General features: G+C 61.3%; 123 protein-coding genes and 1 tRNA gene (2 of these 124 running past the window's edge). 42 read left to right on the top strand and 82 right to left on the bottom strand.

Annotation, left to right across the window (positions count from 1 at the left end):
* From trbL to ACF3ND_RS07635, 11 genes are all read right to left on the bottom strand, one after another.
* Positions 1–804, bottom strand: the 5' portion of a protein-coding gene (trbL, locus tag ACF3ND_RS07685; protein ID WP_394065486.1) for a P-type conjugative transfer protein TrbL. It extends 630 nt beyond the left edge of the window; the window shows 804 of its 1,434 coding nt (coding positions 1–804); the start codon lies at positions 802–804; its stop codon lies beyond the left edge, outside the window.
* The gene (gene trbK, locus ACF3ND_RS07680; RefSeq protein ID WP_394065485.1) at positions 801–1,067 is read right to left on the bottom strand and encodes an entry exclusion lipoprotein TrbK; all 267 of its coding nucleotides are present in this window, start codon (positions 1,065–1,067) and stop codon (positions 801–803) included. Before trbK ends, trbL begins: the two co-directional genes overlap by 4 nt.
* Positions 1,068–1,082: 15 nt before the next feature.
* Positions 1,083–1,865, bottom strand: a complete 783-nt coding sequence (gene trbJ, locus ACF3ND_RS07675) for a P-type conjugative transfer protein TrbJ (RefSeq protein ID WP_394065484.1) — start codon at positions 1,863–1,865, stop codon at positions 1,083–1,085.
* Between the two features lie 190 nt (positions 1,866–2,055).
* Entirely contained in the window at positions 2,056–2,481 is a 426-nt protein-coding gene (locus ACF3ND_RS07670) for a type II toxin-antitoxin system VapC family toxin (protein ID WP_394065483.1), read from the bottom strand.
* Positions 2,478–2,726 carry an Arc family DNA-binding protein gene (locus ACF3ND_RS07665; protein ID WP_394065482.1) on the bottom strand — a complete coding sequence of 83 codons (249 nt, stop codon included), beginning with the start codon at positions 2,724–2,726 and terminating at the stop codon, positions 2,478–2,480. Before ACF3ND_RS07665 ends, ACF3ND_RS07670 begins: the two co-directional genes overlap by 4 nt.
* Before the next feature lie 65 nt (positions 2,727–2,791).
* Positions 2,792–4,582, bottom strand: coding sequence for a TraI/MobA(P) family conjugative relaxase (gene traI, locus ACF3ND_RS07660; protein WP_394065481.1), 1,791 nt, complete (start codon positions 4,580–4,582; stop codon positions 2,792–2,794).
* Positions 4,583–4,616: 34 nt separating this feature from the next.
* On the bottom strand, positions 4,617–4,988 hold the full coding sequence (gene traJ, locus ACF3ND_RS07655) for a conjugal transfer transcriptional regulator TraJ (RefSeq protein ID WP_394065480.1): 372 nt from the start codon (positions 4,986–4,988) through the stop codon (positions 4,617–4,619).
* A gap of 407 nt (positions 4,989–5,395) precedes the next feature.
* Positions 5,396–5,647, bottom strand: a complete 252-nt coding sequence (locus ACF3ND_RS07650) for a hypothetical protein (RefSeq protein WP_394065479.1) — start codon at positions 5,645–5,647, stop codon at positions 5,396–5,398.
* A 425-nt stretch (positions 5,648–6,072) separates the two neighbouring features.
* Positions 6,073–6,837, bottom strand: a complete 765-nt coding sequence (locus ACF3ND_RS07645) for an ABC transporter ATPase (RefSeq protein ID WP_394065478.1) — start codon at positions 6,835–6,837, stop codon at positions 6,073–6,075.
* Positions 6,824–7,675: a helicase RepA family protein gene (locus ACF3ND_RS07640; protein WP_394065477.1), complete on the bottom strand. Its 852-nt coding sequence runs from the start codon at positions 7,673–7,675 to the stop codon at positions 6,824–6,826. Before ACF3ND_RS07640 ends, ACF3ND_RS07645 begins: the two co-directional genes overlap by 14 nt.
* 1 nt (position 7,676) lies before the next feature.
* The gene (locus ACF3ND_RS07635; protein ID WP_094829810.1) at positions 7,677–7,904 is read right to left on the bottom strand and encodes an AlpA family transcriptional regulator; all 228 of its coding nucleotides are present in this window, start codon (positions 7,902–7,904) and stop codon (positions 7,677–7,679) included.
* 89 nt (positions 7,905–7,993) lie between these two features.
* Here ACF3ND_RS07635 and ACF3ND_RS07630 point away from each other — a divergent pair, with 89 nt between their 5' ends.
* On the top strand, positions 7,994–8,971 hold the full coding sequence (locus ACF3ND_RS07630; protein WP_394065476.1) for a LuxR family transcriptional regulator: 978 nt from the start codon (positions 7,994–7,996) through the stop codon (positions 8,969–8,971).
* Positions 8,972–9,003: 32 nt separating this feature from the next.
* Here the strand turns inward: ACF3ND_RS07630 and ACF3ND_RS07625 are convergent, their stop codons facing one another.
* Positions 9,004–10,200, bottom strand: a complete 1,197-nt coding sequence (locus tag ACF3ND_RS07625) for a tyrosine-type recombinase/integrase (RefSeq protein WP_394065475.1) — start codon at positions 10,198–10,200, stop codon at positions 9,004–9,006.
* 305 nt (positions 10,201–10,505) lie between these two features.
* Positions 10,506–12,092, bottom strand: coding sequence for a glutamine-hydrolyzing GMP synthase (gene guaA, locus ACF3ND_RS07620; protein ID WP_394065474.1), 1,587 nt, complete (start codon positions 12,090–12,092; stop codon positions 10,506–10,508).
* A gap of 161 nt (positions 12,093–12,253) precedes the next feature.
* On the opposite strand from guaA, the gene ACF3ND_RS07615 reads away from it, so the two are divergent.
* Positions 12,254–13,135, top strand: coding sequence for an alpha/beta fold hydrolase (locus tag ACF3ND_RS07615; protein ID WP_394065473.1), 882 nt, complete (start codon positions 12,254–12,256; stop codon positions 13,133–13,135).
* 70 nt (positions 13,136–13,205) lie between these two features.
* Here the strand turns inward: ACF3ND_RS07615 and guaB are convergent, their stop codons facing one another.
* The 9 genes from guaB to ACF3ND_RS07570 all read right to left on the bottom strand — a co-directional run bounded on the left by guaB (position 13,206) and on the right by ACF3ND_RS07570 (position 27,103).
* Positions 13,206–14,666: an IMP dehydrogenase gene (gene guaB, locus ACF3ND_RS07610; RefSeq protein ID WP_394065472.1), complete on the bottom strand. Its 1,461-nt coding sequence runs from the start codon at positions 14,664–14,666 to the stop codon at positions 13,206–13,208.
* A 41-nt stretch (positions 14,667–14,707) separates the two neighbouring features.
* The gene (gene purL / locus ACF3ND_RS07605) at positions 14,708–18,769 is read right to left on the bottom strand and encodes a phosphoribosylformylglycinamidine synthase (protein ID WP_394065471.1); all 4,062 of its coding nucleotides are present in this window, start codon (positions 18,767–18,769) and stop codon (positions 14,708–14,710) included.
* A 205-nt stretch (positions 18,770–18,974) separates the two neighbouring features.
* A complete protein-coding gene (greB, locus tag ACF3ND_RS07600; RefSeq protein ID WP_394065470.1) occupies positions 18,975–19,556 on the bottom strand; it encodes a transcription elongation factor GreB in 582 nt (193 codons plus the stop codon).
* 20 nt (positions 19,557–19,576) lie between these two features.
* Positions 19,577–20,425, bottom strand: a complete 849-nt coding sequence (locus ACF3ND_RS07595) for a 3',5'-nucleoside bisphosphate phosphatase (protein ID WP_394065469.1) — start codon at positions 20,423–20,425, stop codon at positions 19,577–19,579.
* Between the two features lie 4 nt (positions 20,426–20,429).
* Positions 20,430–21,323: an alpha/beta fold hydrolase gene (locus ACF3ND_RS07590; protein WP_394065799.1), complete on the bottom strand. Its 894-nt coding sequence runs from the start codon at positions 21,321–21,323 to the stop codon at positions 20,430–20,432.
* Positions 21,324–21,588: 265 nt separating this feature from the next.
* Positions 21,589–24,033: a DNA internalization-related competence protein ComEC/Rec2 gene (locus tag ACF3ND_RS07585; protein ID WP_394065468.1), complete on the bottom strand. Its 2,445-nt coding sequence runs from the start codon at positions 24,031–24,033 to the stop codon at positions 21,589–21,591.
* Between the two features lie 177 nt (positions 24,034–24,210).
* Positions 24,211–25,038, bottom strand: coding sequence for a TatD family hydrolase (locus ACF3ND_RS07580; RefSeq protein ID WP_394065467.1), 828 nt, complete (start codon positions 25,036–25,038; stop codon positions 24,211–24,213).
* A gap of 96 nt (positions 25,039–25,134) precedes the next feature.
* Positions 25,135–25,836: an ABC transporter ATP-binding protein gene (locus ACF3ND_RS07575; RefSeq protein WP_394065466.1), complete on the bottom strand. Its 702-nt coding sequence runs from the start codon at positions 25,834–25,836 to the stop codon at positions 25,135–25,137.
* The gene (locus tag ACF3ND_RS07570) at positions 25,829–27,103 is read right to left on the bottom strand and encodes a lipoprotein-releasing ABC transporter permease subunit (protein WP_394065465.1); all 1,275 of its coding nucleotides are present in this window, start codon (positions 27,101–27,103) and stop codon (positions 25,829–25,831) included. The genes ACF3ND_RS07575 and ACF3ND_RS07570 overlap by 8 nt, the downstream gene beginning before the upstream one ends.
* 42 nt (positions 27,104–27,145) lie before the next feature.
* Here ACF3ND_RS07570 and ACF3ND_RS07565 point away from each other — a divergent pair, with 42 nt between their 5' ends.
* Positions 27,146–28,093 (top strand): hypothetical protein, encoded by a 948-nt coding sequence (locus ACF3ND_RS07565; protein WP_394065464.1) that lies wholly within the window; start codon positions 27,146–27,148, stop codon positions 28,091–28,093.
* Complete coding sequence (gene recJ, locus ACF3ND_RS07560) at positions 28,075–29,784, top strand: single-stranded-DNA-specific exonuclease RecJ (protein WP_394065463.1); 1,710 nt, start codon at positions 28,075–28,077, stop codon at positions 29,782–29,784. Before ACF3ND_RS07565 ends, recJ begins: the two co-directional genes overlap by 19 nt.
* A 90-nt stretch (positions 29,785–29,874) precedes the next feature.
* Here the strand turns inward: recJ and ACF3ND_RS07555 are convergent, their stop codons facing one another.
* Entirely contained in the window at positions 29,875–30,786 is a 912-nt protein-coding gene (locus ACF3ND_RS07555) for a DMT family transporter (RefSeq protein ID WP_394065462.1), read from the bottom strand.
* A gap of 251 nt (positions 30,787–31,037) precedes the next feature.
* Here ACF3ND_RS07555 and ACF3ND_RS07550 point away from each other — a divergent pair, with 251 nt between their 5' ends.
* Entirely contained in the window at positions 31,038–31,976 is a 939-nt protein-coding gene (locus tag ACF3ND_RS07550; protein WP_394065461.1) for a bile acid:sodium symporter family protein, read from the top strand.
* Between the two features lie 101 nt (positions 31,977–32,077).
* Here ACF3ND_RS07550 and ACF3ND_RS07545 read toward each other — a convergent pair whose 3' ends face one another.
* Complete coding sequence (locus ACF3ND_RS07545) at positions 32,078–32,992, bottom strand: DMT family transporter (RefSeq protein WP_394065460.1); 915 nt, start codon at positions 32,990–32,992, stop codon at positions 32,078–32,080.
* A gap of 443 nt (positions 32,993–33,435) precedes the next feature.
* On the opposite strand from ACF3ND_RS07545, the gene infA reads away from it, so the two are divergent.
* The 5 genes from infA to lysS all read left to right on the top strand — a co-directional run bounded on the left by infA (position 33,436) and on the right by lysS (position 39,093).
* A complete protein-coding gene (gene infA, locus ACF3ND_RS07540) occupies positions 33,436–33,705 on the top strand; it encodes a translation initiation factor IF-1 (protein WP_394065459.1) in 270 nt (89 codons plus the stop codon).
* 115 nt (positions 33,706–33,820) lie between these two features.
* A complete protein-coding gene (locus tag ACF3ND_RS07535) occupies positions 33,821–35,530 on the top strand; it encodes a methyl-accepting chemotaxis protein (protein ID WP_394065458.1) in 1,710 nt (569 codons plus the stop codon).
* A 184-nt stretch (positions 35,531–35,714) separates the two neighbouring features.
* A protein-coding gene (prfB, locus tag ACF3ND_RS07530; RefSeq protein ID WP_394065457.1) for a peptide chain release factor 2 occupies positions 35,715–36,819 on the top strand; the annotation gives its coding sequence in 2 pieces (ribosomal slippage) (positions 35,715–35,795 and positions 35,797–36,819; 1,104 coding nt in all).
* A gap of 1 nt (position 36,820) precedes the next feature.
* The gene (locus tag ACF3ND_RS07525) at positions 36,821–37,558 is read left to right on the top strand and encodes an SDR family NAD(P)-dependent oxidoreductase (RefSeq protein WP_394065456.1); all 738 of its coding nucleotides are present in this window, start codon (positions 36,821–36,823) and stop codon (positions 37,556–37,558) included.
* A gap of 11 nt (positions 37,559–37,569) precedes the next feature.
* Positions 37,570–39,093: a lysine--tRNA ligase gene (lysS, locus tag ACF3ND_RS07520; protein ID WP_394065455.1), complete on the top strand. Its 1,524-nt coding sequence runs from the start codon at positions 37,570–37,572 to the stop codon at positions 39,091–39,093.
* Positions 39,094–39,161: 68 nt separating this feature from the next.
* Here lysS and ACF3ND_RS07515 read toward each other — a convergent pair whose 3' ends face one another.
* The 7 genes from ACF3ND_RS07515 to uvrB form a co-directional block, all read right to left on the bottom strand.
* A complete protein-coding gene (locus ACF3ND_RS07515; RefSeq protein ID WP_394065454.1) occupies positions 39,162–40,043 on the bottom strand; it encodes a methylglyoxal synthase in 882 nt (293 codons plus the stop codon).
* Between the two features lie 6 nt (positions 40,044–40,049).
* Positions 40,050–40,373, bottom strand: a complete 324-nt coding sequence (locus ACF3ND_RS07510) for a HesB/IscA family protein (RefSeq protein WP_394065453.1) — start codon at positions 40,371–40,373, stop codon at positions 40,050–40,052.
* Positions 40,374–40,401: 28 nt separating this feature from the next.
* A complete protein-coding gene (locus ACF3ND_RS07505) occupies positions 40,402–40,806 on the bottom strand; it encodes an iron-sulfur cluster assembly scaffold protein (protein WP_394065452.1) in 405 nt (134 codons plus the stop codon).
* Between the two features lie 18 nt (positions 40,807–40,824).
* Positions 40,825–42,006, bottom strand: a complete 1,182-nt coding sequence (locus ACF3ND_RS07500) for an IscS subfamily cysteine desulfurase (protein WP_394065451.1) — start codon at positions 42,004–42,006, stop codon at positions 40,825–40,827.
* Between the two features lie 22 nt (positions 42,007–42,028).
* On the bottom strand, positions 42,029–42,514 hold the full coding sequence (iscR, locus tag ACF3ND_RS07495) for a Fe-S cluster assembly transcriptional regulator IscR (protein ID WP_394065450.1): 486 nt from the start codon (positions 42,512–42,514) through the stop codon (positions 42,029–42,031).
* 142 nt (positions 42,515–42,656) lie between these two features.
* The gene (locus tag ACF3ND_RS07490; protein WP_394065798.1) at positions 42,657–43,148 is read right to left on the bottom strand and encodes a low molecular weight protein-tyrosine-phosphatase; all 492 of its coding nucleotides are present in this window, start codon (positions 43,146–43,148) and stop codon (positions 42,657–42,659) included.
* Between the two features lie 345 nt (positions 43,149–43,493).
* Positions 43,494–45,515 (bottom strand): excinuclease ABC subunit UvrB, encoded by a 2,022-nt coding sequence (gene uvrB, locus ACF3ND_RS07485; RefSeq protein ID WP_394065449.1) that lies wholly within the window; start codon positions 45,513–45,515, stop codon positions 43,494–43,496.
* A gap of 83 nt (positions 45,516–45,598) precedes the next feature.
* On the opposite strand from uvrB, the gene ACF3ND_RS07480 reads away from it, so the two are divergent.
* The 3 genes from ACF3ND_RS07480 (at position 45,599) to lexA (ending at position 48,189) form a co-directional block, all read left to right on the top strand.
* Positions 45,599–46,801, top strand: a complete 1,203-nt coding sequence (locus ACF3ND_RS07480) for an aromatic amino acid transaminase (protein ID WP_394065448.1) — start codon at positions 45,599–45,601, stop codon at positions 46,799–46,801.
* 68 nt (positions 46,802–46,869) lie between these two features.
* Positions 46,870–47,433, top strand: a complete 564-nt coding sequence (locus ACF3ND_RS07475; RefSeq protein WP_394065447.1) for a GNAT family N-acetyltransferase — start codon at positions 46,870–46,872, stop codon at positions 47,431–47,433.
* A 102-nt stretch (positions 47,434–47,535) separates the two neighbouring features.
* Entirely contained in the window at positions 47,536–48,189 is a 654-nt protein-coding gene (lexA, locus tag ACF3ND_RS07470; RefSeq protein WP_394065446.1) for a transcriptional repressor LexA, read from the top strand.
* A 188-nt stretch (positions 48,190–48,377) separates the two neighbouring features.
* On the opposite strand, the gene lon is transcribed toward lexA, so the two are convergent.
* The 4 genes from lon to tig form a co-directional block, all read right to left on the bottom strand.
* Positions 48,378–50,843 (bottom strand): endopeptidase La, encoded by a 2,466-nt coding sequence (gene lon, locus ACF3ND_RS07465; RefSeq protein ID WP_394065445.1) that lies wholly within the window; start codon positions 50,841–50,843, stop codon positions 48,378–48,380.
* Between the two features lie 143 nt (positions 50,844–50,986).
* Positions 50,987–52,288, bottom strand: coding sequence for an ATP-dependent Clp protease ATP-binding subunit ClpX (clpX, locus tag ACF3ND_RS07460; protein ID WP_394065444.1), 1,302 nt, complete (start codon positions 52,286–52,288; stop codon positions 50,987–50,989).
* Positions 52,289–52,387: 99 nt separating this feature from the next.
* Entirely contained in the window at positions 52,388–53,041 is a 654-nt protein-coding gene (gene clpP, locus ACF3ND_RS07455; RefSeq protein ID WP_394065443.1) for an ATP-dependent Clp endopeptidase proteolytic subunit ClpP, read from the bottom strand.
* Positions 53,042–54,352, bottom strand: a complete 1,311-nt coding sequence (gene tig / locus ACF3ND_RS07450) for a trigger factor (RefSeq protein ID WP_394065442.1) — start codon at positions 54,350–54,352, stop codon at positions 53,042–53,044.
* Between the two features lie 193 nt (positions 54,353–54,545).
* Here tig and ACF3ND_RS07445 point away from each other — a divergent pair, with 193 nt between their 5' ends.
* From ACF3ND_RS07445 to ACF3ND_RS07420, 6 genes are all read left to right on the top strand, one after another.
* Positions 54,546–55,763, top strand: coding sequence for a CaiB/BaiF CoA transferase family protein (locus ACF3ND_RS07445; RefSeq protein WP_394065441.1), 1,218 nt, complete (start codon positions 54,546–54,548; stop codon positions 55,761–55,763).
* Positions 55,764–55,872: 109 nt separating this feature from the next.
* Positions 55,873–55,957, top strand: a tRNA-Leu gene (locus ACF3ND_RS07440).
* Positions 55,958–56,096: 139 nt separating this feature from the next.
* Positions 56,097–57,098 carry a tyrosine-type recombinase/integrase gene (locus ACF3ND_RS07435; RefSeq protein WP_394065440.1) on the top strand — a complete coding sequence of 334 codons (1,002 nt, stop codon included), beginning with the start codon at positions 56,097–56,099 and terminating at the stop codon, positions 57,096–57,098.
* A 119-nt stretch (positions 57,099–57,217) separates the two neighbouring features.
* Complete coding sequence (locus ACF3ND_RS07430) at positions 57,218–57,553, top strand: hypothetical protein (RefSeq protein WP_394065439.1); 336 nt, start codon at positions 57,218–57,220, stop codon at positions 57,551–57,553.
* A gap of 13 nt (positions 57,554–57,566) precedes the next feature.
* The gene (locus ACF3ND_RS07425) at positions 57,567–58,238 is read left to right on the top strand and encodes an SOS response-associated peptidase (RefSeq protein ID WP_394065438.1); all 672 of its coding nucleotides are present in this window, start codon (positions 57,567–57,569) and stop codon (positions 58,236–58,238) included.
* A gap of 54 nt (positions 58,239–58,292) precedes the next feature.
* Positions 58,293–58,841, top strand: a complete 549-nt coding sequence (locus ACF3ND_RS07420; RefSeq protein ID WP_394065437.1) for a hypothetical protein — start codon at positions 58,293–58,295, stop codon at positions 58,839–58,841.
* Positions 58,842–59,262: 421 nt separating this feature from the next.
* Here ACF3ND_RS07420 and ACF3ND_RS07415 read toward each other — a convergent pair whose 3' ends face one another.
* The 36 genes from ACF3ND_RS07415 to ACF3ND_RS07240 form a co-directional block, all read right to left on the bottom strand.
* Entirely contained in the window at positions 59,263–59,880 is a 618-nt protein-coding gene (locus ACF3ND_RS07415) for a transglycosylase SLT domain-containing protein (RefSeq protein ID WP_394065436.1), read from the bottom strand.
* An 8-nt stretch (positions 59,881–59,888) separates the two neighbouring features.
* Positions 59,889–60,332 carry a hypothetical protein gene (locus tag ACF3ND_RS07410; protein ID WP_394065435.1) on the bottom strand — a complete coding sequence of 148 codons (444 nt, stop codon included), beginning with the start codon at positions 60,330–60,332 and terminating at the stop codon, positions 59,889–59,891.
* Positions 60,329–60,658, bottom strand: coding sequence for a hypothetical protein (locus ACF3ND_RS07405; protein WP_394065434.1), 330 nt, complete (start codon positions 60,656–60,658; stop codon positions 60,329–60,331). The genes ACF3ND_RS07410 and ACF3ND_RS07405 overlap by 4 nt, the downstream gene beginning before the upstream one ends.
* 26 nt (positions 60,659–60,684) lie before the next feature.
* The gene (locus tag ACF3ND_RS07400) at positions 60,685–60,969 is read right to left on the bottom strand and encodes a hypothetical protein (protein WP_394065433.1); all 285 of its coding nucleotides are present in this window, start codon (positions 60,967–60,969) and stop codon (positions 60,685–60,687) included.
* 60 nt (positions 60,970–61,029) lie between these two features.
* Positions 61,030–61,782 carry a hypothetical protein gene (locus ACF3ND_RS07395; RefSeq protein WP_394065432.1) on the bottom strand — a complete coding sequence of 251 codons (753 nt, stop codon included), beginning with the start codon at positions 61,780–61,782 and terminating at the stop codon, positions 61,030–61,032.
* Entirely contained in the window at positions 61,782–63,551 is a 1,770-nt protein-coding gene (locus tag ACF3ND_RS07390) for a hypothetical protein (protein WP_394065431.1), read from the bottom strand. Before ACF3ND_RS07390 ends, ACF3ND_RS07395 begins: the two co-directional genes overlap by 1 nt.
* A 53-nt stretch (positions 63,552–63,604) precedes the next feature.
* A complete protein-coding gene (locus ACF3ND_RS07385) occupies positions 63,605–66,322 on the bottom strand; it encodes a host specificity factor TipJ family phage tail protein (protein WP_394065430.1) in 2,718 nt (905 codons plus the stop codon).
* A complete protein-coding gene (locus tag ACF3ND_RS07380; protein ID WP_394065429.1) occupies positions 66,300–66,704 on the bottom strand; it encodes a hypothetical protein in 405 nt (134 codons plus the stop codon). Before ACF3ND_RS07380 ends, ACF3ND_RS07385 begins: the two co-directional genes overlap by 23 nt.
* Positions 66,701–67,183, bottom strand: a complete 483-nt coding sequence (locus ACF3ND_RS07375; RefSeq protein ID WP_394065428.1) for a DUF1833 family protein — start codon at positions 67,181–67,183, stop codon at positions 66,701–66,703. The genes ACF3ND_RS07380 and ACF3ND_RS07375 overlap by 4 nt, the downstream gene beginning before the upstream one ends.
* Positions 67,180–67,647 carry a hypothetical protein gene (locus ACF3ND_RS07370; protein WP_394065427.1) on the bottom strand — a complete coding sequence of 156 codons (468 nt, stop codon included), beginning with the start codon at positions 67,645–67,647 and terminating at the stop codon, positions 67,180–67,182. Before ACF3ND_RS07370 ends, ACF3ND_RS07375 begins: the two co-directional genes overlap by 4 nt.
* Positions 67,644–70,727: a tape measure protein gene (locus ACF3ND_RS07365; RefSeq protein ID WP_394065426.1), complete on the bottom strand. Its 3,084-nt coding sequence runs from the start codon at positions 70,725–70,727 to the stop codon at positions 67,644–67,646. The genes ACF3ND_RS07370 and ACF3ND_RS07365 overlap by 4 nt, the downstream gene beginning before the upstream one ends.
* Positions 70,728–70,782: 55 nt before the next feature.
* Positions 70,783–71,163 carry an outer membrane protein assembly factor BamE gene (bamE, locus tag ACF3ND_RS07360; RefSeq protein ID WP_394065425.1) on the bottom strand — a complete coding sequence of 127 codons (381 nt, stop codon included), beginning with the start codon at positions 71,161–71,163 and terminating at the stop codon, positions 70,783–70,785.
* A gap of 385 nt (positions 71,164–71,548) precedes the next feature.
* On the bottom strand, positions 71,549–71,965 hold the full coding sequence (locus tag ACF3ND_RS07355) for a hypothetical protein (protein WP_394065424.1): 417 nt from the start codon (positions 71,963–71,965) through the stop codon (positions 71,549–71,551).
* Positions 71,966–72,051: 86 nt separating this feature from the next.
* Positions 72,052–72,771 (bottom strand): hypothetical protein, encoded by a 720-nt coding sequence (locus ACF3ND_RS07350; protein ID WP_394065423.1) that lies wholly within the window; start codon positions 72,769–72,771, stop codon positions 72,052–72,054.
* Between the two features lie 70 nt (positions 72,772–72,841).
* Entirely contained in the window at positions 72,842–73,351 is a 510-nt protein-coding gene (locus ACF3ND_RS07345) for a BRO family protein (protein ID WP_394065422.1), read from the bottom strand.
* A gap of 343 nt (positions 73,352–73,694) precedes the next feature.
* Positions 73,695–73,922, bottom strand: a complete 228-nt coding sequence (locus ACF3ND_RS07340; protein ID WP_394065421.1) for a hypothetical protein — start codon at positions 73,920–73,922, stop codon at positions 73,695–73,697.
* 7 nt (positions 73,923–73,929) lie between these two features.
* A complete protein-coding gene (locus ACF3ND_RS07335; RefSeq protein ID WP_394065420.1) occupies positions 73,930–74,355 on the bottom strand; it encodes a DUF4128 domain-containing protein in 426 nt (141 codons plus the stop codon).
* Positions 74,352–74,795 carry a hypothetical protein gene (locus ACF3ND_RS07330; protein ID WP_394065419.1) on the bottom strand — a complete coding sequence of 148 codons (444 nt, stop codon included), beginning with the start codon at positions 74,793–74,795 and terminating at the stop codon, positions 74,352–74,354. Before ACF3ND_RS07330 ends, ACF3ND_RS07335 begins: the two co-directional genes overlap by 4 nt.
* Positions 74,795–75,766, bottom strand: coding sequence for a hypothetical protein (locus ACF3ND_RS07325; protein ID WP_394065418.1), 972 nt, complete (start codon positions 75,764–75,766; stop codon positions 74,795–74,797). The genes ACF3ND_RS07330 and ACF3ND_RS07325 overlap by 1 nt, the downstream gene beginning before the upstream one ends.
* 88 nt (positions 75,767–75,854) lie before the next feature.
* Positions 75,855–76,247, bottom strand: a complete 393-nt coding sequence (locus ACF3ND_RS07320; protein ID WP_394065417.1) for a hypothetical protein — start codon at positions 76,245–76,247, stop codon at positions 75,855–75,857.
* Positions 76,247–76,744 (bottom strand): DnaT-like ssDNA-binding protein, encoded by a 498-nt coding sequence (locus ACF3ND_RS07315; protein ID WP_394065416.1) that lies wholly within the window; start codon positions 76,742–76,744, stop codon positions 76,247–76,249. Before ACF3ND_RS07315 ends, ACF3ND_RS07320 begins: the two co-directional genes overlap by 1 nt.
* A gap of 1 nt (position 76,745) precedes the next feature.
* Positions 76,746–77,090 (bottom strand): hypothetical protein, encoded by a 345-nt coding sequence (locus tag ACF3ND_RS07310; protein ID WP_394065415.1) that lies wholly within the window; start codon positions 77,088–77,090, stop codon positions 76,746–76,748.
* A 51-nt stretch (positions 77,091–77,141) separates the two neighbouring features.
* On the bottom strand, positions 77,142–78,146 hold the full coding sequence (locus ACF3ND_RS07305; RefSeq protein WP_394065414.1) for a DUF2184 domain-containing protein: 1,005 nt from the start codon (positions 78,144–78,146) through the stop codon (positions 77,142–77,144).
* Between the two features lie 14 nt (positions 78,147–78,160).
* On the bottom strand, positions 78,161–78,655 hold the full coding sequence (locus tag ACF3ND_RS07300) for a hypothetical protein (protein WP_394065413.1): 495 nt from the start codon (positions 78,653–78,655) through the stop codon (positions 78,161–78,163).
* A 3-nt stretch (positions 78,656–78,658) separates the two neighbouring features.
* Positions 78,659–79,792 (bottom strand): DUF2213 domain-containing protein, encoded by a 1,134-nt coding sequence (locus ACF3ND_RS07295; RefSeq protein ID WP_394065412.1) that lies wholly within the window; start codon positions 79,790–79,792, stop codon positions 78,659–78,661.
* On the bottom strand, positions 79,789–81,117 hold the full coding sequence (locus tag ACF3ND_RS07290; protein ID WP_394065411.1) for a DUF1073 domain-containing protein: 1,329 nt from the start codon (positions 81,115–81,117) through the stop codon (positions 79,789–79,791). The genes ACF3ND_RS07295 and ACF3ND_RS07290 overlap by 4 nt, the downstream gene beginning before the upstream one ends.
* Complete coding sequence (locus ACF3ND_RS07285; protein ID WP_394065410.1) at positions 81,117–82,562, bottom strand: hypothetical protein; 1,446 nt, start codon at positions 82,560–82,562, stop codon at positions 81,117–81,119. The genes ACF3ND_RS07290 and ACF3ND_RS07285 overlap by 1 nt, the downstream gene beginning before the upstream one ends.
* Entirely contained in the window at positions 82,552–83,211 is a 660-nt protein-coding gene (locus tag ACF3ND_RS07280; protein WP_394065409.1) for a hypothetical protein, read from the bottom strand. Before ACF3ND_RS07280 ends, ACF3ND_RS07285 begins: the two co-directional genes overlap by 11 nt.
* A 43-nt stretch (positions 83,212–83,254) precedes the next feature.
* Entirely contained in the window at positions 83,255–83,728 is a 474-nt protein-coding gene (locus tag ACF3ND_RS07275) for a hypothetical protein (RefSeq protein ID WP_394065408.1), read from the bottom strand.
* 523 nt (positions 83,729–84,251) lie between these two features.
* Complete coding sequence (locus ACF3ND_RS07270; protein ID WP_394065407.1) at positions 84,252–84,545, bottom strand: hypothetical protein; 294 nt, start codon at positions 84,543–84,545, stop codon at positions 84,252–84,254.
* 74 nt (positions 84,546–84,619) lie between these two features.
* Positions 84,620–84,955 (bottom strand): DUF1064 domain-containing protein, encoded by a 336-nt coding sequence (locus ACF3ND_RS07265; protein ID WP_394065406.1) that lies wholly within the window; start codon positions 84,953–84,955, stop codon positions 84,620–84,622.
* Positions 84,952–86,316 (bottom strand): replicative DNA helicase, encoded by a 1,365-nt coding sequence (locus tag ACF3ND_RS07260; protein WP_394065405.1) that lies wholly within the window; start codon positions 86,314–86,316, stop codon positions 84,952–84,954. Before ACF3ND_RS07260 ends, ACF3ND_RS07265 begins: the two co-directional genes overlap by 4 nt.
* Positions 86,316–87,089, bottom strand: coding sequence for a hypothetical protein (locus ACF3ND_RS07255; protein WP_394065404.1), 774 nt, complete (start codon positions 87,087–87,089; stop codon positions 86,316–86,318). Before ACF3ND_RS07255 ends, ACF3ND_RS07260 begins: the two co-directional genes overlap by 1 nt.
* Positions 87,090–87,127: 38 nt before the next feature.
* Complete coding sequence (locus ACF3ND_RS07250) at positions 87,128–87,571, bottom strand: hypothetical protein (protein ID WP_394065403.1); 444 nt, start codon at positions 87,569–87,571, stop codon at positions 87,128–87,130.
* A 56-nt stretch (positions 87,572–87,627) separates the two neighbouring features.
* On the bottom strand, positions 87,628–88,059 hold the full coding sequence (locus tag ACF3ND_RS07245) for a hypothetical protein (protein WP_394065402.1): 432 nt from the start codon (positions 88,057–88,059) through the stop codon (positions 87,628–87,630).
* A gap of 1 nt (position 88,060) precedes the next feature.
* On the bottom strand, positions 88,061–88,492 hold the full coding sequence (locus ACF3ND_RS07240; protein WP_394065401.1) for a hypothetical protein: 432 nt from the start codon (positions 88,490–88,492) through the stop codon (positions 88,061–88,063).
* A gap of 171 nt (positions 88,493–88,663) precedes the next feature.
* Here ACF3ND_RS07240 and ACF3ND_RS07235 point away from each other — a divergent pair, with 171 nt between their 5' ends.
* Positions 88,664–88,825, top strand: a complete 162-nt coding sequence (locus tag ACF3ND_RS07235; RefSeq protein ID WP_394065400.1) for a hypothetical protein — start codon at positions 88,664–88,666, stop codon at positions 88,823–88,825.
* Here the strand turns inward: ACF3ND_RS07235 and ACF3ND_RS07230 are convergent.
* Positions 88,819–89,064, bottom strand: coding sequence for a YdaS family helix-turn-helix protein (locus ACF3ND_RS07230; protein ID WP_394065399.1), 246 nt, complete (start codon positions 89,062–89,064; stop codon positions 88,819–88,821). The genes ACF3ND_RS07235 and ACF3ND_RS07230 overlap by 7 nt on opposite strands.
* Positions 89,065–89,147: 83 nt before the next feature.
* Between ACF3ND_RS07230 and ACF3ND_RS07225 the strand changes: the two genes are divergently transcribed.
* From ACF3ND_RS07225 to ACF3ND_RS07210, 4 genes are all read left to right on the top strand, one after another.
* The gene (locus ACF3ND_RS07225; RefSeq protein WP_394065398.1) at positions 89,148–89,798 is read left to right on the top strand and encodes an XRE family transcriptional regulator; all 651 of its coding nucleotides are present in this window, start codon (positions 89,148–89,150) and stop codon (positions 89,796–89,798) included.
* Between the two features lie 68 nt (positions 89,799–89,866).
* Complete coding sequence (locus ACF3ND_RS07220; protein ID WP_394065397.1) at positions 89,867–90,253, top strand: hypothetical protein; 387 nt, start codon at positions 89,867–89,869, stop codon at positions 90,251–90,253.
* A gap of 170 nt (positions 90,254–90,423) precedes the next feature.
* Positions 90,424–91,347, top strand: a complete 924-nt coding sequence (locus ACF3ND_RS07215; protein WP_394065396.1) for a hypothetical protein — start codon at positions 90,424–90,426, stop codon at positions 91,345–91,347.
* On the top strand, positions 91,344–91,808 hold the full coding sequence (locus ACF3ND_RS07210) for a Panacea domain-containing protein (protein ID WP_394065395.1): 465 nt from the start codon (positions 91,344–91,346) through the stop codon (positions 91,806–91,808). The genes ACF3ND_RS07215 and ACF3ND_RS07210 overlap by 4 nt, the downstream gene beginning before the upstream one ends.
* An 83-nt stretch (positions 91,809–91,891) precedes the next feature.
* On the opposite strand, the gene ACF3ND_RS07205 is transcribed toward ACF3ND_RS07210, so the two are convergent.
* Together ACF3ND_RS07205 and ACF3ND_RS07200 are read right to left on the bottom strand one after the other, a co-directional pair.
* Positions 91,892–92,050: a hypothetical protein gene (locus ACF3ND_RS07205; protein ID WP_394065394.1), complete on the bottom strand. Its 159-nt coding sequence runs from the start codon at positions 92,048–92,050 to the stop codon at positions 91,892–91,894.
* 223 nt (positions 92,051–92,273) lie between these two features.
* On the bottom strand, positions 92,274–92,693 hold the full coding sequence (locus tag ACF3ND_RS07200) for a hypothetical protein (RefSeq protein ID WP_394065393.1): 420 nt from the start codon (positions 92,691–92,693) through the stop codon (positions 92,274–92,276).
* A 726-nt stretch (positions 92,694–93,419) separates the two neighbouring features.
* Here ACF3ND_RS07200 and ACF3ND_RS07195 point away from each other — a divergent pair.
* The 15 genes from ACF3ND_RS07195 (at position 93,420) to ACF3ND_RS07125 (ending at position 102,836) form a co-directional block, all read left to right on the top strand.
* Positions 93,420–93,662: a hypothetical protein gene (locus ACF3ND_RS07195; protein ID WP_394065392.1), complete on the top strand. Its 243-nt coding sequence runs from the start codon at positions 93,420–93,422 to the stop codon at positions 93,660–93,662.
* Positions 93,663–94,550: 888 nt separating this feature from the next.
* Positions 94,551–94,901 carry a hypothetical protein gene (locus tag ACF3ND_RS07190; RefSeq protein ID WP_394065391.1) on the top strand — a complete coding sequence of 117 codons (351 nt, stop codon included), beginning with the start codon at positions 94,551–94,553 and terminating at the stop codon, positions 94,899–94,901.
* Between the two features lie 91 nt (positions 94,902–94,992).
* Positions 94,993–95,211 (top strand): hypothetical protein, encoded by a 219-nt coding sequence (locus tag ACF3ND_RS07185; RefSeq protein ID WP_394065390.1) that lies wholly within the window; start codon positions 94,993–94,995, stop codon positions 95,209–95,211.
* On the top strand, positions 95,208–95,387 hold the full coding sequence (locus ACF3ND_RS07180) for a hypothetical protein (protein ID WP_394065389.1): 180 nt from the start codon (positions 95,208–95,210) through the stop codon (positions 95,385–95,387). The genes ACF3ND_RS07185 and ACF3ND_RS07180 overlap by 4 nt, the downstream gene beginning before the upstream one ends.
* A 31-nt stretch (positions 95,388–95,418) precedes the next feature.
* A complete protein-coding gene (locus tag ACF3ND_RS07175; protein WP_394065388.1) occupies positions 95,419–96,075 on the top strand; it encodes an ATP-binding protein in 657 nt (218 codons plus the stop codon).
* Positions 96,076–96,086: 11 nt separating this feature from the next.
* A complete protein-coding gene (locus tag ACF3ND_RS07170) occupies positions 96,087–96,728 on the top strand; it encodes a hypothetical protein (RefSeq protein WP_394065387.1) in 642 nt (213 codons plus the stop codon).
* Between the two features lie 39 nt (positions 96,729–96,767).
* A complete protein-coding gene (locus ACF3ND_RS07165; protein ID WP_394065386.1) occupies positions 96,768–97,277 on the top strand; it encodes a siphovirus Gp157 family protein in 510 nt (169 codons plus the stop codon).
* 8 nt (positions 97,278–97,285) lie between these two features.
* Positions 97,286–97,570: a hypothetical protein gene (locus ACF3ND_RS07160; protein WP_394065385.1), complete on the top strand. Its 285-nt coding sequence runs from the start codon at positions 97,286–97,288 to the stop codon at positions 97,568–97,570.
* 99 nt (positions 97,571–97,669) lie between these two features.
* The gene (locus ACF3ND_RS07155) at positions 97,670–99,127 is read left to right on the top strand and encodes a DNA cytosine methyltransferase (protein ID WP_394065384.1); all 1,458 of its coding nucleotides are present in this window, start codon (positions 97,670–97,672) and stop codon (positions 99,125–99,127) included.
* A gap of 214 nt (positions 99,128–99,341) precedes the next feature.
* Positions 99,342–99,725, top strand: coding sequence for a hypothetical protein (locus tag ACF3ND_RS07150; RefSeq protein ID WP_394065383.1), 384 nt, complete (start codon positions 99,342–99,344; stop codon positions 99,723–99,725).
* Positions 99,722–100,216 (top strand): class I SAM-dependent methyltransferase, encoded by a 495-nt coding sequence (locus ACF3ND_RS07145; protein ID WP_394065382.1) that lies wholly within the window; start codon positions 99,722–99,724, stop codon positions 100,214–100,216. The genes ACF3ND_RS07150 and ACF3ND_RS07145 overlap by 4 nt, the downstream gene beginning before the upstream one ends.
* Positions 100,213–100,386, top strand: coding sequence for a hypothetical protein (locus ACF3ND_RS07140; protein ID WP_394065381.1), 174 nt, complete (start codon positions 100,213–100,215; stop codon positions 100,384–100,386). The genes ACF3ND_RS07145 and ACF3ND_RS07140 overlap by 4 nt, the downstream gene beginning before the upstream one ends.
* On the top strand, positions 100,383–101,528 hold the full coding sequence (locus ACF3ND_RS07135; RefSeq protein WP_394065380.1) for a hypothetical protein: 1,146 nt from the start codon (positions 100,383–100,385) through the stop codon (positions 101,526–101,528). Before ACF3ND_RS07140 ends, ACF3ND_RS07135 begins: the two co-directional genes overlap by 4 nt.
* 85 nt (positions 101,529–101,613) lie before the next feature.
* Positions 101,614–101,847 (top strand): helix-turn-helix domain-containing protein, encoded by a 234-nt coding sequence (locus tag ACF3ND_RS07130; protein WP_394065379.1) that lies wholly within the window; start codon positions 101,614–101,616, stop codon positions 101,845–101,847.
* Between the two features lie 572 nt (positions 101,848–102,419).
* The gene (locus ACF3ND_RS07125; protein WP_394065378.1) at positions 102,420–102,836 is read left to right on the top strand and encodes a BON domain-containing protein; all 417 of its coding nucleotides are present in this window, start codon (positions 102,420–102,422) and stop codon (positions 102,834–102,836) included.
* 57 nt (positions 102,837–102,893) lie between these two features.
* On the opposite strand, the gene ACF3ND_RS07120 is transcribed toward ACF3ND_RS07125, so the two are convergent.
* From ACF3ND_RS07120 to ACF3ND_RS07100, 5 genes are all read right to left on the bottom strand, one after another.
* The gene (locus ACF3ND_RS07120; RefSeq protein ID WP_394065377.1) at positions 102,894–103,184 is read right to left on the bottom strand and encodes a hypothetical protein; all 291 of its coding nucleotides are present in this window, start codon (positions 103,182–103,184) and stop codon (positions 102,894–102,896) included.
* A gap of 184 nt (positions 103,185–103,368) precedes the next feature.
* Entirely contained in the window at positions 103,369–104,133 is a 765-nt protein-coding gene (locus tag ACF3ND_RS07115) for a restriction endonuclease (protein ID WP_394065376.1), read from the bottom strand.
* A gap of 10 nt (positions 104,134–104,143) precedes the next feature.
* Positions 104,144–104,431, bottom strand: coding sequence for a hypothetical protein (locus ACF3ND_RS07110; protein WP_394065375.1), 288 nt, complete (start codon positions 104,429–104,431; stop codon positions 104,144–104,146).
* 186 nt (positions 104,432–104,617) lie between these two features.
* Positions 104,618–104,767 (bottom strand): hypothetical protein, encoded by a 150-nt coding sequence (locus ACF3ND_RS07105; protein WP_394065374.1) that lies wholly within the window; start codon positions 104,765–104,767, stop codon positions 104,618–104,620.
* A gap of 1 nt (position 104,768) precedes the next feature.
* The gene (locus tag ACF3ND_RS07100; protein ID WP_394065373.1) at positions 104,769–105,287 is read right to left on the bottom strand and encodes a hypothetical protein; all 519 of its coding nucleotides are present in this window, start codon (positions 105,285–105,287) and stop codon (positions 104,769–104,771) included.
* 192 nt (positions 105,288–105,479) lie between these two features.
* Here ACF3ND_RS07100 and ACF3ND_RS07095 point away from each other — a divergent pair, with 192 nt between their 5' ends.
* The 3 genes from ACF3ND_RS07095 (at position 105,480) to ACF3ND_RS07085 (ending at position 107,240) form a co-directional block, all read left to right on the top strand.
* Positions 105,480–105,662 carry a hypothetical protein gene (locus ACF3ND_RS07095; RefSeq protein ID WP_394065372.1) on the top strand — a complete coding sequence of 61 codons (183 nt, stop codon included), beginning with the start codon at positions 105,480–105,482 and terminating at the stop codon, positions 105,660–105,662.
* Positions 105,663–106,816: 1,154 nt separating this feature from the next.
* On the top strand, positions 106,817–106,936 hold the full coding sequence (locus ACF3ND_RS07090; protein WP_394065797.1) for a hypothetical protein: 120 nt from the start codon (positions 106,817–106,819) through the stop codon (positions 106,934–106,936).
* Between the two features lie 91 nt (positions 106,937–107,027).
* Positions 107,028–107,240 carry a hypothetical protein gene (locus ACF3ND_RS07085; RefSeq protein WP_394065371.1) on the top strand — a complete coding sequence of 71 codons (213 nt, stop codon included), beginning with the start codon at positions 107,028–107,030 and terminating at the stop codon, positions 107,238–107,240.
* A 142-nt stretch (positions 107,241–107,382) separates the two neighbouring features.
* Here ACF3ND_RS07085 and ACF3ND_RS07080 read toward each other — a convergent pair whose 3' ends face one another.
* The 3 genes from ACF3ND_RS07080 to ACF3ND_RS07070 form a co-directional block, all read right to left on the bottom strand.
* Complete coding sequence (locus tag ACF3ND_RS07080; protein WP_394065370.1) at positions 107,383–108,573, bottom strand: hypothetical protein; 1,191 nt, start codon at positions 108,571–108,573, stop codon at positions 107,383–107,385.
* Positions 108,574–108,985: 412 nt separating this feature from the next.
* Entirely contained in the window at positions 108,986–109,201 is a 216-nt protein-coding gene (locus ACF3ND_RS07075) for a hypothetical protein (protein ID WP_394065369.1), read from the bottom strand.
* Positions 109,202–109,681: 480 nt separating this feature from the next.
* Positions 109,682–110,575, bottom strand: the 3' portion of a protein-coding gene (locus tag ACF3ND_RS07070) for a hypothetical protein (protein ID WP_394065368.1). The gene runs 384 nt beyond the window's last position; 894 of the gene's 1,278 nt are visible here — the last part of the coding sequence; its start codon lies off the right edge, out of view; it ends in the stop codon at positions 109,682–109,684.

Genomic DNA, 110,575 nt, shown 5'->3' with positions numbered 1-110,575 from the left:
AACGCGATTGACCAGCATCAGCAACGCGACGCAGAAAACCAGCATCACGCCCAGCTCTTCAAAATTCAGCGTGCCGGTGTTCATCCTGGCGTAAAAGCTGGACAGCAAATCGTTGCCGATGCCGACCAACAGCACCATCGTCATGATCTGCACGGCCACCCCCAGCACGGTCTTGTAGTAGTTGATCGCCATATCGGAAGTCCAACGCGACCCGCCAAAGCCGAGGAAGAAGATGCCGGCGTACATCAGCAGCCAGGCCGACACGAGCAACAGCAGCATATTCACGGCGATGACGGCCAGTAGGACAAGAATGCCGATGCTCAGCGCCACACCAATGAAGCTATCCACGGGTGACCAGACCGACGAATTTCCAAGGGCCTGCTTCAGGATCATGAAGCCGATATCCACGATGCCCGAGGGTGTCACCGAGGCCACCCCGGATGCCTGTTCACCGATCCGGGCCAGTGACTGAATGATCGAACTGGCGAAGGCCGGGCCGTTGCGCAACAGCCAGAGGAAGAAGCCAAAGAACAGGATGAACCTGACGAACTCCGCGAAGAACTCGCCAATGTCGGCCTTGCGCAGCGCCATGAAGCCGAACGTGAAAACCAGCGAGATCGTGCCCAGCGTCCAGAACAGGAACATCGCGGCATTCATCACCACCGTCTGCCAGGATGTGGCCCGCGTGGCGAACTCCGTTACTACCTGATCGAGCATCCCCTGATTGGTGAGCTGGGCCGATGCGGCGGTGGAATAAAGTGCGAGGATGACACCGATCAGCGCCGCCTTGTGCAGTGCTTTCATGGCTTCGCCTCCTGGTCTTTCGGGTCGGCCAGTTCGAGCCAGTTCATAGGCTTCTCGGTCGGCGCGATGCCGCCGGCAGCCGGCGACCGGCGCGAGCACAGCCCGGCGAATTTCTCGCGTGTGGCCCTGTCCTCAATCTTCTTGATCGCCTCGATCTGGCAATTGGTGTCATTGACCTCGGGCATGGGCGGGATGGCCGGCTTGTTGTCGCAGCCAGCCACCAGCACCGCCACGAGGCCGACAAGCAGCATCGTTTTCTTCATGGTGCGGGGCCTCCGTCAGCGGGTCAGTTCGAGCCAGTTTTTTGGGTTGGCCGTGCGCTCGATCCTGGATTCCCTGGAAGTCGAACCGGCGGCCTGCTGCTGCGCCTCAAGGTCGGCCTGCGCTTGCATCCGGGCGGTCGCGGCGCTCTGCTGCGCAATCAGAAGACCACGGATTTGCAGAAGCTGGTTCGCCTGGTTGGCGGAAAGCTGATTGGCGAAGCCGACGGCCTGCATCTGGCCGGTCGCACCCTGCGCGGCCGACTGAAGCCGTTCGAGCTGGCGAGCGTCAGCGGTCAGGTTGCGCTGCTGTTGCTCAAGGCCCTTGAAAAGAGCGTCATTCGCCTTCTTCTGGCTTTCGCTTGCCAGGCTGCGGTTTTGCTCCATCGCGGCGCGTTCGGCATCCGAGCAGCCAGAGGCCGAGAAGCATGGCGAACCACGGTAATAGGCTACGTCCTGGAACTTGCCCAGGTACGCATCGACGCTGCCAAGCTGGTTCCTGTAGTAGTCCAGCGTGTTGACCGCGTTCATCAGCCCATTGATGGTGGACTGCGCCTGATCCCAGATATAAGCCGCCGGCGCAGCCGTATTCTGGAGCTGGTTTTCGTACTGCTGAAGCTGGGTCTGGTATTGCTCGATCTGCTTGAGCGTCTGCGCCACCGACTCGATGGCCGTCATGACGTTTTGCGTCAGGTTGCCGCCGTCGATGACGGGTATGCCGGCGTGCGTCGATGTGATGATGCTGCCAGCCAGGACGGCGGCAAGCGCGGTTTTAGCCGCTAAAAAACGGACAGGTTTCATGGCCGAGTACCTCTCGATGTGATGAGTTAGCTATTGCGGCTAATCTGCCCCACGTGTTTCTGTGGGGTTGGGCCATCACGTGGCAGTTCGCCAAAATCTGCCAAGGTACCCGCCCGGGCGACACCGTCACGCCCTTGCAATTTTTTGTTGAGATCGGTGTGTGTCGTGCAACCCTGCACGAATGACTGCTTTACTCTTGATCTTTCCAAGGGTTGATGACGTTCACGCCCGCCGCCAGGAACGGGCTTACGTCCCTTGTCGCCACGCTGAAGCCGTTATCCAGGGCAATCGCCGCGATGACGGCATCAGCCGCCTCAATGCCGCTGCCGGCCTTGCGAGCGGCTGCCAGCACATCGGCATAGGCACGTGTGCAAGCCATATCAAACGGCAACACCCGGCCCACAAATACCGGCAATACCTGGTGTTCGATGTTGTCACTGAGCACTGTCCGGCGCTTACCTGCGGGCATCAGGGCAACACCAGCCCGCAGTTCAGCCACGGTCATGGATGCCAGATAAAGCGTTTCCAGCGGCTGACGATTCAACCAGTCGATCACTGGTTCATCGGGTACGGCTCGAAACTGCTCCGATATGACGTTTGTATCCAGCAGAATCATTCAAAATTCGCTGCGCGGGCGGGTGAATGGTCACGGTCAAAAACCGCCATTTCTTCGTCGGTCAATTTCACCTTGCGCCCGATGTCTGCCAGCAGATCGCCCAGCTTTACCCGGCCTTCCGGTTTCACGGCGGTAGCCAATATGTCGCACATCTCGGCTTGCAAGGTACGGCCGTTCTGCGCCGCCCTGACCCGAATGGCTCGATGCACCTCTTCCGGCACATTCCTGATCGTGACTGCTCTCATGCCTGCAACCTCCTGTTGATTGCTGTGAAATCAATTATACAAACTGCATTCAAGCATATCAAGGGCTACCGACCACGCCCCTTGCGCTGGTTCGCGTTTTCTTTCTTGGCGCTCAACTCGGCTTGTAGCTTGACTTTGCGACGCGCCAGCTCACTCGGCGCGGGCGTTGGTGCAGATGCCGGCCTTTGCTGCGTAACCGCTACCGCCTCGATCTGCAATGTTTCGGCCTGGGCCAATGACCGCAAGCGGCCAGCCCGGGCCACCGGCGGCGGCGCTTTCCCAACACCAGGAACACCCGGCTTTCTGGTCGCGCTGAAATTGTCTTGCAGCAGCGCCTGGCGGCGCTTCTCCAGGGCCGGATCGGCAAACGTGATGGCCAGCCTGCCATCCACAGCCGCCCGGATTGCTTGCGCCTTGAACTCGGTAGTGCCATTGACGGTGATACGGTCGCCGTATCGCTCGGCGGCCAGCCTCAAGGCTTCCACCACACCGGCCCGGTCGGCTCCTGTCGAGACTTGCAGCCGGTCGCCATCATCGCGCACGGCGCTTCGCCCAGCGCGGTAAATGATGACGCCCTTCTTGGTGATGCTGTCGATCACCGGCGCATGGCCAGGCTTCGCCTTGCCCTGGGCCGCCAAGGTGTTGCCTTTCAAGCCCTGGGCCGCCTCTCGGGCACGCAAGGCGGCCAGCGCCTCGCTGTTGCCCTGAGTGGCCTCCTGCTTGAGCCAGTCGGCCCACTGGCGACGCTGGTGGCCTTCGTAAAGCTGTTCTCGTTCCCTGGTGTAGTCCTTGTGTATCCCGTCCAGCTCGGCCCGTAGCGTCGCGCTGGCCTGTGAATACAACAGCTTCTTGGATACCCGCCCACCGCCGACCAACTTGATCGCCGCCCGCCTGGTCGCCGCCTTCTGCTTCGCATCGGCCACGGCCCGATCTTTGCGCCGCTTCGCTGCCGCCAGCGCCTCGCCCCTGGCGGCGGTCAGATTTTTCTGCTCGTCCTTGTACCTGGCATAAAGTTCTGTGGTGTCAGCACGTGACCGTACCGGCTTCTTCTGATATTCCCGCTTGGCCTGTTTCCGCTCCCCCTGCTCCGGCGATGCTTCAAAGGCTCCCAGTCGCTTTTCCAAGGCGGGTTTAGACAGCTCCCGCGACACGGTGCTGGGCTTGACCATCGTGCCGTCATCGGCCCGGATCACCAGACCGTTACCCCTTGGCGTCATTTCCAGACCGTTGTCACGCATGACCTGGTGCAGTTCCCCCCAGGACTGTGCCGCCTTGATCTCTTCCAGACATTCGCGCTTGATCCAACCCACCAGGCTTTCGACGCCGGCATGACGCTCCATATCCGCCGCCCTCGATGCCGCCTCGCGCTGGTGGGGCTGGTGATTGTCGGGTTCCAGTCCGTATTCCCGCTCCAGAGCCGTGCAAAGGTCAGCAAGTGCCAGGTGCGGGTAATAGGGTTCGTGCATCGTGTGCCGCGTCGGGTGAATCTTGTTGATGGCGATATGGATATGCAGGTTGTCGGTATCGTTGTGAACGGCACTGACACGCTGGTGTTCACGGTAGCCCAGCCCGGTGGAGATGCGTTCCTCAACCGCCCGCAAGGTGTCAACATCGGGCTGTTCGCCGGCACGGAAGCTGACGATCAGGTGATAGGTCTTGTCGCCCTTGGCCCGCGTGTTCGTGTGCTGGGTCGCCAGAATCTCGGTGATGGCGTCCCGCACCGACACAGCATCGCAGTTGGTGACCTGCACCTGACCCAGCCGATGATCCTTGTTTTGCACGTCAGTGACGTAGTTCATCAGGCCGGCAAAGTCGGACTTGCCCAGCGAACGCATGGGTACGTGCTTGGCGATCATCAGCCAGCCTCCGATTTTTTAGCGGCTAAAATTTTCAAGACTCGGCCCTCGGCTGCACCACGGATTTCATCAGCCGGCTCATTTCTTCCTGGGTAGTCTCGATCCGTCCCAGCAGGGCAAGAATCGTGGCATCACCGAAGCGGGCCGTGCGCGGGTCGTCGGTCAGCCATAGCTTGAGCAAGCCGCCCAGCCTGCCCAGGTCACCATTGACTCGCACCAGCTCGCGCACGTACCGGTAATCCATGACGCCCTTGATCTGGTAGCCCTGACCTACTTCGCGCAGGTAGTGTGCAACGCTGATCCCCGCCCTCCTGGCGTTCGCCTCGATCTCGGCCCGCTCTTCGGGCAGGCAGTACACCTTGATGGGCGGACTGTTTTTGCGCGTGATTTTCTTTTCGTCGTCCATTCATCCTCCGGCCTACGGCTGAAAACGGCCTCGCAGAGCAGGATTCCCGTTGAGCACCGCCAGGTGCGAATAAGGGCAAGTGAAGAAGGACAACCCGCTTGCGGGTGGGCCTACTTCACACATCCTGCCCGCATCACCACCGCGTTTTCTGCGCGTACTCAAGTTGGAATCCGCCGCTATTTCATTGCTATTGATCTGCGATTGCTCAGCAATCGCCGCACAATCGGCAGAGTCGCGCTGTAATCGTGAAAAATCGCTGCCGAATCGCGATAAAACCGGACTTTCCAGCCGGTTTCCTTTCGCTTTCCACCGCATAAAACCGACACCTTCCTTGCGCTTTCCACACATCCGAAAAAACACGTTGAACGCCAAGGGGAGAAAGACGCTGTTGCGTGTCTGCCGGCCCCTCATTCCTCCACCTCGTTTCCGTACCGCGCACGGTAGGTGTAATGCTCGTCGCAATCGGCAATCAGCCCCATCTGCTCAAGCATTCCACGCTCCCACGAGCCGGGCCGGCGGCTACCATCCGCAACACTGGCCAACACGAAGCCAATCAATGCGTCTACGCTGTCCATCGGATTTGGGGCGCCGTGAGTACGGCGCAGTTCAACGATGTAGTCCAGTTCCTTGAGGACACTGCTGTTGACGGTGATCTGCATTTTTCTCTCCTGCTGCGTAGCTCACTGCTCGAAACACAAAGTTGAATGCCAAGGAAATGAACTACTTTCATCTGCCCCTCATATGTCAATAAACGCGGCATGAACCTGCGATCTTCATAGAGGCCGCTATTGACACTTGAGGGGCGCGCTGGGGTGTTATTGACACTTGAGGGGCCGTGACCAAGGCGGAGCGTTGCCAACGATCCGGCGCCCCCCTCTTCTTGGCGTTCAACCATCGGCCTCTGGCCGATTGAGCAAGCCCGCCAGGGCTTGATCGACACGGTGCAAGCGCCCGCCTCAAGCGGGCGGTTACACCGCCTGGATATCCTGAAATATCCTGAATATCCTGCCAAAACCGCAAAATATCGGGCCGCTGTGGCACGCTTCCGGGCCGCTGTGACACGCCCTCGGGCCGGTGTGGCACGCTATCGGGCCGCTGTGACACGCTTTACCCTGTCTGCGGCATCTATTTCGATGCCGATTTCGATCAACCCGGCGGCATCGTCCTTCAGCCGTCGCCGATAATTTCGCAGCATCATGCTGTTGACCGCCTCGCCTCCTACGGCACGAATCAAGGTATCCAGGTGCCAGCCTCCTGCCGGATCGTGTCTGTGGGTGAGCACATGCCGTGCAAGCGCCTGACTGATCCCGTGTTGCAGCCGGGCAATGGGGGCAGGCGGGTAGTACAAAGACAAATCCCTTTCCAGCAGCATCACCAGGGCAACGCCCAGCCGGACGCGCCACAAATGGCGCTCGCCGCCGGTGAGCGGATCACGGCGGGTCATAGGTGATGGCCTAACGTGATCAACCAGACCGCCAATGATGCTGTCACCGGTGCTCTCCATTTCCGGCGTCACGATTTCTACCGTGGCAGCCCGCAGGTCGGTCAGCAGCTTCTTGATGCGGTCGTGGCTGTACTGGTGATCGGATAGCATCCGGCGCAGCTTCGCCGGATCAATCAGCAGTTCGATGCCGCCGTCCGATATTTCGCGGCGGCGTTCCGCCACGTACAACATGGATTCCACAATATCGGCATGACGCTGACCCAGCCTGCCGGTTACACGGCATCGACCGAAACCGGTGTCTATCCACTGTCCGGCACGTTCCCGTGGGCGCTGGCTGGGCTGATAGATCATCACTCGGGCCTGCAATGCCGTGCTGGTCGGGGCGACCTGATTACCAGTTGTCATTGCCGCCCCTCGCTACGGATTTCAGCTTCGCGGGTGACTGGCGCTTCTGTCGTTCAAGTACAGCCGGCTTGAGAACGCCGCCCTCGTGCCGCCGGAACCAACATTCCTGAAAGGGTGCACCGTAGTTTGCTTTGCTGACGCCATAGCGGACGAAGAACCCCCGCTGCCCTTCATCAACACCCCACTCCTCGGCCTCGGCCTGCGTCATACCGGACAGGTACGACTGCCAGCGGATGTTATCGACCAGCACCGATGATCCACGGCTGGCCTGCTGTTGATCGCCAGCACCCGCCATCGCCGCGCCCTTATTGGCGTGGTGCAGAAACACAATGGAGCAGCCAGTCTCGGCGGCTATGGCCTCCATGCGACCAATGACCTGCGCCATAGGCCCGCTGGCGTTCTCCTCCTCGATATGGAAACGGCGAAGGGTATCCAGAACCATCAGACGATGACCCTCGGCAGCCCGTTTGAGGCCATCGAACCAATCACGGGCCATGATGTTGGGACATCTGCCGATCAGCGGCTCAATCAGCAAGCCATCCGCCACGGCTTGCCGCTGCGCAGCGGTAAGGTGTGCGCCCAGGGCGTGCAAGCGGTGATGAATCGCGACGGGTGGATCTTCGGCTGGCAGGTACACCACCGCGCCGGTGGGCAGCTCACCTACTTCCAGCAGATCAGGGCCGCCGGCAATCTGCGCAGCCAATTGCAGGATCAGCATGGACTTGCCTGCACCGCCAGGCGACACCAGTGCGCCAACCGTGCCGGCAACCATATTTGGTAAAACGTAATCAATCGGCGGCGGCGGCTCGGTGAACGCCACCATCAGATCAAGGGCCATATCAACCCCTCACGTCGCCGGGCCGATCAGCCTGAATACCCGACGACTTACGCGCTTCGATCCATTCTTCGACTTCCGATAAATCCCATGCGACATTCCTGCATGTGAGGGCGATACGGCGTGGAAACTCCCCTCGCTGCTCCAGGTTGTAGATGGTTCGCGTCGAGAGCGGAATGATCTCCAGGAGCTTTTTTCTGTTAATGAGTATTTTGCTGGTTGCTGCCTGCATGGCCCGGCCTCCAATTGCTAACGAGTGCCTTATGGTGCCTAGCAATTCATACTGCGACAGCCTTATAATTACCCAAAGAGGTTGACGCCATGAAAAAAGAGCAGACCATAACCATCTGGGAAGGATGCGACCCCGACATATCGGAAGCCATCGAACGCTTTCAGGATCGCTGGCGCCCTTACTCCACTGCCTCGCGGCGCTACCCCATCGTGCGATTGATACAGGAAGTCATTGATCCCGCCGTAGCCACCTACATGAACGCCCTCCCCGCACGCTATTCGGGCTTCGTCTCCGGCGTCGGGGCGGGAATGGACTTCAGCGAGACCATTCGATTGGTCGGGTTTGATACGATGGTTCGCCTGCAACGACAGTTACTGCGCCATTTCATCAAGACAGTGGACAGGCAGGATTCAAGGGATCAGCGCTTTGTTGCAACCGTCGAATCGCTAACCAGCCTGGTTTGGGACTGCGCGTGCAAGCGCCCGAAAAAATCGACCACCACAACTGGCGTCAATCTAAACGCGCAACGTAAACACGGCTTTTGCGAACTGTGCGGAGAGCTGACCGAATTCGCCGACTTCATGGCAACGGTCGCTGACGAGCAAGTCAATGACATAGAACTGCAAGACCGCAAGAAACTCGAACTCAGCCATCAGTACTGCGCCAGGCATAGACCCATCCTGGCGAATGGCAGCCGGAACCCCGCTTATAGGCAAGCAAAGCGATCCCTCGCGCAATTCAACCTCGAACTTGACCGGCTCAACCGTCAGTGCGCGAAGCGTGCCACGCCGCAGGCCGCCTCTGGCGACCCGCTGGTGGATCGCTACTTCTACCACCTCATGTTGAGCCAGACCGTACAGTCGGCCGACAAAGGAGAGCTGCGCAACCAGGCGCGCTTGATGGTGGACTCGAAGCTATCAGACCGCAAAAAGCAAATACTGATACTCCAGTGGGATGGACTCAACCAGTCGGAGATAGCGCGAAAACTGGGCATCGAACGTCAGGCAGTATCGAAAGCACTGAAATCATTGGCCTCGACGCCCCGAATGCTCCAACTGAAGGAGTAAGCACCACGGAAAATTTTAGCGGCTAAAAAAAATCAGCGACTCCCAACAGTCCACTCATCGATCATATCCGCCCAATCCTGCAACATCGCCGCCCGCTGCTCGCGGTATTCAGCCTTGTTGTATACGGCCCTCACGCCCTTCTGCTCGTGCGCCAGGCACTTCTCAATCCAGTCGGTGTTGTAGCCAGCCTCATGCAACAGCGTGCTGGCTGTGCGCCGCAAGTCATGCGGCCCGAACTTGGCCAGCGACTTCCCGTCTTTCTGCGCCGCCTTGTAAGTCAGGGTCAGCACCTGGTTGAGTGTGGCAGCGCTCATCGGCGCATCCGAGTCGTACCGTGATGGCAGAACGAAGTCGGAACCACCTGCAAAGGTTTTCAGGGCAATGAAAATATCCAGAGCCTGCTGGGACAGAAATACCAGGTGCGGGTTACGGCGCTTCATCCTCTCCTTCGGAATCGTCCACAGCGCTTCGCTGAAATTGATCTCACTCCAGGTCGCATTGGTCAGCTCGCTTTTGCGCACCATCGTCAGCAACAGCAACTTGGCCGCCGCACGATTTGTTGGGCTTGTACCCACCCGTTCCATGTACTGGTACATCAGTGCAATTTCGTCAGGCGTCAACGCTCGGTCGCGTGGCTCAAATCGGGCGATGCTGGTTGGCCGCACTAGCTCCGCCGGATTCTCAACCTTCTGTCCACGCTCAGTTGCCCAGCGAAACACTTGCATAACGATTTCACGCACATGAACGGCGGTGGCCGGTGCGCCTCGCTCGACGATGGCATCGGTCAGCGCACGCAAGTCCTCATGGGTGATCTCCACCAGCTTCTGATTGCTGAATTTCGGCTTCAGCTCGCGTTCATAGACCGAACGGCGCATATCGCGGGTAGAGTCGGCCATCTGGTAGCCGCGCAGCCACTTCTCCGCCCAGGCACCAAACGTCTCCGCATCTTTCACTCGCGCCTTGTCGCGGGCCTTCTCCTTGGCCGGCGACTTGCCAGCCGCAACCATCTTCTTGGCGTCATTCAACTGCTCACGGGCTTCAGCCAAGGTGATGCCACCGACGCCATAGCGACCAAAGGTGATGGTCTCCTGCCGTCCATTGATTGAGTAGTTGTAACGGAACGAGATGGAGCCGGCTGGAGTCACGGCCACATAGAGACCTTCTCGGTCATTCACCTTGTAGAGCTTGTCCCTAGGCTTGAGATTTCGCAGCTTGGTATCGGTCAGCATGTAGCGTGTCCCTCTTCATTCTCGATACCATGCTGAAAAAATGCCGAATTTTCATCATTTTTTCTATATAAAACAACAATTTATCAAAACTCAATACCATGAACACATAAGAAAATGCAGCATGGTATCGGCATCAATCATGGTATCATCACCGGATAGTACCAGCTTTAATGCCATGCTCAAACAGTGCTTGGCGCTTCCTCCCGTTGCCAGATCGTGCCAGACAAAAACACGAAAAAGCCCGCAGTTACGCGGGCTTAGCGGATTTTTATGCCTTCAGATGCCTGGCCGTGCCAGACGCGGGATCATTCCCACTCGATGGTTGCCGGCGGTTTGCTGGACACGTCGTAGGTGACGCGGTTGATGCCGCGCACTTCGTTGATGATGCGGCCGGAGACGCGCTTGAGCAGCGAGTACGGCAGTTCGGCCCAGTCGGCGGTCATGAAGTCGGAGGTCTGCACGGCGCGCAGGGCCACGACGTAGTCGTAGGTGCGGCCGTCGCCCATGACGCCCACGGACTTGACGGGCAGGAAGACGGCAAAGGCCTGGGAAGTCAGTTCGTACCAGCTCTTGCCCGTTTCGGGATCGATGGTGCTGTTCAGCTCTTCGATGAAGATGGCGTCGGCGCGGCGCAGCAGGTCGGCATATTCGCGCTTGACTTCGCCCAGGATGCGCACGCCCAGGCCCGGGCCGGGGAACGGGTGGCGGTAGACCATGCCGTGCGGCAGGCCCAGGGCCACGCCCAGCTTGCGTACTTCGTCCTTGAACAGTTCGCGCAGGGGCTCCAGCAGCTTCAGGTTCAGGGTATCGGGCAGGCCGCCCACGTTGTGGTGCGACTTGATGGCCACGGCCTTGCCGGTCTTGGAGGCGGCCGATTCGATGACGTCCGGATAGATGGTGCCTTGCGCCAGCCAGCGGGCGGAAGTGAGCTTGCCGGCTTCTTCCTGGAAGATCTCCACGAATTCGCGGCCGATGATCTTGCGCTTGGCCTCGGGGTCGGTGACGCCGGCCAGATGGCCCATGAAGCGATCAGTGGCGTCCACGTGGATGACCTTGACGCCCAGGTTGTCGGCGAAGGTCTTCATGACTTGCTGCGCTTCGTTCAGGCGCAGCAAGCCGTGATCCACGAACACGCAGGTGAGCTGGTCGCCGATGGCGCGATGGATCAGCGCGGCGGCCACCGAGGAGTCCACGCCGCCGGACAGGCCCAGGATGACTTCGTCCGAGCCGACCTGTTCGCGGATGCGGGCGACGGCCTCTTCCACGTAGTCGGGCATGTTCCAGTCGCCGACGCAGCCGCAGATGTCGCGCACGAAACGCTGGAACAGGGCCTGGCCCTGGACGGTATGGGTGACTTCGGGGTGGAACTGCACGCCGTAGAAACCGCGTTCTTCATCGGCCATGCCGGCGATCGGGCAGCTGGGCGTGGAAGCCATGAGCTTGAAGCCGGCGGGCAGATCCGTGACCTTGTCGCCGTGGCTCATCCAGACCTTGAGCATGCCGTGGCCCTGCTCCGTGGTGAAGTCCTGGATGCCGTCCAGCAGGCGGGTGTGGCCGTGGGCGCGGACTTCGGCGTAGCCGAATTCGCGGTGGTCCGAAAAGGACACGGTGCCGCCCAGTTGCATGGCCATGGCCTGCATGCCGTAGCAGATGCCCAACACCGGCACACCGGCCTTGAACACCGAGGCGGGCACCTTCAGGGATTCTTCGGCGTAGGCCGAAGCGTGGCTGCCCGACAGGATGATGCCCTTGAGCCCTTCCTGACTGGCGATGAATTCGTCCGACACGTCGCCGGGATGAATTTCGCAATACACGCCGGCTTCGCGCACGCGGCGCGCGATGAGCTGGGTGACTTGGGAGCCGTAATCGAGGATCAGGATTCGCTGGTGCATGAAAATTTCGAGCCAATAAGAAAGCGGTAAAGGATCTATTTTACGCTGTGTCGCGTCGCTTAGGGAGGAGCAGGACCGCAGCGGGAGCAAAATGTCCCGCCCGGCTGGCATTCGTGCGGCAAGGCGGATACAGTACATGCAGCCACATAGGGAGTTCCAGTATGTCTTCGAGTCGTACCCCACACCTGACCGGCCCCATCGATCAGACCGACACCGCGCAGGCCAGCGGCCAGCAGGGCGGCGGATCCATCGCCCCTTCCTCGCGGCGCCACAGCCTGCCGCACGCCTTCTCCTACGATTGCGACACCCAGGTCGACGACGCCCCTTCCAGCCACACCTTCGTGCTGGTGCACGGCGCCTGGCACGGTGGCTGGTGCTGGTCGCGGGTCGCCGCCCGGCTCCAGGCCCAGGGCCACAAGGTCTACACTCCTACCCTGACCGGCCTGGGCGAACGCAGTCACCTGCTCAGTTCCAACATCACGCTGGACACCTTCGTTGACGACGTGGCCAATCTGCTGCGCTGGGAGGAACTGTGCAATGTGGTGCTGGTGGGCCACAGCTTCGGCGGCCTGGTCATCAGCGGCGTGGCGGACGTGCTGCCGCGCTGCCTGCGCCAATTGGTCTACCTGGACGCCTTCATCCTGCCCAGCGGCACCAGCACCTTCGACACCCTGCCCCCCAAAGTGGTGGAAAGCATGACGGCCTCGGCCGTCAAAAGCGTCATCCCCGCCGTGCCCCCTCCCCCGCTCAACGCCCTGGGCCTGCACGCCACCGAAGACCTGCACTTCGTGGGCCACAGGCTGACGCCCCAGCCGCTCAGCGTCTACCGCTCGGCGCTGCGCCTGCAGAATCCCATGATAGGCAATGCCCGCCCCTGCGCCTATGTCTCCTGCACCCAGCCGCCCTTCAAGGCCGTGGACACCTCCCGGGAATGGGCGCGACAGCAAAAAGACTGGGACTTCCGCGAACTGGACAGCGGGCACAGCGCCATGATCACGCACCCCGACCAGGTGGCCCGGCTCCTGCTGGAACTGGCGGACTGAACCATAGGCCACAAAAGAAAACCGCCGGCAACAAGGCCGGCGGTTTCTGGCATGCAAGAGACTGTGAAGATCAGTCGGCGCGGTAGTTCGGCGCTTCCTTGGTGATCTGCACGTCGTGGACGTGGGATTCACGCACGCCGGCGGCGGTGATTTCCACGAACTCGGCCTTGGCGTGCAGTTCCTCGATAGACTTGCAGCCGCAATAGCCCATGGAGGCGCGCACGCCGCCCACCAGCTGATAGATGATGGCGATGACGCTGCCCTTGTAGGGGACTCGGCCTTCGATGCCTTCGGGGACCAGCTTGTCGGCGTTGTTGGAGGGATCCTGGAAGTAGCGGTCGGCCGAGCCGTCCACCATGGCGCCCAGGCTGCCCATGCCGCGATAGGACTTGTAGGAACGGCCCTGGAACAGCACGACTTCGCCGGGGGATTCTTCCGTGCCGGCGAACATGCCGCCCATCATGCAGGCGGACGCGCCGGCGGCCAGGGCCTTGGACACGTCGCCCGAAAAGCGGATGCCGCCGTCGGCGATCAGGGGCACGCCCGTGCCTTCCAGCGCCTTGGCCACATCGGCGATGGCGGTGATCTGGGGCACGCCCACGCCGGCCACGATGCGGGTGGTGCAGATGGACCCTGGGCCGATGCCGACCTTGACGCAGTCCGCGCCGGCTTCAACCAGAGCGCGCGCCGCTTCGGCCGTGGCGATGTTGCCGCCGATGACCTGGATGCGGGGGAAATTCTTCTTGACCCAGCGCACGCGTTCGATCACGCCGCGCGAGTGGCCATGAGCGGTGTCGACCACGACCGCATCGACGCCGGCGGCCGCCAGTTTTTCGACGCGTTCCTCGGTGCCTTCGCCCACCCCCACCGCCGCGCCGACGCGCAGCTGGCCCTGGGCATCCTTGCTGGCCAGTGGGTGCTCCGTGTTCTTAACGATGTCCTTGACGGTGGCCAGGCCGCGCAGCTGGAACTGATCGTTGACGATCAGGACGCGCTCCAGGCGATGGCGATGCATCAGGGCCTGGGCTTCTTCCAGCGTAGCGCCTTCACGCATGGTGACCAGGCGCTCCTGCGGCGTCATGACGTCGCGCAGCGGCAGGTCCAGGCGGTCTTCGAAACGCAGGTCGCGGTTGGTGACGATGCCCACCACCTTGCCGCCTTCGACCACGGGCAGGCCGGAGATGCCATGCTGGCGCTGCAGCGCGATGGCGTCGCGCACCTTCATGGTGGGCGTGACCGTGACCGGATCGATGACGATGCCGAACTCGTGGCGCTTGACGCGGGCCACTTCACGGGCCTGGGCGTCGGCGGACAGGTTCTTGTGGATGATCCCGATGCCGCCTTCCTGAGCCATGGCGATGGCCAGGCGCGATTCAGTGACGGTATCCATGGCGGCGGACACGAGCGGGATGTTCAGGGTGATGTCCCGCGTGAAGCGGGTGACCAGGGATGTATCGCGAGGCAGAACCTCGGAGTAAGCAGGAACCAACAACACATCGTCGAAGGTCAGTGCTTTCTTGATGAGACGCATGCTTTTTACTCCGTCCAAAAATGGATTATACGCGCAAGCATTTAGGCAATCCAGACCCGAGCGTTGCGGAACATCCGCATCCAGGGAGTAAAGCCGCCATTGGCCATCTGGTCGGCGCCGCGATCGGCCTCGCCCCAGCTGGCGGGCGTCCAGGACATCATGACGTTGCGGGTGACCCGCTCGGGGTGCGGCATCATGATGGTGAAGCGGCCGTCGGCCGTGGTGACGCCGGCCAGGCCGTCAGGGCTGCCGTTAGGATTCAGCGGGTACTGCTCCGTGCGGCGGCCGTGATGGTCCACGAAATGGACGGCGCCATGCACGCGGGACGCATCGCCCTGGCGCTGGAAGTTGGCAAAGCCTTCGCCGTGGGCGACGGCCACCGGCAGGCGCGTGCCTTCCATGCCCTGGAAGAAGATGGACGGCGATGCGGCGATCTCCAGGGTGGAGAAGCGCGCCTCGTATTTTTCCGACTGGTTGCGCGTGAAGCGCGGCCAGAAGTCAGCGCCGGGAATCATGGGCGCCAGGGCCGCCATCATCTGGCAGCCATTGCACACGCCCAGGGCGAAGGTGTCCTGGCGGCCGAAGAAGGCGGCGAACTGGTCGGACAGCTGCGTATTGAAGCGGATGGTCTTGGCCCAGCCCTCGCCGGCGCCCAGCACGTCGCCATAGCTGAAGCCGCCCACGGCCACCAGGCCCTGCATGCGCTCCAGCGACACGCGGCCGGACAGCAGGTCCGTCATGTGCACGTCCACGGCCTCGAAGCCCGCGGTGTCGAAGGCCCAGGCCATTTCCACCTGGCTGTTGCAGCCCTGCTCGCGCAGGATGGCCACGCGCGGGCGCTTGCCGGTGGCGATGAAGGGAGCGGCGATGTCTTCCTGAGGATTGAAGGCCACGCGCGGCGAGATGCCGGGATCCTGGGCGTCCTGCCAGCGGTCGAACTCGGCCTGGGCGCAGGCGGGATTGTCGCGCAGCGCCATGATGCGGCGGCTGACTTCGCTCCACTGCTGCGCCAGCTCCACGCGGGAGGCCTGGTAGATGCAGGCGCCGTCGCGATAGAACTCGATCTGGTCGGAGCCGTTCAGGCCGCCGATGACGTGCGAATGGGCCGACAGGCCCGCCTCGCGCAACGCCTGCATGACCGCGTCGCGCTGCGCCAGCGGCACCTGGATGACGGCGCCGGCTTCTTCATTGAACAGGGCGCGCAGAGTGATCTCGTCGCGCTGCACGGATACCTGCTCGGGACGGATCTTGTAGTCGCCCCAGTCGGCGGCGTGCGGATCGATGGTCAGCATGTCCAGGTTGATGGATACGCCGATGCGGCCCGCGAACGCCATTTCCGCCACGGTGGCCGCCAGGCCGCCGTCGGAGCGGTCGTGGTAGGCCAGGATGCGGCCCTGGTCCGCCAGCTGGCGCACGGTCTTGAAGAAGGCCAGCATGGCCTGGGCGTCCTGCATGTCGGGCACGGACTGGCCCACCTGGTTGAAGGCGTGCGCCAGCACGGAGGCGCCCATGCGCTGGCGGCCCTGGCCCAGGTCGATCAGGATCAGGGCGGTGTCGCCCTGGTCGGTCCTGAGCTGCGGAGTCAGGGTGCGGCGCACATCGGCCACCTGGGCGAAGGCGGTGACGATCAAGGATACGGGCGCGATGACCTGGCGGGACTGTCCGTCCTGCTCCCAGGTGGTGCGCATGGACAGGGAATCCTTGCCCACGGGAATGGAAAGGCCCAGTTGCTGGCACCACTGGCTGACCGCCTGCACGGTATCGAACAGGGCGGCGTCCTGGCCGTCCACGCCGCAGGCGGCCATCCAGTTGGCGGACAGCTTGACGTCCTTCAGGTCGCGCACGTCGCTGGCGACCAGATTGGTCAGGGCTTCGGCCACGGCCATGCGGCCGGAGGCGGCGGCATCAATCATGGCGCTGGGGGTGCGCTCGCCCATGGACATGGCTTCGCCGCGCACGCCCTCGAAATCGGCCAGGGTGACGGCGCAGTCGGCCACCGGCACTTGCCATGGGCCGACCATCTGGTCGCGGCTGCACATGCCGCCCACGGTGCGGTCCCCGATGGTGATCAGGAAACTCTTGTTGGCGACCGTGGGATGGCGCAGCACGCGCTGCATGGCCTCTTCCAGTGTGATGACGGTCAGGTCCAGCGGCTCCTGCACGCCGTCGCGGCGCTGCACGTCGCGCTCCATGCGCGGCGCCTTGCCCAGGATGACGTCCATGGGCACATCCACGGGCCGCTCGTCCACGCTCTTGGGCGTATGGTCGGCATCCACGCCGGGCAGGCCCTCGCCGAAGGTCACGCGCAGCTGGCGTTCCTCGGTGGCCACGCCGACGACGGCGTAAGGGCAGCGTTCGCGCTTGGCGATGCGGTCGAAGCGGTCCAGGTCCTGGGGCAGAATGGCCAGTACATAGCGCTCCTGCGATTCGTTGGACCAGATTTCAGCAGGCGACAGGCCCGATTCCTCCAGCGGCACGCGCGTCAGCTCGAAAATGGCGCCGCGCTTGGCATCGTTGACCAGTTCGGGGAAGGCATTGGACAGCCCGCCCGCGCCCACGTCGTGGATGGCGATGATGGGGTTGTGTTCGCCCTGCTGCCAGCAGCGGTCTATGACTTCCTGCGCGCGACGCTCCATCTCGGGGTTGCCGCGCTGCACGGAATCAAAGTCCAGTTCGGCGCGGTTGGCGCCCACGCTCATGCTGGAGGCCGCGCCCCCGCCCATGCCGATGCGCATGCCGGGACCGCCCAGCTGGATCAGCAAGGCGCCCACGGGCAAAGGATCCTTGTGCGTGAGGCGGTCATCGATGTAGCCCAGGCCGCCGGCGATCATGATGGGCTTGTGGTAGCCCCAGCGCTGCTGCGCGGCGGTCTGCTCGAAGGTGCGGAAGTAGCCCAGCAGGTTGGGACGGCCGAATTCGTTGTTGAAGGCCGCGCCGCCGATGGGGCCGTCGATCATGATGTCCAGCGGCTTGGCGATGCGCTCGGGGATGCCGTGAGAGTCGCCTTCCCAGGGTTCCGGATTGTCCGGGAAGCACAGATTGGAGACGGTGAAGCCCGTCAGGCCGGCCTTGGGCTTGGAGCCTCGGCCCGTGGCGCCCTCGTCGCGGATCTCGCCGCCCGCGCCGGTGGAGGCGCCGGGGAACGGCGCGATGGCCGTAGGGTGGTTGTGCGTCTCCACTTTCATCAGCGTGTGCACCAGGGCCTGGTGGCGCTGGTAGACAGGTTCGTCGGCCTGGTCGCTGATGCCCGCATGGAACAGGCTGGCCTGGCCGCCCGTCATGATGGCGGCGTTGTCCGCATAGGCCACCACGGTATTCTCCGGCTGGGCGGCGTGGGTTTCGCGGATCATGCCGAACAAGGTCTTGTCCTGGCGCTGGCCGTCGATCACCCACTGGGCGTTGAAGATCTTGTGGCGGCAGTGCTCGCTGTTGGCCTGCGCGAACATCATCAGTTCCACGTCGTGCGGATTGCGGCCCAGGCGCGTGAAGGCGTCCATCAGATAATCGATCTCGTCGTCCGACAGAGCCAGGCCCATGCTGTCGTTGGCCTCGCGCAAGGCGGCGACGCCCCCGCCCAGCAGGTCCACGGACTGGATGGGCTTGCCGGGCAATTCGGCGAACAGCGCCTGGCCGTCGAACTGCTGCCCCACCACGGTCTCGGTCATGCGGTCGTGCAACAGGGCCGCGATCTGCTCCAGCTGGGCCTGGTCCAGCTCCTTGGCGCCGAGCAGGCCGCGCTTGGGCGTGATCAGGTAGCGCACGCCGCGCTCGATGCGGCGCACCGCCGCCAGCCCGCAGTTGTGAGCGATGTCCGTGGCCTTGCTGGCCCAGGGGGACACCGTGCCCAGCCGAGGCACCACGCGCAGCACCAGGTCGCCCTTGGGCGGCTCGGGGTTGAGCACCTGCTGGCCGTCGTCGAGCAGGTCGCTCAGCTGCTGGCGCGCCGTCGCATCCAGGCCGGACTCGTCGATCCAGACGTAGTATTCGTGCAGGGCGCGGATGTCGGCGACAGGCAGCTGCAACTGTTCGATGCGTTCAAGCAGGCGCTCGCGACGAAAGGCGGAGAGCACGGACGAACCGGGGAAGTACAGAATTTGGCTCACGATACGGGAGGGGCAAAAAAGAAGGAAAGATAAGTAAACACATCATTTTACCCGGAAGCGACCGGCTCGGTCCAAAAGCAAAATGGCGTGCGCGAAAAAGAAAAATCAATGGCCTTGCGGCCGACGCTTTACTCGCTTGGGCGCCTGCATGCGCCTCGGAACAGCCTGCTGCGGGACGGCCGGCAAGGCCGTCCCATACCCAGGCTCATTCATCGGGATCGGGGTCCGGGGCCGGGTCGGGATAGATGACTTCGAGGATATCCAGCTCTTCCTTGCCGCCGGGCGTGCGCAGCACCACGGTGTCGCCTTCGCGCGCCTTGATCAGGGCCCGGGCGACGGGCGAGATCCAGCTGATGCGGCCCTGCAGGGGCTCGGCCTCGTCCACGCCCACGATGGTGACGCGGAATTCCTCGCCCTGGCTGTCGCTGTAGAGCACCGTGGCGCCGAAGAAGACCTGGTCGCGGTTGGGCTGCAGGCCCGGATCGACCACTTCGGCGATCTCCAGGCGCTTGGTCAGGAAGCGGATGCGGCGGTCGATTTCACGCAAGCGCTTCTTGCCGTACAGGTAGTCGCCGTTTTCGGAACGGTCGCCGTTGGACGCGGCCCAGGACACGATCTGCACCACGTCGGGCCGCTCCTTGTTCATCAGTTGCATCAGTTCGGCCCGCAGGCGACGGTAGCCCTGCACGGTCATGTAGTTCTTGGTACCCGCGGGCAAGGCGCTGGCCTGGGGTTCCAGGTCCTCGTCGTCGTCCCGGTCGGATTCTTTCACAAAAGCTTTGTTCATCGTGATTTCCTGCCTTCGAGCTAGAGCCATTCCTGCCATACGGGAGTCAGCCCGGACGGCAAGGGCGGCAAGCCGCCCAGATCGATGAGTCCTTCGCCAGGGCCGTGGAAATCGGACCCGCAGGACACCTGGAAGCCGTAGCTGCGCGCCACCTGGGCATACAGGCCGTATTCCCGAGGGGAATGGCTGCCCGTCAAGACCTCTATCCCGATCCCGCCCAGTTCCAGGAACTGGGTGTACAGGGCGTGATAGCGGGTGTCGTCGAATTCATAGCGCCCCGGATGAGCGATGACGGCCTTGCCGCCGGCCTGCAGGATCCAGTCCACCGCCTGCGCCAGGCTGGCCCACCGGGTGGGCACGAAGGCCGGCTTGCCCTCGCCCAGGTAGCGCCGGAACGCTTCGCCCAGATCAGCGCAGTGCCCTTGCTGCACCAGAAAGCGCGCAAAATGGGTACGGCTGATCAGTTCGGGGTTCCCGGCAAAGGGCAAGGCGCCCTCGTAGGCATTCTCGAAGCCCAGGGCGGCCAGGCGCTCGCTCATGGCGCGAGCGCGGGTCTGCCGTCCGGCGCGCATGTCGCGCAACCCGTCCCGCAGCGTCTCGTTGTCCGGATCTATCCCCAGGCCCACGATGTGCACCGTCTGGCCGGCCCAGGTCACGGAGATCTCCACCCCGTCCACAAAACGCATGCCCAGGGCCCGGGCGTGTTCGCGCGCCGGTTTCAGGCCCGCGATCTCGTCGTGATCGGTCAGGGACCAAAGGCGCACCCCGTTGGCATGGGCGCGCTCGGCCAGTTCAGCGGGGGTGAGCAGGCCATCCGAAAACACGGAATGGCAATGCAGGTCAACCGGCAGACGGGCCTGGGCATGCATAAGACTATCCTGCAAGAAAATGGTCGATGTAATCAATCTGTTCGGCGTTGCGCAGCATGGGCGCATGGCCCACCTGGGGAATCTCCACCAGTTGCGCGTGCGGATTGCGGCGCAGCATCTCGTGCGCGGCCTGGGCGGACAGCAGGTCGGACTGTTCGCCGCGCAGGATCAGCACTTTGTCGGGCAGCCCTTCGTAGGCGCTCCAAAGCAGAGCCTGGGCGGCCTCCAGGTCCACATCGGCCTGACGCGAAAAGGCCTGCGACAGGCGCAGATCGTAGTGCCGCTGCCATTTGCCGTCGTGTTCCACGAAGACATGGCGAGACATGTCCTCCCAATCGGCGGCCTGGTGCTCGCCGAAAGAAGCCGACACGGAGCGCACATACTCCACCGCCTGCGCGAACGTGTCAAAGGTGACCGCCTGGCCCACGTATTCGCCGATGCGCTGCAAGCCCGTCAGGTTCAAGGCCGGCCCCACGTCGTTCAGCACCACGCGGCCCAGCGGCAACTCCAGCGGCGCCTCCAGCCCCGGTCCGGGACGGGCCGGACGCAGCAAGGCGGACATGGCCTGGGCGCCATGCAGCCCCAAGGCGATGAGCCCGCCCATGGACGTGCCCACCCAGTCCAGCCTGGCGGGCTCGAGGCGGGCGATCAGCACCAGCATGTCCGCCACGTATTGCGCAATGGCGTAGGCGGCCGGATCGATCAGCCAATCGGAGCGGCCGCGCCCCACGACGTCGGGCGCCACGACCCGGTAGCGGCCGGCGAGCCGTTGCGCCAGGCGATCGAAATCCCGGCCGGTACGCGTCAAGCCGTGCACGCACATCAGCACCTGGTCGTTGTCCGGGTCGCCCCACTCCCAATATGCCATGCGGTGCGTGCCCGAGGCGCTGGCGCACATGACCCAGTCGAGGCGTGGTTCCTGAAATTTCGTAGTCATGACGGGACGAAGGCCTGAATGTGACAAAAGAAAATGCTTCCATGCCGCGCCTTGGGCTGGCAGCGTCCCCAAGGGGACGCTTCTTACCTTGGGAATGCCCGGCGCTCCGGCGGCCGGCGTTCCGGCGGCCGGCGTTCCGGCGGCCGGCGCTCCGGCGGCCCGGCGGAAAAAACTATTGTAGCCCAGCCTGACGGCTTTCCCTGATCTTCCCTGTCCATAAGGGCTGTCAGGGTGCGGGCGCCTGCCAGTAACGCGCGTAGCGATCGCGCTCGCCGCTGTAGTACAGGACTCCAGGACGCGACTGTGCACTGACCGCCCCCCACTGGTCGGTGCGCAGGAACAGCGCCCCGGACCGCTCCCAGCGACGCTGCACGGCGGCATGCGGATGGCCGAAACGGTTCCACCAGCCATTCTGGGAAATAGCCAAGGACGCCCGCAAGCCGGCCACCAGACCCGGCCCCGATGAGGTGCGCGAGCCATGATGCCCGACCACCACCACGTCGACCGGGCCCAGACCCGCGGCCAGCATCGCCTGCTCCTGCGCCACTCCGGCATCGCCCAGCAGCAAGGCTGAGTGATGGGCTCCCCGCACTTCCAGCACGCAACTGATTGCATTCTTGTCATCTTCTTTGTGCGCCTGGGCGAAGCCGCCGTCCGGCCGCGCCGGCGGCCACCAGAAACGGAAATGCACTCCATCCAGCTCCCAGCTCGCACCCTGCTCGCAGGGCGCGGCCGACTGCGGACGCGGGACTGTCCCTCTGGGCAGCCCCAGCAGACGCTCTTCCCTGTCCAGATGAGCGTCCAGGTCGAAACTGCTGAACGCCTGGCGCACCGGCACGCCCTGCAGCACGCTGCGCGCTCCGCCCACATGATCCATATCGGCATGCGAAAGCACCAAGGCGTCCAGCCTGCTGATCCCCGACGCACGCAACAGGGGATGGATGGCGCGCGATCCTTCATCGGACTGCGGTCCATACATATTGCCCGCATCGAACAGCAAGACGTGCCCTCGGGTGCGCAGCAGCACGGCGCTGCCCTGCCCCACATCCAGCGCCGTCAGGTCCCATTCTCCTGTTTGCAGCAAAGGCGGCCGCAAAGCCAGGGCGGGCAGGAGCAGCAGGGCCGCCACTGCACGGGGTAGAAAACCTCTGGGCAACAGCATCAGGAATACTCCCGCCAGCGCCAGGACCGTCCAGCCCGGGCTCTGGGCGGGAACCGGCATGCTGGCCAGGGGTTGCGCCGCCAGCCAGACCGTGGGCAGCATGGTCAGCTCCAGCACGCCATGAGCCAGCCATGCCGCCGCCTCGCACCACGCCGCCGGCGCCTGCGCGGCCGCCAGCAGCATCAATCCCAGCACCAGGGGCGTGGCCACCGACCCCATCAGCACGATGGCATAGGCATTGGCGGCCAGCGAGGCCAGGGAAACTTCGTGGAACAAAGACGCCAACGCAGGCATCAAGGCCAGCGTCATCATGCCCTGCAGGCGCGCAGCGGCCAGCACGATGGCGCCCCGGCGCCGCCAGAACCCGCCGCCGGCCGGCGCCTGGCCCGAGCCTTCCTGCACCGCCAGCAGAACGGATACGGCGCCGAATGAGAGATAGAAGCCGGTGGCAAGGCCCGCCCAGGGATCATGCAGCACCACCGCCACGGCCGCCAGCACAAGGATGCGGCTGGCTCCCAGTCGGCATCCTGAGACCCTGCACGCCCCGGCCACCAGCAGCATCAGAAAGGTGCGCTGGGCCGGCACGCCCCAGCCGGCGACCACGCAGTAGGCCCCCGCGGCGGCCACGCCTATCCAGATGGCCGCGATCTGGGCCGGGCAGTATTCGGCCAGCGCCCGGCCTCGCCATGCCAGGCGCCGCCAGGCCCAGGACAGGGCGCCGGCCAGCAAGACCGCCAGCAGAGTGACGTGCGTGCCGCTGATGGAAACCAGATGCGTCAGGCCGCTGCGATTGAAGACCTGCCAATCGGCCGGCGCGATGCTCGCCTGGTCGCCCAGCGCCAGCGCCAACATCACTCCGCCCCAACGCTTGTCCTGAACATAGGGCCGCATGGCGGCGCGCAGATCGTGGCGCAGGCGTTCGGCTCGCACGCCCCAGCCCAGCGTCTGCGCGGACGCCAGCGGCTCGGGGGACCCTCGCACGCTGCCCACGGCGCGCCACCCTTGCGCCATGGCGTGGCGCTCCGCATCGTAACCATGAGGATTGCGCGCGCCCTGAGGCGGGCGCACCAGCAAGGACATGCGCCAGCGCTGGCCCGGCGCCAGGTCGGGAAATGAGTGGACCTGCGGCTCGCGATAGATCGAATGGCGCTGCGGTGCGTGCCAACGGACCAGGAGGTCCTGCGGCAACCCGGGCGGACGCGACTGAAGGACACGCGCCTGAAACTGCCGATGGGCCGGCCCGGCCTGCACCAGGGACACGATTTCCAGATCCACGCGGCTGACCTTGTTGACGTCTCCGGCGGCCACGGACTGGCTCAAGCGCGCCTGGATATGCCACACGCTGTACAAGGCGCCGAGCAAGGCGAACACGGCCAGCCAGGCCAGGGGAAAGCGCAAGGACAACACAAGCGCGGCCAATGCGCCCGCACCCCAGACCCAAACGGAAACGGTCAGGACCGCAGGCGGCAGGAAATGCGCCGCCGTGGCCGCTCCCGCGAATGCGCCCATGCACGCGCGCCCCATCACCCCGTTGCTCCCGCCGCCATGCACGCCTCCGCCCAAAACACCAGCTTAAGGGCTGGCGGCCGTCGGCGGGCGGCCCGGACAGAACGTTGCGACCCTCGGCTTGTACGGTGGACAAGCCCCTGCTCCGACGCCGACTCGGCGTGCTCCGACGTGCTAGAGCTATGGATTGTTCAGCAAGGCGTCCAGGCGCGGCAGGACGCGGCGGGCGGTTGCGCCGGTGGCCGCAACCACCTGCTGCACGTCCAGGCCGCGCAACTCGGCCAGGCTGCGCGCCACCCCGGCCACTTCCATCGGTTCATTGCGCACCGAGGCCAGAGGCGTGCCCGGTTCCACCCTCCATGAAGGGGCCAGGTCGGGTGCATCGGTTTCCAGGACAATGCTGTCCAGGTCCAGCTCCTGGGCCAGGCGTCGTATCTGCTTGGCGCGGCCGAAGGTCATGGCGCCGCCAAAACCCAGGGCGCAGCCCTGGCGCACGAACATGTCGGCCTGCTGGCGGCTGCCATTGAAGGCGTGGGCAATGCCGCCCACGCCGGGAAACTGCCTCAAGTACTTCAGCACCCTGTCCTGCGAGCGCCGCACATGCAGCAATACCGGCAGGCCGCAGCGCTGCGCCAATGCCAGCTGGCGTTCATAAATCCATTCCTGATGCCGGGACGCCGCCTCGGTCTTGAGTTCGGGCACGAAATAATCCAGGCCGATCTCGCCTATGGCCACGAAGCGCGGATCGTCCAGGCTGGCCTGGACCTGCCGCTCCAGTTCGCGCAGATCGTCCTCGCCCGCTCCGGGCGTGAATAAAGGATGAATGCCCAGGGCATAGGCCCCGCCCGGCACGGCCTGCGCCGCCAGGCGGGCGTCCTGGAAATCGAACACGCCCACGGCCGGCACCACGATGGAGCGCACGCCCGCCTGGCGCGCACGCGCGATCACGGCCCCGCGGTCCGCGGAAAACTCAGGGGCGTCAAGATGGCAATGGGTGTCGATCAACATGGCAAGGCTCCAGACAAGCGGCTGTCTTTTCACTATACAGGCAGGAAGAAAAAGGGGCGCGGCGCGCCCCTTTTGTCCCGCCGACCCAGGCCCGCCTCAGGCCTTGATTTCCTGCTCCAAGTGACCTTTGTCCATGACCAGCTGGCGATGCGCCAGCGCGGCCAGCGCCGGATCGTGCGTGACGATGACGAATGCCGTGCCGAATTCCTCGTTGACCTTGGTCAGCAGGTCGAACATGCCTTCGGCCGTGTAGCGGTCCAGGTTGCCGGTGGGCTCGTCGGCCAGCACGCAGGCCGGGCGGGTGACCAGTGCGCGCGCCAGGGCCACGCGCTGGCGCTCGCCGCCCGACAGCTGGCCGGGATAGTGGTGGATGCGTTGGGCCAGGCCGACCTGCTCCAGCACGACCTGAGCCTGCTCGCGCGCCTGGTTCCGGTTCATGCGGCGCACGATCAAAGGCATGGCCACATTGTCCAGGGCGTCGAATTCGGCCAGCAAGTGATGGAACTGATACACGAAGCCCAGCACCTGATTGCGCAACTGGCTGCGCTGGCGCTCATTGAACGCTTCAGCCTGCACGCCGTTGACTTCGATGCTGCCGCTGCTGGGCTTGTCCAGCAGGCCCAGCGAATGCAGCAGCGTGCTCTTGCCCGAGCCGGAGGCGCCGATGATGGCCACCATTTCGCCGCGGCGCACCTCCAGGCTGACGCCCGAGAGCACCTGGATGGTATTGCCGCCCTCTTCGTAATGCACGCTGACATCGCGCGCCCGCAAAACAATGGGATGAATGCTCTCAGTCATGGCGCAGCACCTGGGCGGGTTGAAGCTTGGAGGCGCGCCAGCTCGGATACAGCGTCGCCAGGAAAGACAGCAGCAGCGACACGACCGCGATCACCGTGATGTCATCCAGCTGCGGATCGGAGGGCAGCTCGCTGATGAAGTAGATCTGCTGCGGCAGGAACTTGCGACCCATCAGATTCTCTATGAAGGGCACGATCACATCGATGTTGTAGGCGATCAGCATGCCCAGGCCCACGCCCAGCAGCGTGCCCACCACTCCGATCAGCGCGCCCTGCACCAGGAAGATGCGAGCGATTTCGCGCGGGGTCGCCCCCAGCGTGCGCAGGATGGCGATGTCCGACTGCTTGTCCTTGACGGCCATCACCAGCGAAGACAGGAGATTGAAGGCCGCCACGGCCACGATCAGGGCCAGGATCAGGAACATCATGCGCTTTTCCGTCTGCACGGCGGCGAACCAGGTACGGTTGTTCTCGGTCCAGTCCGAGACGAAGACGTAGCTGGGCACGACGTTGGCGATCTCCCGGGCCACCTGCGGCGCCTTCTGCATGTCCTTGATGCGCAGGCGCACGCCGCTGTTGCCCACGTCGCGGAAGACGCGCGCGGCATCGTCCACGTTCACGAAGGCCAGGGTGGCGTCATACTCGTAATACCCCGAGGAGAACACGCCGGTCACGGTGAACTGGCGCATGCGCGGCGAAAAGCCCGCCGGCGAGATCGAGCCCTGCGGCGCCATCACCATGATGGTGTCGCCGGTGCTCACGCGCAGCATGCCGGCCAGTTGCTCGCCCAGCACGATGCCGAACGAGCCCGGCTTCAGATTCTCCAGCCTGCCCATGACCATCTGCTGCGCCAGCTCCGAGACGCGCGACTCCTGCTCGGGATCGATGCCGCGCACCTGCACGCCGGTCAGCTGGTTGCTGCGCACCAGCATGCCCTGTCCGGCCACGTAGGGCGCCGAGCCGATCACGGCCGGATTGATCTGAGCCTTCTGGGCCAGCGTCTTCCAGTGGTCCAGCACCTGCTGGTGATCGGCATTGCGCACGATCAGTTCGATATGCGGCAGGACCGACAGCATGCGGTCGCGCACCTGCTTCTGGAAGCCGTTCATGACCGACAGCACCACGATCAGCGCGGCCACGCCCAGCGCTATGCCCGCCATGGAACTGCCGGCGATAAATGACACGAAACGGTCCGACCGCCCCCCGCGCCGCTTGCGGCCCCGGGCCAGGCCGGCGTACCGCGCTCCTATCCAAAATTCATATGCCATTCGAGCTGCTACCGCCTCAAAGAAAACACTACAATCGCTGTCATGCAGATCGTAATCAAGGGCGCGCTGCCGGATCCGGCCATTGCGCGCGAACTCATCAAACACCTGGCGCAGACCGCTCCCACCCTGGTCCAATGGCTGGAGCAGGGACAGGGAGAACTGTCTCTGCGCGAGCCGGCCGTGGAGCTGTGCACCCCGGCGGAATCCTGCCTGCTGCAGGCCCACGGCTTTGAGGCCGGCCAAGCTCAGCATCTTAGCGCAGGTCTGGCCCCTTTGCGGGCCCGCCAGATAAAACAAATCCAGAATGTTCCAGGCAATGCCCCCCTGTGGCTGGCCGAACTGGTGCACATCGCGCCCTCGCGCGAAGGAGCCATGCTGCTGCCGGCCGCGCAACTGGAGGTCTCCGAGGCGCACGTCCGCACCCTGCTGGAGGCCTTCGCGCCCTATCTGGAAGGCACGGGTTTTACCTTCCGTTACCTGACTCCGCAGTACTGGTGCGTGACCACGCCTTCCGGATTCGATTATCGCGCCGCCTCGCCGGAGCTGGTCAGCCAGAGCAATCTGAACGACTGGTGGACCCAGGACGCCGCAGCGCGGCCCTGGCGCCGGCTGGTCAATGAATTCCAGATGCTGGCCTTCGATCTGCCCGTCAACCGCGAGCGCGAACAGGCCGGCCTGCCGCCCGTCAACAGCCTGTGGCTGTTCGGCGGCGCGCGCCCCGACCAGCTGGGCGCCGAACCGCGGGAACTGCTCGTGCTGGACACGCTGCAGGACAGCCTGATGCAGCAGGACTGGGGCCGCTGGCTCGAAAGACTGGCCGAGCTGGACCGTGATGTGCTCGCGCCGCTGGCCGGGCAGGCCCAGCCGGAGCTGGTGCTGGCCGGCCAGGACCGCTACGCGCGCGTGCGGCCCGCCGCGCGCCGCATCTGGCCTTTGTCCTTATTGAAAAACAAGCAGAACTGGAGTCAGTGGTGGTCACCCCAATCCTGAAGAATCGTCCCGAACAACGACAAGCCAGCCAGGCCCTGGAGCAGGCCGGCCTGCATCCCCTGATGGCCCGCCTGCTGGCGGCCCGCGGGGTGACCGACGCCGCCCAGACCGAAATCAGCTGGCAGCGCCTGATCCCGCCCGCCATGCTGAGCCAGGCCCAGCATGCCGCCGCCCTGCTGGCCGACGCCATCGACCGGCGCGAGCGCATGCTGATCATTGCCGACTACGACTGCGACGGCGCCACGGCCTGCGCCGTGGGTCTGCGGGCCCTGCGCAGCATGGGCGCCATCGTGGACTTCCTGGTGCCCAACCGCTTCGAGACCGGCTATGGCCTGTCGCCCGCCGTGGTGGACCTGGCCCTGCGGCATCCGGCCGGCAAGCCCGACCTGCTCATCACCGTGGACAACGGCATCGCCAGCATAGACGGCGTGGAGGCGGCCCGGCAGGCCGGCATGCAGGTGCTGGTGACCGACCACCACCTGCCCGGGGACGAATTGCCCGACGCCCTGGCCATCGTCAATCCCAACCAGCCCGGCTGCGATTTCCCATCCAAGAATCTGGCCGGCGTGGGTGTGATCTTCTACCTGATGCTGGCGCTGCGCGCCGAGCTGCGCCAGCGCGGCGTCTACCCGGCCAATGGCGGCCCGCGCCTGGACGCCCTGTGCGACCTGGTCGCGCTGGGCACGGTGGCCGACGTGGTCAGCCTGGACGCCAACAACCGCCTGATCGTCACGCAGGGACTGGAGCGCATGCGCGCCGGCCGCATGCAGCCCGGCCTGCGCGCCCTGTTCCAGGTGGCCGGCCGCGAACCGCGCCAGGCCAGCGCCTTCGACCTGGGTTTCGCCCTGGGACCGCGCATCAACGCCGCGGGACGCCTGGCCGACATGTCCCTGGGGATACGCTGCCTGATCACCGACGACGAGCAGGAAGCCGCCGACATCGCCCGCGAGCTGGAAGACATGAACCAGGACCGGCGCGCCATCGAGAACACCATGCGCGAAGAAGCCCTGCGCGCCGCCGAACAGGCCGAACCCGACACCTGCGCCACGGTCTGCGTCTATCATCCGGACTGGCACCAGGGCGTGGTGGGCCTGGTCGCCTCCCGGCTGAAGGAAAAATACTGGCGTCCGACGCTGGCATTCGCCCAGGGCGACCCCGGCGAGATCAAGGGCTCGGGCCGCTCCATTCCCGACGTGCACCTGCGCGACGCGCTGGACCTGGTCTCCAAGCGCTACCCCGGACTGATCCTGAAGTTCGGCGGGCACGCCATGGCCGCCGGCCTGACCATAGAGGAAGACAACTACGACGTCTTCGTGCAGGCTTTCGAAGAGGCCGTGCAGGAACTGACCGGCCGCTTCCAGTTCGACCCCGTCATCGAAACGGACGGTTCACTGGAGCCGCAGCATGCCACGATCTCCGTGGCCGGCCTGCTCCAGAAACAGGTATGGGGGGCGGGCTTTCCGCCGCCGGTGTTCCGCGACCAGTTCCTGGTGCGCCAGCAGCGCCTGCTCAAGAACAAGCACCTGAAGCTGACGCTGGAGCGCGACGGCGCGCGCTTTGACGCCATCTGGTTCAACCGGGATTCCCTGCTGCCCGAGGAAATCGAGGCCGCCTATCGCCTGGACCAGAACGAGTGGAACGGCAATGTGAACGTGCAGCTGATCATCGAGTTCGCCCAGGGCCGGCCCTGACCCTAGGCGGGAAGGAACGTCAAGCGCTGGCCGGGCCCCGGCCCCGCATGGCCTCGCCGCCGAGGGCAAGGCTTGCGCAAGAGTACATGATCAAGAGCGGCGGCCCGGCGCGGTCGCCAGCACCAGGCCAGCCAGGGCGAGCACGAAGGCCAGCAGGTGCATGCCGGTGAAGGGCTCGCCCAGCACCAGCACTCCGACAGCCGCCGTGCCCAGGGGCATCAGCACCATGAACACGGCGGCGCGCGAGGCCGGCACATGGGTCACCCCCGTCATCCAGAGCCACACCGTCCAGACGCTGGCCGCCAGCGAGTAAAAGACCAGCAGCAGCCAGATCCAGCCGGGCACCTGCGCGAACGCGAAGTCCCGCGCCGCATACACGCCCAGCGGCGTGATCAGCGCCAGGCTGCACAGATTGATGACGGCGCTGATGCGCTTGGGGCTCATGACCGAGGTCAGCCGCTTGCCGATGACGGCGTAGGCCGCCTCGCACAGCACGGCGCAGAAAATCAGCGCATTGCCCAGCCAGACGCGTCCCGGATCCAGGCCCGTCGGGCCATCTTCCTCGTGCTGCACCAGAGCCAGCAAGGCAATGCCCAGCATGCCCAGGGCCAGGGCCGTCCAGGTGCGCGGGCCGATGCGCTCCTTCAGGAAGTACCAGCTGAACAGGGCCACCACGCCGGGAATGGCGGACAGGATGACGCCGGCCGACACCGCGCTGGTCATGCTGATGCCGGTGACCATGCACAGCGTGAACATGAAATTGCCCAGAAACGACTCCAGAAAGATCAAGCCGCGCGTGCGCCCGTCCAGCGCCGGCTCGGTGGCGGGCTTGCGCAGCCAGCGCAGCATGGCCAGCGCGCCTATGCCGAAACGGAACCAGGCCAGCAGAAAGACCGGCAAGGCGGCCACCAGCGGCCGCGTCAAGGCGATGTAGCTGCCCACCAGGCTCATGGACAAGGCCAGGCAGCCGTAGGCCGTCCAGCGAACACCCGCCGCGCTCATGACAATACCCCGAATGGATACATGGTTTTATGGTTCAACTGGAAAATCGACTCATAATAAGGTCTACAATAATGCCCGAGCCCGGCCTCCGAGACCCCCAGGAGGCCGTTTCGTTTGCGCACAAGATGGCGACGAACAGCGCCCGGCCCGCACCCCGGCCCGCGCCCCGCTCCCTTGTTCCCGTTCCGACCCGCACGCCGCCGGCCTACAGGCCCGCGTCGCCGTGCCCATTCCTTGAAGGATAGACAATCATGCAGGCCATCGCCCGCCTGAGCCGCTTCGTTGGCAATACCTTTGCCATCTGGGTTCTGCTGTTCGCCATTCTGGCTTTTTACTTCCCCGACCATTATCGCTGGTTGGGCGCCTATATTGTTCCCTTGCTGGGCATAATCATGTTCGGCATGGGCCTGACCCTGTCCCGCCAGGACTTCGCCGAAGTCTTCACCCGCCCGGGCCGCGTGGCCATCGGGGTGCTGGGCCAGTTCATCATCATGCCCGGCCTGGCCTGGCTGCTGTGCAAGCTGTTCGCCCTGCCGCCCGAACTGGCCGTGGGCGTCATCCTGGTGGGCTGCTGCCCTGGCGGCACCGCCTCGAACGTCATGACCTTCCTGTCGCGCGGCGACGTGGCCCTGTCCGTGGCCATCACCTCGGTCACCACGCTGCTGGCCCCCGTCGTCACCCCCGCCCTGATCTACCTGCTGGCCAGCCAATGGCTGGAAGTCAGCGCCTCGGCCATGTTCTGGTCCATCGTCCAGGTCGTCATCCTGCCGATCGCGCTGGGCGTCATCGTGCAATCCGTACTGGGCGAAAAGGTCAAGGCCGGCGTGACCGTGCTGCCGCTGGTCTCCGTGATCGCCATCGTGGCCATCGTGGCCGCCGTGGTGGCCGGCAACCAGGCCAAGATCGCCACCAGCGGCCTGCTGGTGTTCTCCGTGGTCGTACTGCACAACGGCCTGGGCTATGCGCTGGGCTACCTGCTGGCGCGCCTGTCCGGCATGCCCCTGCCCCAGCGCAAGACGCTGGCCATCGAGGTCGGCATGCAGAACTCGGGCCTGGGGGTGGCGCTGGCCAGCGCCCACTTCTCGCCCCTGGCCGCCGTGCCCAGCGCCATCTTCAGCGTCTGGCACAATATCTCCGGTCCTCTGGCCGCCACGATCTTCCGGCGCATGGACGACCAGCCCAAGGCCTGATCACCATGGGCGGGCGCGGCCAGGCCCGCTCCGCCGCTCCAGAGAAAGCCCGCTCATCAAGCGGGCTTTTTTTCATCCAGTCGGGCTTCAGGCCTGAACGCTCATGCCTTGCCGACCTTGCGCGAGGACACGTAGATGCCGCCCACGATCAGCAGGAAAGCCGCGGCATGGTAGAGCTTGGGCGTGTCTCCCAGGATCAGGACGGACATCAAGGCCGCGAACACGGGCATCAGATTGACGAAGAAGCCCGCCGTGGCGGCGCCCACCCGCTGCACGGCCACGCCCCAGCTGCGCAGCGCCACCAGCGCCGGGCCCGTGCCCACGTACAGCACCGCCGCCAGCAGGCCCCAGCTCCAGTCGATGTGCCAATCGGTGAATTGCCATTCCAGGGCGGCGAAGGCGCCCGACCAGATCAGGCCGAAGAAGACCTGCGCCATGATGACCGTGGCCCAGCTTTGCGCGATGTCCCCGGGATGCTTGCGTGTGCTCAGCATCCAGCTGTAGACGGCCCAGGCGATGGTGGCGATGACCATGTACAGGTCGCCGGGCACGAAATTCAGGGCCAGCAGCTCGTGCCAGTCCGCGCGCGTCAGCACCAGGATCACGCCCAGCAGGGACATCAACCCGCCCGCCAGCTGCCGCCAGTTGACCGAGGCGCCGAAGAACAGGCGCCCGATGACCAGCATCCAGAACGGCAGGCTGGCGTTGACCAGGGTGACGTTGACGGGGCTGGAGCTTTGCAGGGCCAGGTATTGCAAGGCGTTATAGATGCCTATGCCCAGCAGGCCCAGGATGGAATAGCGGCGCCAGTTCGCCCACAGGCTGCTGCCGCGCCGCAGCACCTGGCGGCCGAAGAACAGCAGGATGACGAAGGCCACCAGCCAACGGAAGAAGTTCAGGGTGATGGGCGGCACCTGATCATGGATCAGGCGTCCGACAATGGCGTTGCTGGCCCACAGGATGGTGGGCAACACCAGCAGGGCCGTGGTGCCGGGCGTTAGTTTCTGAGTGCTCACGAACATGTCCAAAAAAAACGGCGACGGCGGGGCGCGCCCTCCTTCCAGGGCACGCCGCGCCGTCCAGACAAGGCACAGTATAGTGAAGAAACGTTGCGCTTCCAGCCTGCCGCCTGTGCCTTTCCTGCACACTTAGCCTGGTCAATCTTTGACCAATCCATAAATTTTATTTATAATCAAAGTATTGCCTCGCCATGGCGCCGACTGATTCGCCGGCCCATCCCGTCCACGTTCTTCCGGCTGTGTGCCGGATGCAACTCTCTCGGCTTTGCCGGAGCCGCGCGCCCCGGAAAAGCACAGCTCGAGCCCCCTTGCGGGCTAATTGCGACCCAGACCACCCGCGCCGGCGACGCCGGCCCACCGGTCCGCTCTCGCGACGACGTCCTCCCGTCCCGCCCGCCCCGGCCCGACGGGACATATTCTTTTTTTTAGGAGTCCGATCTATGGCCAAAGAAGAGTTACTTGAAATGCATGGTTCCGTCACCGAGATCCTGCCCGACTCGCGCTTTCGCGTCACGCTGGACAACGGCCACGCCGTCATCGCCTACACCGGCGGCAAGATGCGCAAGCACCACATCCGCATCCTGGCCGGCGACAATGTCACGCTGGAGATGTCGCCCTACGACCTGAGCAAGGGCCGGATCATCTTCCGCCACCTGCCCAAGCGCACCGGCGCCGCCATGGCTCCCCGCCGCACGCACAAGCAGCGATAAAACGGCCCGGTCGACACACCCCTGTCACAATCAGATGCAAAAATCACAGGCCATGACAGGGGTGCGGCACTGATACCCATCGGAAAGGCGCACTCGGCACACTGTGGAGTCCGCCTTGAAGAAACTGCTCACCCTTAAAACAGGCTTCATCGCCTATTTTGCCGTCCTTGGGCTTTTCCTGGCGCTGATGCTCAGCGCGCTCCAGCACCTGACCCACAGCATCGAACAACTCAAGCATCTGGAAACCCAGCGTTACCAGGCCACTGCGCTGGCCAATGAATTCAAGCGCGTCACCGAATCCATCAGCCGCCAGACCATCGCCTTCGTCTCCAGCGAACAGCCCGAGTTCCAGCAGAACTTCGAACGGCTGCTGGAGGTCTTCACCGGCAGGCAGGCCGATGCCGGCGGCCGGGCCCGGAGCATGCTGGCCCGTTTCGAAGCCATCGCCCTCCCCCCCGAGGAACTGGCCATCCTGCGCTCGGCCTACGAACAGACCCTGGAGCTGAGCAAGATCCAGATCGAAGCCATCAGCACGGCCAGCGGGCAGTTCGACGATGGCGCCGGCGGCGTGCGCGTCGCCCTGCCCAATTCGCTCATGGCCAAGGTGCTGGTGTTCAGCCAGCAGTACACCAAGGCGGCGGCGGGCATCGCCTCCACCATAGACCAGTTCGATCAGCAGGTGAGCCAGCGCCTGGACGCGCTGCTGGAGCGGGCCGGCCATGCCAGCGACCGCGCCTTCCGGCTGGCGCTGGTGGCGCTGGGCCTGTTCTTCCTGGTCAGCGCGGCCGCCCTGCTCATGCTGTACCGCTCCATCAAGCGGCCTATCGACCAGGGCGTGGCCCTGGCCAATGAACTGGCCGGCGGCAACCTGACCGCCCGCCTGGACGTGCGCCGCCAGGACGAGATCGGCGCGCTGCTGGCCGCCCTCAACGGTATAGGCGAAGGCCTGCAGCAGGCCGTGGAGCAGGTCCGCCAGCAGACCCGCCTGATCGCCGACGGCTCGCAGGCCATCTCGCACGGCAATCAGGACCTGGCCCAGCGCACCGAAGAACAATCCGGCAGCGTGCAGCGCACCGTGGCCACCATGGGCCAGCTGGCCCACACCGTGCGCCAGAACGCCGACAACGCCCAGCACGCCGACCAGCTCGCCCAGCAGGCTTCCAGCCAGGTGCGGCACGGCAACCAGGCGGCCGGCAGCATGCTGGACATCATGCGCGAGATCGGCGAGAGTTCGCGCAAGATGAGCGACATCACCAACCTGATCCGCAACATCGCCTTCCAGACCAATATCCTCGCCTTGAACGCCGCCGTGGAAGCGGCCCGGGCCGGCCCGCAGGGCCGGGGCTTCGCCGTGGTGGCCACCGAAGTGCGCCAGCTGGCCCTGCGCTCCTCGGACGCCTCGCGCGATATCGAGGCGCTCATCTCCAGCTCGGTCGAACAGATCGCCAAAGGCGCACAGGCGGCGGCCTCCGTGGGCCAGGCCATGGCCGACACCGAGCAGACCGTGGGCAAGGTGCGCAACATCGTGGCCGACATCGCGCTGGCCTCGCGCGAGCAGGCCGAAGGCGTCGAGCAGGTCAGCCACGCCATGACCCTGCTGGACGAGATCACCCGCCGCAACAGCCAGCTGGTGCAGCAAGCCGCGCATACCACGCTGCAACAGCTCGCGCAGGCCGACACGCTTTCGGACGTGGTCGCCCATTTCCAGCTGGACGAGACCTTGGCGCAGGCTGACGGGGACGCCTCCCAGGAGCAGGCCTGCGACCCCGATTCGGCGATCCTCGGCCGGCATGTGCCGGCCCTGCGGCTGGCCGCCCTGCACTGACCGCGCACGGCCGGCGCCCCCCCCTCCCGGCGCGGCGCCGGCCGCCATCGCCGGAACGTTCGAGCGCCGATTCAGTTCAATGCGTGCCACATCGTGCCGATAAGGGTAAAATCAGGGGTTTCCCGCATCGCCTTCAGGGATGCCGCAGGGACTAGCACATCTATAACAGGAAACCCTCTGAACCATGGAATCGGAACGCCTCAATCAACTCGAAGCCCGCCTGAACGACTATTCGGAGCGGGAAGAAGCTCTTCGGAGGTATCTTTGACTACGATGACAAAGCGCAACGCCTGCACGTAGTCAACGCCGAACTCGAAGACCCCAACGTCTGGAACAACCCCCAGCACGCCCAGGACCTGGGCCGAGAAAAGAAAAGCCTGGAAAACGTGGTGCACGTGCTCGACGCCCTGCACACCGGCCTGAAGGACTCGCGCGACCTGTTCGAGCTGGCCGCCATGGATGACGACGACGCCACCATCGCCGCCATCGAAGAAGACTGCGGCGCCATGGCCGCCCGCATCGAAGAGCTGGAGTTCCGCCGCATGTTCTCCAATCCGGCCGACCCCATGAACTGCTTCCTGGACATCCAGGCCGGCGCCGGCGGGACCGAAGCCCAGGACTGGGCCTCCATGCTGCTGCGCCAGTATCTGCGGTATGCCGAGCACAAAGGCTTCAAGGCGGAAATCCTGGAGCAGTCCGACGGCGACGTGGCCGGCATCAAGTCCGCCACCATCAAGATCGAGGGCGACTACGCTTACGGCTTTCTGCGTACCGAAACCGGCGTGCACCGCCTGGTCCGCAAGAGCCCGTTCGACTCCTCCAACGGTCGCCACACCTCCTTCTCCAGCGTGTTCGTCTACCCCGAGATCGACGACTCCTTCGAGATCGAGATCAACCCGGCCGACCTGCGCGTGGACACCTACCGGGCCAGCGGCGCGGGCGGCCAGCACATCAACAAGACCGACTCGGCCGTGCGCATCACCCACGAACCGACCGGCATCGTGGTCCAGTGCCAGAACGACCGTTCCCAGCACCGCAACCGCGCCGAAGCCATGCAGATGCTGAAATCCCGCCTGTACGAGCTTGAAATGCGCAACCGCATGGCCGAACAGCAGAAACTGGAAGATTCCAAGAGCGACGTGGGCTGGGGCCACCAGATCCGCTCCTACGTGCTGGACCAGAGCCGCATCAAGGACCTGCGCACCAACGTGGAAATCTCCAACACCCAGAAAGTGCTGGACGGCGACCTGGATCCCTTCATCCAGGCCAGCCTGAAGCAAGGCGTCTGACATGGCCGGCACGACGCTGACCGTCCTGAGCGGCGCCTCGCGCGGCCTGGGCCTGGCGCTGGCCCGGCGCAGCCTGGCCGCCGGCCACCGCCTGATCACGCTGGCCCGCAGTCCGCTGGCCTTGCCGGCGCCTGACGGCGCCCATCAGCACATCCAGGCCGACCTGGCCACGGTGCAGGGCGCGCAGCAGGCCTCGCACGCCCTGCTCCAGGCCCTGCAGCAAGCCCAGGCGGAACGCTTCGTGCTGATCAACAACGCCGGCACGGTGGACCCGGTCGCGCAGGCGGCCGATCTGCTCGACGCCCAGGCCCTCGCCCGCGCGCTGCAACTGAATGTGGCCAGCGTCATGGTCCTGACCGCCGCCTTCCTGCAAGGCACACCCGCCGCGGCGCGCCGCCAGGTGCTGAACATCTCCTCGGGCGCGGGCCGCAAGCCCGTCTCCGGCTGGGCGGCGTATGGCACGAGCAAGGCCGCCCTGGATTTCTACACCCAGACCCTGCAGCTGGAAAATCCGACGCTTCAGGCCTGCTCCCTGGCCCCCGGCGTCGTCGACACCGACATGCAGGCCCACATCCGCAGCCAGTCCCGGGACGACTTCCCCGGCCTGAGCCGTTTCATAGACCTGCACCAGCAGGGCCAGCTCAGCAGCCCGGACGACACCGCCGCCCGGATCCTGCGCTACCTGGACAGCCCGGCGTTCGGCCGCCACACCCTGGACGACATCCGCCACTACGACTAGATACTGACAACATGACTGAACCGCTAGACACCGCCACGCCCGTCGTGGACGAAAACCGCCTGATCGCCGAGCGCCGCTCCAAGCTGGACCGCGTCCGCCAGGCCGGCGTCGCCTACCCCAACGATTTCCGTCCCGACGCCCACGCCGCCGAGCTGCACGCCCAGTACGGCGAACAGGACAAGGACGCCCTGGCCGAGCTCGCCAAACCCGTCAAGGTTGCGGGCCGCATGATGCTCAAGCGGGTCATGGGCAAGGCCAGCTTCGCCAGCCTGCAGGACAGCACGGGCCGCATCCAGATCTACCTGGACAAGGCCGCCCTGGGCGAAGAGCTGTACGCGGAATTCAAGGGCTGGGACATCGGCGACATCCTGGCGGTCGAAGGCACGGTCTTCAAGACCAACAAGGGCGAGCTCTCCGTGCACGCCTCGTCCGTGCGCCTGCTGGCCAAGTCGCTGCGCCCGCTGCCCGACAAGTTCCACGGCCTGGCCGACCAGGAACTGAAGTACCGCCAGCGCTACGTGGACCTGATCATGGGCGAGGACACGCGCCAGACTTTTCTTGCGCGCAGCAAGGTCATCAGCAGCATCCGCAAGCACATGCTGGATGCGGACTTCCTGGAAGTGGAAACGCCCATGCTGCACCCCATTCCGGGCGGCGCGTCGGCCAAGCCCTTCGTCACGCACCATAATGCGCTGGACATGGAGATGTACCTGCGCATCGCGCCCGAGCTGTACCTCAAGCGGCTGATCGTGGGCGGTTTCGAGCGTGTCTTCGAGATCAACCGCAACTTCCGCAACGAAGGCGTGAGCCCGCGTCACAATCCTGAATTCACCATGATGGAGTTCTACGCGGCCTACACCGACTACCAGTGGCTGATGGACTTCACCGAAAGCCTGATCCGCCAGGCCGCCGTCAGCGCGCGCGGCACCGCCACGCTCCAGTACCAGGGCCGCGAACTGGACCTGAGCCAGCCCTTCGATCGCCTGACCATCACCGGCGCCATCCTGAAGTACGCTCCCTCCTACACCCAGGAACAGCTGGAAGACGCCGCCTTCCTGCGCGCCGAACTGGCCCGCCTGAAGGTGGACGTGAATGCGCCGCCGCTGCGCGACGCGGGCCTGGGCGCACTGCAGCTGGCCCTGTTCGAGGAAACCGCTGAAAGCCAGCTCTGGCACCCCACCTTCATCGTGGACTACCCCGTGGAAGTCTCGCCCCTGGCTCGCGCCTCGGATACCCAGGCAGGCATCACGGAGCGCTTCGAATTGTTCGCCACCGGCCGCGAGATCGCCAACGGCTTTTCGGAGCTGAACGACCCCGAAGACCAGGCCGCGCGCTTCCAGGCGCAGGTCCAGGCCAAGGACGCCGGCGACGAAGAAGCCATGTACTACGACGCGGACTATATCCGCGCCCTGGAATATGGCATGCCGCCCACGGGCGGCTGCGGCATCGGCATCGACCGCCTGGTCATGCTGCTGACCGACAGCCCCGCCATCCGCGACGTCATCCTCTTCCCGCACCTGCGCCGCGAAGACTGATTGCGTCACGCTTGAACGCGAAAAGGCCCTGCTGATGCAGGGCCTTTTTCATGCCATACGGAAAAGGTTCAGTCCGTCTGCGGCAGACGGGCCATGGCCTGGGCCCACTTGTGCGCCACTTCCGGCGAGGCGAAGCAACTGGCCTTGTCCGAGACCACGCGTACGGCGCGCTCCAGCAGCTGGATGTCGGCCTCATGCTGGCGGGCCACGTGCGGGTCCTCGAAAAAGACCACGCGCTGGCAGCGGTTCTCCAGCACCAGTTCGGCGATCTGCGCGTCCCCGCCCAGCGGACCGCTCAGGTAAGGCTGGACCCAGGGCGTTTCCCTGGGCCACCCCTTGGACCAGGCCAGTTCATTCAGGCGGCTGCCGGTCGTGCCCGTACCCACGCGATGGGCAAATCGCGACAGCAGGTCGAAATGCTCATCGGCAAAGGCGACCATCCGGTCCTTGAGCGCATCGTGGGCGATCAAGGCCAGGGTCTGGCTGGAGAAGTCGAACATGCGCTTGTGGCTGGAATCGGGCCACAGGCCGCGGCTCAGCCGCTCGACCTCGATCCACTCGATGGCGCCCATCAGGGTGGAGATGAAAGGACGTCCGTGCGTGATGCACTGGCGCTTCAGGGCCAACGCCTCCGGAAAGATCGAAGACGGATCGACCGGATCGATCAGGTAGATGGCGCCGTCGAAGGGAGGCGTGCCATCCGGACTTTGGGTGACGCGCGCCACCAGCTTCATCAGCCCGCCTTCGCGCCCATAGGGATAACGGATCAGGCCGGGGTAGCCCTCCAGCAGGCCGGAACGCTCGATGGCGTTACAGGTGCGCCCGACCGTATAGAGCTCGATTTCCAGTTCGCGTATGCCGCTGGCAGAACGCCGTAACCACTGAAACAAGGCCGCGTCTGCAGAATCGTGATGCAGTTGATTGGCCGCCAAACCGAAACGTAGTGACATGTGTTCCTACACAGTAAACGATTCGCCGCACCCGCAGGAGGCTTTTTCGTTTGGGTTGATGAACTTGAAACCTTCATTCAGGCCGTCCCGGCCGTAGTCCACGCGCGTGCCGTCGATGAACGGCAGGCTCTTGGGGTCGACGAACAGCTTGACGCCGTGTTCCTCGAACAATTGATCGCCTTCGACCGCCTCGTCCACGAAGTCCAGCTTGTAGGCCAGACCCGAACATCCGGTCAGGCGCACGCCCAGGCGAAGACCCAGCCCGCCGCCCCGTTTCTTGAGGTGACGCTGGATGTGGTCCGCTGCCGGTTGAGTAAGAGAAATAGCCATGATCTTGTCCTAAATATGAAACAGGGATTCACCCCAGTACCTTGGACCGCTGCGCCAGCACTTTGTTCTGCGCCTGCGCCACGGCGGCCTGCACCGCCTCCTGCGCAAGCAGCGCGCAGTGCACCTTCACGGCGGGCAGCTCCAGTTCCTGCTGCACATAGGCCTGCGAGAATTCGCCGGCCTGCTCCAGGCTGCGACCTTGCAGCCACTGCGCGGCCAGCGAGCCGGCCGCGATGGTACAGCCGCAGCCATATGCCTTGAAGCGGCTGTCCTCGATGCGCCCGTCCGCGGACGCGCGCACCTGTATCTGCAGCAGCGCGCCCAGCTCGCGGCTGCCGGCCACGCCGGTACCGACGTCAGCATCGCTGCTTTCCATGACACCCACATGACGAGGGTGCATAAAGTGATCCATGACGGTTTTGCTGTATGCCATTGTCGTATTCCGCCGTCTTCAGGCCTGCACGGCCTCGTCCCACAGGGGCGAGATGGCGCGCAAGTGCTCGACCTTGGCGCGGATGGCCGCAATGGTCGCATCCACGTCCTGCTCGGTGGTGAAGCGCCCCAGGCTGATGCGCAGGGAGCTGTGCGCCAACTGGTCGCTGCGCCCCAGCGCCTTGAGCACATAGGATGGCTCCAGGCTGGCCGAGGTGCAGGCCGATCCGCTGGAGACGGCCAGTTCGGTGAGCGACATCATCAGGGCCTCGCCCTCGATGTGATCCACGCTGATGTTCAGGTTGTGCGGCACGCGCTGGTCCAGGTCGCCGTTCAGGTACAGGTCGGGAATCTGCCGCAGGCCGGCCCACAGGCGATCTCGCAGTGCGCGGATGCGCCGGCCCTCCTGCTCCATTTCCTGCCCGGCCAGCTCGAAGGCCCGGCCCATGCCCACGATCTGGTGGGTCGCCAGGGTGCCCGAGCGGAATCCGCGTTCGTGTCCGCCGCCGTGGATCTGCGCCTTCAGGCGCACGGCCGGCTTGCGGCGCACATACAGCGCGCCCACGCCCTTGGGACCGTAGGTCTTGTGGGCCGACATGGACATCAGGTCCACCGGCCATTCCTGCAGATTGATGGCCACTTTGCCGGTTGCCTGCGCGGCGTCCACATGGAACAGCACCTTATGCTCGCGGCAGATGGCGCCCAGCGCCTGCACGTCCTGGATCACGCCGATCTCGTTGTTGACCAGCATGACCGAGACGAGGATGGTGTCCGGGCGGATGGCCTGCTCGAAAGCCCGGGCGTCCACCAGCCCGTTGGGCAGCACATCCAGGAAGGTGACCTCGAAGCCCTGTTCCTCCAGGGCATGGCAGGTGTCCAGGACGGCCTTGTGCTCGGTGCGCACCGTGATGATGTGGCGGCCCTTGGACTGGTAGAACTGCGCCGCGCCCTTGAGCGCCAGGTTGATGGATTCCGTGGCGCCGGAGGTCCAGACCAGCTCGCGCGGCTCCGCGCCCACCAGGGCGGCCACCTGGCGACGGGCCTGCTCGACCGCCTCTTCGGCGTCCCATCCGTACGGATGGCTGTTGGAGGCCGGGTTGCCGAAACGCTCGGTCAGCCAGGGAATCATGGCGTCGGCCACGCGCGGGTCCACCGGCGTGGTGGCCGAATAATCCATGTAGATGCGCTGAGCTTGGGTCATACGATACTCCGGACTGGCGGCTCTAGCCAGCCTGCAAGGTGCATTCTTCCGGATGGCCCGCCTCCTGGGCGGCCTGCTTGAGCTGGCGCAGGCGCTGCTGGTCCACCAGGTCCTGCAGCGAGACGGAATCCAGATAATCCACCATTTTACGACTAAGCGTGGCCCAAAGCTCGTGCGTCATGCATTCGCCCTTCAGGCCGTTGCCGCCCTGCTTGCAATTGCCTTTGCCGCCGCACTGGGTGGCGTCCACCGGCTCATCCACGGCGAACACGATGTCCGCCACGGTGATGTGCCGCGCCAGGCGGGCCAGCGTATACCCGCCGCCCGGCCCGCGCACGCTGTCCACCAGTTCGTGGCGGCGCAGCTTGCCAAACAGTTGTTCCAGGTAGGACAGCGAAATACCCTGCCGCTGGCTGATTCCAGCGAGCGTCACGGGTCCACTTTGCTGGCGCAGCGCAAGATCGATCATCGCGGTCACGGCGAAACGCCCTTTTGTCGTCAAACGCATGATAGTTTCCTTGCCAAAGGCTAAAGCGGCCGGATGCGCAAGCGCAAATCCGACCAATTTGGTCCAGTATAGCAAATACAAGGGAAACTACCGTGCCTTGCCTGTCTATTTTTACACTTATACTGAGGGGTTCAGCCAGGTGTCAGGCAGCCTGGCAACTAGGGATGCGCTTGCGCACCTGCTCGAACACGCCCTGGCAGGCGTCCTCCAGATAGTCCAGGACCTTGTTGAAGCCTTCCTGCCCGCCGTAATAGGGATCGGGCACCGTGGCGGCTTCGTGATCGGTGGCAAAGCGCATCAGCAGCATCAGCTTGTGGCGATAGATCTTGGGACACATCTGCTGCAAGGCGGCGTGATTTTCCCAATCCATGCTGAGAATAAGGTCGAAGTCGCGGAAGTCTTCGCGGCGCACCTGGCGGGCCTGGTAGGCGGAGATGTCGTAGCCGCGCTTTCGGGCCGCCAGCTGGGCCCGTGTGTCGGGATGCTCGCCCACGTGAAAGCCATGCGTGGCGGCCGAATCCACCTGGATGAGCTCGGAAAGACTGGCCTCGTTCACCAGGCGGCGCAAGACGCCTTCAGCGCTGGGAGAGCGACAGATATTTCCCGTACAGACGAAAAGAACCTTACTCATAATTCTTAAAAGTCTGAGGGAAAACCCCAAATAAGGCAAGCCGCAAAAAGCCCCCAGCCCGCAGCCCCGTTGGCCTGCGACGCTTCCCGGGAGACTCGCCGCGCACGTTCAGGGCCGTGGTTGAAGCGCTGATTTTTTTCGCACCAGGACAAATATGCCCGGTAGCAGCCGCCTGCCGGACGAGCCTCGTTCCAGAGGGCGGCGCGCCGGATCGGCTCACAGCCATCGTCGCCCAGGCCTCCTCATCCCGAGGCCGGACGAACAAAGCGGCCGGATAGTTGCACATACACAACAAAAAACGGAGCCGCGCCAAGGCCAGCTCCGCTTTTAATCTTGCTGCAACAAGGTTCATCCCAACAGCAGTTTGTCCTTCAGGCGCTGCAGCTTGTCGCGCGCCGCCGCCGCCTGTTCGAACTCCAGGTTGCGGGCGTGGTCCATCATCGCTTTTTCCAGGCGCTTGATTTCGCGGGCCGCCGCCTTCTCGTCCCGGAGCAGGATCTCGGGCACGTCCTCCTGCAGCATGGCGGCCGCATCCGGCGCCACGACGCCGTCGATCAGTTCGCGCACCGCCTTGTTCACGCCCCGCGGAGTAATGCCGTGCTCCAGGTTGAAGGCGATCTGCTTGGCCCGGCGGCGCTCGGTTTCATCGATGGCCCGGCGCATGGAATCCGTGACCTGGTCCGCATACAGGATGGCCTTGCCGTGCAGGTTGCGCGCCGCCCGGCCTATGGTCTGGATCAGGCTGCGCTCTGAACGCAGGAAGCCTTCCTTGTCAGCGTCCAGAATGGCTACCAGCGACACCTCCGGTATGTCCAGGCCTTCGCGCAGCAGGTTGATGCCCACCAGCACGTCGAATGCGCCCAATCGCAGGTCGCGGATGATCTCGGCGCGCTCCACGGTATCGATGTCCGAATGCAGGTAGCGCACGCGTATGCCGTTTTCCGAGAGGTAGTCGGTCAGGTCCTCGGACATGCGCTTGGTCAGGGTGGTGACCAGCACACGGTCCTGACGCGCCGTGCGCAACTTGATCTCGCCCAGCAGATCGTCCACCTGGGTGGTGGCCGGGCGCACTTCGATCTCCGGGTCCACCAGGCCGGTGGGCCGCACCACTTGTTCCACCACATTGTCCGCATGCTCCTGCTCGTAGGCGGCCGGCGTGGCCGACACAAACACGGTCTGCGGCATGCGGGCCTCGAACTCCTCCAGCTTGAGCGGCCGGTTGTCCGTGGCCGAAGGCAGGCGGAAACCGAACTGCACCAGCGTTTCCTTGCGCGAGCGGTCGCCCCGGTACATGGCGCCCAGCTGGCCTATGGTGACGTGGCTTTCATCGATGAACATCAGCGCATTGCGCGGCAGGTAGTCGATGAGGGTCGGCGGCGGATCGCCGGGCGCTGCGCCCGACAGATGCCGGGAATAGTTCTCGATGCCCTTGCAAAAGCCCAGTTCCTGCAGCATTTCAAGGTCGAAGCGGGTGCGCTGCTCCAGCCGCTGGGCCTCGACCAGGTGCCCTTTCTTGACCAGGAAGTCCACCCGCTCGCGCAATTCCTGCTTGATGCTTTCGATGGCGCGCAGGACGGTGTCGCGCGGCGTCACGTAGTGGGAGCTGGGAAACACCGTGAAACGGTTCAGCTTCTGCACCACCTTGCCGGTCAAGGGGTCGAACAGCTCCAGGGTTTCGAGTTCGTCGTCGAACAAGGTGACCCGCAAGGCGTGCTCGGCGTTTTCCGCCGGAAAGATGTCCACGACCTCGCCGCGCGCCCGGAACACGCCGCGCTGGAAATCCAGATCATTGCGCTCGTACTGCATGGCCACCAGGCGGGCCAGCAGTTCCTGGCGGGCGATGCGGTCGCCCACGCGCAGCGTCAGCACCATGGCATGGTAATCACCCGGATTGCCGATGCCGTAGATGCACGAGACCGTGCCCACGATGACGGTGTCGGCCCGCTCCAGCAGGCTCTTGGTGGCCGACAGGCGCATCTGCTCGATGTGCTCGTTGATGGACGAGTCCTTTTCGATGAACAGGTCGCGCGAAGGCACGTAGGCCTCGGGCTGGTAGTAATCGTAATAGGAGACGAAATACTCCACCGCATTGCGCGGGAAGAACTCGCGCATCTCCGCGTAGAGCTGGGCCGCCAGGGTCTTGTTGGGCGCCAGCACGATGGCCGGGCGCCCCGTGCGGGCGATGATGTTGGCCATGGTGTAGGTCTTGCCCGACCCGGTCACCCCCAGCAGGGTCTGGTACATCAATCCGTCATCGATGCCTTCGACGAGCTGATCGATCGCGCTCGGCTGATCGCCAGCCGGCGGATAGGGCTGGAAGAGCTTGAAGGGACTACCCGGAAATTCGACGAACGCAGGCTCAAAATTCATGCTAGACACGCTTTAGGGTAACCCCTTATTATCACATTAATGCTCCACTTTTCCACACTCTCAGGCAACGTCCCCAAATTATCATGACAACGCTTTTCGAAACCGTCGAACTGGCTCCCCGCGACCCTATTCTGGGTTTGAACGAACAATACAATGCCGACGAACGCGCCGGCAAAGTCAATCTGGGCGTTGGCGTGTACTACGACGATCAGGGACGCATCCCCCTGCTGCAGGCGGTCAAGAAAGCGGAAGACGCCCTGGCGGCCAACGCCGCGGCCCGCAGCTACCTGCCCATCGAAGGCATCGCCGCCTACAACAAGGGCGCGCAGACCCTGCTGCTGGGCGCGGACTCCCCCGTCATCGCCGAGGGTCGCGCCCTGACGGTGCAATCCCTGGGCGGCACCGGCGCCCTGAAGATCGGCGCCGATTTCCTGAAGCAGCTCCTGCCTGATTCCCAGGTGTTCATCAGCGATCCCAGCTGGGAAAACCACCGCGCCCTGTTCGAGCGCGCCGGCTTCAAGGTGGGCACCTACGCCTACTACGACGCGGCCACCCACGGCCTGAACTTCGAAGGCATGCTGGCCGCCCTGCGCGCCATGCCCGCCCAATCCATCGTGGTGCTGCACGCCTGCTGCCACAACCCCACCGGCGTGGATCCCAGCGCCGAACAGTGGGCCCAGGTGGCTAAGGTCATCCAGGAGCAGAAGCTTGTCCCCTTCCTGGACATCGCCTACCAGGGCTTCGGCGACGGCCTGGAGCAGGACGCCAGCGTCGTGCGCCAGTTCGCCGCCCTGGGCCTGTCCATGCTGGTCAGCTCCTCCTTCTCCAAGTCGTTCTCGCTCTACGGCGAGCGCGTGGGCGCCCTGACACTGATCACCTCCAGCAAGGACGAAACCTCCCGCGTGCTCAGCCAGGTCAAGCGCGTCATCCGCACCAACTACTCCAACCCGCCCACGCACGGCGGCAAGGTGGTGGCCACCGTGCTGAACTCGCCTGAACTGTTCCAGGTCTGGGCCGACGAACTGGCCGGCATGCGCGACCGCATCCGCGCCATGCGCAGCCAGCTGGTGGAAAAGCTCAAGGCCCACGGCGTGGCCCAGAACTTCGATTTCGTGCTGCAGCAGCGCGGCATGTTCTCCTACTCCGGCCTGACCGCCGAACAAGTGGAGCGCCTGCGCACCGAACACGGCGTCTACGCCGTCAGCAGCGGCCGCATCTGCGTGGCCGCCCTGAACAGCCAGAACATCGACTACGTGGTCCAGGCCATCGCCAAAGTCCTGAAGTAATCCCTTCCGGCCCCTGCAACGCCCTTCCCCGGAAGGGCGTTTTTCATTGCCGCAATGGCGACACGAACATGACCCAAGCCCTTACCCTGACCACCGCTCGCCTGCTGCTGCGCCCCTGGCAGGAGTCCGATCTGGAACCCTTCGCGCGACTCAATGCGGATCCGCAGGCATTGCGTCATTATCCGTCCACCCTGGACCGGGCCCAGAGCGATGCCATCGCCCGCCGCAGCCAGGCCTTGATCGAGCGGCAGGGCTGGGGCCAATGGGCCGTGGAAGTGCGCGCCACCGGTCAATTCGCCGGCATGGTGGGCCTGAACGTGCCGCTGGCCGAACTGCCTTTCCAGCCCTGCGTGGAAGCGGTCTGGCGCCTGCTGCCCGAACTCTGGGGCAAGGGCTACGCCAGCGAGGCCGCGCGCGCCAGCCTGGACTTCGGCTTCGACGTGCTGGGCCTGGAGGAGATCGTGGCCTATACCGCGCTGCCCAACCTGCCTTCCCAGGCCGTGATGGAACGCCTGGGCATGCGGCGCCAGCCCGGCACTTTCGATCACCCCGCCTTGCCCGCGGGCCATCCGCTGGCGCCGCACGTGCTGTACACCCAAGGCCGCGCCGACTGGCTGCAGCGCCGCCCCTGACGGCTCAAGGCAGAAAACACCTCGGCAGGCAAGCTGCGCCTTGCAAAAAAGCGACAAGTAACGCACAATCATCACTGTATATATATTCAGCAGCCAATACTCATGACCGTCAAGCTCACCGCGCGCCAGCAGCAAGTGCTGGACATCATCCGCTCCGAAATCGAGCGCACCGGTTTCCCCCCCACCCGGGCCGAGATCGCCCAGGTGCTGGGCTTCAAATCGGCCAACGCCGCTGAAGACCACCTCAAGGCGCTGGCGCGCAAGGGCGCCATCGAACTGACGGCGGGCGCCTCGCGCGGCATCCGCCTGCTGGGCGCAGACCAGCGCGACGCCCCCGAACCCGGCCTGCTGGCCAGTCTGTCGGACGCACTGCTGCTGCCCATCATCGGGCGCGTGGCCGCCGGCAGCCCCATCCTGGCCACCGAACACATCGAACGCGAGATCGGCGTGGCCAACACCCTGTTCTCGCAGGCGCCGGACTACCTGCTGCGCGTGCGCGGCCTGAGCATGCGGGACGCCGGCATCCTGGACGGGGACCTCCTGGCCGTCAAGAAGACCTCGGAAGCCCGCAACGGCCAGATCGTGGTGGCCCGCATCGGCGACGAAGTAACCGTCAAGCGCCTGTCGCGCTCGAACAATCAGGTGCTGCTGCTGCCGGAAAACCCTGATTTCGAACCCATCGTGGTTACCGACCCCGACTCGCTCGCCCTGGAAGGCGTGGCCGTGGGCCTCATCCGCGCCACGCCATTGCACTGATCCCGCACGTTCACCCATGAAAAAACCCGAAGCTCGCACTTCGGGTTTTTTATTGCCGGGCCGCCCTAAAAAAGCATTGCCTTGAAGGCGCGGCAGGCAGCGCAGCGTGGGGCACTTCCTGCGGCTACGGACCTGACAGGCCCAGGCCGCGCCCGCTTCTCTTGAAGCAGGCGCGCCATGGACATCCATCAGTGCTTGAAGGACTCCGAAGCCGCGCCTGGACCACGGCTGGCAGCCAGGGCCTCGGCCGCCAGACGAGCGACTTCCTCGTCGCTGAGCGGCTTGACCGCGTCCTGCAGGGCCACTTCCAGAACCCGGTCGATCCAGCGCACGGGAATGATCTCCAGGTGGTTTTTCACGTTGTCCGGGATCTCGGCCAGGTCCTTGACGTTTTCTTCGGGAATCAGCACCGTCTTGGTGCCGCCCCGATGCGCCGCCAGCAGCTTTTCCTTCAGGCCGCCAATGGCCAGGACCTCGCCGCGCAGGGTAATCTCGCCCGTCATGGCGACGTCGGCGCGCACCGGAATGCCGGTCAGGCTGGAGACGATGGCCGTGGTGATGGCGATACCAGCCGATGGACCATCCTTGGGCGTGGCGCCTTCAGGAAAGTGCACGTGCAGGTCGCGCTTCTCGAACACGGTATCGGCAATGCCCCACTTCTGGGCGCGCGAGCGCACCACGGTGCGGGCCGCTTCCACCGACTCCTTCATGACGTCGCCGATGGAGCCGGTGCGCAGCACATTGCCCTTGCCGGGCATGTCCGCCACCTCGATGGTCAGCAGATCGCCGCCCACTTCGGTCCACGCCAGGCCTGTGACCTGCCCCACCTTGTTCTCTTTCTCGGCCAGGCCGAACGAGAAACGGCGCACGCCCAGGTAATCGTTCAGGTTGGACGAATCGACCACGATGGCCTCGGTCGCCAGCGCCTTGCCGCGCGCGGCACGATTGTCGGCCTGCGGATTGGCGGCCAGCAGCTTGCGCACCACCTTGCGGCAGATCTTGCTGATCTCGCGCTCCAGCGAACGCACGCCGGCTTCGCGGGTGTAGTAGCGGACGATGTCGCGCACCGCTTCTTCCTTGACCACCAGTTCGCCGTCGCGCACGCCGTTGTTCTTCATGAGCTTGGGCAGCAGGTGATCGAAGGCGATGTGCACCTTCTCGTCTTCCGTATAGCCGGACAGGCGGATCACTTCCATGCGGTCCAGCAGGGCCGGCGGAATGTTCAGCGTATTGCTGGTGGCCACGAACATGACGTCGGACAGGTCGTAGTCCACTTCCAGGTAGTGATCCTGGAAGGTGTGGTTCTGTTCGGGGTCCAGCACCTCCAGCAATGCCGAGGATGGATCGCCGCGAAAGTCCGCGCCCATCTTGTCGATCTCGTCGAGCAGGAACAGCGGATTGCGCACGCCCACCTTGCTCATGTTCTGCACGACCTTGCCGGGCATGGAGCCGATATAGGTGCGGCGGTGCCCGCGGATCTCGGCCTCGTCGCGCACGCCGCCCAGGGCCATGCGCACGAACTTGCGGTTCGTGGCCTTGGCGATGGACTGGCCCAGCGAGGTCTTGCCCACGCCCGGAGGGCCCACCAGGCACAGGATCGGCGCCTTGAGCTTGTCCACGCGCTGCTGCACGGCCAGGTATTCGACGATGCGCTCCTTGACCTTCTCCAGGCCGAAATGGTCCGCATTCAGCACGTTCTCGGCATTGGCCAGCGAATTATTGATGCGGCTCTTCTTGCGCCAGGGCAGGCCCACCAGCGTTTCGATGTAGTTGCGCACGACCGTGGCTTCGGCTGACATCGGCGACATCAGCTTGAGCTTCTTCATCTCGGCCTCGGCCTTCTTCAGCGCTTCCTTGCTGAGCTGGGCCTCTTCGATGCGCTTCTCCAGCTCTTCGATGTCCGCCCCGTCCTCGCCTTCGCCCAGTTCCTTCTGGATGGCCTTGACCTGCTCGTTCAGGTAGTAGTCGCGCTGGCTCTTTTCCATCTGCTTCTTGACGCGGCCGCGGATGCGCTTTTCAACCTGCAGGATGTCGATTTCGCCTTCCAGCTGCGAGAGCAGACCCTCCAGGCGCTCGGGCGCGTTGGCGGTCTCCAGCATGGCCTGCTTCTGCTCCAGCTTCAGGGGCAGGTGCGCGGCAATGGTGTCGGCCAGCCGGCCGGCCTCGTCGATGCCGGTGAGCGAAGTCAGGATTTCCTGAGGAATTTTCTTGTTCAGCTTGACGTACTGCTCGAACTGGGCCAGCACGGCGCGCCGCAAGGCTTCCGTCTCGGCGGCGTTGCCGGCGTCGCCTGGCACTTCCACCACGGAAGCGACGAAGTGGGTCTGCGCGTCCTCGACCTTGCGCACGCGCGCGCGCTGCAGGCCTTCGACCAGCACCTTGACGGTGCCGTCGGGCAGCTTGAGCATCTGCAGGATGCTGGCCGCGCAACCGATGTCATAGAGATCTTCCGGCGTAGGATCATCCTTGCCGGCGGACTTCTGCGCCACCAGCATGATGTTGTTGCCGGACTCCATGGCCAGCTCCAGCGCCTTGATAGAGCGAGGCCGACCGACAAAAAGCGGAATCACCATGTGAGGGAACACCACCACATCGCGAAGAGGCAGCAGCGGCAGCTCAATGGGTTCCGTAGAGAGAATCTGGCTCGCAGACATAGTAATTTCCTATAAATGTCCTTAGACGCGAAAGGGAAGCCTGGGCTTCCCTTTCACGGTTCAACCTGTTGTAGGTCAGATTGTGGCGAACTTCGATATTTCAAGTAGGCCGGATCAACAACAGGAAAGGGCCTTGCCCGTCGCTAGGCGGCGGCGTCTTTCAAGGTCTGAGAGACTTCGTCAGAATTACTATCGGTCAAAGGACGGCCCAGGATCAATTCGGGTTTACTCTTTCCAAGAATCACATCCTCGGTCAGGACCACCTTGCTCACGTCCTTGCGCGAGGGCAGCTCGTACATGGTGTCCAGCAGAGCCTGCTCGACGATGCTGCGCAGGCCGCGCGCGCCGGTGCGGCGCTTGATGGCCCGCTGGGCCACCGCATGCAGCGCCGCCGGTTGGATCTCCAGCTCCACGCCTTCCATCTCCAGCAGCTTCTGGAACTGCTTGACCAGGGCGTTGCGCGGCTCGGTCAGGATGCGCACCAGGGCATCTTCGCGCAGCTCTTCCAGCGTGGCCACCACGGGCAGGCGGCCGACCAGCTCGGGGATGATGCCGAACTTGATCAGGTCCTCGGGCTCCACTTCGGAGAACAGCTCGCCAACGCCGCGCTCGGACTTGGCCTTGACCGAAGCCGAAAAACCGATCCCGGACTTCTCGGTACGGTCGCGGATGACTTTTTCCAACCCGTCGAAGGCGCCGCCCACGATGAACAGGATGTTGGTGGTGTCCACCTGCACGAAATCCTGGTTGGGATGCTTGCGCCCGCCCTGCGGAGGCACCGAGGCCACCGTGCCTTCGATCAGCTTGAGCAGCGCCTGCTGCACGCCTTCGCCGGACACGTCGCGGGTAATGGACGGATTGTCGGACTTGCGGGAAATCTTGTCGATTTCGTCGATGTAGATGATGGCGCGCTGCGCCTTCTCAATGTCGTAGTCGCAGTTCTGCAACAGCTTCTGGACGATGTTCTCCACGTCCTCGCCCACGTAGCCGGCTTCGGTCAGCGTGGTGGCGTCGGCCATGACGAAAGGCACGTCCAGCATGCGCGCCAGCGTCTGGGCCAGCAGCGTCTTGCCCGAGCCGGTGGGCCCGATCAGCAGGATGTTGCTCTTGGACAGTTCCACGTCGTCCCGGCCGGGTTTGCCGTTGCGGATGCGCTTGTAATGGTTGTAGACCGCCACCGCCAGGGTGCGCTTGGGCGTCTCCTGGCCGATGACGTAACCATCGAGGAATTCCTTGATTTCACGGGGGGTGGGCAAGTCCTTGCGCTCGCCATCGGGCGTGGCGCCCGCCGCTTCGTCACGAATGATATCGGTACAAAGATCAATACACTCGTCGCAGATAAATACCGACGAAGGTCCAGCGATCAGTTTCTTGACCTCGTGCTGGCTTTTATTGCAAAACGAGCAATGCAGAACTTTTTCGTCGGCCGATTTCTTTTCGGACATAGATTCAAATTTTCACTTCAGGATAGTAAAAGGACGGGAACAAGTCCCGTCCCAGAACAGCCATAGTACTGCTTTATGTCGTCCGTGGGGACGCCGGACCTACACGTCTCGCGTGGACATCACCCGGTCGATCAGGCCGTAGGACTGGGCGTCTTCGGCTGCCATGAAGTTGTCGCGCTCGGTATCCACCTCGATGCGCTCCACAGGCTGGCCGCAATTGGCCGCCAGGATGCGGTTCAGGCGCTCGCGCAGGCTCAGGATTTCCTTGGCCTGGATCTGGATGTCGGAAGCCTGGCCCTGCGCACCGCCCGAAGGCTGGTGAATCATGATGCGCGAATTGGGCAGTGCGAAACGCTTGCCGCGCGTGCCCGAGGACAGCAGGAAGGCGCCCATGCTGGCGGCCATGCCGGTGCATAATGTCGAGACTTCGGGCTTGACGAACTGCATCGTGTCGTAGATGGCCAGGCCGGCATACACCGACCCCCCGGGGGAGTTGATGTACAGGGAAATATCCTTTTCAGGATTTTCCGACTCCAGGAACAGCAGCTGGGCCACGATCAGGTTGGCCGAATTGTCATTGACAGGGCCCACCAGGAAGATGATGCGCTCGCGCAGCAGGCGCGAGTAGATATCATAGGACCGCTCGCCGCGGCCCGACTGCTCGATCACGATGGGCACGTAGCCCAGCCCCGTGGGGGTCACGGAATGACCCCCGTTCATCGAGGCGTAGAAGTCGACAAAGCTCGACGACATTTAGTTGGTCCCCATGATTTGGTCGAACGCCACCTCCTCGTCGGTCACCTTGGCCTGGGACAGCACGTGTTCGACGACATTGTCCTCGAGCACGACTGCCTCGATCTCGGCGCGACGCTGGCGATCGGACAGATAGTAGGCCACCACTTGGGCGGGCTGTTCGTAGTTCTGGGCGAACTCTTCGATGCGGGCGCGCACCTGCTCGGGCTTGGCTTGCAGGTCGGCGGCCTTGACCAGCTCGGAGACCAGCAGGCCCAGACGCACGCGGCGGGTGGACTCTTCCTGGAAGGCTTCGGCGGGAATGGGCATCTTGTCGGCGTTGGGCACGCCGCGCTCTTTCAGCTCGGCGCGGGCCGACGCGATGCGGCCTTGCACGTCGTTGTCGACCAGGGCCTTGGGCACGTCGAATTCGCTGGCGGCCAGCAAGGCGTCCATGACGGCGGCCTTGTTGCGGGCCTGCACGCGGGCCTTGATTTCGCGCTCGATGTTGCCGCGCACGTCGGCCAGCAGCTTCTCCACGTCGCCTTCGGCCTGGCCGAGGGACTTGGCGAAATCGGCGTCCAGCTCAGGCAGCACGGGCCGGGCCACGTCGGTCACGGTGATCTTGAACTCGGCGGTCTTGCCGGCCACTTCCTTGCCGGCGTAGTCGGCGGGGAATTCCAGCGGGAACGTCTTGGTTTCGCCCGCCTTCATGCCGGCGACGGCGTTCTCGAACTCGGGCAGCATGCGGCCGCGGCCCTGCAGATACTGGAAGCCTTCGGCGCTGCCGCCTTCGAAGGCCACGCCGTCGATGGTGCCCACGAAGTCCAGGGTGATGCGGTCATCTTCCTGGGCCTGGCGATCGGCGCTGGATTCGTAGGTGGCGCGTTGCTTGCGCAGCACGTCCACGGTGCGCTGGATGTCCTCGTCGGACACCTGGGCGGTGGCGCGCTTGATCTCCAGGGAGGACAGGTCGGGGACCTGCACGTCCGGATAGACCTCGAAGGTGGCGGAAAATGCCATGGTGCCTTCAGCGGCCTCGCCTTCCTTGGCTTCCAGGTTAGGCGTGCCGGCTACGCGCAGCTTGGCGTCCTGGAACACTTTGTCCAGGGCCTTGCCGATTTCCTCGTTGATGGCGTCGTAGCGGATGCCAGGGCCATGCGTGCGTTCGATGACGGACAGAGGCGCCTTGCCTGGGCGAAAGCCCTGTACCTTGGCCGTACGAGCCACACGCTTGAGCTGGGCCTGGACTTGTTTTTCTACGTCGGCCACCGAAACGACCACATCGACTCGGCGCTCCAAGCCGGACAGAATTTCAACCTCGGGCTGCATTGAAGACCTATAAAATTGGTTAATTGAGAAGGGTAATCCGGTATTTTACCGGAAAGTAGCACGGTAAATCCAAACAAACGATCTATCAATCATTATTTCTTGTGGCGGGCCCCGGCGCCGGGGCGCACGGTCAGGACAAGACAGCCGCGCAGGGCTATCATCCCTTATTTTCAGCGACATACGCAAGACAGACATGCACACTAGCACTCCCCTGGCCGGCATCCGGGTCCTGGAGCTGGGCCAGCTGATCGCCGGCCCCTTCGCCGCCAAGATCCTGGGCGAGTTCGGCGCCGAGGTCATCAAGGTCGAGCCGCCGCAAGGCGGCGACCCGCTGCGCAAATGGCGCCTGCTGCACGAAGGAAACTCGGTCTGGTGGGAGGTGCAATCGCGCAACAAGCGATCCCTGGCGCTGGACCTGCGCGAACCCGAATGCCAGCAGGTGGTGCGCCGGCTGGCCGGGCAATGCGACATCGTCATCGAGAACTTCCGCCCCGGCGCCCTGGAGGAATGGGGCCTGGGCTGGGAGGCGCTGCACGCGCTCAATTCCGGCCTGATCATGCTGCGCGTGTCCGGCTACGGGCAGACCGGCCCCTACAAGGACCGGCCGGGCTTCGGCGTGGTCGGCGAAGCCATGGGCGGCCTGCGCCACCTGAGCGGCGAGCCCGGCCGCCCGCCGGTGCGCGTGGGCGTGTCCATCGGCGACTCGCTGGCGGCCCTGCACGGAGTCATCGGCATCATGATGGCCCTGCGCCAGCGCGAGCAGCACGGCGGCCAGGGCCAGTACATCGACGTGGCGCTGTACGAATCCGTCTTCAACATGATGGAAAGCCTGCTGCCGGAATACAGCGTCTTCGGCGCCGTGCGCGAGCCGGCCGGCAGCAGCCTGCCCGGCATCACACCCAGCAACGCCTACCTGTGCAAGGATGGCAAGTACGCTCTGGTGGCGGGCAACGGCGACAGCATCTTCAAGCGGCTGATGACGGCCATCGGCCGGCCCGACATGGCCGCCAATCCTGATTATGCGCACAACGACGGCCGCGCCCGCCATGCCGGCGTCATAGACGCAGCGATAGGCCACTGGACCAGCGCCCTGACCCTGGATGAGGTGCTGGCCATCCTGGACCAGGCCCGCGTGCCGGCCGGCCGCGTGTACGACATTGCCGACATCGCCGCCGACCCGCACTACCAGGCGCGCGACATGCTGCTGGACGCGGCCCTGCCGGACGGCACTCCCCTGAAAGTGCCCGGCATCGTGCCCAAGCTCAGCGCCAGCCCCGGCGCCATCCGCCGGCCGGCGCCGCAACTGGGCCAGGACACCCAGGACATCCTGGACAGCCTGGGCGTCACCGCCGAGCAGCAGCAGGACTGGCTGGCGCGCGGCCTGATTGCAAAAAACCCCAAACGTCGTTAAAAAAGAAGCAAACAGCCTTCAGATGCCCCAAACCCTGCCGCATCCCGCGGCGGGCGTCTTTTGCTTGCCTAGCCCGGCAAAGCAGGCTAGAATCCCCTTCTTTCGTTTTGCGAACGTGGCGGAATTGGTAGACGCACCAGATTTAGGTTCTGGCGCCGAGAGGTGTGAGAGTTCGAGTCTCTCCGTTCGCACCAGAGAATGAAAACCGTTGAAATCAATAATTCAAAAATCAGCAAAATCAACGGTTTGCGGGTATGATCTGAAAACAATTGATCCTCGGGAATCAATTTTTCAACAAGTTTGCTCCCATCTTGCTCGCAGGTTTGCTCCCACATGGCCAGCATTAAAAAGACCGACAACGGTTACCGTGTGCAGATCTTCATGCGTCTGCCTAACCGCCCTACCCCCGCTCGCGAAAGCAAAGTCTTCAAGACCAGGCGCGAGGCGATAGAGTGGGCATCAGAAAGAGAACGGGCATTACGCGAGGCTGCCGAGAGCGACCCCCGTTTAGGCTACACCCTGCGGAAAGCAATCCGGCGGTACGCCGATGAGGTTTCCCCTACCAAGCGAGGCGAGCGGTGGGAGCAGGTGCGGCTAGCAGCATTTGAAGGCTACAAGCTACCGCTGGATTTACCTCTATTAGAGGTGACTCCTCAAGACATTGCTGATTTTCGGGACAGCCGGAGCCAGCATATATCTAGCGCGTCAGTGCGCCGCGAAATCTCACTGCTTTCATCCGTGTTCCAGATGGCTATGTTGGAATGGGGCTGGGTCGACACGAATCCATGCCGGATGATACGAAAGCCCGTAAACTCGAAGCACCGCGAGCGTGTACTCCAATGGTGGGAGATTAAGCGCATGCTCCGAGAGATGGGGTATCAGCGCAAGGGCCGCGTTTCTTCTACCGGGCAAGCAGTGGCTATTTGCATGATGCTTGCCCTTAGAACGGGGATGCGTGCCGGCGAACTGACAGGGATGCGCTGGACCCAAGTATTTGATCGCCACTGCCATCTTCCCACAACGAAAACTGGGCGCCCTCGAGACGTTCCGCTGTCGTTGAAAGCATGCGCTCTTTTTGAGCGGATGCGTGGATGGGATGACGATCTTGTTTTCGGCGTGAAGGCCGCCACACTCGACGCCCTGTTCCGTAAATATCGCCAACGGGCAGGCCTTGAGGGGTTTACCTGGCATGACACTAGGCACACTGCCGCTACGATGGTATCCAAGAAAGTCGAAGTGCTGGATCTATGCAAGATCTTTGGCTGGGCAGATCCTAAAATGGCCATGGTCTACTACAACCCTCATGCCCGCTCGCTCGCCGAACTCCTCGACTAATTTTCGCTCGCATCGCCCTATAGCCCGCCCTAGTGGCGGGCTTTTTTGCGTCTGTAACCGATACACCTCAAGCTCGACAAAAGTGGTAATTTACTGTTTTTTTATACAGCACTATTATCATGCTCACCTATCGTCAACTCAAAGACATCCAGGAGGGCAACCGGCGCAACAAAGACGTGATGGACCTGCTGCGCGAGGTCAAACGCCTGAGGGAGCTAGCTGTCCTGACATACTCGATTCTCGGGACAATGCCGCTGAATGGCCTGGGCGAGAACATGCACCGCCTGGACCCTCTGTTTGAGGCCCTGAAATTGGAGAACGCCGTTCAAGGCTACATGCGCGCCGAGGAGCATCGGCGTAGACTCAATTTTCCGCATCGCACCGCGGGCCGCGACGGCGACATGGCATACTACCTGAAGCGCTACAAGCAGGATAATCCGACGACCAAGCCGTGACGGAGGAATTGCGATGTGCGGACGCATCAGGCAGGCCCGTGAGCCTGTTGAATATGAAGAGTCGATGAACTGGAACCCGCGTGACCTGGGCAACCTAGCCGGTGGCCTGCGCTACAACGTTCCGCCCGGCACGCACCCCCTGGTCATGCACCAGCTCGGCGATGGATCCGACCAGGTCGACAGGCTGTTCTGGGGCTACAAGCCCAGCTGGTACAGACGCGCCCCCGTGATCAATGCCCGCCTCGACACGATCCTGAAGAAGTCCCCGATGTGGCGGGCCCTGCTCGGCAAGCGCGTGCTGGTACCGGCAGACGGCTGGTTCGAGTGGACCGGCGAGGTCGGCGACAAACAGCCCTGGTACATCCACAGCAAGGACGGCGGCCCCATCTACATGGCCGCCATCACCGCGTGGTCCCCAGGCAAAACCGAGGACGTGGAGCACGGGTTTGCCATCGTCACAGACGACAGCGCCGGCGGCATGCTCGATGTGCACGACCGCCGCCCCATCGTGCTCGCGCCAGATGCTGCGCGGGAATGGGCTTCTCCCGATACCAGTGTAGAAGCCGCCCTGGAGCTGCTGTCAACAGCGCGGCCGGAGACTGCGTTTCAATGGCATCCGGTAACGCGACAGATGAGCAATGTAAAGTACCAAGCGCCGAATACTGATCACCCGACTGCCATCTAAGGAGCCCGAAAGGAATCGAATCTTTTTTGAGGAAATGGGTGGGGCCACACGCATATGAAAATATTGTCAACAATTGATCGAGTTATCTTTTTCGTTTCCGTAACCGCTGGAGCCACGGCAGCAATTGCTGGCGGCTTTGGTTGGACTTACACAGCAGTGATAGCTGGGTGCATTGCTGCTGCCGCGCCGATAGTGAACCGTATAACGGCCACTAAACAGCATGAGAAATTGCTAGCTGACATTGGCCCTCGGACCCTTTCAGCGGGCCAGCGCAAGCAGCTCGTGCAAAGCCTTAAACAAGGCCCTGCCTTTGAAGTGTGGATCGCACACAACCGACACGAAGGAGAGCCAGCGAATTACCATTCACAAATCTTTGGGGCATTCGAAGAAGCAGGGTTCAGTCCGAAATGGTTTGGCGGAATGACGAACACCACTATTGGAATTGAAATAAGCGGTGACTCAACACCAGAGAAAACGCGACTCATGAATGCATTTGCAGCGGCTGATATCCCGTTCTTGCCAATCACCTTAACCGGCCGAGAAGCAGACCATTGGAAGCTTGCGGTCTGGATCGGCTCCAATCCTGGGCCCCATCGGAGATAGATCAGTGGATGTTATAAGCAGAATGCAGTAATCCTAGACCATCTCTCCCCTATTTCCCGCAAAGCCGCCCCCACGTTTCGGCCCCTGTTTCCACGTACCGCAACACGCGGATCGGCGTAGCGTCGATCTCAGCGTCTGAGTGCCACTGGAACGGACTCTGAGCGGCGGCGCAGTAGCTACCGCCCTTGGGCGTCGCGCATCCGCTTGCGAGCGCGGTCACGCACAGCATCATCGTCAAGGCGTTCAATTGTTTCAGCTGCATCTCGCGATATCTCCACGGCGGCCATGTCCGCCTCATGTCGTTTTTTCTCTGCCTGGTCCCTGCCCTGGCGCCGCCCGACCTGCAGCAGCGCCAGAGCGGCCAGGACCAGGCCGCCCAGCAGGCCCAGCCAGCCTGCGACTCGTTCCCATAGCTTCGTAATCACACACCCTCCCATAGAAATTGCGCCTGGCGCCCGCGCTCCAGCTTTGCCTGGACCTTGGCCGCCGCTTCGGCCTTTGTGATCCGGCCGTCCTTGTTGGCATCCAGTCCCGCGTTCTGGCGGTAGGTCGTGGGCCGGCTGGCCTGATCCCATAGCGTCCAGTCGTCCGGCTTGCCAATCCCAGCCGGCCAGAGGATCGCCATATACACGTCGGCCAGCGTGTGCAGGCGGCCTTTGTACGGCAGGAAATAGGCCAGGACATACTCGAGCTGCTGCTCGGCCGTCATCGCCGCCAGCGCGTCCGTGGTCGTGCCCAGGCCCCGGGCCGTCGACGGCATGAACTGAATCAGGCCCGTGGCCCCGCTGCCCGCGGCGTTTCGGATATCCGGCCTGAACGTCTCGGCCGACTCGAACGCCATGCAGGCCATGAGATAGTCCGGTTCGACGCCCAGGATCTGGCAGATCTCGAACAGCCGGTCACGGAACGCTGCGCTGACTTTCTGGCCCCAAGCCAGACGGCGCAGAGGCTTAGGCTCGGCTGGCGCTGGCGTTCCCGTTGCTTTCTTCGGGCGAAAAAAAAGAGCGCAAAGGCTCTTGAGAACTTCGATCAACTTCATACCCACCCCTATGGCTCAATCCATTGTTGGCGATGCGCTTCCCTTGGAGCATTCACGGCAGCACGCGGCTTCTCCTGGGACAGCGCCGCACTTTGAGCAGCGCCCTTGGCAGTGTTCGCCGCTGTCCTGGCTGTGGTGGCCGCACGCGTCGCCGTCTTGACACTTTTCTCAGCTATTTCCAATAACTTTTCCATATCTGCGGCAATGCGTCCTATCGTGCCAGCCTGACCGTCCAGCTGTCCTCGCGTAATGTTGCGCTCGGCCTGCAACGCGGACTCCAAGCCTGCAATGCGCCGCTCATACATGTCGTGCAGCCGGCCAATGTCTTGCTGGTGGCGCCATTCCTGCGCGCCGATCCCCAGAAGCAAACCGGACATGAACAGAGCCGCGATTGCAAACACCAGCTTGAAACGGTTCGCTATGCGTTTCAGACCTAGCAATCCCTCTCTCATGGCGTCCTCCGTGAAAGCTGCGTCGTCAAGGCCTCGATCTTCTCGTTTGCTACCGCCAGCTGATATGCCATGATCTGGAGCTGCGCCTTCACATCAGCAAGTTCAGCAAACAGTCTGTCGGCCCTATCCTCCGCCTGATCGGCGCGCTTCAGCGCCTTGTCACGCTCAACCATGACTTGAGCAAGCAGCCCTGATTCCGTGCGCCCTTGAGTCAGCTGGGTATCCAGAGACTGCTTGATCAGCGGCCACAGCAGCCTAATAGCAAAGAACCCTACCGGCGCCCCGACGACCCACGCCCAGCTCGGCATTTCTTGTAGTTCTGGCATGTGCTCTCCCCTGTGCGTGCCAGTGTTCACGCCCGGCCAGGAGGCCTTTCGGCCTCCAGCTCCTTGCGCCGACGGGCGAGCGCCGGCTGGATCACCAGCCGAGACGCTACGCCCAACCCGATCATGAGAAAGCCAATCCACTTCCCGAAATCAGGCGGAATGTAGGTCTTCAGATCGGGCGGCAGTGATAACCACACGCTCGTCAGTGCGTCAGGCGCAGCATCCAACACCGCCAGCAACGCCAGCCCAAGGGCCGGCAGATTTACAGATGTCATGCGCCACGAATCGCGCCAGTTAGATATCAACTTCATATTTGCTCCAGGCATAAAAAAGACTGCTTACGCAGTCTCTTATGCTATTTCATTGGCCGGCTACCCGAGCTCAACCAGTGCCCGCTCAATCGCGGCAAGCCCTGGCCGAAGAGCCGGGTCGGACAGGTCTCGGAGCGAGTACAGTAGGTAGCCTATGTTTCCGTTGTAGTAGTTGGTGGCCGTGCCCGTGCCACCAATATAGAGCCGGTTGCCTAAGTTCGCTGCGGTCCGACCTGCGTTCGCGTAGGTTTGGACGCCGTTCCGGCGAATGGACACGCCGCGCACAGTGGAGAATGTAACCGTCGCCACTAAATCAGTGTTCGTGACGTCTCCGGCATTGTCCGCGACATTGCCGGCCCCTCCGGCTGCTGTAAGTATCCCTGGGACGCCGATGGAAACAGAGCCGGTACCGGAAATTGAGCCCCTTTCCGTCCCGACCACGATGGAACTTGCAACTGGATGCACCCGTGCAACCACCGTGAACGCCGATGGGTTGACAACCGCTGGCGCGCCGGCAGCCAGGTTGAAGGTTCCTGGCAGCACAATGCGGCCATCCGTGACCGAAACGACGCCACTTCCACTCGTTACCCCCCAGTTCATTCCCTGAGGTTGACGCCGGTCCATAATGCTAGAGCCGTCTGGAGCTAGGGTAGAAGCTAGCGGCGAAATCCAGTAATCAATCAGCGGCCTGCCATCTTTGTCTGCGAGATTGGCAATGAGGTAGTCGATTTCCGAGACTGCCGGCAGCTCCACTGGCTCATAGCGTGCTGCGATATTAGGGTGCGACTTAACGACACGTCGAAACGTATGCATCAGAAATTCTCCAGAAAATGCACGCCCCAATTCCAAAGCGTATGGGATGGATCGAACATGGAAGGCGCGTCGCAGCTATCATGCAGCGCGCCCATGGGCCCATCGCCGGGCTGCCGCGGACTGGACTGGTAGCCGCGCATCGCGTACTGCAGCGAACGGTTCGAGCCCAACGGCGAAGCGACTTCGAAATGGATATGATCGGGACCAATCTGCTCGATCGATGAGATCGTTTGGTTGACGCCGTCGGCTCGGATCACGAACCCGAAGTCGCCGTGATGCGGGGCTGTCAGATCTAGGACCAGCGGCGGCTCGGGCACGTGGAACCACACGTCCAGGCCGGTGCCGCCGTCCCACTTGATGAACTTCGGCATGACCGGGCGCCAGATGCGGCCAGCGCGCAGGGCGCGCAGCACACGCAGGTGGTATTCCCCATTCATGACGTGTCCCAGCCCGGTGTAGTGCAGCAGGTCAGTCCAGTACGGCAAGTGGTAGCCCGCAGTGGCGAGATGCATGCGCGAGTTGTCTCTGGCCGCTCGATAAATGCCCAAGACGCCCTCGACACCTCCGAAAAAGCTTGACGGCTGGGACAGGATGACCGGCGGATCAAAGGTTTGGGCCGTGGCCTGTTTAATGTCGGCAGTCAGCTGCTCGGCGTATACACTAATGAGTTGCTGATCAAAATTAGTCGTTGCAGTGTCAGCCTCCCCCTCTACAGAATGCAGAGCGTCTACCACATACGACGATCCACGCTCTATAGAAATTTGAACACTGCGTTCCAAGGCGGCCAACATATTGCTGTATGGCACTGTGCCTGGGCTGCGGGCAGACAGTGAAACGCCCCCTTGCGCTGTCGTCCAGTATAGGCGCTCGCACTTGACCCCTTGAGACTCTTCAAGCTGCGCCTGCGACCATCCAATACCTTCGAGCAACGTGGTGCTGTTGCTCGCGCTCAGTTGCATTGAATGAAGCGGGACAAAGGAATCGAAGTTTGCTGGATTGATCGGATCATAGTTACCACCTGCACCGGTCCCAACTGCAACGTTCATGCCTGGCCCGCCCGGCATGAAGGCCTGCCTCACATACACTGCTGTTGCTGTCAGCGGGAATGGAACTGGATCTCCAGCGCCACGGGCATTACTTTGGCCTACGGCAATATGTCCGCGCACCACCGATGCGCCTTCGCCATTCTCTAGAGCACTGACACGTAACTCGATATCGGCTAATACATCACCACCACCGGCCACTTTGCCGCTTGCATCTACTTCGATGTCCCTCGCTCTTTCTCCGAATACAGATAACGGATATCGCGCATAACCCACTCTCTGCATAACTGAAACCAGCGCTGCTTGCACCGCCGCTTTATTCGGATACGTATCGATATAGAGCACGGCAGAGCCCGTGCGCTGGTAGAGATCCAGAAATCCATCCTCGTACTGCGATGGAACAGTCGCATAATGTCCATCGGGCACTGGTTGGAAGCCCGCGCCCCCATTAACGATAGCGTTAGTACTGGGATAGACGCCCGCAGCGAGTGAGGCAGTATCAGCTGCACCCTCCGCTCGATCTGCAGCCGACTCCGCCCGGTTAGCCGCAGAAACAGCAATCGGCGCCGACTGCTCAACGCCCTTCGCGGTCTTTCGCTCGCGGCCAAACCGGTCCTCGTAAGTCAGCGCATCGCTGTTCGCGAAGTGGTCCAGATTCTGGGAGTTGTCGTACAGATCCCGAGGGTCGGTGCTCCCAATCGGATTTCCAGTGTGGTAAGTCGTCATTTCAACGCCCATAAAAAAACCGCCCGGAGGCGGTTGATTGATGCGAATGCCGTTCAGTCCGGCGGGTTGTTGTTGTCGTCGGCGTACACGCGCACGTCGTAGTTCGTGGCGGTCACCTCTGCAGTGTCTGTGCCGCGTGCCTGGATGTTGGTAATCAGCGCAGGCCGCATCCACTCCGAAGTCAGCCCGAAATACACATGAGGCAGCTCCTGTTTCAGGCTCACTATTGGCCAGGGCTGCGGAATGTCCGCAACGATCGAGTAATCATCAGGCCCAGGCGAAGCAGCGAACGGGCCGACAAACTTGCCCTCTGCCGTCCGATAGCTCACTGAATGCAACTCGCCAGCGGTCCAGCGCAGCGGCTCGGTGATGCGCAGCAGCGCTCCGCCTGCCGTCGGCCGGATATCGGTCAGCAGGCCCATTTGGGCGTTGCCCGGCTCGTCGTCAAACAGCGGCACGTACGACATGTACTCGCTGTTGAATGCGTCCATTTCGGTGCTGAATTGGTACTCGCGATTCCGATACCGAAGTTTTCTACGCTCACGCATGCCGATTCGCCAGGCCCTAGTCCTCTCCGTCACACCATCAAGTTTGAGCCTCTCCAGCTTGAGGCCCTGATCACCAGGCAGTAGGCACTTCACAGTCATGGGTGTCCACGTTTCGGCGTCGATATATTCCACCTCCCAGCCATCTGGATCATTGGGCTGCTTCGACCTAAACCTATCTCGCAGCGGTGTTGTCATGTTCAGCGGAGAGTAGGCTTGCTCAAGCTGCGTGCGCACATCATCGCGCACCGGCCGGATCAGCCCGCGGGAAACTGTCAGCTCCGCGAACCCGGCCCGAAGCGCCAATTTCAGAGCCTCCTGAGCCGTTGTCAGGTCGTAGACATGATCCAGAGTCTCGCCGCGATCTGACCAGATCCCGTGGAGGCGCCGCAGCTCGTCAGCGTCCAGGTTCAGATCTGAATAGCCGATCGAGCCGGCGATGTAGCGGACGAACGCAGAAATGTCCCGTGTCGGCTGCGGCGCGGACCAAGAGCCGTCCCCCTGCAGCGTTGGCAGCATCCGAGTCGCGATTACGTTAATTTGGTTCTCGGACTGGGCTGCCAGCCGGCCGCCGCTACGCAGTCGCACCGCCATGGTGGTCCAGTTCGGGTAACTGGTACGCGTGCGCAGCCTTGATTTCAGTCCGTACCAGTGGATCGTGTCCTTGGCCTGCGTCGATGTAGAGCTCGCGCCGACGCGCCGCACCCGAACGGCTGGGCGCATCTGAGGGATCGTCAGCGATTCCGTGATCCCGATCTGGTCCAGGGTGGCCTGGCCATACGACTTAGCAATGGTTGTACGGGGACCGCCATTGATATCACGATACTGAATCTCAATACCCAGCCATTGCTCTCCCACCTCTCCGTCGTCATGGATGTAACCCAGACCATTGGGAAAGAAGAAATCAATCTCCAGTCCTGTCGTCAGCTCTTTACCTGGGGTGGCCACAAACTCGCTGGTCCACTCTCCGTAAACAGTTCCACCGTTGAATGTGACGGTTGCGCCACCAGTGGTAGCTGCGGGGAATCCAAGCCAGTTTTGGTCATCGCTGCCATCCGGCAGCAGGCGCCAGACAACGATCTGATCGGGCGCAAACTGTTGTATTCGCCAGCGCTGCGCGGGAACATTAGAGAATGTGATCGTGTAGTCGCCCGGTTCGAGCGCATTGTAAAGAGGCCCTGGATCCTGGGGAGTCTCCGGGTCTGGCGGGAATCGCACCTCGATCCAGCCGGTTCCGTTCGCGTCCAGGTCGGTCGCGTTCAGAACCATCTGTAAAGGCGCCTGGCCATCGACAGCCATATTGATTGATCCTGCACCGAAAGGCAGCAGGTGCTTAAACTCGCCGTGGAAGCGATTACGCACATTCAGGACCGTGCCTTCTCGGGTCACGTTGAACACGAGCGGCAAGGTAATGTTTACGACTGTGCCCGAACCCCAGCCTGGCGGGAATTCGCTTTCCGAGGAGCGCCAGATATAGCTGCCGCCGAATGAATAGCTTGCTGGCTGCGTGTTCTCGCGGTTGGCCATTTCGGTGCTCATTTCCAGGCCGGCCGTGCCCGACGACGTGCCCCCAACGGCGGCGACCGTGTGCCAGTGCTCGTGCGTCGACGTGCCAGACAGATCTGCGCCAGGCCCATAGATCGTGTACGAACCGTCAGCACCCAGCGCCGAGAATGGCGTATCGCCCACCTTCACGTCCGCGTCATTGATCTGGTATTGCCCAGGGCCGATGCAGGCGTGGAACTCAAGCCACTGCTCGCGCCAATTCACGAACCGACGCCGCGGCGGGGTCAGGTAGTCTGGGAACCGACGGAACCGGCCAGCCAGCTCGGGCACGACGTCGCCCAATTTCGCTTGGTTGGCTTTTGCTTGGGCCGTCTCAAACTGGCGGCCCTGCTGCGGCGAGTTGAAATCCTGCCCAGATTGGCCAGGCATCAACCAGCCGAACACGAAATTAAAGACCGACCCCAGCAGCTTGCCCAGCCCGGAAAATACGTCGCCGTTCTGGATAATCGTCAGCGAGACCTCATCCGACTCGCTGAGGCTCCGCGTCTCCCATTGCTCGACCGGCAGAGGCATGCCATTCAGGGCGGCGGAGATAGGCTGGGGATCCCGCTCCCGAAATTGGATGCCCTGGGAGTCCAGCCAGGCGGCCAGCGTCCCCGTCCATCCATGGGTCTCGCAGGCCTGGCCGGACATCGAGCTAAGGTAGATTCTGATCGTCATAAAAAATAACCCGCGTGTAGCGGGTTTCAAAAACGTTGATCCTGGTCAGTGTCGGGCCTGTGCCTGAGTCTGTCTCGAGCACCCAGAGCCTGCCATCGGCCTCCACGACGATGCCCACATGCACGCAGAGCCGCGCACGCCAAGCCGCGGCAATCGCCCCGGGCCGCGGTGGAACCTCCTGGAAGCCGCCCTGCGCTTGAACAGCCTGGGCAGCGGCCGTCAGACCTGTTTTGTCAGCCGGGTCAATATCAGCATGGCTTGGCAGCAGAGGGCGCCCGAACAGCGACACCCGAGCAAGCCGCACCAGGCCCCAGCAATCCAGTTCCGGCGCAGCCCGGCCAAAAGGAACGTATCGCGTTCGCAAAAAGTCGTTGATCGTCATAGCCATTGGATCCCCGGCGCGGTCTCCGCGGTGTACCGTTCCCGCGGCCACGCAGTGTTCAACAGATCGTAGTAGCTGCCATCGGCCATGAACTGACCGTCCTCAAACTGGCCGCCGGTCAGCGTCATGACATAGGGCCGCTCTGCCGGTGCGGTGATGTCGCTGGCCAAGTACGTGCGGCACACAAGCGTCACGATCTGACCGTTCTCCAGCGCCCTGTCTACCTCACGCTGTGCCCGTTCATTCACGCCCGCAACGCCAAACCGCAGCGTCTGCTGGCCAGAGGCATTGCGCGCCGGCAGGGATATCTCAATTGCGCCGGCTTCGAACGGCACAAGCTGGCCGTCAACGCCCAACAGATAGTCGTCGTATCCCTGGCAGATTCGAATCGGCTCCAGCCCTGGTGTCGAAATCTCCAGCGTGTGGATCAGCTTCGAATCCGTTGGGGCGCTGGCATACACCACTTCAAGAATAGTCATGCCTCTGGCCACTCCCTATTCAATGCAATGTCGATGATGCTGGCGCCAAGCACAAACTCAGGGAAATTGCCCCAACCTGGCGGCATAAGGGGGCGTTCGAATATCTCAAGCGTCGCACTGGCTCGCCATGCGCACAGACCAACGGGGGTCGGACCGCTATACATAGAAACGAAGCGACAAACGTACTGCCCCTCTCCCACAGGCGTCTTGAGCGGCGCATTGAACCATTCAGAGCCATCGAGCAATGCGTCACGGAACCACGCCTCAAACGCCGCCGCTTGGTTGTCACTGTTGAAAATCCACGTGACGTTGACCATGCTGGGCACAGAGCTGAAACGCCGGCGCTGGCGGGCCCGCCCGTCTACCATGGTGGTGCGCTGGAACGGCTGGACATGGTTTATGTCGTAGCCGTCCCGCACGGGCCATGGCAGGCCTTCTGGGTAGTTAATGTCGGTTTGAATCATCGGCCCACCCTCTGAAGCCCGAACGCCTGCCGCAGAGCCTGCGAGCGTTTCCCGTCACCAAAAATATCCGCCACAAACACGTCGGCCTCCTCGTCTCCATACTCATTGCGACGAGTTTCCGTCTGGCCAGCCCGATCTGGGTTTTCGATGACATTCACCGTCACTCCTTTACTTGGCTGAGACGCCGAAGCCTGAGCCGACGTCAGTGCGCCACGTTGCCGTGCATCAATCCGCTCCAGCACCGAGTCCAGCCTGGCGCTGGTCTTTGCAGTCGTGACACGTTCGCCCTTCTCCAGCAGCCAAGTGCCTGTCTGCGGAACTGAATCGATGCCGTCGTGAGCCATCCCAGCTAATGCAACGCCACTGACCGCCGCCGCCATGGGCATCGTCACGGACAGGGCCGCCGCCATTGCCGCTGGTGCCGCTGCTGGCCCAACAATCGGGATCGCAGCGGTGCTCGCAAATGCGCTGATCCCGGCTTGGAGGGCAGTTGCGTAGGCGTTGGCAGTAAGCGCAGAGGCGCCAACCGCTTGCGTTGTCTTGCCCACCAATAGCTGCACGGCCTGATATGCCAGCCATTGCGCAGCCATCTGACCAAGCGCGTTAACCACTGAGCGCAGCATGTTTTGACCCAGTTTCTGCATCGCGTCGCCAAGATTCTCGGAATCAAAAACCATGGACTCAAACGCGTTCCCAAATCCGGTCGTCATGGTGTTCAGCATGTTCGCGAATAGAGCTTCAGTCTGGGCCGCCATGTTCTGCGTCTGCACGGCAAAGTTCTCCCACGCTCGGGCCATGCCGTTTGTCCAGTCAGCTTCTGCTGCCGCTCGGGCCTCTGCTGCTTCTTGGGCCTTGGCCAGCTTTGCATCTTCAAACTGCTGATAAAGCGCCAGGCGCTCTTCATACTGAGCCTGGTCAAGAGCTGTAGCGGCCACCTGTTGGGCTTGCTCAAGCTCCAGGCGTTTCTGCGCATACTCCTGCCGGATAGCGAGAGCCTGCTGCGCCATTTCGCGCTGACGGTCTCCCATCCCGACGCCTGCGGCCTCCAAGTCCATGCGTTGCTGGAAAACCTGCAATTCCTGCTCGAACGCCATGTATTGGCGGCTGGAATCGATAGCCGCTTGCATGGCTTTCTCTGTTTCGTTCCAAGCGTGGACCTGATCGAAAAGGGCTAGCGCACGAGCGCGGTCCGCCTCAGTCCCCGCCGCCGTAACGATTCTGTATCGCTCCGCCTGTTCCGCAGTCATTCCAAGGGTGGCTTGCTGCGATTGCAGTTGTTTTACGAGATTGGCAAGTTCAGACTCCTGTTGTTTTGCCCCCCCTCCAGAGCTCCGCACGGCGTAGGCGGAGCGAATTCTGTCCTCTACCTCCTTTGGGATTACACCACCAAAATCAGCCCTGGCCTCGGCTAGCTTCGCCTCCAGCTTTTCCGACTGCGTGGCGTACATAGCAAGCCATTTTTGTAACTTGCTGGCCATTTCGTCGCTGGCTGCCTTGACAGGGCCCGCTCCATCTAGGCTCTTTAGTTGGGCGTCAACATCAGCGATCTTCTGCCGGAATTTTTCAGCTTGCTCAGTGGCGTTCGCAAGTTCCAACTTTGTCTCACGGACGGCCTGCTCGACATTAGCCAGCCCTTTGGCGTCAACCCCCCGGCCCTGCTCGAAGGCTCTCTTAAGCTCTTCGTAATCGCTAGTGGTACTACGCAGCATTTGGGCCGCTTCTTCGGCGCGCTTCTCTACCTCTTCCAGCTTCTCGACCAGCTTGAACCTAGTGGCCTCGGCTTGAAGTCGAGACATGTTCTTAACTTCTTCTGCAAGAAGCGCGGTTTCCTCTTGCGCCCTGTTGGCCCCATTGCTGAAATCAAAGAACGCTAGCGCAGCAGCGGACAGCAGACCGACCACAATGCCAATCGGACCGCCAAGCAGACTCATTGCTGCGGACGCGGCGCGCGCAGATGTCGCTAAGGCGGCGTTCGCAGCAGCGGCAGCGAGGCTCCCGCTAGCAGCGCGCGCCATGGCGATCTGGTTCAACGTTGCTGCGGCAGTATTGACAGCAAACGCGGCTGTTGCCGAGGCCAAACGTGCAACCAGAACTACTCCGGCGGTGACACCAAGCCATTTAAAAGCATCGCCCAGCACCGAAGCACCGCGCGCGATGGCCGAAAGCACAGCCTCACTGTTAGAAATTGAGCGGATTCCTTCTGCAATGCCAATGATGGCTTCAGCCATCGAGGCAGATGCGCCACTGGCCTTGTCCGCCCTTCCTACAAACTCAGTTAAGTTGTTATTCACGCGGACAAATGCATCTGCCAAGGTGGCAGGCATCAAGGCCGCTTCTTTTCGGAGCTCTTCCAGAGAAGATACTAGCCCAGTGGCGATGACATTACTCGTCACCTTGCCGTCCACCGCCATTTGCCGCAGAGCACTGGTAGTCACTCCCATTTCGTCAGCCATCGCTTTCAGAACACGTGGGCTGCGCGAAACAATGGTGTCAAATGCCTGGGCGTCCAGCTTGCCAGTCGCCAATGAACGAGATAGAGAACCAATTACAACGTCAGCGTCCTGCCCGCGGGTGGCGGTGGTTACCAGCGCATGGTTAACCGCCTCTGTAAAGTCAGCAGCTTCCGAGGCACTACGGCCAAGATCTCGAAACGTCGCCACGTTGCGGGCGTAGACGTCAACAGTCTGCTGAAGCGGCGAGTATGACGCATTCGCCATTTCAGTAAGGCGCTGCATCGAAGCAGCTGCACCAGCCATGTCGCCCGTAGCGGCGCCTACCTGACTCTGCATGTCAGACCAAGCATCGGCATAACCCCTGAGGGCATTGACGCTAAAGGCAGCGCCTAGGACGGCGCCAGCTCGCAGCGCCATGGCAGCCATGCTCGAGAAACTAGCAGAGGCTCCTGCTGCCGATTTCCCGGCTGCGCCTATCGAATCTTTCGCGCGATCGGCTGCTTTTGAGACCCCGCCTGCCGCCTTTTCAGCGTCAGTGCTGGCCCTGGAAAGCCCCGCCAGCGAGTCGCGCGCGCGCTCAATTCCATCAGCGCCGTCCACGCGCAGGCCTAGTGCTGCGACTTCCATATGTCACCCATAAAAAAAACCCGCCGAAGCGGGCTTATATATTCGCCAAGAAAAATCAATGTGCTGACTTTTGCATCTCCTGGGCGGCCTTGTAGGAAGACTCAATGGCTTTCTGACTGACCTCTGCCATGTCGTCGGCCAACGTCTGGTTCCCCCACCGAGAAACCTTCCCTTCCTTAAAGGTCACCACCAGACGATCCTGGGCGAGGCTTTCATTATCAACAGGGGTAAACCCAACAAGGACCCTATTCCAGTAGATCCATCGTTCACGGTCTTGATTGACGTCAGTTCGACGGGGCTCACCCAATATCCCCAGAACTTCTGATTTGCTCATCCCGATTCCAAGTTGCAAGGATCTGCTGTTGTAATCGATTTTGTTGGCGGCACATCCAGCCATCATCAAGAATGCGAATACCGCCACCATAAAACGCTTCATAAATCCTCCCGTACCAAAATAATACGGAGATCATAGCAGCCATACAGTCACCTTTTGAGCATGTCCCGCGAAAACGTCTTGCTTTCCCCGCCTTGGTGCGAAAGGTAGGCATCATCCAGTGCGCGTATGATTCCCGCAAAAACCGCTAGGTTGGCAATACGCTCCGATTCTGCGTAGGCCCGGATCGCAGTCCACGGAATTGGCCCAGAAGCCATGCCCACCTGTCTATCCGTGGAAAGCTCCCAGAAAGCGTGCCAGTAGCTCCATTCAACGTCGTGGAGATCGGGGGGCACAAGGCTTTCCGGGATTTCTTGCCCGAAGCGCTCATAGTCCTCAATGGTTTTTTTCGCATTCGGGTTATCAAGGCTCCACCGCAGGCGGGATATCAGTTTTTTGTGGCCTCCTCCACGAACGAGCTGGCATCAGCATCGACTCGCTGAGCCGCCTGCAGAACAAGGCCTGCGAACCGTTCGCCGTTGCGAGAGGTGATGAATTTGGTTGCCAACTCCTGGCTATACGGCAGATCCTTGCCACCATCCTTCAGGCCGCGCCAGCCTTTCAGAACCACTTCGGCCAGGGTTTCGCGCATGGCCTTTGCCAGTTGCTCGTCATTCAGCGGTTTGCCGCGATTCTTCAGTCGCATGGCCGCTTGTTTCTGGTTTAGCGTTTTTTGGGCGTCTTTCGAGCCAATACCGCATACCAGCAGCTCAACGCCAGGAGCGCCGTCCAGGTCACCAACCCAAGTGCCGGAGTCAATCACGCTCAGGGCTTCGTCCGACAACACCAAATCTTTGATATCCATTGTTCTTTCCTATAGTCCCTGGTTCCAAAGCGGGGCCGGCAGGCGGAACCATTTCCCACCAGCCCCTGGCCGCTTACGCGGTTTCGTTAAACCTCGATGATGTTGCTGTCGACAGCGATCGACCATGCGCGCAGGTGCGCAGCAGTTGCGTCACCGCCTTGGCGAGCGCCAGGCAGGGCCAGGCCATAAAACATGTCGGTCATGCCTGCTGGTGGCGCAGACGCGGTGTGCGTGCCCGTGCCTGCGGCTGTGGTTTCGATGCCAGTCGTTGCATCCGGTGTCGCGCCCACAGAGAAGGAATTGGCGGTCAGGCCAGTGGCAATGACGTAGTACACAGTTCCAGCAGACAACCCTGTGGGCAGCGACCCGGTGGTCGAAAACACAACAGGCTGCCCGGCAACGAGCCCATGGGAATTCCACGTCACGACCGCAGGCTCACCCACGGAAATCGTCACGTCATCAGAAGGGAGGCAATCGGCGCCCCACTCGATTTTGAATTGATACGGAACGCAATCATCAATAGCCTGTTTAAACTTGATCTGGCCTGGATCCAGCGCCATGGGCACGAACTGGTTCTCCATCGTGCCGCCGTTCAGCGTAGTCTTGAACTTGCGCACACGCTTTTCATTGATCAGCGCTTGTTCGCCAACTTCCTGCGTGTCACCGATAGTGCCAGCATTGGCCCAGCCGCCTACTTCAGTCCATTCAGCGCCCGCAAAATCAGCCGCCGTGACGGTCCCCTTGGCGGTTACGCGTCCGCCGATATACAGCTTTGATCCGGAGATCGGATAAAGTCCACCGCTCATGGGTTTCTCCAATAAAAAAGCCCCGCAGATATCGCGGGGCCAGAAGATGAAAACCCGGCACGGAGCCGGGTCAGTTCAGTTGCAGCGAAGGCTGCATTTGTTCAGATATTTGATTCAACCGTGTTACCAGAGGCGGCTTTCGGCGTCTGTGTTCGCTCAACCCTCGACCGCATAGACTGGCGAATCGGTCTTGCGCATCCAGCGCTGCCTTGGCCTCGAACCATTCCTGGATAAGAGACTGCGTTGCCTGTTGCCCATCCAGAACATCCAGTACCCAGCGCCGGAACTCCTGCGCTTTGGACGTGCGGGCGAACATACCGATTAGGTGAGCTCCCCGAAGGCTGAATACCCGGGCGGTGCGGTACTGACCTGGACCGTCAAATTGAGGGTCCGGGTCTTGAGCCATGACCAAGCACGTCATTGACTCTGAGAACTCCGCCTTGTACCGATCGTAGATTCTGGTAACCGCGTCGGCCCGCGCATACCCGAGCGCACGGGCAATATCCGCCGCGCTCGCCCATTTCTTTCCGTCCTTCTCTACCAGTCGGATAGTTTGGTTTTGGAACATCAGTTCTTTCATCGTTCAGTTCTCCGAAAAGAAAAGGGCCGCCCTTAATGGGCAGCCCCGGACTTTTCAAAGCTCTTCCACCCTGCTGGGCTCGGCATCTACCGATTTAAGGCTGCTTGGAAGCGTCTACCCGCTCACACGGGCATAAAAAAAACGCCTGGTGGGCGGCTATTCTTTCTTGCTGGTTTGCTGAGCCTGCGCTTGCTTTCCAGCAAGCTGCTTGGCACCCGTTTTGGGCTTCAGGCCCACCACCTCAGCAGCGCCTTTGGCCACATGGCCCAGCGCCTCTCCGACTCTCGCCTGCAGCCAGGCGTCACGCGCCAGCTTTCGCCGGGCTTCGCAATCAGGGCACATATCAGCTCTCCGCTTTGTCCAAGTCGTAAAACTCGATTTCTGTCATAACCAAAAGGCCCGGATCATCTGGCGGGGGATAACCTGGAAGTCCAGGAAGATCGGACGCCTTACCAAACTTCATTGCCTCTACAACGATGACACCACCTGAGTCTTGGGTCAGCTCGCGAGCAAGTCGCTCAACGTTTATCTGAAACTTCAGCAAAAGCTCATTTTTCTGTTGTTCGTCCATATTTTCCTCACCCGAAACAACGCCACGGCACACGCACCGGCACTGTCCAGTACCCGTTATCTTCATAACCCTCCTGGACATGCGGATAGGCGGTCACTGAAACGCACACGCCCCCGTACCTCATTTCCGTTCCGTCTTTGAAGTGCCCGGCAATGCCCGCAGCGATCTGGTCGTAGACCGCAACGTCTTGGCCCAGCGGATGAACCAACGTGATCATCAGCGATCCTGTACGGTCATGTGGCATGCCGGGGGCGATCAGCTGCCGCACCGGCGCCACGCTTACACGCCCGATCCGCAAGAACGGCTGCGGCAGGCCACCAGCATGCGGCACTTCAAACGTCTGACCGGGCCAGGCCTTGTTGTAGGGCAGCGCCAGCGATTCAATCCGGCTTTTCAGGGCCAGCCAGATCGCGGTTTCGGTTTTTGCGCTCATCCTGTAGTCTCGCTTTGAACTTCCTTGGCGGCCTGGGCCACAAGCTGGGGCCATTGGGCTATAGCGCCCTCGACGAAGTAGTTACCGGCCTGGTTGTAGACCCGTCCTAATACATCTGCGCCTACAAAACCATAGTTCATTCGCCGCGCGTAAATCGCCTGATACCCGAGCCAGATGGCCCTATCCAGCGGCAACAGTGCAGCCACAGCCCCGACGTTGCTGCCAGCGAAGGGCCCTTCCGCAGTTTTCGGCATTCCTTGATCAGACGCCACCAAAGATCGAGCCAGATTGCCTACTTTGAACGGAACCCGCCCGCCCTCTTCCTTCGTCCTGGACATTTCCTCGCCCAACAGCACAATGGCCCGGTTTCGTGTGGCCTGAAGCCTTGCCTCTGATTTAGCAGCCCAAGCGCTGACTTGCGCCGCGAATGACGTCGCCATTACTCAAGCCCCTTTGAATAGGTCAGCGAATAAGTGCAGTCACACCCGCAGTTGATGTTGTGCCGTGCGCCGCCTGCTGGGTCATGCGGATGCTGCATCATGGTGCCATCCGGCAGGACAAACGGCGTATTCAGGCCCATGACTGACGTGCCGCTCATCGCAATGTGATCAGGCCGCCCATCCTTACTGCCGCGCCGGTGTCTCCAGGTCTTTCTCACAGCGCTGGCATCCAGTCCCTGCGATTCAACCAGCTGCTGCCATTCCTCGTCCCTGGCAGACATAACCGCATTGCCGGTCTCGGTGGCGGCCACGGTATCAGCGCGGGCCTTCAGTAACGCATTGCTGTACTGGCGTTCGCTGATAAGACGCTCCGCCTCTGGGACCGCCGTGCCCGCCTTGTACGCCCGAATGATGCGCTGTGCAGTCGCGGGGTTCACTTTGTAGCGGAGTTCCAGCGAGCCGTCATGCCCAACAATCACCAAGCCCCGCACGCCTTCTGCGCTGCGCATGCCTTGCGTTACTGCCTGCAGGCGCGCTGCCCGTGGCCCATCAAGCCCCAGAACGCCGCCGGATCGCACGCCGCCTTGAACCCTGCCAACCAGATCGATCGCTATGTTTCGTGGACCCTGCCCTCTCGCGTAGCCCGCCTCGATCACGGTACGCGCTACGGAGATCTGCTCTATGGTGAAACCCTCCACGCTCTCAGTGACGTTCTGCCTGATCCAGTCTTGAGCACGCGGGTTAGTCATGCGGAACCGAGTGCCGATGCCAGCGATCCCCTGCGCCTGGATCTGCGCGGCTGTGGATGCGCCGGCAACCGCATAGGCCTGCGTCATTGCGGACGAATACTCGGCCCAGGCTGCCTCGTTGATATTGAGGGCAGCGATGGCGCCCTCGATGTCGAAGCGCCCCAGGGCATCCAGCAGAGCCCGCCAATCGACATTGCTTTGCAGGTCTGTGACGCTGGCCATGAATGCGCGATGAATCTCCGGCTCGAGCTCGGCGATTAACTGGGCGAACAAACGTGCCTGTGAACGCGTGGGCCTGCGGACAGCCATATCAACCTCGGATCGTAAATCGCACTGCTGATGTCACGCCAGCAGCCGGTATCTTTTCGAATGCGATGATGTGAACCGGCACGCCGTCCACGCTTAATACGTCGCCCGCCGTGTACTGCATCTTCGGCACTTCGCAAATGGCCTGCCGATCCGACGCCAGAATGACCGTGCCGCCAACCTCCGTGCCGATCAGCTCCTTGCTCACGCCACGGACAGCCCCGCGGATCGTCTCAGTGTGCGTCGTCGGCTCGACCGGCTCCCATGGCTTGGTCGGGTCCGGCGTGCCAGGAACTTTGCGGGTCAGCTTGATCTCGCCTTGTCCAAGTCCGCCCTGGCTTGTCGGAGCGAGAAGGTCGCGGGCCATCTGGGCCATTTCCTGATAGAAGTCCGCCATCAAATTACCCTGAACAAGCTGTTGATGTCGCGCCCTTGGCTGCACAGCCAGGGGAGCACCATGCCATTGATAAGGGCATCAGCGGCAATTCCAGCAGCCGATGCCGCGCCGCCAGCGTCCGCAGCCGTCATGAACTCGCGCTCGATCACATCGACCTTCTCTCGTTTCGTGATTCGGTTCGGGTCGGTGCTGCCGGTCGCCCAGCCTGGGTTCATTGCTTCCAGATAGGCCGCCCGGTAACTGGCGTTGACCCATGCGGGCGGGATCAGCGTGTCCGGGACCGCCTGGCCATTGATACGATGCCCAGTGCGAGGCCATGCCAGCTCCTGCTCAAAGCCACCAGCGCGCCGGCTGCATTGCAGCCTCGCTTCGTAGGCGGCATCAACATAGGCGCTGCCTATCTGGCGCAGCACTGCAGGCACGGCCCCGTCCGGAAGCGTCAGCCCCTGCCCGTTCAACCAGGCAAGAAATCCATCGTCGGTTCCGTATGCAGCCATGTCAGCCCTTTAGTTTTTCGATCTCTTCGGCAATGCGCGCATCGCCCCAGCGCTTGTCCGCGTCCTTGCCAGCTAATGCCTTGAACTGCTCACGCAAGTCGCTTTGAGGCTCATCTTGAGACTTTTCTACGGCGCTGACGGTTGGCTTCTGTTCGCTAGCCGGCTCGACCTTCTTGGCAGCTTCGTGCCCGTTCTCGATGCGGAAATATCCCAACGCCCGATAGGTTCCAATGTGCATTGGGTGCGGCTCAAAGCCCTCCACGACGCCACGCGCCGCCAAGCGCACCTTGCGCCCCTGGGAATCCACGAGATCGTAGGGGCTGTTGGTCAGATTGGTGATTTTCATGAGACATCCTATGAAATGGCGGCCCAGGACTAGCCCAGGCCGCCGCACCCGTTAGGGCGCTGGAGCAGGCGTCACTCCATCCAGATAACGCATCGCGCCATCCCGGATCAGTGTCAGCTGCCCCACTCGACCGATACCGGGGATTTGCCACTGCATCGGACCGTGCTGGTGGATATCCAGGAAGCGATACGGCATGGGCATCGGAAACTCCAGGGAATCCAGAGAATTCCGATAGCCCACAGCCCGACCCTGGCCGGCCACGTTCGGACTGGTCAGCGTTGCGGCTTTGGCCAGAGCTGGCAGTTCACGAATCGTCAACGGGCGACCAGTGCGCGTGGTGTAGATGTTGTTCGCCATGAACCACTGCAGAATGGTCATGTTGGGCGAAGTCACGCCGTACGGCGTCAGCGCGATGTACTGATACGCCAGGGGGGGCAGCAGAACCGTATCTGACAACAGGGACGAGATTACGCCGGATGCGGACGGGGGGCCCATGATGAGCTGATTCAGCTCGGCCACGATCTGCTCAGACGTTTTCAAGCCAACGCCATTGGCATCGACCCAGTTTCGGGCATTGCCGGTGCCAGTGGCCGGAGAGGCCGCGGGCGTCACGCCGTTCATGTTAATCAGGCCGGACCAACCAGGGTGACCGCCGCCATACAGCGCCGTTTCGGCGCAGAAAATATCTGCAGCCTGGCGAGCGGCGATTGCCTTGCGGGCGGTCAGCGGGAATCCGGCATGCATCGCCTTGCCGAGTTCCTCGATGTTGTAGCCATAGCCAACGGCATACATGGCGAAGTCTACGCCAACGGAAATCAGGCTCACATCGGCTTTGGGCACGTCCTCAGCCCAGCCGGATTGCCATTTCGCGGCGCCTGCCATATCGCCGACTTGGAAATCGACGCCGCTGGCCCACTCAGGGTAATCAGTGTTGACTGGCACGAGGGACTGGTAGTCGACCAGGTCGTACTCGACGTTGAAAGCACGGGCAGACTGTACATGAGTCTGCTGGCGCAGGAAGTTGAGCGCCTGTGCGTCAGTGATCATTTGGGGCATTTGTTGCGCTCCTATTAAGCTTCAGCGGTTACGGCAGCGGCGCCAGGCAGTACGCGGATGCGCAGTGCCACCGGCTCGCCGTCGGCGGCGGATTCATCAAATTCGCAAGTGGGCAACGGCAGTCGGCCAGCGGCAGTAGCGCCGTGGTACTTGCGAGTTGCAGGGTCGTAGAACGGGGTCGCCCCCTCGGTCACGCCCTCGCCAGCCAGCACGAACACGGTACCCATGTCGGCTACGCCTAGTAAGTCGCCCACCCGGAAGGTCGGATCGCCGTCAGTGGTGGCAGTGCCCAGCATGTCAACGGTGCGCAACGCGATTCCAATGAAGCGGTTGCCGTCGGCCAATGGAGCAACGCCCATTTCGCCAGTGCCTTTCATCAGCGGCACAGCGGCGGCGAATTCGGATTCGGCAAACCCGGTGCGGGCGTTGTCCTCTTCCATGTTCGCCCAGGTGCCGACGATGCCGCGGGCGGGCGTGAAGCGATTGGCGGGGATTGGGATCAGAGCCATTTCTTAGCCCTCCTGTTTTTGGCGCGTCAGGCGGGCCACATAGGCAGCCTGGGCGTCGTTGATGGGGTTCTCGTCGGTGGCTTGCAGGCCACGCTTGATCGCGTCAGCGACCGGATTGTGTGGCTTGACATCCTTGGCGATGGCCTTGAACATGCCATTGATCTCGGCTTCGCTGGTGCCCTTGACCATCTCGTCTCCCAGCTTGGCGGCCACGGCGGCCTTTCGCAGTTCGGCGTCGGTCTTGCCGGCAGGGTCGATCTTGGCGTCGATGGCGTGAACCTTTGCCACCAGTTCAGTGCGAGCGGCGACCAGCGCGTCGACGTCGATAACGGCCTCGTCTTTGGCCTTTTTCAGATCAGCCTTCAGCTTGCCAATTTCCTCGTCCTTCTCTTCGTCGGACTTCTTCTTGGCGGCTTCGGCGTCGTCCAGCTTCCGCTGCATGTCGGCCTTGTACTGCTCGATGGCAGCAACATCGGTTACGGCAACCTGGACAGCCTTGTCGCCCAGGACAACCGTTTTTAGTTGATCGCTCATGCGACCTCCTTTCTCGGTTTTGGGCGTGTCGCCCGGTTGAAAATCTTGGACAGGGTGTGCGCCCCAGGAATCACCAATGCGCGCTTGGCTGCCTGCCCGTCCACGTGGAACCAGAGCCAGGTGATTCATGCGGATGTTGGTCATCTCGAAATCGGCGTCGATCCCGTCCCGCGCCTTGACGATGCCGGCCTCGTACCCCATCGAAATCTCTTTATGAGTCGATCGAGCGGCCTGAATCGCGTCGCGATCCTTGATCATCGGGTTGACGACGATCCATTCGGCGTCCTTGCTGTAGGCGTCGCCCACTTCGCCGACGGCATACTCCGACCAGTTATCAGCGTTGACCGACTCAGGCGGGTGATCGAGCGTCACCGGCACTCGTGTGATGCTGTTCAGCGTCTCGTCGGCAAATACCTGATCGGGGTGCCGGTATACACGCACCACATCGTTCGGCTTGAATCCGGCCTTCAACGCGATGTCGCCAAGTTCACTGGCGTAGTACTGCTGCACGCCGGTACGCGCCACGCGGGCAGTGGCCACCAGATACCCCTCGGCCGTCTGTTTGGTCTCGCCTACGCCCACGCGGTCAGTAAATCGAATCATTCAATATCTCCTGCGTCAGCACCGAAGCCCTGTTCGGCCAACGAGCCATATTTCTGTATGGCCTGCTCAAGGCCCGGCAGCATTCCCTGCTCCGTAAATTCATTGACGAGAGCATCGGACAGAGCGTCCATGGGGATCAGCTCACCGGCATTCGGGCCAGCCAAGCTGCGGGCTGCCGTTGCTGTCTTGCTGAAAATCTCGGCCCGCTCGGCTTGCGTCATTTGGCGCAACGGCGTCCATTCGTAATAAATCTCGGGGGGCCGGCTGCCCAACGCCTGCCAGACGATGCACTCGTCCAACGTTCGCATGGCCGGCCCGATTTCCGTGGTCTGGTCGTGGCCGATGCGGTCGTAATAGACGCGCTCATCGCCATCACCAGAGCCCGACAGGCCCACCGCGGCACGGCCATAAAGCCGCGTCACCGGGATGCCTGCGGCGCCCGAAACGTTGTCCTGGAACTTGGCGACCACGTCGGGCAGTCCTGCGAAGCTCGCGGATTTCTGCTGGTAGTCGTCCTTCATGTCGAGGACCACGGCACCGTTGATGCCTTTCATCGCGGCCTGTGACTGGAGGCGACGGATGACAGCCGCGTCCTGGTTGTCAGCCAACAGCTCTGCAAATCCCTCGAACTTCAGCACATCGACCTTGGCTTCGAACACCAGCGAGGCGATATTGGCCATGGTGGAATCCATCTGCCTCACGGCATCAATGGTTGCCTGCAAGACGCTATCGCCCCAGGCCAGATTCGATAGTCCAGCGCTCAGGCTCGGGTCGGTTGGAAGCGCCTTGCCCCGGAGCACCACTAGGCGGCTTGCGTGGATCCGGACCTGTTCGGCTTTCTCACCAGTAGATAGCGTGTAGAACTCGGCCTTACCGAAATACTCGCTGTTGATGTCACGCACTATGGATTCGGGCCGCAGGCTTTGCGGCGTCAGGATTACCAGGGATCTGATTTCCGCACCGGGGCTGATCGGCGCTGCCTGATCTACATCTGCGGTGTTGATGTAGATGGCAGCACCTCCGTACAACCGGGCCGCCACCAGCGCATCCTGCACCGTCTTTTGCAGGCCTAACCTAATTTCCAGCGCTTCGATCTCGGTTATCTGATCTGCCTGGGCGCGCCACTTCCGCCAGTTCCGCGTCGAATCTTCAGCTGGGTAGTCAACGATGGCAGCCGCCAGCCAAGAGTTACGGTACATGTCCAGCAGCTCGTTTGCTGACATTGTGGTCGTCACATAAACCGAGCTGGCAGCTTTATCTCTGCCTGTGCCTAGGTTGGCGACGACGTTTATCAGGCCATCTGCGAGATCACGTAATACTTTCATCAGAAGCCCGCCCAGGAATAGCTACCGCCACCCAGCTCAGTTAGCGCGTAGACCATAGCGTCAAGCCGGTCGGGCGACTTCTTAGCGGTTGTCGGAACGTATTCCATTTGTTGGTTTTCCAAAAGATAAAGGTTGCCTCTATGGGCAACCCTTCCTTGTTCATACAAAGCCGATATGGGCTCAGCTCGGGCGAACTTGCCTTTGCTGGCGTGGACGCGAATCACTCGCCCCTTGAACCCAGCGTTCTTTAACGTCGATTCCGCCATGTCGCCGCCCTGGTTCGTCTCGATGACGATGGCGTCGGCGTTGTGCTGCTCGTAGGCCGCCATGGCTTTCTGAGCCCACCCATTCGGGCTGAACTTGCCGCTGTAATCGCCGTCGACCGAGTACTGCTTAGCGTCGCCTGCCCCATAGGAGCTGGCCACGACAATGCCGGTCTCGTCGCTCTCATCGCTGGCCGTCGTGGCTGGATCCACCGCCACCACCGTGCGGACCTTGTCCTGGCGAATCTGCAGCGCATGCGCCGCGGCAATCAGCCCTTCAGTCCACAGCGCACCCTCAGCATTGAACCGGCGCGGACGCTGCATGTACTGCGCCTCAGCCGTTCGGCGGTGGGAAAACAGCGCCGTGCGGTGGGATTCGTTGTGCTTGAAGGGCCAGAGCCAGCCATCAGGCAAGCCGTGCGCGATGGGTATCCCATGCGTGTTCTCGCTCGGGTAGGCATCGCTGTTGTCGATGATGACCGGCAGGTTCAGGTGGTGCCACTTCTCGCCCGATCCACCGCGCAGCAGGTAGCCGCTCAGGTCGTGATAGTGGATCCGCTGCATGATCACGATCATCGGCGTGGTTTCCAGCGCCAGCCGGCTCTTGATCGTCTCGTTGAACCGGCTGTTCACCCCGTCACGCACCGTCTCGCTGTACGCATCGTCAGGCTTGACCGGATCGTCGATGATCAGCGCGCCCTGCCAGCCCGGCTCCATGTGCCCGGCCCGAAAGCCTGTCACTTGGCCGGCGGCTGACGAGGCATAGACCCCACCGCCGTGCTCCGTCCACCACATGGCTTTGCTGTCTGCGTCATCACGCAAGGCCATGGGCCACATGGCTTGATACGCCTGGGACTTCACAATGCCCCGCGCCGTACTGGAGTTCAGCAACGCTAGGTTGTGCGAGTAGGATAGGTGCATGAACCGGGCGCGGTTGTTCAGCGCCAGACCCCTGCCTATCAGGTTGATCGTGGCCAGCTCGGTTTTGGTGTATCCAGGCGGAATGTTGATGATCAACCGTGTGATCTCGCCGTCGATGACCCGCTGCAGCGTTTCCTGAATAACCCGATGATGCGGCGCCACGATCATCTTGGAGCCCATGCGCTGCTTGAAAAAGTACCGGGCAAAGTACAGGCCATCGGCCTTGCACATTGCGGCCCGGATGCCGTCTTCAGCAGTCATCTTTCTCCATCACCTTCCGGATGGCTTCCGGCGTCATGTGCACCACCTCGACAGGGCCGCCGTCTTTCCCGGTGTGCTCCACCTTGGCGGCATCTACGATCCCGTATGCTTCGCGCTCCATACTGACCAGCACCTTCATGGCCTCGGCCAGCTTCTTGGCGCTATCGATGCGTCCGGCCGTGGATGTCACGCGCTGGAATACCCTGGTCAGGCCATCAGGCCCATCTTCGCCTGCAAGCGCCGTCTCCAGTTGCTCCAACAGGTCAATGCTTTCGGTCTGGATTTCCAACTCTTCAAGCAGCTTCATAGCCAGGCTGCGGGCGCGGGCAATATCCCTACGATGGGACACGCGGACCTCGGCGATAACCTGAGCATTCGCCTCAACGATTCGCCTCTCAGTTACCGCCTGCTCGGTGGTAACTTCCTTGGTAACCTCGGCTTTGGTAACCAGGGCATCGGCCTTGGCTTTGATCTTCGCACCAAGGTCTCGCTCCCACCCGTCACGCTTTGCGCGCTTCCCGATGGCTACGTGGGAAACATTGTTCGCTGCGGCAATCTCCCGCACTGACAGCAGGCCAGCCCGGTAATCCGCTTCGATACGTTCCCAGTCTGGCGCTGCCTTTTTGTCTGGCTGCGCCATTTCTTTCATCCATAAAAAAACCGCCCTGACGGGCGGCTTGACTTGCTTGGGGTCACTCTTCGGCAGTGAAACGACTCAGATGCGCTTTCGCCATCGACTGCAGATCAGACATTATGATCTCGCACTTATTCTCGATACCGCTTCGTCTGTAGGTCCACTCCAGTATCCGAGATACCTGCTCGCCATTTTCAGCCCTCTGATTAAATTCACTCGTCCTGATCAGCTCTTCGTTAACCAAGTCTCTCAGCTTCTGGCGAGTCTCGTTCAGCTTAATCGTAATATCCGAGGGTAAATAAATGGACTGCCGCCGCATGAATTTGTTGAACCTTTCTGCCAACTGGTCAAGAGCCATTGAATCTTCGTGCGTGGCTTCACCTTGTATGGCCTTCTCGATCACAGCCTTAAGCTCATCCGCGTAGTCACATACCAGCTCGTAGGCGCCCTCGATTGCCAGGGTGAATTTCTCATCGTAGCGCGTGAACCTAACCTGGTGCTCATGGGCCCTCAGTCGCTGTTCTGCTTCCATTCTAGACATCCTTTTGTGGAACGAGTGCTCAACCCATTTCTTAAGCAGTAAAGTCATCACTCAGCTGGACAAAATCACAGTGAGCAATGTAGTGATGAAGAGGTCTAAGGTCACGACAGGCCCATTAGGAAGAATCCAAAGATTGCATCCTACGGCTACCCGACAGGTTCGTCCATTCGCGCGACCACAAAAAACCCGCCGATCTTTCGAAGGGCGGGTCAGTTTCAAATCCTACGGACGCAATTGTGCTGCCTGTATTGTTGCGGTTTCTGATACGGTTCGCAATCACTTCGTGCTACGGTTTGCCACCAGTACTCCGCATCGGCTCCATTTGCCGCTTCGCCTCTTGTACTCTCGATGTGGCCAGAGTCTTCAAGCTCACGCAATACACGATGAATGCTAACCCGAATGGTAGCCCTCTGCCTGGGAGTTGAATTCGGCGCCACGTAGCCAACGATATGCCGGACCTTGAACCGCCGGCCCGGATGCGCGCCCATCAGGTTGATGACTTCGCTCGCGTACTTCACCGCACTTCCCTCCAAACCAATTCCTTGAATAGCCCCAGGTACAGCTTGTACTCAGGCTCTCGAATCCATACCCCCGTCACGTCCTGGATCCACCGCTGCGCCCTCTCTCGACGCTGGCGGGCCGGCAGCCCGGCAAACCGGCCATTGCGCTGCGGGTACTCGGCGATGATGATCATCTGCTCATGGTGCGGGAGAGTCTTGTGCAGGCGGTCGACCGCCTCCGCTTGCTGAACCTCAATCCCGGGCTTCAGCGCCTCTTCCTCGTCGTCATAAGGCACAACGTCCAGCATGTTCCCTACCCTCTCGCCCGACGCGCACCAGCGGGCCCAATTCCACAAGATCGAATCAGCGTCGTAAGGCCTCATCAAACCTCCCGTACCGTTATCCCGTGAACCTGGAGCATCAGTTTGCGTTTCATGATGTAGTCCCGAGTACGCATGCCCTTTGCGTCTTCGATTACTTCCTGGCCGGTTCTGGCGTCCGTGTACCGGAAATCCGCCACATACTCACAGGCCCTCTCGGCTCTGCCGTCAGCCCGGCGCTGCTTCGGAATCAGTTCGAACCGTGGCTGCAACTCCAGACCACTGATCTGCCCTGCCCGCTCCAGCAGCTTGAGCTCTGCGTACCGGCCGGCCTCCCGTTTGGAATCGAACGTATAGCCGTCCAGCGTGGCCTTGCGATTGCCGTATTTGCGCTTCATCCGTTAAACCCCCTTCCTCGGCTTGGCTGGGCCTGGGGCGCAATGGGCGCCGGCCCGATATGATCCTCAAACCGCATTTGCTCTCCTACGTAATGCAAACTGACCTTCCCGGTCTTGCCTTGCCGGTTCTTCATGACGAACAGCTCGGCGTAGCCCTGCAGCTCGGTCGCTTCCGGCTTGTCCTGCTCTTCCCGATACAGACCCAGTAGGATGTCGCTGTCCTGCTCGATGGAACCACCGTCTCGGAAATCCGAGGGCTTGGGCCGCGGATTCGGGCGCTTCTCGATCTCTCGGGAAAACTGCGACAGGGCGACTACTGTGATGTTCAGAGACTTGGCCAGGATCTTCAGCCCCTTGGTGATCGCCTCGATCTGCAGGTAACGCTTTTCCTCGGTGCCCGTCATGAGCTGCAGGTAGTCGATCACCAGCAGGTCCAGGCCGTGCTTACGCTTGATGGCCCGCGCCTTAGTGACCACCTGCAGCAACGAGAGGCCCGGCTCGTCATCGATGAACAGTTTGACGTCGCTCATGGTCGTCACCGCGTGCGTGACTTTGGCCCAGCCGTCATTCAGATCCAGGACCCTATCTCCGCGGGCAAGTGCACGGGCGGACACCTTCCCCACCGATGCAATGGCCCGTTCCACAACTTCGGACTCGGGCATTTCCATCGACATGAACAGCGTGCTGTGACCGTCCAGCGCGGCATTCAGGGCCAGCGTTTCGGCGAAAGCGGACTTCCCCATGCCTGGACGAGCGCCGACAGTAATCAGCGCGCCTCGCCGCATGCCGCCGTTCAGGATTTCATCCAAGTCCACCAACCCAGTGGGAATGCCGGGATTCGGGGCGTGGCCGTGATAACGCTCGTCCAGGGCGTCCACATACCGCGCCATGGCCTCCTGGATGCTGGCCGGCTCCTTGCGGGTCGTGGTCTCGGCCAGCTTGCCGAACTCCGCCTGGGCGGCATCCAGTTTCTCAGCGGCTGGCAGGGGCCCATGGACAATGTCGTGAACCGCGTCCGCCGCAAGCAGCATTCCGCGCAGCAGCGCCTTTTCACGCACGATCTCGGCGTACCGCGAAACGTTGGCAGAGCTGGGCGTGTTCGCCGCCAGGGCATGCAAATACCCCAGGTCCAGCGGCTCCCGGCGAGCGGCGGCCATGTCGCCGACGGTCAGCACGTCAGCCGGCCGGTTCTGAGCGATCAGGCTCTGGATGTGCCCAAAAATCGCGCCGTTCTCAGGGCGGTAGAAGTGCTCGGCTTTCAGGTCCCCTACGCGGTCGATTGCCTCGTTGTCCAGCATCAGGGCGCCCAGGACCGCTTCTTCGGCGCTCGAGCTGTGCGGTGGAGTCGTGTGGTTCAGCATCACGCAGCCTCCCGGTGGTAGCGGCCTTCAATCGCCTTGGCGAAGTTCCTCGGCGACACCAGCCAATCCAAGCTCACGACAAACGGGTCACGACCAGCCGCAGCTTGCGACTGACCGGTCAGAAACTCGGATTGGGCGATGTAGCCGAAGAATCGTTCCCACCAGTCCAGGCTTTGCCGACTGGCGTCCTCCCTCCAGCGGGCACGCAGCAGCTTCTGTCGGTCTTCACCCCAGACGCGGACTTGCACGCCGGTTGGCACAAGGCGGTGGTACAGGTCGATGATGGCCTGATGCGGGCAGGCAGGGACTGCAGGATCGTCAGATCCGGCCAGATCGTCGTCAGACGATCCCATGTTCCCTTCCCTTCCTTCCTTTCCTTTCCCTTCCTTTCCCTTCCCTTCCGCTTTCTCGCCACTTTCACGCGTGCCTGACGCGTCAAATGTCCCTGTCACGCGTGAAGGGATTTTGCTTTCAGACTCTCTGTTGTTGATGATCTGGTGCTCAGTGAAGGTCGGGATCTCAGCGTACTGTTTGCCATCGACCTCATAGATGACCACCAGGCCAGCCTCGATCAGGTCGTTGCACATCTGGTCAATATCGCAGTCGTCGCCGGGGAAATACCGCAGTTTGAACGTGCGCGGCTTCCACTCCAGGCGGCCTTCCCGGTCGGCCTCACACCACAGTGACACGTAAAAGAGGCGTGAAAGCGGAGACAGTGACACGATGTCCTCCGATGTGAAAAATTCAGGCTTGATTGTTCGTATCCGTGCCATTACAATTCCTTTGAAAACCAAGTATTTAGGCTGCCCCGTCAGGCGGCTTTTTCTTTTCCAAGATCAGCGTGCACTACCCGGCTCAGCGGCTCTATGGCCCTCTGGTAATGCGCTTCGATTTCAGCCGTCCATAGCCCCTTGCGGATCAGCTTGGCGCGTGTGGCGTCTACATACTCCCATTCACGTTTCCAGCGCTCCTGGCGCGGCATGCCGCCCTGGTCGTGCTTGGCGTGCAGTTCAGGGCACAGCGGAAAGCAAAGGCTGTCGCACGCCTTGATCCCCATCCCTTTGCCGAAATTCACATGACAGGCCTGGGCCGGGCGCCCGGTGATCAGGCAGCCCAGCGCCGCCACGTTCTGCCGGTGTTCTTTGCTGCGCAGGAGTCTGGACGGCTTGCGCGCATGCTGCAGGCTGGTGCCGGCCAGCTTGGTCACGCGTTGTGCCAAGCCGGAGCGCGATTTGGCGTTCTGCTTTGTTTTCATGGGCTTGCTGCGCTGCATGGGCTTTGCCGGCGCTTTGAATGTGCTGTTCCAGGCTCTCATGACGACGCCTCCGGAAACTCCAGCATCACCCCACGGGCCCGGAAATCAGCCTGCACAGCCTCCGCATACGCGCTCAACTGCTTGCGGCTCATCAGAGACGTGACCGGCAAGTACTTCATCATCAGCAGCTTTTCTTCGTAAGTACGGCCCTTGATTACCGAGTCGTACATGCCGCGGAACTCTTCATCCTCGGCACGCATGATCGGCACGCCGTGGTGCAACTTGCAGTAGCAGCGCCAGCCCATGGCGTCGTCTTCAGGAAGCTCGCGGGCAATCTGCCCGTACCAGACATGAGTAATGTCGTTCTGGGGTAATGTGCGGGCCTTGCCGGTCTTGATCGAAATCCGCAGGTAGCGGTGGGCCTGGTACTGATTCCTCAGATCACCCATGAACCGCTGCAGGGATTCGTCACTGTTCACGATTTGCATGTCAGCCCCGTCCCTTCTCAACAGCCCGCAGAGCGTTACGCTCCATCCGATGCAGGATGACGCGGGCATCCCGGAAAAGTGGAACCAGTTGATCTGCCTCGGCCTGGGTGATCACCCCATCGGCTACTGTCTCAGCAGTCACAGCTGCAATCTTCCCGATCTTGGTAGAGATCATCAGGAACTTGTCTTGCAGGGCCTTGCCTTCATCAGCCCACCCGTCTACAGGAGGCGGCGGCACGAAATCAACATGAATGCCGCGCTGGGCATTCATAACGAGCAGCCAGTCCCAGGCATACTCGGCGCCACCCGCCTTCTCTTCCATCCACTCGCTGAGCATTTCTGCCATAGCGATGCTGATCTCATCCCCATTCACTCCACGCAACTTGGCGCGCAAGCTCTCGGGGTGGATAGATTTGCCACGACGCTCAGTCAAAAACCGGGCCGCATCCGTTACGCTGCCCTGTGTGCGGCGGACGCTGTTGTATAGAACGTCTAGCCAGTCAGTGTTTGAATATCGGCACGTCACCTTGAAATCTCCTGAATTTCAGCGTTTCGCTGATTTCGCGCCGCACCTATGATTTCCATAACTGAAATGGAGCAGCGCATGACGCAAACTGAAAAAATCTTGACCCAGGCCGAGGACATCGCTCGGCGTACGTTTGAAAACCCATCCCAGCGAACCGTGATGCAACTGTTTGCCCGCTTGTGTGACGAACAAGACATGCGGGCTGTGGAGGTGGAAGAACATGCGAGCCCGCTTCATTGATGAAGCTCAGCAACGCGCTCTACCAACTCGGGCCAAATCTGATGGCCATCAATTGGCCTTAGAAGAAAGCGTGAAACGCCACTTGCCGCTTCAAGCGAAGCACAGAACCTTGCTGGAACTTGTCCAGATGCGATCCATTGCTGAACTGTTTGGTAGCTTTTCGCGCCAGTCACTTTGGCGGCTTCAGTTAAGCCGCCAGCCTGGGCCACAGCGATAGAGATATTTGGGTTCTTTTCCATGCAACCGATCATATGCTAGAAAAACTAGTAATGCAAGAAATTCTAGCATTGCCGCAAGGTTTTCTAGTAGATACATTGCGCCTATGACTACGATTCACGACCGCATCAAGAAAGCAAGACTAGAAAAAGGCCTGTCCATGGAGAGGCTGTCTGAGCTCGTCGGCCTACGCTCATGGCAGTCCATTCAGCAGTGGGAGAACGGGACGACTGCCCCGCAAAGGAAGAGGCTGGAGAAGGTTGCAGATGCGCTCGGGGTGACTGTCGACTACCTTGTGAACGGCGGGACGCCGACACAACATCAAGATCAGGCATGGACCGAGGATCATGTCCCCGTCCGACTTGTGGACGCGAAGGCGTCTGCAGGCAAAGGGAAAATCATGTTCTCAGACGACGTCAGCAAACTGCTCATGTTCCGCAGGGACTGGCTGGTGAAGAACGGCGCCAAGCCTGAGACCGTGCTCGCGTTCCCAGTCGACGGGGATTCGATGGTGGACGCACATATCCCTGATGAATCTGTAGTCCTGGCCAACACCGCCCTGCGCGAGCCAATTTCAAAGCGCATCTATGTGCTGTGGATAGACGGCGAGCTCCTGGTGAAGCAGCTGGTGCAAGAGAATGGAGTATGGTACGCCAGGTCGCATAACACGGCACGGGCCCACGAGCTGCCTGACATCCAGATAGACATTGACGATCGAGTAGTAGGGCGCGCCTTTTGGTGTGGATTTGGGCTTTAGCTTTACCAAAATTCAAGCTGTTTTGTATGCATGATGCTGGTGAGATTAGAATGTAACCGCGCTTACATATGAGCGAACTAAAAGACAGAATCGAAGAGGTCAAAGCCTCGCAGAACTGGAACGACACCCAGATGGCTAATGCCGCTGGGGTCAACCGGTCAGCTGTTGCCCAGTGGGCGGGGAAGGGAAGCAAAATCATCCGCACGATTGGCGATGTGGAGGTGGCGCTGAACCTGGAACGTGCGACGGGCTACAGTGCCCTGTGGATCGCTAAAGGCACAGGCCCAAAGATGGCAAAAGAGCGCATAGCGTCCGAGTTTTGGCCATTCGCTTCTATTGATGACCGTAAAGTAAGGGCGCTGGACCCCGCTCGGGAACGGATGCAACTTGAGGCCGCCATCCTTTTGGCAGCAGCTCAGCTCGGCCTGGACGTGAAGAAGCAGGATGGGGAGTGAGATGATGGGCGTCGGGTTACTTTGCGCCGGGCGGCGCGCCTGTGCCCTAGTCAGTCAGTGACACACGGAGCCGTTCGGCTCCTTATTTTTTAACAGTGAAGTAACAGGCTATTAAAACCCATGTCGAAATATGCTGACTGGGTGAACATAAAGTAGGTAATAGCGCTCCAATGAGCATCAAGAAAAGACTACCTAGTTTGATCGCCGAAGCAGTCGAACTGCATGGAGCAACTGTTGCTCAACAGGCGGCCCCTTACCTTTTCGCTGCCTGCCTGTATTGGTGGTCAGTAGCTGATCCGCAGGCCCAAGTGGCCACTGAGGCGCCTGCGTTATGGTGGCATCCGCTTCAAGTCATCTTTACGTCGCTTCCAGGGTGGGCGCTTGTCTTATCATTTCTGCTGGGAATATGGGCGACCATAGCTCACAACCGGCACCTTGCTGTGTTGAAGACGGAAACTGCCAAGCTACAGAACGAAGTCAACAGGCTTACTATCTCCCGGAATAGCATGCGCGCTCAGCTAGATGAGGCTGAAGAGCACGCTGAGTACCTACGAGCCACCTTCAGCGAAGCGCAAGCGAAAAATGCGATGGGATTTCTACGCTTTCATTGCGAAGGGATTGATAACTTCGGCGATCACGCAAGAGCGTCGCTGTATGCGCACGTTGATGGTCAGTTTGTCTTAGCCGGCCGTTTTACTGAGCACCCTGTGTACATGAAGCCTAATCGACAACGTTTCCCTGCCGATCAGGGCTGCATCGGCAAGGCTTGGCTGGATGGGGGCGACTTTACTATCTCGTTCGACGAGGACCACGCACAGACCCCCAATGAATACCTAAAGATAGTGACAGAGACATGTAACATCAGAGAGAGCGAGATTCACACAATTCGAATGAAAAGCCGTTTTTACTACGCTAGAGCTGTTACCCATGATAGGATACGGATAGGGGTCGTAGTGTACGAATCCCTCAAATCCAGCTTGCTTGACGTCGAAGCATTGCGACAGCATGCCATTGAGCATGAGCCATACTTGCGCGATATCATTAATCAAGCCTGCTTAGTGAACCCTTTTACAATGATGGAGGCAGAAAAATGAACCTGCTGCAAGCCATCATCCACTACATCTGCCGTAATTACCCATACCCGGACGAGCTGTCCAAGGCAAGGTTGACCAAAATGGTATACTTAGCTGACTGGAAGGCGGCGCAGCAGTCGGGTACTCAGATAACTGATATAGACTGGGTTTTTAACCACTATGGTCCTTACGTGGAGGACGTAGTGGAAGCCGCAACCGGCACTCCCGGGCTGGAAGTTGTGCACTCGACCAACGTATACGGCTCGCCTAAGGTTTTAGTGCGCGCGGTTGACGACATCCGCTTCACCATACTCCCGAGTGAGGTGGCAGAAATCTTGGATGAGGTTATAGAGGACACTTCGCCGCTGTCTTTTAATGCTTTTATTAAACACGTGTACGATACTTTTCCTATTAGAACGGCTGATCGCTATGCCACACTGAATCTTGCATATCTTGCTTCGCAAGAACAGAGCAAACGATAGCTACAATTTGCGTAAGCAACCAAAATGACCCGCCTTCCGGCGGGTTTTTCTTTGACTAGTTTTGATCCACTGAGCTCCTCAAGCTAGCCAGCCTCTTCTTCTTGTCCAAGCCTCCACTCCAATTCAGACAAACGCTCCATCAAGAATGGAAGCCGGATGTCGGCTTGTTCGCGATCGTGAATCTCATCAATCTGCCGTTGAGTCTCCACCAAAGTTCTCTTCAATTCTTCCAGATTCATCATGTGACCTCGTATTGTGATTTTGCTCTCGCCGAGTGGTGGTTGCTCACTACACTATGCCGTCACGACAGGCGCGCCATCTTCGAGACAGCCACCATAGCGCGATGCCCATGCATCACGACCGAGAAAACACAAGCCCCTCCCGGGGCTTTTTTGTTAGTCGACGGTTAGCGCACAGGCGTCCGCAGCCGTGTGTCTGCAGGCCCGCGGCGCGACAGACTCAGGTCTAGTTTTTATATTGCGGCAGAAAAACGTGGCGCTCACCGTCGCGCAGCTTGCAGTGCGTGATCACATAATTGTTGTTAGTGATCGCTTCGTAATCGCTGCCACCAATCACCTGGCGCTCGATGTATACCACAGTCGGCGTGGCAGCAAACAGCCTGCTTCCCGTGTAGCCGCCATAGCTATTCTTGGCATTTATTAAGCCGCACACATTGACTGTGTCCCCGGTGTACTCAGTCTTTACTGTGTAGACCCCTGAGATTCGAGCGGACTCAGGATCCTTTAGCTGGCGCTTAAGGTTATCAATGCTAAGAGCGACATAACCCGGGTCGGCCTCAACAACGTAGCCAGTACCTTTGATGTCCATCATTCCAGCACATCCGGTGAGCGCCACCGACGCCAAGATGACAACGGTCTTTCTCATTCCCCTCTCCTGAAGTACGAGTCAAAAACGGGATGCTACCAGATAAGTCCACTTAAGGCGCCAAGCTCCCCTCTCCCCTCATCTTTCCAACGCTATTAGCCCCAACTAGACCATGCAGCCTGCCTTACGTATGCGCGTGGTTAGGCCGCGCAAAAAAGTATTTGCTAGTTTTTCTTGCATACTAGTTTTTCTAGTGATATAGTTCACTCAACGCTTCACCAACCACCGCAGAACAGCCTAGCCCCAAGGGCAGCCCAGTAACGGTACAGAGAGCGCCAGCAGCAACGGCTGCGACCGCCACGGCGGATGCTCTTTAACCGACTTCCATCCGATAAATACCGCGCCCTGCCCTTGCGGCAAGCGATTGCGTGGCTGCCCGACTGCACGGGGGCAGGAGATAAACCTGTGAAATCCGGTGTATGGACTCTGCCCCAAGGCGTGGGCGTGAAGGGAGTTCAGAGCCGGGGACTGCGAGAGCAGCGCCCATGCCCTGATGGCGTCGTAATCAGGGAGACGACACCCGGCCCAACCGGGTGCGCCGTGCAAGCCGGCAACCTGCCCCGAGCGTCGTGGTATCTCGCAGGGGCAGGAGTTATCCGAGGCAGCACTTAATCGAGTGCCGCGCCGGATGACATAGGAGATAGACATGGAACAGCAAGGCAAACCAATGCGCTGGCCCGCTGATTTCCCGGGCAAGCACGACAGACAAGACGATAAGGAGAAGGCATGAGCAAGGCAACAATGCCGAATCCGGCGGTCGTGACAACTGGGCCCGGCCCCGATGATGTTGTCTACAGCTTCACCAGCGCTCAGATGGAAGCCTACGCCGCCGCCAAGGTGCGCGAGGCGCTGGAAGAAGCGGCACATATTTGCTGGAGCATGCAGTGCTCTGATGAATGCGAGCGTGAACTTCATGATCGGCTACTGAGTAACGCAGAGAAGCGCATCCGCGCCCTGATCCCAAAGTAGCACCTCGCCCTTCGCAAGAGGGGCATCACATAGGCGGCGGCGTGGAAGGACACGCTGACGAGCGACAGGACGTGCGGCACCGGCAGGTGTGAAATAGCTCCCCACAAATCTTCGTGAGAGGGAATTCAGCACGAGCTGGTATCAAGCCCAGCCCGCCTATGTGATGAAACAAACGCCCGCTCGCAGGACTCCACACTGCGGCGGTGGCCGAAGGCAGATAAACGGTTCGTGGAGCGTTTCATCACGTCTGCCCTGGCGACGCAAAAGGCCAGGACCATCAAGAGTAGGTGCTTATCGCCATTGGGAGGCGACCGCTGGACGAATAGTGGTGAATCGGCAGGATCGATTCCTGCAAGCACCTACCCTTGATGGTGAGCAGTACGCGCAGGCAAAGCGCTAAATCGTGAGGGAGTGTCCCGAAAGGGTACGCCTTGGTAAATCAACCCCACGCCGGACGAAGGATGCACCCGGCCACCATCAATCGCCTAGGCCCGACAACCACGCTCATGCGTGCGCGGATGACGGCTGCGGGCATCAATCGAAGCGGATGTATCGGCAGGACGTACGCCAGAAATGGAAGCCGCGCCCAGCAACTGGGGAAATGAAGTCCTGAGAACCCGATACGGTAGTTTCGCGGCTGGCCCACGATACGGGCCTCTTCCGATAGCAACCTTCCGCCGGCGTGTTAGCGACGCCGGCAAATCCCTTCGACTCCCAAACGGTAATGTGTGGCAAAGCGGTGCTTTATCCGCGGGAGGGTTGCTATCAGAGGGCCACTGTGAGCCGATCCCGGCCGCATTTCAAAGCGAGAGCCAGATCAAGCCGGTTCGAGCCCTCTACCCATCTATTCCTCAGCGCCCGCCGCGGCGCCCCCCATCGGAGCACATCATGAACGCCTTTGCAGAACGCGAGTACCTCGCGCACGAGCTGGCGGAGCGCCGCCGCGCCTATATCGCGGAGCAGATCCGCGACTGCCTGTATGGCAAAAGCGAGTTCGTCACCATGGCCTACACATACCCGGCAGTCACCCGGGCCGAGAGCCGCGCCGGCCTAATCGAATGCATGGAGAACGAGCTGATTGTGTTGGCTGACGACTATTCGGCCCGGCTGCTGGCCGCCCTCGACGACGAGGACCTACGCCCCAAGCTGCGCGCCGACCGCGACAACATCATCGAACGCTGGGCCCGCCACACGCACGACAGCATGACCCGCCAAGAGCTGGAGGCGCTGCCGTGCTAATCGAGTTCTGCATTTTCGCAGCGCTGTTCTGCTGCGCCGCTTTCTTTGTCGCTCTTGGAATCGAGGGCGTTATCAGTATCTGGAGACAGCCATGACCAAACCAGTTTTTGTGGACTTGAACGGCGGTACGGCGCGCATTGACCCGCAACGCGGCGCCACCAGCTATATACGCCTGACCATTGTCTCCGAGCAGGCATATGACGGGGAAACTGATCAGCTCATCGACCGCGGCCAGGTCGTGGAAATCTACATCACCGCTGACCAGGCCGACGAGCTTGCCGAGGCGTTACGCAAAGGACGACAGACATGACTGACCTGAACCCCGGCTTCCCCCGCACCCGGCGCCGCAACCCATACGACGGCGTCGGAGGATGGGCGCCCAACAGTAGCCGAATCCCACGCAAGGCATGGATCGGCGTGGTCCTCGTTCTAACCATCTTCATCGGGATCTTCGCCAACCTGGGCGCAGCCGCCGGCCTCAACTGAACATCAAGAGCCGCACGAATCGGAGAACATCATGAGCACAGTAACCATGGTCCTGGGCGAGTCCGGGACCGGCAAGACCACCAGCCTCCGCAATATGGACCCAGCAGAAACCCTGTTGATTCAGGCCGTCAAAAAACCCTTGCCATTTCGCGCCACAGCTTGGCAGCGCTTTGACCGGGAAACCAACAAGGCCGGCAACATCTTTCAGACCGACAGCCCCGCAGAAATCATCCACTTGCTCAAAGGCACTCGCCGCAAAGTGATTGTGATCGACGACTTCCAGTACGTCATGGCCAACGAGTTCATGAGGCGCACCAGCGAACGTGGGTTCGACAAGTTCACCGAAATCGGCAAGAACGCCTGGGACATCCTGAACGCTGCAGCCAGCCTTCCCGACGACGCCCGGGTCTACATCCTGAGCCACGTAGAAACCACCGACCAGGGCCGTACCAAGATCAAAACCATTGGGAAGATGCTGGACGAGAAAATCACCCTCGAAGGCATGGTGACCATCGTTCTGCGAACCCTGGTGCGCGACGGACAGTACCTGTTTTCAACCCGCAACAACGGCAGCGACACCGTCAAGACCCCAATGGGCCTGTTTGACTCTGAGGCCATCGACAACGACCTGGCCGCCGTGGACCAGGCCATTCACTCCTACTACACCCCAACCGAACAGCCCGCCTAAAAGGAATCGCAATGCGCAGCTATACCCTGGATACAACCGCCGCCCAGCAGGCAAACCAAAACTCGTACATCGACCAGACCGGCAAATACGTCGGGGTCTTCACCGTTGCCAAGGCGGTGACATCACGCAGCGGCACAGAAGGAATTGAGCTCTCCTTTCGTGCACAGGACGGCCGGCAGGCGAATTACTTGACGCTCTGGACCTTCAACGCCAAAGGCGAGGCCCTGTATGGCTTCAAAGTGCTCAACGCCTTGATGACGGTCATGGGGATCAAGGAGCTCACCCCGAAGAGCGGAAACGTGGCCAAGCCGGACGGAACCAAGGAGCAAGCTATCGGCTATCCCGACCTGCATAACAAGCCGGTCGGCCTCGTTCTACAGAAGGAGTTCTACGTCAAGGACAACGGCGAGGAAGGCTACAAGTTCAACATCTTCGCGCCATTCCAGGCCTCTACCGAGCTAATGGCCAAAGAAGTCTTGGAAGGCAAGGTGCAGCCCCAGGCTCTGGCCCACATCATCTCCAATCTCAAGGACAAGCAAGCTCCAGCCCCGGCCCAACAACAACGCCAAGTTCCAGCTGGGAATGCCTACCAGGCCGCACGCAACGGCCAGCAACCAGACGACCCCTATGGCCCCGACTTCGGCAACTACTGACCCAGGAGCCGGGCAGTCCAATAAGCTGCCCGGAAGCATATGAGCACACCCGCACTCTATACGCTGACGTCTGAATACCGAGCCCTCGCCCACCTGCTGGCCGAACGCGACTTCGACCCCGAGACTATCGCGGACACGATCGAATCCACCGGCCTACCCGCTCAGATCGCCGAAAAGGCCCAGGGCTGCGAAATGGTGGCCCGTGTGATGGAAGCCGACCTGCCCGCTATCGATGCAGAAATCCGACGGCTGCAGGACCTGAAGAAGGCCCGCCAGGCCCGGGCGGACGCCCTGCGCAAGTACGTGCTGGACAACATGCTGGCCAGCGGAATCGAGCGCATTGATGCGCCCCTGTTCAGCATCAGCATCGCCAAGAACCCGCCAAGCGTGGACATTTTCGACGAGCGCCAGCTTCCCGCGGACTATCTGTCCGATCCGCCGCCGCCGGCGCCCAAGCCAGACAAGAAGCTGATTGCGCAGGCCATCAAGGATGGTGCAGACGTACCCGGCGCTCGGCTGACGCAGGGCTTTCGGCTCAATATCCGATAGGAAGGAACATGTTCGAAATCGATGATACCCCATTCCCGGCCCGTCGCCTGACTGCCACCAAATACGACGACACATTCAAGCGATTGCGCCCGGGTCAATGCATCAAAGTGGACTCCGAGGCCGTGAACCGAGTCGCCAACGCCATGCGCAAGTGGTTGAGCGCACGGCACCGCAAGGACGTAGTGGTCCGAGCCGTATCAAAGATGGATGACGGCTACGGCCGAGTCTACATGCTCCCAGCCAAACCCTTGACGATGGCCGACGTACCCAGCCGAAAAATAACTCACGTCTAGCACTCCAGGTAGACAAATCTGCCATCCACCCCGCCGGAGTAGACGTTCCGGCGTCCCAGTAGATGAAAACGGAGGCCGGCCGCTGCGCCGGTAGCGAATATGCGCTTCTTGAGCGTTTGCTCGGGCATCGAAGCGGCGTCCGTTGCGTGGAACCCGCTCGGGTGGCGCGCGGTCGCGTTCAGCGAAATCGAGCCCTTTCCTTGTGCCGTACTGGCCCACCACTACCCCGACATCCCCAACTGGGGAGACATGACCAAATTTCAGGAGTGGCCTGATGAGCCAATTGACCTTCTTTGCGGAGGAACCCCTTGTCAGTCCTTCAGCGTCGCAGGCCTGCGAAAAGGACTGGATGACCCACGTGGCAACCTCATGCTTACCTTTGGTGCCATTGCTGCAAAATACCGCCCCCGCTGGCTGGTATGGGAGAACGTCCCCGGTGTCTTGTCCAGTAACCGAGGGCGAGATTTTGGAGCCTTCCTCAGGATGCTGGGCCAACTCGGGTATGGGTTCGCCTACCGAGTTCTTGACGCTCAGTACTTTGGAGTACCCCAGCGACGCCGTCGTGTGTTCGTTGTCGGATGTCTTGGAGACTGGAGAGCTGCCGCAGCGGTTCTTTTTGAGCGCCACAGCCTGTCGGGGGATCCTGCGCCGCGCCGCGAAACGGGGCAAGGCCTTGCCGCCGATATTGCACCAAGCCTTGTCAGTTCGGGCCGCGGAGTTGAGCAAATCGGCGAAACGCGGGATCAAGACCCAGTTATCGCCGTCGATGGTTGCGGCGCCAGCTTGATGGCGTTTGGTGGGAACAATACGGCTGGACCGATAGACGTGGCCACAGCTCTCAATGTCTGTGCAAGCGCCAGCGGTCGGATGGACTTCGATAGCGAGACATTCATCGCCCACAGTCTGCGCGGCGAAGGATTTGATGCAAGCGAAGACGGCACGGGACGAGGGACACCAATAATCCCCGTTCCATTCGACACAACGCAGATCACCAGCAAGGGAAATTACAGCCGCCCCCGGGCCGGCGATCCATGCCACCCGTTGGCGGCCGGCGCACACGCTCCAGCAATTGCCTTTGACTGCAAAAGCAGTGGCCAGAACGGATTCGGGGTTGAAGTAGAGATGGCTAGCACTTTACGGGCTATGTCTCATGCTGGTAGTCACGCAAACGGCGGAGGGCATCAAGCTGTGGCGGTCGCCTTGCGCGGCCGTGAAGCAGGAGCCACTGCCGAAATGGGAGACGAGGTCGGCCATGCGCTGCGCGCCAGCACTGGCGGCGGAGACAAGCCGCACGTCCTGGCTCAGATGCAGGTCCGTCGCCTCACTCCCGAGGAGTGCGAAGCGCTGCAGGCCTTCCCACGCAACTACACGCGCATCCCCTGGAAGGCTGGTTACTGGCCAGCCGACAAGCACTCTGCCGAGATTCGCGACGCAGTTGCTTCAATGTGTCCCGACGGCCCGCGCTACAAAGCGCTCGGCAATTCCTGGTGCGTTACGAATGTCCGCTGGATCGGCGAGCGCATCCAGCAGGTCAACCAGATATTGGAGAGCCGATGAAAAACAAGACGCGCCACAAAGGAAAGAAGCCCCTGCCCCGCCTTCGACACATCGAGCCGGGGCAAATTTTTACCCTTCGCCATGACCCCGTGCCCCGCGTGCTGCTGCATAAGTCCCGCGGGCACGGACATTTCAACAACGGATATGCATCCCTCTGCCATGAGCTATCGCCAGATTGCGTGGTGTGGGGTGAGAACGGATGGGAGGCCAGACAGTGCCTGACTACATCGTAATCAGCGTAATGCACACATTGCGCGAACACCGATACATCACCCTTTGGGCAGAAGATGACAAAGGCTACCGCTGGCGTTTGTCCCGCGCTGGCCGGTACTCGAATGATCGAATCATGGCGCACCTCGATTACTACAACACAGGCAGCAATATTGCCGTACCTGTTGCCGTTGTCGAATCACTAGCCCGCCCAGGGAATCCGCGAGATTTCGATGGGGTGACGTTGGATATGCCAGTGTCGGAGTTGCTGGCAATACCCAACAACAAAGACGTCTGGAAAACGCTGCTGGCAAATGTGATCGCGCCCACCAAATACAAACCCTACCCGGAGTATCCAGGGGCACGTCGACGAAAGGAGGCAGCATGACAGCTACTGTTTTAGATCCATGCTGCGGTGGCCGCATGATGTGGTTCAACCAGCAGGACCAGCGCTGCTTATTTGGCGACCTGCGACAGGAGTCGATCCTTGTGACGGATCGTACCCACCGCGACGACGGGACCCGGGCCGTCCACATTCACCCGGATGTTCGGTTCGACTTTCGGGACATGCCATTCCCTGACGAAGCCTTCTATCACGTCGTGTTCGACCCGCCTCACTTGGTCCGCGCAGGCCCGCGCAGTTGGATGGCGGCCAAATACGGGAAGCTGGGCGCCGACTGGCGGGAGGATCTGCGCAAAGGCTTTGCCGAGTGCTTTCGGGTGCTGCGCCCCCACGGCACCCTGAACTTCAAATGGAACGAGGTTCAGATCCCCGTGCATGAAATCCTGGCCTGCACCGACCAGCAGCCCCTCTATGGCTACCGCTCAGGCCGACTCAACAAGACTCACTGGATCACCTTCATGAAAGGACAGACATGATCGACGCCCCCATCAACGCCATGCAGCGCCGGCCGGCAGGATCCACGGCGCAAGAACAGATCAACCTGCAGCGCGCCGCCCAGGTCTACGGCACACGCGCATTCATCCCGGTGGTGTCGAACGCCGCCCCCAATACTGAATACCACCTGCTGAAGGAGAAGAACCGATGAGCACCAGCACTCAAAAGCAGGCCAAGCCTGCCGCGGGCGTAGAGCCGATCGCCTACAGAGTCCCGGGCGGCACCGCGCATGCAATGGGGATCGAGAGGTACCAGGACGCAGCCAGCTTTGGCGGCGACAAAAAAAAGCTGCATGAGGCAGCCGAGAAATTTGGCTGGAAACCGCTCTTTGCCGCCCCTGTGAGCGCGGAACAGGCCGCCCTTGCCGCTGATTTCGGCCAGGCTGAAACCCGCGTGAATACAGGCCATGCACGGCAAAATGTCGATCATTTCGGCCAGGACGACGGGTCGGAAGTGTCCGCCCCTGTGAGCGCGGAGCCGGTGGCGTGGATGACGCATCACGACGAGCCCATGCTGTTTCCCACCCAGAAAGAAGCCCACCTCTACTGCGACGACTACGATCTACCGATTCCCCTCTACGCCGCCCCCGTTGCCGCCCAGCCAGCGCCAGAGGGTTGGAAGCTGGTTCCTGAAACCATCCCCCTCGCCGGCCTGGACGCTGCTATCGCTTGGATGCGGCCAGCAATGAACGAAGCCGGGCGTGACCTGGCCTATTGCTTGCGCGGCGTTTGGGAGATTTTGCTTAAATCCGTCAAGACTCCCGTTGCCGTCCAGGCGCAGCCCCTCCCCGATAGCCTGATACCCGCTGCGCCCGATCTGGAGTATCTGCGCTCGATGGCAGAGAACGGGGCTTTGCCGGCGTTCCTGCGCGGGCAGATCGCGGCTGCTATGAAAAAGCTGGCTGCCACCCAAGCGCAGCAGGACGCCGACGTGGTTTCCTGCGGCTGCGGCGACCTCTACCCATCCAACAGCTACGGTGCCGGCTTCATCGCTGCTGCTGGGCATTGCGAGAACTGCGATGCAGCCCAAGACACGGACGCCGCCAAGGTGGATGCGGAGCCGGATATGTTCTGGGATGACGATGACCCGGAGCGATGCCAGGACAGCATCCATAACGTGCTCGTAGAGGTGCAGTGTAATCACGGCCTGAGCGTAGGGAACGTTGTAGAGGTGCAGCGAGCAATCCGTCTGCCAAACGTGTCCGTTCGCATAACAGCAGTCGAGGACGAGGATGGCGGCGGCGACCTGGAATATGAGGTCATCGACGCAGCCCGTAAGGAGCCAGCCCCGTGATCAACACCATCACGGCCATGCTCGCCGTGACCGCAAAAGAATGGAATCTGCCCGGCCCTGCGCCGGGCACTTGAAGGAGAAAACAATGATCAGTATCCAGCCCGAACAACTGGAAGATATGCTGGCAAGAGCCGCCCAAAGGGGTGCTCAACAGGCCTTCGATGAAATGGTCTGCTATCACTACAAAGACGCGTGCAAGTTCTTGCGCATAAGCTACAACACGCTACAAAAACGCATTCTTGAGGGTAAGATTAAACCCGTGGATGGACGCATTACTGGCGCCGAGATCCGCCGCTACCTTGGGCTAGTCGAAGAATAAAATTTGCTCCCATTTTGCTCGCATTTTTCGCTCAAACCAAGCAATCATGCGGCCCTAAGAGTCTCTCCGTTCGCACCAGGGCATTGAAACCCGTTGATTCAAAAAGATCAATTTTAAACCGAATCAACAACTTAGCTTCCACCCCCTGACGGCTTTTGATAGCCTGTTTTCAAACATTCAGCTTCGCAGGCCCCATAACGGCCCCACGAATACAGGACATGGCCAGCATCACAAAACACCCATCTGGGTATCGCGCCCAGAATTCGGCGTCTGCAGGAAAAAATCAACCGCATGCATCACACGCTGAATGAGCTCGAGATTTACAAAAAATGGTAGCGGACGGAAATTGACACAGCGCAAGCCCGAAGAGGTGTATAAAGACGGTTCATGCATCCGGATGAGGTGATGTATGTGCGGACGCATCCGACAAGCGCGCGAACCCGTCGAATATGAAGACATCATGCACTGGAAACCGCGGGACTTGGGCCTCCTCTCAAATGCCTCTGCGAATCACCTTAAGCGTTGCAACCGAGAACAACCATTCCCCACCATGGCTTAACCAGGTGAAAAAAATGTCCCACTCTACAACTACCTTTAAACTATTGCTGGCTTCGGCTCTCAGCTTCGGGTTGAGCACGAGCGTCATGGCAGAAGAAAGACCATCCCACCCTGATCTGTCTGCGACTACCGGGAAGACGGTTGAGAAGAAGACCCCCGGAGAGGCAAACGCCCAGGAAGTAAAGGCTCATAGGGCCGATGCCGAAGAAAAAATTAGCGACGCAGAAATCACGAAGAAAATTAAGTCCGAGCTCACTTCAAATAAAGAACTGCAAGGTGCCGACATCTCGGTCAAAACCAACAACGGTCTCGCTACGCTCACCGGGACCGTTGCAAGTGATAACGAACACAAGAAAGCCGTCGCGACGGCGGAAGGTGTAAAAGGCGTGAACAAGGTTGACGCCGCCGGACTGAAAGTGAAAGCCAACTGACTCGAGGGCGAACGCCATACGAACGGCCATGGGGCGGCGGTGCAGTCGCTACCGGCTCTAGGCATCCACATCAGCAGACTCGCAGGCCAGCCCTGCTATCCTAGGTCTTTCAGCCCCTGCTGCGTAGATTTCCGCAGTCTCATCAAGCTTACCAAGCAGCTCGGCAAACATTCTGACGGCAGTATCGGCTGCTTGGCGCACCTGACGGACGACGAATAGCTCATACATCAAGGGCAGCGCTTCTCTCTCCAGATTGTGCCTCAGGATCCGCTGACCGGACCCGTGCGTCAGCTCATCCTGATGGCTGATCCGGATTTCTCGCGTCCACAAACAGCCCGCGTTAGTCATGGGACCAGTTCCGGCGCAGCTCGTCGTAATCCTCCACCGGTGACGTAGGGAGAGGTGAACAGACTTAGGCTATCTATTTTTCTGGTTACAATCGACTAGAAGCAATCGTTTGAAGACTAAAAGTGAGCGATCAATGCTGGAATTCAGCTGCAGTCGAAGGTGTTTTTCTGAATGACCTGACAACCTAAAATTTGTAATACCTGATCCATTGCAGGATATCCTGAATGTCTTTTAGCTCCATATCCCATCTGCTACGCACTTCATTGTTGGCGAATTTAATGGCATCTGGAGTAAAGGTTGACGTTGTGGCAATAATTGATTTGTTTGGTCCATTTCTAGCCGAGTGAATACCATAAACTTCTCTGACGATTCCCACATCAACCTTGCTATCGAAGGCATGCCTTTTGCACTCGATAAAATAGCAAGTTTCCAATCCTAGTTTATTTTTATTGATCGCAATAATGTCCTTGCCTCCATCACGCGTTCTTTTTGTTAAAGTCACCTGATAACCCTGAGCTCTAAAAATCTCAGCAACTATTTCCTCGAATTCTCTCGTCGATATTCGGTAAATATAGCTACTATCCTCCTGTATGAGCTTTATCAATTTCGGAATTGTATTATTTATCTCTGAAAAATCGCTTATTATCCTACTTTCAGGAACATGTATTTCCTTGGCAGGAGGAAGCCAGATTGGGCTCTCATCCACAAATTCCACTTCAACGAGCTCGTCGATCTCTGCTCCAGTAGCATTCATGGATAGTTTTGTAATTACGTCTTGAGGATATTCCATCACTTCCAGTTCAATTGATACCTCCACGGCGGACAGATCCGCCTCATGTTGTTTTTCCTCTGCCTGCCCCCTGCCCTGCGCCGCCCAACCTGCAGCAGCGCCACACCAGCCAGGACCAGGCCGCCCAGCAGGCCCAGCCAGCCCGCCATTCGTTCCCATAGTTTTGTGATCACGCGCCCTCCCATTGGAATTGAGGCAGGCGGCCGCGCTCCAGCTTGGCCAGCACCTTGGCAGCGGCCTCAGCCTTCGTGATCTTGCCGTCCTGGTTGGCGTCCAGCCCCGCGTTCTGGCGGTAGGTCGTGGACCGGCTAACCTGATCCCAGAGCGTCCAATCGTCAGCCGTGCCGATACCAGCGGGCCAGAGGATCGTCATGTACACCTCCGCCCACGTCTTGAGCCGGCCTTTGTACGGCAGAAAATATGCCGACAGCCATTCGATCTGCTGCTCAGTCGTCATCGCCGCCAGCGCCGCTGTGGTCGTACCCAGGCCCCTAGCCGTCGCCGGCATGAACTGAATCAGCCCTGTGGCGCCGCTGCCTGCGGCGTTTCGGATATCGGGCCTGAACGTCTCAGCACTCTCGAAGGCGATTCACGCCATCAGGTAGTCCGGCTCGATGCCCAGTTCCCGGCAAATCTCGAATACTCAATCGCGAAATGCAGCGCTGACCTTGTTACCCCAGGCCAAGCGGCGCAGGGGCTTAGGATCGGCGGTAGGCGGACCGGCCTCTTCGGCTTTTTTCGGACGAAAAAAATGGGCCAACAGGCCCAGGATCACATTGATCAATTTTTGCATATCACTTTCCCGAAATGTTCCCTTCCATTTCAGCAACCCAGCTAGGAATGCCCTGCTCCTGCATGCGCTGCGGCCACCGCATCCACGCCTCCCCCAGGATCCACCACACTGGCAGCCCAGCGCTCAGCATCCATGGCCCCATCACGTAGAATAGACCCATCACGCTATGCAGGTCCTCAGTAACGCCGGTATGCGCTGCTACCTGGACAGCCTGGGCCAGCAGTCCCGGCTGCCGAGTGATCACCCAGATAGTCAGCAGTGGCCCAAGAATGACCGAGCTCAACACTGTGCACATCATACGACCGATGAATTCCCGCGCAGACTTCGGCGGCATTATCAGCATGCCGATAATTGCCGCGATGGCGGCCGGGTATTCCCAGATGATTTCATCGACGCCCTGTTTGTCCGGAGCCAGTTGAACCTGCTCAGCCAGGGCGGCATTGTGCCGCATCAGCGCAAGTATCCTGGCTTTGGCTTTGCGGCCAAATGGCTGGATCTGCGCCGCGGTATGCGGACGCATGGCCCATTCCCCTGCCCCGTCAGCGCAGCAGAACGGCGTGGTCCAACCCGCCGGCAGCTCAGGGCGGCAATGAGCAGATCACGCTGCCGACCTGCTTGAGCTGGTCCGCTTCTTTGCTGGGATACAGGTGCGGTTCGCCCAGGGCGTCACGCTCGAAACCTGCAATGAACGTAGAGCAGCAGGAGGCCGCCAATGCGCCAGAAGCAGCACATGCATGACGACGACATTCGCCGCAATCCCGTTCAGGCTTTCAGCCAGGAATCCATCAGCCTGCAGCGCGCCGCCCAGGTCTACGGCACACGCGCATTCATCCCGGTGGCGTCGAACGTCGCCCCCAATACTGAATACCACCTGCTGAAGGAGAAACGCAGATGAGGATCAGCATGCAAGCCCGCAAAACTTGAACCTATATCCAAGCTCTTGCATCGCTTGGATGGACAACGGTGCGGCAGCCTACCTGATCCTCGCGGAATCTCTGGTCAGCCGCTGTTGCAGCTCTCTCTCAATCTGACCCAGCATCTGAGACGCCAGCTGGCGTGACGGGTCATTTCTATTACGAGAGATCTGATTCAGCACCGCCGCTTTGGCGCTCGGACTGCCCAGGATCCCATCGCGCAGGGCCCTGATGTCGGCATCTGTCAATTCACTCATATAAATGGACAGGCTGTACCGCCACCCAACCAGCCTGGATAGGTCATTGCTCGACAACCTGCTTGCCTGCGCAAACCACTGGACGATCTTGGAGCTGCCCTGGAGGTCATCCGGCCTGGCGGTTAGATAACCCAGCAAATTGCCACAAAGCAGGCTGTTGTAGAAGGCCCGAGTTCGTGCCAGGCGGGCCTGCGATGCTTGCTCGGACGGGCAGCTAAGGCGAAATGCACAATAGCCCACTGTGCTAGATGTGACCGCCCATAACGCGCGGGGGAAAGAAACACTTGGCGTCCCGCCCCGTTCCGCGGAATATCGCAGATTGCCGACGTTTCCCAGAGGACTAGACCACAGATCATTGCGTTCAAGCAACTGCGTCGGCTGCAGGGAAAGCGATTGCATAGTCATAATCAAACTCCTTAAAAGTCACGGCGCTTGACGGATGAATGAAGAGTCGTTGGCAGCCAGCGCAGATATGGATCCACATGGCAAGCGTCTGCCGCCGCTCGGGATTTTCTTCGGTTCGCGATTCTATTAGTCGCAGTCATCCAGCTTGGACATCGGCGTACTGCGTCGCTGCGTCTCGCAAGTTGCCGACTCGAAATTTGAGTAACCGTCGAATACCTCGCGTTCCTTCACCCGCATTGAAGGCATTGCCTGCTCGGCCATACCCCCACCTTTCCGAACATCACCTTTCAAAGAAGAATCATTGATGAGCACCACCACTAAACACGGCCACCCGTGCGACGGCGAACTGTGGGTCATGAGCACGGACCATCCGGTCGAGGCACAGCAATTCATCGACATTGCTCGTGAGGTCCTGAACCGGTATGGCGCCAAGCAGGCCGTAGAAGACATGGTTTGCGGATGCCTGCAAGCGCCTGGGCATCAGCTACAACACGCTGCAAAAGCGAATACAGGAAGGCAAAATCAAGGCCGTGAATGGCCGGAACACAGGTGCGGAGCTGCTCCGCTACCTGGCAAAAAAAAAAACAATATGAGACGCGCGGGGCGTCGGTCCCATTCACGCCCCACAGCATTCATAAGCTGTTGATTTGACGCGACACCGGTTTTCCTTGTTCGCACCAGAGAATGAAAACCGTTGAAATCAATAACTCGAAAGACAGCAAGCTCAACGACTTGCGGCTTGACCCCATCGGAAATGGCATGCCAAACAGAGGCGATGTCGCAGGTCATTTTGGCCTGTGCCCGCGCTCCAGGCGCAAGGTCATCATGGTGAATACGAAAGCCCCGCCGTTTCCAGCGGGGCTTGATTCTTCCAGCTTGGCCATCTTCAAGCTATAGAACACATCGACTTATAAGCGCAAAGAATGGCAAGACCGGGGGTCACGCCAAGGCCCTCGGCTCGATGACTCAATCAACCAATCTGGGAATCCTTGAAAGTTGAAACCCGCCTGTGGGCCTGGAGAAAAACGCCGACCCTACACTACAGAGATCGGGCAACCTCCGCAGCATAATCCAGATCAGCGCGCAATCTTTTGAAATCTCCACGAGTCACGGCATCCAAATACGCATTTACCACTCTCTTTTTCTCCGCTAGCCCGCTCAGAAAACCCTGAGATCGCGGCTTCAGCAGCGGCGAATCGCTGAAATCTTTCACTTGAGCTTCTTCATCAGCCACCTGAAGCAGCAGACCGCCAAACTGAGGACCGACCTCGAGGGACAAAGCGTCGCGCTGCACCGGTGCTTGTTCCAAGGCACGCATAGACTCGCAAAATTGCTTGAACATTGCCTGCGGGCGGCCCTGGTCCGGTTTGGCTTTGAGCAGAGCCGCAAAGTACGGAAGCTGTTTGCTCTGATCCACCAGCGCCCGAAACTCAGTCAATTGGTCCTCGGGCAAAGACAAGAGATAATGAGGGAGATAACGATTCAGCGCGGCAATAGCCGGCGAGCTGTACAAACTGCTCAAGCAGCCTTTCAGCTTTTCCCCGTCGATTGGCTTGGCGGACAATTGCTCGGCAATGCCCTCCAACGGCTCCTGCAAGGTTTCAACCAGCCGCCGCTCCAGGACCTGCGCGATCTGATTCAGCATCTCGGTCGCCAAGCCTGGATGCTTAGCGGATTCTTCGCACAGCAAGAACTCGCGGGCGAACGAATTGCCCAGCACTCCATTGCGCATAGCCTTGAGATCTGCGTTGCTCAAGTCGGCCACGTAGGTCTCCAAGCAATAGCGCCACCCTTTTAGTTTGGCCAGGTTGCCTTCGGAGCGCTCGGCCAGCTGCTCCAGCTTCTGGGTGATCCTGGCCCACCCCATGGCGCAGTCCGCCGGGGACGTCAAACTGCCCAGCAAATTGCCGATATGACGGCTGTTGCTGCGAACCTCTGCACGGTAGGCGCGCTGCGCCCGCTTCTCGGCCGGCGCCCAGGTGAAACTATCCTTCAGATCGGACAGGCGCTTAACCAAGGAATATTTCATGTCCGACAAGGCCACGAAAATGCGGTTAGCACGTGCCGTGCCTCCCTTCTTTGCGTTGAACTGCCGGTTGCCTATAGTTCCCAGAGAATAAGACGCCACGTCCTTGCGCTCCAGCTTAGGCTCGCGGCTGAACGGGATAATGGGGGTAAAAGCTGGAGTCGGAATATCGGGGGTATAAGATTGCGTAGATATCAATGTCATGATTTTTCTCGAAAAAGAGCCCATACTCCAGAGCGTGGACAGTAAGTGTTGACGGGACACGCCGCGGTTGCATACCTATATCGTAAAGAAGCGCTCAGCCTGAACCCCTGGCTTTAGTAACCCAGGTTCACTTGGTGTTCCTTCATCGCTAAAAAGGCCTTGTATCTACTACTTTATTCTTGCCGAACACGGCATCAAGCCGCGGAAACGGAAGACGCGCCGCCGGCCTGTGCGAACCGCAGCGGACAGGATAGGGGCTGTGCCAGCCGATCAGGCGCTGAAGGCGGCCATCGGCTAACAGAGCCTAATACGCCACGCCAACGGACATCGTGCCCTGTCCGCCGTGTGCATCGCTGCCCGCAAATGCGTACATGGCGCGACCCGGGATGGAACCGGGACCCGACGAAAATCGTCAGTCTATGTGCTTGAAGGCGGCGGACTCTCTCGCAAAGTCTTCAGCTAGGCGCTGATCCAGGGCATTCTTAATCTGATCCAGCATCTGAGAAGTCTGCTTCCGCAAAGAAAGGTCACGTATCGTGGCCAGAGCCTGCAGTGATTCATAGTGATACGCGCTCCCTAACACGCCCTCGCGTAATGCCCCGATGTCTTTATTTTTCAATTCTGCCATGTAGTATGAAGGTAGGAGCATTAGCGGCTTGAATTATCATTTTCGTCTTGCTCGGATGAAACCCCGACAATCAAGCCGGGATCCGTAATTGGCCGCGTTCTTTGCCACAGCCCGAAGCACGTCGCTGCCACGGCATGGTCATCGCCAACGCAAGGGTGGGTAACCGACAGCTCCCCGACGTTCCTCTGCCAGCGACTTAACAGCTCTGTCAAAGCGATCACACCAGGGACGTCTAGTGCGGGCGCTCGTCCATGCCGGTGGCGTCGAACGCCGTCGCCTATCCTGAGCCCCATACCCTAGAATAGACACGCCGATGAGTAACACCGGCATCTGAACATCGGTCCAGTTCGGCCCTGAACATGAAGTGTCCGCGTCATGGGCAAACAGCTTCATCGCCTCGACATTACGGCTAACGAATCCAGCGGCTGTGCGAGCCCTGAGACCAATCAGGAGCCAGCCATGTGGATGATCGGACCAAGTTCAATACATCTCAGACTCCAGCTTCAACCCAAAGCTGCGCAGAACCTGGGCGGCCCCGCCCAGATCCGCGCGCATGCCGTCATCCAGTTTGCGCAGGGAATGCACGTTGAGCGGACCAACCGGATTATTTTGACGGTCACGGAGCAAGTCCATGCTTTGATTGACCCGTTCACGCACACGCTCACTTGCCAGGCGAGGCAGTACTCCGTAGACCGCAAGAAGCTCGCTCACCTCACCGCTCAAATATCGCAAGCCCCCGCATGCGTCGCGTTGATTCCATTGAGTTCGAAAGACCAAAGCCAGAATAAAATCCACCGTATCCATAACGGGCTTAACCCGTTCATAGAGCACGTTGGAAAGCGCCAAGCGGACCTTATCCAGCTTTGCGAGAGCATTCCATTTGGTATAGGCCGGGTCCCGCATATTAACGTCGCGATTGAACAGAGCCGCTCGGACTTTATCCGGGCTCCCGCAAAGTAATGCAAGCACCATCTTTTTGAATTCATCCGCGGGCAAGGAACTGAAATAACATTCCAACACAGTATTATCGAAGGAAATCATCATCAACTGCTCGCACAGCTTTCGCCCGTTCACTGGGCGGGCATCCAGCAGATTTACAAAGTGCGATAAAGGCTCATGCACGGCATATTGCAACACGCACTGATCCAGGACTTCTGCAATATTCGTCAACACCAAGTGCGCCCGCAGACGCAACGCGTCATCAGTACGAGTCGAAATCCTGTCCAGGACGGCTGTGCAGGCTTCCTTATTGCCCAGTACCCCATGGCTCAGAGCATCACGATCGGATTTCTTTAATTCATCCAAATAAGTGGCCAGGCAGTACTCCGCTCCCTTTAGCGAGTACAAGCGACCTTCGGCAGGCACATTCAACGC

Origin of the sequence: Alcaligenes sp. WGS1538 (genome assembly GCF_043187505.1) — a bacterium.
Lineage (GTDB): Bacteria > Pseudomonadota > Gammaproteobacteria > Burkholderiales > Burkholderiaceae_B > Alcaligenes.
This window is presented reverse-complemented; position numbering and strand designations above follow the sequence as displayed.

Coding starts and splice junctions, on each gene's coding strand:
- ACF3ND_RS07670 (WP_394065483.1), bottom strand. CDS start 2,481: ATGATTCTGCTGGATACAAACGTCATATCGGAGCAGTTTCGAGCCGTA.
- ACF3ND_RS07365 (WP_394065426.1), bottom strand. CDS start 70,727: ATGGAAGTCGCAGCACTAGGCCTGCGCGTGGACGGCGCTGATGGAATT.
- ACF3ND_RS07200 (WP_394065393.1), bottom strand. CDS start 92,693: ATGAGAAAGACCGTTGTCATCTTGGCGTCGGTGGCGCTCACCGGATGT.
- ACF3ND_RS07310 (WP_394065415.1), bottom strand. CDS start 77,090: ATGAAAATCACCAATCTGACCAACAGCCCCTACGATCTCGTGGATTCC.
- ACF3ND_RS07250 (WP_394065403.1), bottom strand. CDS start 87,571: ATGAAAACAAAGCAGAACGCCAAATCGCGCTCCGGCTTGGCACAACGC.
- ACF3ND_RS07230 (WP_394065399.1), bottom strand. CDS start 89,064: ATGGAAAAGAACCCAAATATCTCTATCGCTGTGGCCCAGGCTGGCGGC.
- bamE (WP_394065425.1), bottom strand. CDS start 71,163: ATGAAGCGTTTTATGGTGGCGGTATTCGCATTCTTGATGATGGCTGGA.
- ACF3ND_RS07515 (WP_394065454.1), bottom strand. CDS start 40,043: ATGTCACTACGTTTCGGTTTGGCGGCCAATCAACTGCATCACGATTCT.
- ACF3ND_RS07095 (WP_394065372.1), top strand. CDS start 105,480: ATGCGCCAGAAGCAGCACATGCATGACGACGACATTCGCCGCAATCCC.
- ACF3ND_RS07265 (WP_394065406.1), bottom strand. CDS start 84,955: ATGAAGCGCAAATACGGCAATCGCAAGGCCACGCTGGACGGCTATACG.
- ACF3ND_RS07165 (WP_394065386.1), top strand. CDS start 96,768: ATGAGCACACCCGCACTCTATACGCTGACGTCTGAATACCGAGCCCTC.
- ACF3ND_RS07525 (WP_394065456.1), top strand. CDS start 36,821: ATGGCCGGCACGACGCTGACCGTCCTGAGCGGCGCCTCGCGCGGCCTG.
- ACF3ND_RS07180 (WP_394065389.1), top strand. CDS start 95,208: ATGACTGACCTGAACCCCGGCTTCCCCCGCACCCGGCGCCGCAACCCA.
- ACF3ND_RS07130 (WP_394065379.1), top strand. CDS start 101,614: ATGATCAGTATCCAGCCCGAACAACTGGAAGATATGCTGGCAAGAGCC.
- ACF3ND_RS07580 (WP_394065467.1), bottom strand. CDS start 25,038: ATGTTGATCGACACCCATTGCCATCTTGACGCCCCTGAGTTTTCCGCG.
- ACF3ND_RS07410 (WP_394065435.1), bottom strand. CDS start 60,332: ATGAGAGAGGGATTGCTAGGTCTGAAACGCATAGCGAACCGTTTCAAG.
- ACF3ND_RS07630 (WP_394065476.1), top strand. CDS start 7,994: ATGAAAAAAGAGCAGACCATAACCATCTGGGAAGGATGCGACCCCGAC.
- ACF3ND_RS07550 (WP_394065461.1), top strand. CDS start 31,038: ATGCAGGCCATCGCCCGCCTGAGCCGCTTCGTTGGCAATACCTTTGCC.
- ACF3ND_RS07555 (WP_394065462.1), bottom strand. CDS start 30,786: ATGAGCGCGGCGGGTGTTCGCTGGACGGCCTACGGCTGCCTGGCCTTG.
- ACF3ND_RS07355 (WP_394065424.1), bottom strand. CDS start 71,965: ATGGATATCAAAGATTTGGTGTTGTCGGACGAAGCCCTGAGCGTGATT.
- ACF3ND_RS07080 (WP_394065370.1), bottom strand. CDS start 108,573: ATGACATTGATATCTACGCAATCTTATACCCCCGATATTCCGACTCCA.
- ACF3ND_RS07100 (WP_394065373.1), bottom strand. CDS start 105,287: ATGCGTCCGCATACCGCGGCGCAGATCCAGCCATTTGGCCGCAAAGCC.
- ACF3ND_RS07420 (WP_394065437.1), top strand. CDS start 58,293: ATGAAAATATTGTCAACAATTGATCGAGTTATCTTTTTCGTTTCCGTA.
- ACF3ND_RS07285 (WP_394065410.1), bottom strand. CDS start 82,562: ATGACTGCTGAAGACGGCATCCGGGCCGCAATGTGCAAGGCCGATGGC.
- ACF3ND_RS07575 (WP_394065466.1), bottom strand. CDS start 25,836: ATGACTGAGAGCATTCATCCCATTGTTTTGCGGGCGCGCGATGTCAGC.
- ACF3ND_RS07305 (WP_394065414.1), bottom strand. CDS start 78,146: ATGCCCCAAATGATCACTGACGCACAGGCGCTCAACTTCCTGCGCCAG.
- trbJ (WP_394065484.1), bottom strand. CDS start 1,865: ATGAAACCTGTCCGTTTTTTAGCGGCTAAAACCGCGCTTGCCGCCGTC.
- ACF3ND_RS07445 (WP_394065441.1), top strand. CDS start 54,546: ATGCACACTAGCACTCCCCTGGCCGGCATCCGGGTCCTGGAGCTGGGC.
- ACF3ND_RS07335 (WP_394065420.1), bottom strand. CDS start 74,355: ATGAGCGCAAAAACCGAAACCGCGATCTGGCTGGCCCTGAAAAGCCGG.
- ACF3ND_RS07400 (WP_394065433.1), bottom strand. CDS start 60,969: ATGAAGTTGATATCTAACTGGCGCGATTCGTGGCGCATGACATCTGTA.
- ACF3ND_RS07645 (WP_394065478.1), bottom strand. CDS start 6,837: ATGACAACTGGTAATCAGGTCGCCCCGACCAGCACGGCATTGCAGGCC.
- ACF3ND_RS07220 (WP_394065397.1), top strand. CDS start 89,867: ATGAGCGAACTAAAAGACAGAATCGAAGAGGTCAAAGCCTCGCAGAAC.
- ACF3ND_RS07185 (WP_394065390.1), top strand. CDS start 94,993: ATGACCAAACCAGTTTTTGTGGACTTGAACGGCGGTACGGCGCGCATT.
- ACF3ND_RS07340 (WP_394065421.1), bottom strand. CDS start 73,922: ATGGACGAACAACAGAAAAATGAGCTTTTGCTGAAGTTTCAGATAAAC.
- ACF3ND_RS07640 (WP_394065477.1), bottom strand. CDS start 7,675: ATGGCCCTTGATCTGATGGTGGCGTTCACCGAGCCGCCGCCGCCGATT.
- ACF3ND_RS07160 (WP_394065385.1), top strand. CDS start 97,286: ATGTTCGAAATCGATGATACCCCATTCCCGGCCCGTCGCCTGACTGCC.
- ACF3ND_RS07075 (WP_394065369.1), bottom strand. CDS start 109,201: ATGGCAGAATTGAAAAATAAAGACATCGGGGCATTACGCGAGGGCGTG.
- ACF3ND_RS07275 (WP_394065408.1), bottom strand. CDS start 83,728: ATGGAAGCAGAACAGCGACTGAGGGCCCATGAGCACCAGGTTAGGTTC.
- ACF3ND_RS07255 (WP_394065404.1), bottom strand. CDS start 87,089: ATGGCACGGATACGAACAATCAAGCCTGAATTTTTCACATCGGAGGAC.
- ACF3ND_RS07570 (WP_394065465.1), bottom strand. CDS start 27,103: ATGGCATATGAATTTTGGATAGGAGCGCGGTACGCCGGCCTGGCCCGG.
- ACF3ND_RS07235 (WP_394065400.1), top strand. CDS start 88,664: ATGACGCAAACTGAAAAAATCTTGACCCAGGCCGAGGACATCGCTCGG.
- lon (WP_394065445.1), bottom strand. CDS start 50,843: ATGTCTGCGAGCCAGATTCTCTCTACGGAACCCATTGAGCTGCCGCTG.
- ACF3ND_RS07665 (WP_394065482.1), bottom strand. CDS start 2,726: ATGAGAGCAGTCACGATCAGGAATGTGCCGGAAGAGGTGCATCGAGCC.
- traI (WP_394065481.1), bottom strand. CDS start 4,582: ATGATCGCCAAGCACGTACCCATGCGTTCGCTGGGCAAGTCCGACTTT.
- ACF3ND_RS07415 (WP_394065436.1), bottom strand. CDS start 59,880: ATGAAGTTGATCGAAGTTCTCAAGAGCCTTTGCGCTCTTTTTTTTCGC.
- uvrB (WP_394065449.1), bottom strand. CDS start 45,515: ATGAATTTTGAGCCTGCGTTCGTCGAATTTCCGGGTAGTCCCTTCAAG.
- ACF3ND_RS07635 (WP_094829810.1), bottom strand. CDS start 7,904: ATGCAGGCAGCAACCAGCAAAATACTCATTAACAGAAAAAAGCTCCTG.
- ACF3ND_RS07135 (WP_394065380.1), top strand. CDS start 100,383: ATGAGCACCAGCACTCAAAAGCAGGCCAAGCCTGCCGCGGGCGTAGAG.
- ACF3ND_RS07270 (WP_394065407.1), bottom strand. CDS start 84,545: ATGCTGGACGTTGTGCCTTATGACGACGAGGAAGAGGCGCTGAAGCCC.
- clpX (WP_394065444.1), bottom strand. CDS start 52,288: ATGTCCGAAAAGAAATCGGCCGACGAAAAAGTTCTGCATTGCTCGTTT.
- ACF3ND_RS07585 (WP_394065468.1), bottom strand. CDS start 24,033: ATGGGCGCATTCGCGGGAGCGGCCACGGCGGCGCATTTCCTGCCGCCT.
- ACF3ND_RS07565 (WP_394065464.1), top strand. CDS start 27,146: ATGCAGATCGTAATCAAGGGCGCGCTGCCGGATCCGGCCATTGCGCGC.
- ACF3ND_RS07590 (WP_394065799.1), bottom strand. CDS start 21,323: ATGTGCGCCAGCGCCTCGGGCACGCACCGCATGGCATATTGGGAGTGG.
- ACF3ND_RS07405 (WP_394065434.1), bottom strand. CDS start 60,658: ATGCCAGAACTACAAGAAATGCCGAGCTGGGCGTGGGTCGTCGGGGCG.
- ACF3ND_RS07190 (WP_394065391.1), top strand. CDS start 94,551: ATGAACGCCTTTGCAGAACGCGAGTACCTCGCGCACGAGCTGGCGGAG.
- ACF3ND_RS07155 (WP_394065384.1), top strand. CDS start 97,670: ATGCGCTTCTTGAGCGTTTGCTCGGGCATCGAAGCGGCGTCCGTTGCG.
- ACF3ND_RS07345 (WP_394065422.1), bottom strand. CDS start 73,351: ATGAAAGAACTGATGTTCCAAAACCAAACTATCCGACTGGTAGAGAAG.
- ACF3ND_RS07435 (WP_394065440.1), top strand. CDS start 56,097: ATGGCCAGCATTAAAAAGACCGACAACGGTTACCGTGTGCAGATCTTC.
- ACF3ND_RS07625 (WP_394065475.1), bottom strand. CDS start 10,200: ATGCTGACCGATACCAAGCTGCGAAATCTCAAGCCTAGGGACAAGCTC.
- ACF3ND_RS07120 (WP_394065377.1), bottom strand. CDS start 103,184: ATGACTAACGCGGGCTGTTTGTGGACGCGAGAAATCCGGATCAGCCAT.
- ACF3ND_RS07125 (WP_394065378.1), top strand. CDS start 102,420: ATGTCCCACTCTACAACTACCTTTAAACTATTGCTGGCTTCGGCTCTC.
- ACF3ND_RS07385 (WP_394065430.1), bottom strand. CDS start 66,322: ATGACGATCAGAATCTACCTTAGCTCGATGTCCGGCCAGGCCTGCGAG.
- ACF3ND_RS07475 (WP_394065447.1), top strand. CDS start 46,870: ATGACCCAAGCCCTTACCCTGACCACCGCTCGCCTGCTGCTGCGCCCC.
- ACF3ND_RS07225 (WP_394065398.1), top strand. CDS start 89,148: ATGACTACGATTCACGACCGCATCAAGAAAGCAAGACTAGAAAAAGGC.
- ACF3ND_RS07395 (WP_394065432.1), bottom strand. CDS start 61,782: ATGCATACGTTTCGACGTGTCGTTAAGTCGCACCCTAATATCGCAGCA.
- ACF3ND_RS07145 (WP_394065382.1), top strand. CDS start 99,722: ATGACAGCTACTGTTTTAGATCCATGCTGCGGTGGCCGCATGATGTGG.
- ACF3ND_RS07290 (WP_394065411.1), bottom strand. CDS start 81,117: ATGAAAGTATTACGTGATCTCGCAGATGGCCTGATAAACGTCGTCGCC.
- ACF3ND_RS07375 (WP_394065428.1), bottom strand. CDS start 67,183: ATGACTATTCTTGAAGTGGTGTATGCCAGCGCCCCAACGGATTCGAAG.
- greB (WP_394065470.1), bottom strand. CDS start 19,556: ATGAACAAAGCTTTTGTGAAAGAATCCGACCGGGACGACGACGAGGAC.
- ACF3ND_RS07595 (WP_394065469.1), bottom strand. CDS start 20,425: ATGCATGCCCAGGCCCGTCTGCCGGTTGACCTGCATTGCCATTCCGTG.
- ACF3ND_RS07510 (WP_394065453.1), bottom strand. CDS start 40,373: ATGGCTATTTCTCTTACTCAACCGGCAGCGGACCACATCCAGCGTCAC.
- guaA (WP_394065474.1), bottom strand. CDS start 12,092: ATGCACCAGCGAATCCTGATCCTCGATTACGGCTCCCAAGTCACCCAG.
- ACF3ND_RS07500 (WP_394065451.1), bottom strand. CDS start 42,006: ATGACCCAAGCTCAGCGCATCTACATGGATTATTCGGCCACCACGCCG.
- ACF3ND_RS07105 (WP_394065374.1), bottom strand. CDS start 104,767: ATGCAAAAATTGATCAATGTGATCCTGGGCCTGTTGGCCCATTTTTTT.
- lysS (WP_394065455.1), top strand. CDS start 37,570: ATGACTGAACCGCTAGACACCGCCACGCCCGTCGTGGACGAAAACCGC.
- ACF3ND_RS07425 (WP_394065438.1), top strand. CDS start 57,567: ATGTGCGGACGCATCAGGCAGGCCCGTGAGCCTGTTGAATATGAAGAG.
- ACF3ND_RS07330 (WP_394065419.1), bottom strand. CDS start 74,795: ATGGCGACGTCATTCGCGGCGCAAGTCAGCGCTTGGGCTGCTAAATCA.
- ACF3ND_RS07215 (WP_394065396.1), top strand. CDS start 90,424: ATGAGCATCAAGAAAAGACTACCTAGTTTGATCGCCGAAGCAGTCGAA.
- ACF3ND_RS07430 (WP_394065439.1), top strand. CDS start 57,218: ATGCTCACCTATCGTCAACTCAAAGACATCCAGGAGGGCAACCGGCGC.
- ACF3ND_RS07195 (WP_394065392.1), top strand. CDS start 93,420: ATGAGCAAGGCAACAATGCCGAATCCGGCGGTCGTGACAACTGGGCCC.
- ACF3ND_RS07085 (WP_394065371.1), top strand. CDS start 107,028: ATGAAAACCGTTGAAATCAATAACTCGAAAGACAGCAAGCTCAACGAC.
- ACF3ND_RS07505 (WP_394065452.1), bottom strand. CDS start 40,806: ATGGCATACAGCAAAACCGTCATGGATCACTTTATGCACCCTCGTCAT.
- ACF3ND_RS07300 (WP_394065413.1), bottom strand. CDS start 78,655: ATGGCTCTGATCCCAATCCCCGCCAATCGCTTCACGCCCGCCCGCGGC.
- ACF3ND_RS07650 (WP_394065479.1), bottom strand. CDS start 5,647: ATGCAGATCACCGTCAACAGCAGTGTCCTCAAGGAACTGGACTACATC.
- ACF3ND_RS07315 (WP_394065416.1), bottom strand. CDS start 76,744: ATGGCTGCATACGGAACCGACGATGGATTTCTTGCCTGGTTGAACGGG.
- clpP (WP_394065443.1), bottom strand. CDS start 53,041: ATGTCGTCGAGCTTTGTCGACTTCTACGCCTCGATGAACGGGGGTCAT.
- lexA (WP_394065446.1), top strand. CDS start 47,536: ATGACCGTCAAGCTCACCGCGCGCCAGCAGCAAGTGCTGGACATCATC.
- infA (WP_394065459.1), top strand. CDS start 33,436: ATGGCCAAAGAAGAGTTACTTGAAATGCATGGTTCCGTCACCGAGATC.
- ACF3ND_RS07350 (WP_394065423.1), bottom strand. CDS start 72,771: ATGAGCGGTGGACTTTATCCGATCTCCGGATCAAAGCTGTATATCGGC.
- ACF3ND_RS07370 (WP_394065427.1), bottom strand. CDS start 67,647: ATGATTCAAACCGACATTAACTACCCAGAAGGCCTGCCATGGCCCGTG.
- ACF3ND_RS07320 (WP_394065417.1), bottom strand. CDS start 76,247: ATGGCGGACTTCTATCAGGAAATGGCCCAGATGGCCCGCGACCTTCTC.
- ACF3ND_RS07380 (WP_394065429.1), bottom strand. CDS start 66,704: ATGACGATCAACGACTTTTTGCGAACGCGATACGTTCCTTTTGGCCGG.
- ACF3ND_RS07110 (WP_394065375.1), bottom strand. CDS start 104,431: ATGACGACTGAGCAGCAGATCGAATGGCTGTCGGCATATTTTCTGCCG.
- ACF3ND_RS07280 (WP_394065409.1), bottom strand. CDS start 83,211: ATGAAAGAAATGGCGCAGCCAGACAAAAAGGCAGCGCCAGACTGGGAA.
- ACF3ND_RS07115 (WP_394065376.1), bottom strand. CDS start 104,133: ATGGGAACGAATGGCGGGCTGGCTGGGCCTGCTGGGCGGCCTGGTCCT.
- iscR (WP_394065450.1), bottom strand. CDS start 42,514: ATGCGTTTGACGACAAAAGGGCGTTTCGCCGTGACCGCGATGATCGAT.
- ACF3ND_RS07245 (WP_394065402.1), bottom strand. CDS start 88,059: ATGCAAATCGTGAACAGTGACGAATCCCTGCAGCGGTTCATGGGTGAT.
- ACF3ND_RS07260 (WP_394065405.1), bottom strand. CDS start 86,316: ATGCTGAACCACACGACTCCACCGCACAGCTCGAGCGCCGAAGAAGCG.
- ACF3ND_RS07390 (WP_394065431.1), bottom strand. CDS start 63,551: ATGACGACTTACCACACTGGAAATCCGATTGGGAGCACCGACCCTCGG.
- ACF3ND_RS07205 (WP_394065394.1), bottom strand. CDS start 92,050: ATGATGAATCTGGAAGAATTGAAGAGAACTTTGGTGGAGACTCAACGG.
- guaB (WP_394065472.1), bottom strand. CDS start 14,666: ATGCGTCTCATCAAGAAAGCACTGACCTTCGACGATGTGTTGTTGGTT.
- trbK (WP_394065485.1), bottom strand. CDS start 1,067: ATGAAGAAAACGATGCTGCTTGTCGGCCTCGTGGCGGTGCTGGTGGCT.
- traJ (WP_394065480.1), bottom strand. CDS start 4,988: ATGGACGACGAAAAGAAAATCACGCGCAAAAACAGTCCGCCCATCAAG.
- ACF3ND_RS07295 (WP_394065412.1), bottom strand. CDS start 79,792: ATGATTCGATTTACTGACCGCGTGGGCGTAGGCGAGACCAAACAGACG.
- ACF3ND_RS07210 (WP_394065395.1), top strand. CDS start 91,344: ATGAACCTGCTGCAAGCCATCATCCACTACATCTGCCGTAATTACCCA.
- ACF3ND_RS07615 (WP_394065473.1), top strand. CDS start 12,254: ATGTCTTCGAGTCGTACCCCACACCTGACCGGCCCCATCGATCAGACC.
- ACF3ND_RS07170 (WP_394065387.1), top strand. CDS start 96,087: ATGCGCAGCTATACCCTGGATACAACCGCCGCCCAGCAGGCAAACCAA.
- ACF3ND_RS07140 (WP_394065381.1), top strand. CDS start 100,213: ATGATCGACGCCCCCATCAACGCCATGCAGCGCCGGCCGGCAGGATCC.
- tig (WP_394065442.1), bottom strand. CDS start 54,352: ATGCAGCCCGAGGTTGAAATTCTGTCCGGCTTGGAGCGCCGAGTCGAT.
- ACF3ND_RS07175 (WP_394065388.1), top strand. CDS start 95,419: ATGAGCACAGTAACCATGGTCCTGGGCGAGTCCGGGACCGGCAAGACC.
- ACF3ND_RS07325 (WP_394065418.1), bottom strand. CDS start 75,766: ATGGCCAGCGTCACAGACCTGCAAAGCAATGTCGATTGGCGGGCTCTG.
- ACF3ND_RS07480 (WP_394065448.1), top strand. CDS start 45,599: ATGACAACGCTTTTCGAAACCGTCGAACTGGCTCCCCGCGACCCTATT.